Origin of the sequence: Streptomyces sp. NPDC101194, from assembly GCF_044767885.1 — a bacterium.
Classification (GTDB): Bacteria; Actinomycetota; Actinomycetes; order Streptomycetales; family Streptomycetaceae; genus Streptomyces.
The window spans coordinates 312,283-395,964 of sequence record NZ_JBIWOS010000008.1; the positions used below are offsets into that span (position 1 = coordinate 312,283).

At 69.2% G+C, this 83,682-nt stretch carries 76 protein-coding genes and 8 pseudogenes; 30 read left to right on the forward strand and 54 right to left on the reverse strand.

The genetic code is table 11. The annotated features are described in order from the left end of the window. Window positions 1-539 precede the first annotated feature (539 nt). Complete coding sequence (locus ACIRP2_RS28080; protein ID WP_404254968.1) at window positions 540-1,100, forward strand: cysteine hydrolase family protein; 561 nt, start codon at window positions 540-542, stop codon at window positions 1,098-1,100. Between the two features lie 181 nt (window positions 1,101-1,281). On the opposite strand, the gene ACIRP2_RS28085 is transcribed toward ACIRP2_RS28080, so the two are convergent. From ACIRP2_RS28085 to ACIRP2_RS28110, 6 genes and pseudogenes are all read right to left on the reverse strand, one after another. Next, window positions 1,282-2,886, reverse strand: a complete 1,605-nt coding sequence (locus ACIRP2_RS28085; protein WP_404254970.1) for a glycoside hydrolase family 13 protein — start codon at window positions 2,884-2,886, stop codon at window positions 1,282-1,284. A 151-nt stretch (window positions 2,887-3,037) separates the two neighbouring features. Beyond that, window positions 3,038-3,913, reverse strand: a complete 876-nt coding sequence (locus tag ACIRP2_RS28090) for a carbohydrate ABC transporter permease (protein ID WP_404254972.1) — start codon at window positions 3,911-3,913, stop codon at window positions 3,038-3,040. A gap of 18 nt (window positions 3,914-3,931) precedes the next feature. Next, on the reverse strand, window positions 3,932-4,894 hold the full coding sequence (locus ACIRP2_RS28095) for a carbohydrate ABC transporter permease (protein WP_404254974.1): 963 nt from the start codon (window positions 4,892-4,894) through the stop codon (window positions 3,932-3,934). 82 nt (window positions 4,895-4,976) lie between these two features. Next, a complete protein-coding gene (locus ACIRP2_RS28100; protein ID WP_404254976.1) occupies window positions 4,977-6,395 on the reverse strand; it encodes an extracellular solute-binding protein in 1,419 nt (472 codons plus the stop codon). A 280-nt stretch (window positions 6,396-6,675) separates the two neighbouring features. After that, on the reverse strand, window positions 6,676-7,683 hold the full coding sequence (locus ACIRP2_RS28105; protein WP_404254978.1) for a LacI family DNA-binding transcriptional regulator: 1,008 nt from the start codon (window positions 7,681-7,683) through the stop codon (window positions 6,676-6,678). A gap of 97 nt (window positions 7,684-7,780) precedes the next feature. Next, window positions 7,781-9,008 (reverse strand): annotated as a pseudogene (locus ACIRP2_RS28110) (discoidin domain-containing protein); the annotation flags it as partial. 669 nt (window positions 9,009-9,677) lie between these two features. Here ACIRP2_RS28110 and ACIRP2_RS28115 point away from each other — a divergent pair. Both ACIRP2_RS28115 and ACIRP2_RS28120 read left to right on the forward strand, forming a co-directional pair. Then, entirely contained in the window at window positions 9,678-10,337 is a 660-nt protein-coding gene (locus ACIRP2_RS28115) for an NADPH-dependent FMN reductase (protein ID WP_404254980.1), read from the forward strand. A gap of 261 nt (window positions 10,338-10,598) precedes the next feature. Then, window positions 10,599-11,084 (forward strand): VOC family protein, encoded by a 486-nt coding sequence (locus ACIRP2_RS28120; protein WP_404254982.1) that lies wholly within the window; start codon window positions 10,599-10,601, stop codon window positions 11,082-11,084. A gap of 419 nt (window positions 11,085-11,503) precedes the next feature. On the opposite strand, the gene ACIRP2_RS28125 is transcribed toward ACIRP2_RS28120, so the two are convergent. From ACIRP2_RS28125 to ACIRP2_RS28160, 8 genes are all read right to left on the reverse strand, one after another. Next, window positions 11,504-13,285 (reverse strand): carbamoyltransferase, encoded by a 1,782-nt coding sequence (locus ACIRP2_RS28125; RefSeq protein WP_404254984.1) that lies wholly within the window; start codon window positions 13,283-13,285, stop codon window positions 11,504-11,506. A 53-nt stretch (window positions 13,286-13,338) separates the two neighbouring features. After that, window positions 13,339-13,794: a hypothetical protein gene (locus ACIRP2_RS28130; RefSeq protein WP_404254986.1), complete on the reverse strand. Its 456-nt coding sequence runs from the start codon at window positions 13,792-13,794 to the stop codon at window positions 13,339-13,341. Between the two features lie 53 nt (window positions 13,795-13,847). Beyond that, window positions 13,848-15,797: a pyridoxal phosphate-dependent aminotransferase gene (locus ACIRP2_RS28135; RefSeq protein ID WP_404254988.1), complete on the reverse strand. Its 1,950-nt coding sequence runs from the start codon at window positions 15,795-15,797 to the stop codon at window positions 13,848-13,850. Continuing rightward, window positions 15,790-16,776: an NAD-dependent epimerase/dehydratase family protein gene (locus ACIRP2_RS28140; RefSeq protein ID WP_404254990.1), complete on the reverse strand. Its 987-nt coding sequence runs from the start codon at window positions 16,774-16,776 to the stop codon at window positions 15,790-15,792. Before ACIRP2_RS28140 ends, ACIRP2_RS28135 begins: the two co-directional genes overlap by 8 nt. A 40-nt stretch (window positions 16,777-16,816) precedes the next feature. Next, window positions 16,817-19,564, reverse strand: a complete 2,748-nt coding sequence (locus ACIRP2_RS28145; RefSeq protein ID WP_404254992.1) for an alpha/beta fold hydrolase — start codon at window positions 19,562-19,564, stop codon at window positions 16,817-16,819. Window positions 19,565-19,858: 294 nt separating this feature from the next. Further along, complete coding sequence (locus ACIRP2_RS28150) at window positions 19,859-20,575, reverse strand: hypothetical protein (protein WP_404254994.1); 717 nt, start codon at window positions 20,573-20,575, stop codon at window positions 19,859-19,861. A gap of 307 nt (window positions 20,576-20,882) precedes the next feature. Continuing rightward, window positions 20,883-22,007 carry an acetyl-CoA carboxylase biotin carboxylase subunit family protein gene (locus tag ACIRP2_RS28155; RefSeq protein WP_404254995.1) on the reverse strand — a complete coding sequence of 375 codons (1,125 nt, stop codon included), beginning with the start codon at window positions 22,005-22,007 and terminating at the stop codon, window positions 20,883-20,885. A gap of 403 nt (window positions 22,008-22,410) precedes the next feature. Continuing rightward, window positions 22,411-22,671 carry a hypothetical protein gene (locus tag ACIRP2_RS28160; RefSeq protein WP_404254997.1) on the reverse strand — a complete coding sequence of 87 codons (261 nt, stop codon included), beginning with the start codon at window positions 22,669-22,671 and terminating at the stop codon, window positions 22,411-22,413. An 80-nt stretch (window positions 22,672-22,751) separates the two neighbouring features. Here ACIRP2_RS28160 and ACIRP2_RS28165 point away from each other — a divergent pair, with 80 nt between their 5' ends. Next, window positions 22,752-23,033, forward strand: coding sequence for a hypothetical protein (locus ACIRP2_RS28165; protein ID WP_404254999.1), 282 nt, complete (start codon window positions 22,752-22,754; stop codon window positions 23,031-23,033). Here ACIRP2_RS28165 and ACIRP2_RS28170 read toward each other — a convergent pair. Further along, the gene (locus ACIRP2_RS28170; RefSeq protein ID WP_404255001.1) at window positions 22,984-23,925 is read right to left on the reverse strand and encodes an oxidoreductase; all 942 of its coding nucleotides are present in this window, start codon (window positions 23,923-23,925) and stop codon (window positions 22,984-22,986) included. The genes ACIRP2_RS28165 and ACIRP2_RS28170 overlap by 50 nt on opposite strands. 292 nt (window positions 23,926-24,217) lie before the next feature. On the opposite strand from ACIRP2_RS28170, the gene ACIRP2_RS28175 reads away from it, so the two are divergent. Then, the gene (locus tag ACIRP2_RS28175) at window positions 24,218-24,775 is read left to right on the forward strand and encodes a TetR/AcrR family transcriptional regulator (RefSeq protein ID WP_404255003.1); all 558 of its coding nucleotides are present in this window, start codon (window positions 24,218-24,220) and stop codon (window positions 24,773-24,775) included. 37 nt (window positions 24,776-24,812) lie between these two features. Here the strand turns inward: ACIRP2_RS28175 and ACIRP2_RS28180 are convergent, their stop codons facing one another. After that, window positions 24,813-25,166, reverse strand: a complete 354-nt coding sequence (locus ACIRP2_RS28180; protein ID WP_404255005.1) for a DUF4158 domain-containing protein — start codon at window positions 25,164-25,166, stop codon at window positions 24,813-24,815. Window positions 25,167-25,201: 35 nt separating this feature from the next. Then, the gene (locus tag ACIRP2_RS28185; protein ID WP_404255007.1) at window positions 25,202-26,107 is read right to left on the reverse strand and encodes a LysR family transcriptional regulator; all 906 of its coding nucleotides are present in this window, start codon (window positions 26,105-26,107) and stop codon (window positions 25,202-25,204) included. Window positions 26,108-26,213: 106 nt separating this feature from the next. On the opposite strand from ACIRP2_RS28185, the gene ACIRP2_RS28190 reads away from it, so the two are divergent. The 3 genes from ACIRP2_RS28190 to ACIRP2_RS28200 are packed head-to-tail and all read left to right on the forward strand — an operon-like array spanning window position 26,214 to window position 28,001. Then, window positions 26,214-26,675: a hypothetical protein gene (locus tag ACIRP2_RS28190; protein WP_404255009.1), complete on the forward strand. Its 462-nt coding sequence runs from the start codon at window positions 26,214-26,216 to the stop codon at window positions 26,673-26,675. Continuing rightward, window positions 26,668-27,102, forward strand: a complete 435-nt coding sequence (locus ACIRP2_RS28195) for a hypothetical protein (protein WP_404255011.1) — start codon at window positions 26,668-26,670, stop codon at window positions 27,100-27,102. Before ACIRP2_RS28190 ends, ACIRP2_RS28195 begins: the two co-directional genes overlap by 8 nt. A gap of 14 nt (window positions 27,103-27,116) precedes the next feature. Further along, window positions 27,117-28,001, forward strand: a complete 885-nt coding sequence (locus tag ACIRP2_RS28200; protein ID WP_404255013.1) for an aldo/keto reductase — start codon at window positions 27,117-27,119, stop codon at window positions 27,999-28,001. A 610-nt stretch (window positions 28,002-28,611) separates the two neighbouring features. Here ACIRP2_RS28200 and ACIRP2_RS28205 read toward each other — a convergent pair. Continuing rightward, window positions 28,612-29,055, reverse strand: coding sequence for a MarR family winged helix-turn-helix transcriptional regulator (locus ACIRP2_RS28205; protein ID WP_404255015.1), 444 nt, complete (start codon window positions 29,053-29,055; stop codon window positions 28,612-28,614). 62 nt (window positions 29,056-29,117) lie between these two features. Between ACIRP2_RS28205 and ACIRP2_RS28210 the strand changes: the two genes are divergently transcribed. Further along, window positions 29,118-29,495 carry a DoxX family protein gene (locus ACIRP2_RS28210; RefSeq protein WP_404255017.1) on the forward strand — a complete coding sequence of 126 codons (378 nt, stop codon included), beginning with the start codon at window positions 29,118-29,120 and terminating at the stop codon, window positions 29,493-29,495. A gap of 448 nt (window positions 29,496-29,943) precedes the next feature. Here the strand turns inward: ACIRP2_RS28210 and ACIRP2_RS28215 are convergent, their stop codons facing one another. The 8 genes from ACIRP2_RS28215 to ACIRP2_RS28250 all read right to left on the reverse strand — a co-directional run bounded on the left by ACIRP2_RS28215 (window position 29,944) and on the right by ACIRP2_RS28250 (window position 37,404). Beyond that, window positions 29,944-30,882: a sigma-70 family RNA polymerase sigma factor gene (locus tag ACIRP2_RS28215; protein ID WP_404255019.1), complete on the reverse strand. Its 939-nt coding sequence runs from the start codon at window positions 30,880-30,882 to the stop codon at window positions 29,944-29,946. A 10-nt stretch (window positions 30,883-30,892) separates the two neighbouring features. Beyond that, window positions 30,893-32,083 (reverse strand): NAD(P)/FAD-dependent oxidoreductase, encoded by a 1,191-nt coding sequence (locus ACIRP2_RS28220; RefSeq protein WP_404255021.1) that lies wholly within the window; start codon window positions 32,081-32,083, stop codon window positions 30,893-30,895. A 430-nt stretch (window positions 32,084-32,513) separates the two neighbouring features. Then, window positions 32,514-33,182, reverse strand: a complete 669-nt coding sequence (locus ACIRP2_RS28225) for a methyltransferase domain-containing protein (RefSeq protein WP_404255023.1) — start codon at window positions 33,180-33,182, stop codon at window positions 32,514-32,516. A 311-nt stretch (window positions 33,183-33,493) separates the two neighbouring features. Then, window positions 33,494-33,805, reverse strand: a complete 312-nt coding sequence (locus tag ACIRP2_RS28230) for a sulfurtransferase TusA family protein (RefSeq protein WP_404255025.1) — start codon at window positions 33,803-33,805, stop codon at window positions 33,494-33,496. After that, complete coding sequence (locus ACIRP2_RS28235) at window positions 33,802-35,064, reverse strand: MFS transporter (RefSeq protein WP_404255027.1); 1,263 nt, start codon at window positions 35,062-35,064, stop codon at window positions 33,802-33,804. Before ACIRP2_RS28235 ends, ACIRP2_RS28230 begins: the two co-directional genes overlap by 4 nt. 149 nt (window positions 35,065-35,213) lie before the next feature. Beyond that, window positions 35,214-35,492, reverse strand: coding sequence for a hypothetical protein (locus tag ACIRP2_RS28240; RefSeq protein WP_404255029.1), 279 nt, complete (start codon window positions 35,490-35,492; stop codon window positions 35,214-35,216). Window positions 35,493-35,548: 56 nt separating this feature from the next. Next, on the reverse strand, window positions 35,549-36,730 hold the full coding sequence (locus ACIRP2_RS28245) for a cysteine desulfurase family protein (protein ID WP_404255031.1): 1,182 nt from the start codon (window positions 36,728-36,730) through the stop codon (window positions 35,549-35,551). Beyond that, window positions 36,727-37,404, reverse strand: coding sequence for an ArsR/SmtB family transcription factor (locus ACIRP2_RS28250; RefSeq protein ID WP_404255033.1), 678 nt, complete (start codon window positions 37,402-37,404; stop codon window positions 36,727-36,729). Before ACIRP2_RS28250 ends, ACIRP2_RS28245 begins: the two co-directional genes overlap by 4 nt. Window positions 37,405-37,451: 47 nt before the next feature. Here ACIRP2_RS28250 and ACIRP2_RS28255 point away from each other — a divergent pair, with 47 nt between their 5' ends. The 3 genes from ACIRP2_RS28255 (at window position 37,452) to ACIRP2_RS28265 (ending at window position 41,169) form a co-directional block, all read left to right on the forward strand. After that, window positions 37,452-38,870 carry a rhodanese-like domain-containing protein gene (locus tag ACIRP2_RS28255; protein ID WP_404255035.1) on the forward strand — a complete coding sequence of 473 codons (1,419 nt, stop codon included), beginning with the start codon at window positions 37,452-37,454 and terminating at the stop codon, window positions 38,868-38,870. After that, window positions 38,867-40,150 carry an MFS transporter gene (locus tag ACIRP2_RS28260; RefSeq protein WP_404255037.1) on the forward strand — a complete coding sequence of 428 codons (1,284 nt, stop codon included), beginning with the start codon at window positions 38,867-38,869 and terminating at the stop codon, window positions 40,148-40,150. Before ACIRP2_RS28255 ends, ACIRP2_RS28260 begins: the two co-directional genes overlap by 4 nt. A gap of 269 nt (window positions 40,151-40,419) precedes the next feature. Further along, window positions 40,420-41,169, forward strand: coding sequence for a type 1 glutamine amidotransferase (locus ACIRP2_RS28265; RefSeq protein ID WP_404255039.1), 750 nt, complete (start codon window positions 40,420-40,422; stop codon window positions 41,167-41,169). A 225-nt stretch (window positions 41,170-41,394) separates the two neighbouring features. On the opposite strand, the gene ACIRP2_RS28270 is transcribed toward ACIRP2_RS28265, so the two are convergent. Both ACIRP2_RS28270 and ACIRP2_RS28275 read right to left on the reverse strand, forming a co-directional pair. Next, on the reverse strand, window positions 41,395-42,018 hold the full coding sequence (locus ACIRP2_RS28270) for a hypothetical protein (RefSeq protein ID WP_404255041.1): 624 nt from the start codon (window positions 42,016-42,018) through the stop codon (window positions 41,395-41,397). A 32-nt stretch (window positions 42,019-42,050) separates the two neighbouring features. Continuing rightward, window positions 42,051-43,532, reverse strand: a complete 1,482-nt coding sequence (locus ACIRP2_RS28275; protein ID WP_404255043.1) for an MFS transporter — start codon at window positions 43,530-43,532, stop codon at window positions 42,051-42,053. A gap of 63 nt (window positions 43,533-43,595) precedes the next feature. On the opposite strand from ACIRP2_RS28275, the gene ACIRP2_RS28280 reads away from it, so the two are divergent. Beyond that, window positions 43,596-44,228 carry a TetR/AcrR family transcriptional regulator gene (locus ACIRP2_RS28280; RefSeq protein ID WP_404255045.1) on the forward strand — a complete coding sequence of 211 codons (633 nt, stop codon included), beginning with the start codon at window positions 43,596-43,598 and terminating at the stop codon, window positions 44,226-44,228. Window positions 44,229-44,652: 424 nt separating this feature from the next. On the opposite strand, the gene ACIRP2_RS28285 is transcribed toward ACIRP2_RS28280, so the two are convergent. The 7 genes from ACIRP2_RS28285 to ACIRP2_RS28315 all read right to left on the reverse strand — a co-directional run bounded on the left by ACIRP2_RS28285 (window position 44,653) and on the right by ACIRP2_RS28315 (window position 51,594). Then, the gene (locus ACIRP2_RS28285) at window positions 44,653-45,210 is read right to left on the reverse strand and encodes a GNAT family N-acetyltransferase (RefSeq protein WP_404255047.1); all 558 of its coding nucleotides are present in this window, start codon (window positions 45,208-45,210) and stop codon (window positions 44,653-44,655) included. A 326-nt stretch (window positions 45,211-45,536) separates the two neighbouring features. Continuing rightward, window positions 45,537-46,742 carry an FAD-dependent oxidoreductase gene (locus tag ACIRP2_RS28290; protein ID WP_404255049.1) on the reverse strand — a complete coding sequence of 402 codons (1,206 nt, stop codon included), beginning with the start codon at window positions 46,740-46,742 and terminating at the stop codon, window positions 45,537-45,539. Window positions 46,743-46,753: 11 nt separating this feature from the next. After that, on the reverse strand, window positions 46,754-47,323 hold the full coding sequence (locus ACIRP2_RS28295) for a TetR/AcrR family transcriptional regulator (protein WP_404255051.1): 570 nt from the start codon (window positions 47,321-47,323) through the stop codon (window positions 46,754-46,756). Window positions 47,324-47,600: 277 nt separating this feature from the next. Further along, entirely contained in the window at window positions 47,601-47,831 is a 231-nt protein-coding gene (locus ACIRP2_RS28300) for a hypothetical protein (RefSeq protein ID WP_404255053.1), read from the reverse strand. Window positions 47,832-48,308: 477 nt separating this feature from the next. Continuing rightward, window positions 48,309-48,818, reverse strand: a complete 510-nt coding sequence (locus ACIRP2_RS28305; RefSeq protein ID WP_404255055.1) for a DinB family protein — start codon at window positions 48,816-48,818, stop codon at window positions 48,309-48,311. Window positions 48,819-49,083: 265 nt separating this feature from the next. Continuing rightward, window positions 49,084-50,499, reverse strand: coding sequence for an aldehyde dehydrogenase family protein (locus ACIRP2_RS28310; protein WP_404255057.1), 1,416 nt, complete (start codon window positions 50,497-50,499; stop codon window positions 49,084-49,086). A 312-nt stretch (window positions 50,500-50,811) separates the two neighbouring features. Then, window positions 50,812-51,594: a crotonase/enoyl-CoA hydratase family protein gene (locus ACIRP2_RS28315; protein WP_404255059.1), complete on the reverse strand. Its 783-nt coding sequence runs from the start codon at window positions 51,592-51,594 to the stop codon at window positions 50,812-50,814. A gap of 133 nt (window positions 51,595-51,727) precedes the next feature. Here ACIRP2_RS28315 and ACIRP2_RS28320 point away from each other — a divergent pair, with 133 nt between their 5' ends. After that, window positions 51,728-53,062 (forward strand): PLP-dependent aminotransferase family protein, encoded by a 1,335-nt coding sequence (locus ACIRP2_RS28320; protein ID WP_404255061.1) that lies wholly within the window; start codon window positions 51,728-51,730, stop codon window positions 53,060-53,062. Between the two features lie 261 nt (window positions 53,063-53,323). Then, window positions 53,324-53,776, forward strand: a complete 453-nt coding sequence (locus ACIRP2_RS28325; RefSeq protein WP_404255063.1) for a DUF5707 domain-containing protein — start codon at window positions 53,324-53,326, stop codon at window positions 53,774-53,776. Between the two features lie 84 nt (window positions 53,777-53,860). Here ACIRP2_RS28325 and ACIRP2_RS28330 read toward each other — a convergent pair whose 3' ends face one another. From ACIRP2_RS28330 to ACIRP2_RS28340, 3 genes and pseudogenes are all read right to left on the reverse strand, one after another. Then, window positions 53,861-54,955, reverse strand: a complete 1,095-nt coding sequence (locus tag ACIRP2_RS28330) for a winged helix DNA-binding domain-containing protein (RefSeq protein ID WP_404255065.1) — start codon at window positions 54,953-54,955, stop codon at window positions 53,861-53,863. Window positions 54,956-55,034: 79 nt separating this feature from the next. Next, window positions 55,035-55,661: pseudogene (locus ACIRP2_RS28335) on the reverse strand (aldo/keto reductase); the annotation flags it as partial. Window positions 55,662-55,767: 106 nt separating this feature from the next. Continuing rightward, the gene (locus ACIRP2_RS28340; protein WP_404255067.1) at window positions 55,768-56,190 is read right to left on the reverse strand and encodes a VOC family protein; all 423 of its coding nucleotides are present in this window, start codon (window positions 56,188-56,190) and stop codon (window positions 55,768-55,770) included. A 159-nt stretch (window positions 56,191-56,349) separates the two neighbouring features. On the opposite strand from ACIRP2_RS28340, the gene ACIRP2_RS28345 reads away from it, so the two are divergent. Next, complete coding sequence (locus ACIRP2_RS28345; RefSeq protein ID WP_404255069.1) at window positions 56,350-57,348, forward strand: helix-turn-helix transcriptional regulator; 999 nt, start codon at window positions 56,350-56,352, stop codon at window positions 57,346-57,348. A gap of 533 nt (window positions 57,349-57,881) precedes the next feature. Here ACIRP2_RS28345 and ACIRP2_RS28350 read toward each other — a convergent pair. Next, window positions 57,882-58,313, reverse strand: coding sequence for a hypothetical protein (locus ACIRP2_RS28350; protein WP_404255071.1), 432 nt, complete (start codon window positions 58,311-58,313; stop codon window positions 57,882-57,884). 101 nt (window positions 58,314-58,414) lie between these two features. Beyond that, window positions 58,415-59,344: a helix-turn-helix transcriptional regulator gene (locus tag ACIRP2_RS28355; RefSeq protein WP_404255073.1), complete on the reverse strand. Its 930-nt coding sequence runs from the start codon at window positions 59,342-59,344 to the stop codon at window positions 58,415-58,417. A 56-nt stretch (window positions 59,345-59,400) separates the two neighbouring features. Here ACIRP2_RS28355 and ACIRP2_RS28360 point away from each other — a divergent pair, with 56 nt between their 5' ends. Further along, window positions 59,401-59,871 (forward strand): hypothetical protein, encoded by a 471-nt coding sequence (locus ACIRP2_RS28360; protein WP_404255075.1) that lies wholly within the window; start codon window positions 59,401-59,403, stop codon window positions 59,869-59,871. Further along, window positions 59,868-60,422 (forward strand): NIPSNAP family protein, encoded by a 555-nt coding sequence (locus ACIRP2_RS28365; RefSeq protein ID WP_404255077.1) that lies wholly within the window; start codon window positions 59,868-59,870, stop codon window positions 60,420-60,422. Before ACIRP2_RS28360 ends, ACIRP2_RS28365 begins: the two co-directional genes overlap by 4 nt. A gap of 198 nt (window positions 60,423-60,620) precedes the next feature. On the opposite strand, the gene ACIRP2_RS28370 is transcribed toward ACIRP2_RS28365, so the two are convergent. The 3 genes from ACIRP2_RS28370 to ACIRP2_RS28380 all read right to left on the reverse strand — a co-directional run bounded on the left by ACIRP2_RS28370 (window position 60,621) and on the right by ACIRP2_RS28380 (window position 62,682). Then, window positions 60,621-61,529 (reverse strand): aminoglycoside phosphotransferase family protein, encoded by a 909-nt coding sequence (locus ACIRP2_RS28370; protein ID WP_404255079.1) that lies wholly within the window; start codon window positions 61,527-61,529, stop codon window positions 60,621-60,623. 234 nt (window positions 61,530-61,763) lie between these two features. Then, window positions 61,764-62,354 (reverse strand): dihydrofolate reductase family protein, encoded by a 591-nt coding sequence (locus tag ACIRP2_RS28375; protein ID WP_404255081.1) that lies wholly within the window; start codon window positions 62,352-62,354, stop codon window positions 61,764-61,766. A 157-nt stretch (window positions 62,355-62,511) separates the two neighbouring features. Continuing rightward, window positions 62,512-62,682: a hypothetical protein gene (locus ACIRP2_RS28380; RefSeq protein WP_404255083.1), complete on the reverse strand. Its 171-nt coding sequence runs from the start codon at window positions 62,680-62,682 to the stop codon at window positions 62,512-62,514. Window positions 62,683-62,937: 255 nt separating this feature from the next. Between ACIRP2_RS28380 and ACIRP2_RS28385 the strand changes: the two genes are divergently transcribed. The 6 genes from ACIRP2_RS28385 (at window position 62,938) to ACIRP2_RS28410 (ending at window position 72,976) form a co-directional block, all read left to right on the forward strand. Further along, window positions 62,938-63,549 carry a dihydrofolate reductase family protein gene (locus ACIRP2_RS28385; protein ID WP_404255085.1) on the forward strand — a complete coding sequence of 204 codons (612 nt, stop codon included), beginning with the start codon at window positions 62,938-62,940 and terminating at the stop codon, window positions 63,547-63,549. Between the two features lie 273 nt (window positions 63,550-63,822). Further along, on the forward strand, window positions 63,823-64,572 hold the full coding sequence (locus ACIRP2_RS28390) for a trimeric intracellular cation channel family protein (RefSeq protein ID WP_404255087.1): 750 nt from the start codon (window positions 63,823-63,825) through the stop codon (window positions 64,570-64,572). Next, window positions 64,569-65,825 carry a M20 family metallopeptidase gene (locus ACIRP2_RS28395; RefSeq protein WP_404255089.1) on the forward strand — a complete coding sequence of 419 codons (1,257 nt, stop codon included), beginning with the start codon at window positions 64,569-64,571 and terminating at the stop codon, window positions 65,823-65,825. Before ACIRP2_RS28390 ends, ACIRP2_RS28395 begins: the two co-directional genes overlap by 4 nt. Window positions 65,826-67,040: 1,215 nt before the next feature. Further along, entirely contained in the window at window positions 67,041-68,441 is a 1,401-nt protein-coding gene (locus tag ACIRP2_RS28400) for an isopeptide-forming domain-containing fimbrial protein (RefSeq protein WP_404255091.1), read from the forward strand. Window positions 68,442-69,674: 1,233 nt separating this feature from the next. Further along, a complete protein-coding gene (locus tag ACIRP2_RS28405) occupies window positions 69,675-70,634 on the forward strand; it encodes a DUF5996 family protein (RefSeq protein ID WP_404255123.1) in 960 nt (319 codons plus the stop codon). A gap of 1,646 nt (window positions 70,635-72,280) precedes the next feature. Further along, window positions 72,281-72,976, forward strand: coding sequence for a class I SAM-dependent methyltransferase (locus ACIRP2_RS28410; protein ID WP_404255093.1), 696 nt, complete (start codon window positions 72,281-72,283; stop codon window positions 72,974-72,976). Between the two features lie 114 nt (window positions 72,977-73,090). Here the strand turns inward: ACIRP2_RS28410 and ACIRP2_RS28415 are convergent. The 3 genes and pseudogenes from ACIRP2_RS28415 to ACIRP2_RS28425 form a co-directional block, all read right to left on the reverse strand. Next, window positions 73,091-73,375, reverse strand: a pseudogene (locus ACIRP2_RS28415) (hypothetical protein); the annotation flags it as partial. Then, window positions 73,323-74,018, reverse strand: a complete 696-nt coding sequence (locus tag ACIRP2_RS28420) for a WD40 repeat domain-containing protein (protein WP_404255125.1) — start codon at window positions 74,016-74,018, stop codon at window positions 73,323-73,325. The gene ACIRP2_RS28420 and the pseudogene ACIRP2_RS28415, both read right to left, overlap by 53 nt. 222 nt (window positions 74,019-74,240) lie before the next feature. Then, window positions 74,241-74,378, reverse strand: a pseudogene (locus ACIRP2_RS28425) (hypothetical protein); the annotation flags it as partial. Between the two features lie 114 nt (window positions 74,379-74,492). Between ACIRP2_RS28425 and ACIRP2_RS28430 the strand changes: the two are divergent. Next, a pseudogene (locus ACIRP2_RS28430) lies at window positions 74,493-74,714 on the forward strand (IS5/IS1182 family transposase); the annotation flags it as partial. A gap of 2 nt (window positions 74,715-74,716) precedes the next feature. Here ACIRP2_RS28430 and ACIRP2_RS28435 read toward each other — a convergent pair. Next, window positions 74,717-75,127: an SRPBCC family protein gene (locus ACIRP2_RS28435; protein WP_404255095.1), complete on the reverse strand. Its 411-nt coding sequence runs from the start codon at window positions 75,125-75,127 to the stop codon at window positions 74,717-74,719. 242 nt (window positions 75,128-75,369) lie between these two features. Continuing rightward, the gene (locus ACIRP2_RS28440; RefSeq protein WP_404255127.1) at window positions 75,370-75,549 is read right to left on the reverse strand and encodes a hypothetical protein; all 180 of its coding nucleotides are present in this window, start codon (window positions 75,547-75,549) and stop codon (window positions 75,370-75,372) included. A 137-nt stretch (window positions 75,550-75,686) separates the two neighbouring features. Here ACIRP2_RS28440 and ACIRP2_RS28445 point away from each other — a divergent pair, with 137 nt between their 5' ends. Next, window positions 75,687-76,070, forward strand: a complete 384-nt coding sequence (locus tag ACIRP2_RS28445; protein WP_404255097.1) for a VOC family protein — start codon at window positions 75,687-75,689, stop codon at window positions 76,068-76,070. Window positions 76,071-76,288: 218 nt separating this feature from the next. Here the strand turns inward: ACIRP2_RS28445 and ACIRP2_RS28450 are convergent, their stop codons facing one another. The 3 genes and pseudogenes from ACIRP2_RS28450 to ACIRP2_RS28460 form a co-directional block, all read right to left on the reverse strand. Then, window positions 76,289-76,420 carry a hypothetical protein gene (locus ACIRP2_RS28450; protein WP_404255129.1) on the reverse strand — a complete coding sequence of 44 codons (132 nt, stop codon included), beginning with the start codon at window positions 76,418-76,420 and terminating at the stop codon, window positions 76,289-76,291. 130 nt (window positions 76,421-76,550) lie between these two features. Beyond that, window positions 76,551-76,790: pseudogene (locus ACIRP2_RS28455) on the reverse strand (pyridoxal-phosphate dependent enzyme); the annotation flags it as partial. A gap of 41 nt (window positions 76,791-76,831) precedes the next feature. Beyond that, entirely contained in the window at window positions 76,832-77,155 is a 324-nt protein-coding gene (locus ACIRP2_RS28460; protein ID WP_404255099.1) for a pyridoxal-phosphate dependent enzyme, read from the reverse strand. Window positions 77,156-77,238: 83 nt separating this feature from the next. Here ACIRP2_RS28460 and ACIRP2_RS28465 point away from each other — a divergent pair, with 83 nt between their 5' ends. The 3 genes from ACIRP2_RS28465 to ACIRP2_RS28475 all read left to right on the forward strand — a co-directional run bounded on the left by ACIRP2_RS28465 (window position 77,239) and on the right by ACIRP2_RS28475 (window position 80,588). Continuing rightward, window positions 77,239-78,483, forward strand: coding sequence for a DUF418 domain-containing protein (locus ACIRP2_RS28465; RefSeq protein WP_404255101.1), 1,245 nt, complete (start codon window positions 77,239-77,241; stop codon window positions 78,481-78,483). Between the two features lie 51 nt (window positions 78,484-78,534). Next, the gene (locus ACIRP2_RS28470; protein ID WP_404255103.1) at window positions 78,535-79,251 is read left to right on the forward strand and encodes a hypothetical protein; all 717 of its coding nucleotides are present in this window, start codon (window positions 78,535-78,537) and stop codon (window positions 79,249-79,251) included. 464 nt (window positions 79,252-79,715) lie between these two features. Continuing rightward, window positions 79,716-80,588, forward strand: coding sequence for a universal stress protein (locus tag ACIRP2_RS28475; RefSeq protein WP_404255105.1), 873 nt, complete (start codon window positions 79,716-79,718; stop codon window positions 80,586-80,588). Between the two features lie 165 nt (window positions 80,589-80,753). On the opposite strand, the pseudogene ACIRP2_RS28480 reads toward ACIRP2_RS28475, so the two are convergent. The 3 genes and pseudogenes from ACIRP2_RS28480 to ACIRP2_RS28490 form a co-directional block, all read right to left on the reverse strand. Then, window positions 80,754-81,089 (reverse strand): annotated as a pseudogene (locus tag ACIRP2_RS28480) (alpha/beta hydrolase); the annotation flags it as partial. Between the two features lie 551 nt (window positions 81,090-81,640). Then, entirely contained in the window at window positions 81,641-82,363 is a 723-nt protein-coding gene (locus tag ACIRP2_RS28485; protein ID WP_404255107.1) for a restriction endonuclease, read from the reverse strand. Beyond that, the gene (locus ACIRP2_RS28490; protein WP_404255109.1) at window positions 82,360-82,569 is read right to left on the reverse strand and encodes a hypothetical protein; all 210 of its coding nucleotides are present in this window, start codon (window positions 82,567-82,569) and stop codon (window positions 82,360-82,362) included. The genes ACIRP2_RS28485 and ACIRP2_RS28490 overlap by 4 nt, the downstream gene beginning before the upstream one ends. Before the next feature lie 775 nt (window positions 82,570-83,344). On the opposite strand from ACIRP2_RS28490, the pseudogene ACIRP2_RS28495 reads away from it, so the two are divergent. Continuing rightward, window positions 83,345-83,449, forward strand: a pseudogene (locus tag ACIRP2_RS28495) (IS5/IS1182 family transposase); the annotation flags it as partial. Window positions 83,450-83,682: the final 233 nt, after the last annotated feature.

Here is an 83,682-nt window from a genome sequence, read left to right on the forward strand (position 1 = left end):
TGCCGTATGTTCCTGGCCGCTCTTTGACCCGCACCCGGGCCGACTGGACCCCTTGTCGGCCAAGTCGGTGCCTTCGCCGCGCTCGGCCCACGGGCGGACGGGCAGCCGCCGGTGCTCAAGGCCGCGCAGGCGACGGGGCACTGCTGGCAGGACGGGCTGCGGGGCCGGCGCGGACGGAGGTTCGAGCCGGTCGGCTTCGGTTCAGACAGGGTGGTCCGAGGCTGCGGCGACGGCCTGCTTCGCGGAGGAGTCCGGACCGTCAGCCTCTTTCACCGGAAGGACGCTTGCCCATCCGCTCTCCCTGAATACACGGAGACGAAAGCCGCAGAAACGGCACACGCGGCACAAGTACCCACACCTGACCAGCACACCACCCCTCTGCGCACCGAACTGCGCGGCCCCCCGGGCCGCACCTCCTGGTACTCCAGTACGGTTGCGTGATCTGTTCTCCACCAGCACCGTCCCCGAGATCGCGCCGGACCCGAACATGAAGACCCCGGCCCGTTTCACGCCGTACCCACTACGTTCCTGGAGACGACATGAGCAGTGCCCTTCTCGTTATGGACGTCCAACGGGCCATCGTGGACATCGTGGATGACGGGTCCGCATACCCGGCACGCCTGCGCAGGGCGATCGACGGGGCCCGGACGGCGAACATCCCCGTGATCTACGTGGTCATCGCCTTCCGTCCCGGCTTCCCGGAAGTCGGCACGCGCAACAGGGCTCTTACCGCCATTGCACGGGCCGGTCTCTACGTCGAGGGCGCCCCGGGCACCGAGATCCACCCCGAGGTCGCGCCCCGGCCGGGCGACGTGGTGATCACCAAGAGACGGGCGAGCGCTTTCTCGGGCAGCGATCTCGACGTGGTGCTGAGGGCACGCGGTATCGACAGCCTCGTGCTCACCGGCATCGCCACCAGCGCCGTGGTGCTGTCCACCCTGTGCCAGGCGAACGACATGGACTTCGGCCTCACCGTCCTTTCCGACGCCTGTCTGGACATCGACCCCGAGGTGCACCGGGTCCTCGTCGAGCGACTGTTCCCGCAGTGGGCGGATGTCGTCACCATCGACGACTGGCTCAAGACGATCGCACCTCGATAGCGACAGACCAGGTGGACGACAACGTGGGCGGTCGGCTCCGGCAGGCCTGCCCGCCTTCACGGGCGGGCCGGGACGTCGTCGGGATGTGTGCGCACCGGCCGCCCATCGGCGCTTGTTGCGGTCATGAAGCACAACCCTCCGTGGAGGGCCACCATCTGTCCGGCGTGTTTCGACGGCGGCGTCAGGTCAGCAGCCACACCGCGATGTCCTGCGGAAGGCGGCCCCGGTCGTCCAGGGGGCCGCTGGTGAGCAGGACGTCCGTGTGGGCCGGGAGCTCTGCGGGCTCCGCGGCGAGGTTGACGACGCAGATGAGGCCAGCACCCCGGCCGAAGGCGATGACTCCCGGCGTGGACGGCAGCCAGGTCAGTGACTCCTTGTTGAAGCCGGGGACGGTACGTCGCAGCCGCAGCGCCTCGCGGTACAGCGTCAGCATCGAGGCGGGGTCGGTGCTCTGTCGGTCGGCGGCGTAGGCCGGCCAGTCCTCCGGCTGCGGCAGCCAGGGTTCGCCCCGCGAGCCGAAACCGCTGTTCGGCGCGTCCGCGACCCACGGGAGCGGCACTCTGCAGCCGTCGCGTCCCGGGTCGGTGCCACCGGAGCGGAAGTGCATCGGGTCCTGGATGCGGTCGAGGGGCACGTCGGCCTCGGGCAGGCCCAGTTCCTCGCCCTGGTACACGTAGACGGCGCCGGGGAGCGCCAGGGTGAGCAGGGCGGCGGCACGGGCGCGCCGTGTGCCGAGCTCCAGGTCCGTGGGTGTCCCGAAGGTCTTCCTGGCGAAGTCGAATCCGGTGTCCTCGCGGCCGTACCGTGTCACGGTCCGTGTCACGTCGTGGTTGCACAGCACCCAGGTCGCGGGGGCGCCGACCGGGGCGTGCTCGGCCAGGGTGTCGTCGATGGTCCGGCGGAGGCGGTCGGTCTGCCACGGACACGCGAGGAAGTTGAAGTTGAAAGCGGTGTGCAGTTCGTCGGGGCGGAGGTAGCGGGCGAAGCGCTCGGAGTCGGGCAGCCAGACCTCGCCGACGAAGACTCCTTGGTATGCGTCGGCTATGGCGCGCCAGGACCGGTAGATGTCGTGGAGCTCGTCCTGGTCGATGTAGGGGTGGCGGTCGATTCCTTCGATGAAGTCGGCGAGTGCCGGGTCCTTGGCGAGCAGCGCCGCGGAGTCGATCCGTACACCCGCGACGCCCCGCTCGAACCAGAAGCGCAGTATTTCCTCGTGTTCCTGACGAACCATCGGGTTCGCCCAGTTGAGGTCGGGCTGCTCGGGGGTGAAGAGGTGGAGGTACCACTCGCCGTCGGGCACGCGGGTCCAGGTGCGTCCGGAGAACTGGGAGGGCCAGTCATTGGGCGGGAGCTCACCGTTCTCGCCCCGGCCGCGCCGGAAGTGGAACAACTCTCGTTCGGGGCTGCCGGGCCCGGCGTCCAGGGCCGCCCGGAACCAGACGTGCTGATCGGACACGTGGTTGGGGACGATGTCGACGATCACCCGCAGGCCGGACTCACGGGCTTCCGCGATGAGTTTCTCGGCCTCGGCGAGTGTTCCGAAGGTGGGGTCGATGGTGCGGTAGTCGGCTACGTCGTAGCCGCCGTCGACGAGTGGCGAGACGTACCAGGGGGTGAACCAGAGGGCGTCGACGCCGAGTTCGACGAGGTAGGGAAGTTTCGCCCGGACGCCCGAGAGGTCCCCGGTGCCGTCGCCGTCGCCGTCGGCGAAGCTGCGTGGATACACCTGGTAGATGACGGCGTCGCGCCACCAGTCGTCGGTGCGTTCCGAGTGAGGGGCTGCCACGTGACGGTCCTTTCGGGCAGGGTGGTTCTCCGCCTCGGCCCGGACGGCAGTGCGCCGGGTAACGGGCCGGTGGCGGAGGCTTCATGGACGTGCGAGAGGGCGGGACATGTGTGGGGCGCGAGGAGGCGGCGGTTGCGGATGCGCGAGGCTGTCAGCCCTTGAGGCCACCTGCGGTGAGGCCGCTCATGATGTTGCGTTGGAAGGCCAGGAAGATGAGCAGCGTCGGCAGGGACGCGATCGTGAGTGCGGCGATCAGTACGTTCTCGGGGACGCCGTTGGACAGCGAGTAGATGCCGACGTTGAGTGTCTGCATGGCCGGGTCGGGCAGGGTGAGCATGGGCCAGAGGAAGTCCTTCCAGACCCCGACCACGGCGAAGATGGAGACGACTCCCAGGATCGGCCGTGAGATGGGCAGCACGATCGACCGCAGTGTGCGCATCGGTGAGGCCCCGTCCATGGAGGCGGCGTCCAGCAGTTCCTTCGGGATGGAGTCGAAGAACCTTTTCAGCAGGAAGATGTTGAAGGCGTTCGTCACCGAGGGCAGCCAGATCACCCACGGCGAGTTCAGCAGATTGCGCTCCACGAACGGCACGTCCAGGACCGTGAGGTACTGCGGGACGATGAGCACAGTCGCCGGGATCATCAGGGTTGCGAGCATCATGCCGAGGATCGCCTTGCCGAAGAGCGGCCGCAGCTTGGAGAGCGAATAGGCCGCCGCCACGTCGAAGATCAGTTGGAAGGCCAGGGCGCCGAAGGCGTAGTACAGCGTGTTGAAGAGAAGTCGGGAGAGGCCCATCACATCCCACGCACGGGTGTAGTTCCCGGAGTTCAAGGACTCGGGGACGAGGGTCGGCGGTATCTGGACGGCCTCCTGGGTGGATTTGAGGCCGCTCGACGCCATCCAATAGAGCGGTCCGAGAAACACCAGAGTGAACAGACCGACGACGAGGACGAAGGTCACCCAGTACACAGCCTTGCCCCGCGGCCTGGCCAGTTGGGCCGGTGAGATGAGTGTGCGTGTGGACATCTGTCGTATCCCCCGGTCCTACTCGTCCTCGGCGCGGCTGAGCTTCACGTATGCCGCCGAGACACCGGCGAGCAGTACGAGGAGGACCAGACCGAGCGCCGCCGCGGCACCGTAGTTGTTGAAATAGAACGCGTATTGGTAGATGAGGTAGACGACCGTGGTGGTCGATCCCTCGGGTCCCGCGCCGCCGGTGAGCAGGAACGGTTCGACGAACACCTGCATGGTCGCGATGACCTGCATGAGCAGCAGGAGCGAGAGGATGAGCCGGGTCTGTGGGACGGTGACGTGCCAGATCTTGCGGAGGAGACCGGCGCCGTCCAGCTCGGCCGCCTCGTACAGCTCGCCGGGGATTCCCTGGAGCGCGGCGAGGTAGATCAGGGTCGCGCCGCCCATGTTCATCCATGTCGCCGCGATGACCACGGAGAGCATGGAGGTGTCCGGGTCCTGGAGCCACTGCTGCGCGGGCAGACCGAAGAATCCGAGGATCTCGTTGAGCAGGCCGTACCCCGGGTCGTAGAGGTACTTGAAGAGCAGCACGGAGGCGACCGGCGGCAGCATGACCGGCAGGTAGACCAACAGCCGTAGATACGCGCGCGCGTGCCGGAACTCATTGAGGACCACCGCGACGACGAACGGGACGGCGAAGCCGAGCACCAGCGCGAGTACGGTGAACAGCAGCGTATTGCGCCAGGCCTGCCAGAAGGCCGGGTCGTTGTAGACGATGCTCAGATTGGACAGGCCGGCCCACGTCGTCCGTCCGCCCTCGGTCTTCTGGAAGGCGAGGAGGAACTCCCTCACCATCGGGTACCAGGAGAACAGCGAGAAGCAGATCACGGCACCGATCAGGAAGCCGTGGGCCGTGAGGTTGCGGCGCAGGTGCTTGGCGAACGTTCCGCCGGACGGCCCCGGCGCTCGGCCGTGGAGTCCGTAGCGGCGGGGCTCGTTTGCCGTGGTCGTGGTGGAGATGGTGGGGGCCGACATCTGTCGCCTCCTCGGTGCGGAAGTGCCGGAGTGCGGTAGGGGAGTGGTCGGGGCACGGGGGCCGGCCGGCCCCCGGTGCCGGTCACTGATGGGCCAGGACCTGGTTGACCTGCGCCTCGGCTGTGGCGAGCAGCTTGTCGATGTCGGCGTCCTTGTTGGTGAGGATGCCCGACATCACGTTGTCGAGGACCTTGTAGACCTCCTGGGCCTTCGGTGGTTCCGCCTTCCCGGCGACGGGGTTGTCCATGAAGGTCTTGAAGTTGGCGACCGGCATGGTGGCGTATTCGACGCGTGCGGCGTCGTCCTTGGTCTTGGACTCGTGCATCCAGAAGTTGGGCTGGGGAACGCCCACGGGCAGCTTGTCGGCCTTGGTGCGGGCCCAATCGAACTGCCCCTTGCCGACACTGAGGTTCTTGAAGTCCAGCCAGGCGACGGCGGCCTTGATCTTGTTGCTGGAGATCCCCTTCTTGACCATGTAGTTGTTGCCACCGGCCAGGGTGTTCTTCTCGCCCGGGATCGGTCCCATCCCGAAGTTCTCGTACGTGGCGCCGAGTTGCTGGACCATGTACGCGATGTCGTCGGGTGCGGCCAGGAACATGCCCAGCTTGTCGGTGGCTATCTGCTTCTGCAGGTCTCCCCACTTGAGCAGTTGCGTCTTGCCCATGCTGTCGTCCTGCCAGCGCATGGCGTGCAGGTTCTCGGCGACCTGCTTGCCGAGTTCGTTGTTGAAGGCGGCCTTCCTGCCGCCGGCGTCGACTACTTCACCACCGAGGCTGTACATCTGTGCAGTGAAGTGCCAGCCGCCGGTGTTGCCGGCGCTGTACTCGCCGAAGCCCGCGATGCCCTTGCCGAGGCCCGCGATCTTCTTTGCGGCCGTGCGGACTTCCGCCCAGGTGCGCGGCGGGGCGTCGGGGTCCAGGCCGGCCTGCCGGAAGAGCTTGCGGTTGATGAGCAGGCCCATCGTGTAGTTGCTGGTGGGCAGGCCGTAGAGCTTGCCGTCCTGCTTGAGCGAGCCGAGAACGTTCGGGTCGATGTCCTTCAGCAGAGGCACGCTCTTGTCGTTGACGTAGGCGGTGATGTCCGCCGCGCCGTCGTTGTCGAGTACCTGCGGCAGGTCGGTGAAGTAGGTGTAGAACACGTCCGGCTGGGACTTGGCCTTGAGCATCGCTGTGAAGCGCGGCGGCTCCAGACACTGGCCTGGGGTGGAACGTCCTTCGATGGTGACGTTGGGGTACGTCTTGTTGAACTCGGCGACGTCCTCCTTCCACTCCTTGAGCTCGGCCGCCTTCGCTGCGGGGGGCATGCAGTCGATGGTGAATGTCACCTTGGTCCTCGGGTCCAGCGGGGCGGCGGGGTCCGAGGATCCACCGCCGTCGGATCCACCGCCGTCGTTGTTGCTGCTGCTGCTCGTGCCGCAGGCGGCGAGAGCGGTCAGCGTGAGTGCGGAGACGAGGGTGACCGCGCTGGCGCGGCGGGTACGGCGGAACCGGGCACTTCTCATGGGTGGTCCCCTTCGGGCACGGAACGTGGAGGTCGCCCCATCAGTGATGCGTTGCAGGGCGTGGCACACTCAACCACCGCCCATAGATGAACGCAATATCTCGCGCTGGTTTCGTAAATGTTTGACAGATTGCTGTATGGGACCCGCCGAGAGCGCGGGACCGGCTGTCGAACAACCTCGGCGGATGTGGGCATGGCAATGCCGCAGGGGCCTGTCCGGGGAGGGCGGACAGGCCCCTGCGGCATCGCGGAACGCGCGGAGGCGGGCCGACGGTCGGGATCTACCGCGGCGCCTGGGCCGTGGAGCCGCGCACCACCAGTTCGGGCTCGAAGAGCAGCTCACCGGGGTGCACTTCACCACCCTGGATCTGGGCGCAGAGCAGCTCGACGACCGCGCGGCCCATCGCCTCGATGGGCTGGCGCACGGTGGTGAGCGGGGGCTCCGTGCAGTTCATGAAGGCCGAGTCGTCGTAGCCGACGACGGAGACGTCGCCCGGTACGGCGAGCCCACGCCGGCGCGCTGCCCGTACCGCACCCAGGGCCAGCGGGTCGCTCGCACAGATGATGCCGGTGACACCCCGATCGAGCAGGCGCGACACGGCTGCCTGGCCGCCTTCCAGGGAGAACATCGTCCGCTCCACGTGCGTGTCCGGCAGTTCCCCGCCGTTGACCCGTGCGACGTCCCGTGCGGCTCCCAGCTTGCGCCGCGAGGGAATGTGGTCGGCGGGGCCCAGTACCAGACCGATCGATTCGTGGCCGAGTGAGACCAGATGGCGCCAGGCCTGCTCGACGGCGACGGCGTCGTCGCAGGAGATGCAGGGGAAGTCGAGGTTTTCTATCGGGGCGTTGATGAGGACGACCGGGATCCTGCGCTCGGCGAGCTGCCGGTAGTGCTCGTGCGGCGCGTCCGCCTGCGCGAACAGCCCACCGGCGAAGACGACCCCGGAGACCTGCTGCTGGAGCAGCAGCTCCACGTAGTCGGCCTCGGAGACCCCGCCCTTGGTCTGGGTGCACAGGACCGGAGTGAGACCCTGCTGCGCCAGCGCACCGCCGATCACCTCGGCGAAAGCCGGGAAGATGGGGTTCTGCAGCTCGGGCAGGACCAGGCCCACGAGGCGCGCACGCTCGCCGCGCAGCTGTGTCGGCCGCTCGTACCCGAGCACGTCCAGTGCGCTGAGCACGGACTGCCGGGTCGCCTGGGAGACTCCGGGCTTGCCATTGAGGACCCGGCTGACCGTGGCCTCACTGACACCCACCTTCTTCGCTACTTCAGCAAGTCGTCGCGTCATACACGCAAGACTAACGCAAGTCGCGCAAGCGGCTTGCGTCAGTCTTGCCTTTCAGTTGAAGAGGCCCCGCTCACCTGCTAAAGGCCCCGTCTCCCTGCTACGGATTGACGTTGATCTTGAAGGTGGAGGTGGTGTTCCGGGTGTCCACCGCGTTGCCGGAGAACCGCAGACCGTTGAAGGTCGCCTCGCCGACCGCGGGCCCCTGCCCCGATTCCGGCAGCTCGTTCGCCCACAGGCCGAACCCGGACTTGGCGTCGAACGCGTCTGCGCTCCTACGGACACCCGAGATCGAGATGTCGGTGAAGATCGTGTCCTTGATCGGGACTGAGGCTGCCCGCCGACGTAGTTCGTCTGGAACATGACTCCGCTGTAGGTCGGATCGACGATGTCGACGTGATCGACCCTGATGCCCTGGAAGATTTTGGAGGCCGAGAACACCCAAATACCCGGGAAGGTCTGCGATCCCCAGAAGTGGCCGCCTGCCCGCACGACGGAGATGTTCTCGAAGGTCGTCGGATCGGTCCCGAAACCGTTCATCGGGTACCCGAAGTCCAGCGACGAGATGGTGATCCCGGAGTAGACGAGCGTGTCCGCGATACGGATGTTGCGGCAGGTGTTGTCGTAGACGGCGACGCCCGCGGCCCGCCAGGTCAGTATCGACGTCAGGTTCTCGTAGACATTGTTCTCCATGTCCGAACCACCGGCGTCGATCGCCGAGAACAGTGCGAAGCTGTCGTCGCCCGTGGCGCGTGCCTCGTTGTTGGACACGAGGTTGTCCGTCGACCCATTGGTCATGTTGATGCCGTCGGCGAACATGTTCCGGATCCGGGAGTTCTGAGCGTGATCTCGTCCGACTCGACCGGCGCGGCGGGCGTCGCCGTCAGTCCGGTGACCTCCAGATCCGGGTTGGGTGCCGGGACCCCCATGGCCTGGAACTCCGCGAGCTGCCCGGCCGACGAGCCGGAGTTGGCGGTGAACTTCAGTTGCACGTCGGCGACGCGTGCGGTGACAGGCACGGTGACGCTGTTCCCGCTTGCCGGGTCGAACGGGTAGCTCTTCGCGGCGACGAGCCCGGTGAAGGACGCGGCGTTCTGTTCCCGGCCGAGTACCTCGATGGTCTGGGTGCGGGCCGACCACACGCTGTCCGGGTCGAGCCCGAGGACGAGGCGGCTGATGTCGGCGTTCGCGTCCAGCTTGACGGTGAGGGTGTTCGGGTAGCTGCCGGGCGCCCCTTCCCAGTAGGTCGTCACGCTGTTGTCGTTGGCGTTCGCCGCGACGAAGGTGTGGACCACGGAGGACGCGCTGATCTGCTTGCCCACCGCGAGGCACCTCGCCGCGTTGTCGGGACGTCCGTATGCATCCAGTATGTGGACGTCCCTCCGCCTTGCGATGCACCGCATCCGACGCCGCGCGCTGATCCACCAGGGATTGCGGGACAGCCCTTGCATGACAAAGCCCTTCCCCGGTGGAGGGAAGGGCTTCGTGGGCGAGCGCTGGGCAGGCCTTGCACCTGCATTTCCCCGCGGGAAGCGGGGCGTCTTTCCTTGGACCACCAACGCAGCAACAGTCACCGCGAGTTGCGGCGAACTGGCAAGATCAACTATAGCGCATGCGGACCGTCGGCAGGGCCCGGCCGACGTACGACGGATCGCCACGTCGATGCGCCTCAGGCGGTCCTCGGGGAGAGTTCCGTCGGCGGCGCGGCGGTCTCGGTGGGTGGACTCACCTGCGGTGGGAGGGGCATGGGGGCTCCGAGGGGGACGCCGATGACCGTCTCGGCTCCGCGCTTGGAAGGCGGGACGGGCTCAGGACGAACCGTAGGCCTGAGCGGGCCGGATCTTGCTGCCTGCCCACCCACTGGCACGACCATGGATCGGCCTGGGACCGCCTCAAGGGTGACGCCGTCGGCCGCAAGCGTGTCGTCGCGTGCGGCAGGCCGGGGCCACGAAAAACTGTCCGCCGAGGGCACCCCGCTCGCCGGAAGGGACCACAAAATGACCACGGACGTTGGCCCGACTCCCGTTCGGGTCCTTGTATTCGGTGCGGCCCGGCGCGCCGGTTCCACCAACGCTCAGTTGGCCTCGCTGGCGTCCGACCTGGTTGCCGAGGCCGGTGCCGACGTCGATTTGGCCAGCATGCGCGATTTTGACATGCCGTTGTACGACGGGGATGTGGAGGCCGCCGAGGGGCTGCCCGCGGGTGCTCTGGCCTTGTGTGAGCGGATCAAGCGCTGCGATGCGTTCGTGATCTCGTCTCCCGAGTACAACGGCTCCGTCCCGGGGCTGCTCAAGAACGCCATCGACTGGGTGTCACGGGTACGACCGCAGCCGTTCAAGACCAGGCACGCACTGCTGCTGTCGGCCTCCCCGTCGCTGATCGGTGGCAACCGCGGCCTGTGGGCGCTGCGGATCCCGTTGGAGCACCTGGGAACGCGGGTCTACCCCGACATGTTCAGCCTGTCCCGCGCGCACGAAGGCTTCACCGAGGACGGCCGGCTCGCACGCCCCGAAGCGCAGGAGCGGCTCGCCGAGATGATCTCCGGGTTCATGCAGCTGGTACAGGCCGATGTGCAGTACGTCTGTCTGCGGCGCCGCTGGTACGAATTCCCCGGCGACCGCACCGACGCACCGGTCACCCAGCGGGCCGAGGACTGACTCCCGACGGCCCCATGGACCGCAGCGCCTGCATGCCACCCGGCGGCGAGAGCGGCCGGAAGCCGAGCGGCGACGGAGCGGTGGGCGGCGGCCGGCCGGTCTTCACCGAGTTGAAGACCGGCCCCGGGGCGCCTGGGCTGGAGAGCCCGCTGACAGAGGTGAACACACTGCTGCGGGTGCGGAACACTGGACGAGGAGGGCAAGCTGGTCACGATCGACCTCGACTCCTGCGTACCGAGCCGACCCGCCCCGAGGTGAGCCATGAACGTGGAAGCTGACATCCCGATCCTCGCCGGCGTCCACCACCTGAAGCTGCCGGTACGCGATCTCGCGCGCTCCGAGGCGTGGTACGGGCGCGTACTCGGCTACCGGCGGGCAGCCGAGTTCGTCGAACAGGGTGTGTTGACCGGAGTCGCGCTGAGCCATCCGGCCGGCGGACCGGACCTGGCGCTGCGGCTCGACCCGAGCCGGGCCGAGGCCGCCGCCGGCTTCGACTACTTCGCGATCGGGGTGCCCGACAGCGCCGCGATCGAGACGCTCGCCGCCCGCCTGGAAGCCCTTGGTCAGCCGCACGGCGGCGTCTGGCGCGGCCCGCGCGGATGGGTGCTGCCGATGCTGCATGACCCCGACGGCCACGAGGTGCGCTTCCACACCGTCGAGGAACACACCTCGCGCGGACCCGGCGAGGTCATGCGCATGGTGGACCCGCAGGAGACCGCCGAGCAGGTGCGACCGGCCGCTCCGTAGGCGGCCCGACCGGGGTTCTGTCGACCCGCATCAGCCCTGCTCGGGGAACCTCGCGGTAGGACGCACGGTACGCCCGTTCAGCCATGCCGGCGCCTTGGCCTTGTTCCCGAGTGACGGTTCTGGAGGAATCTCCACGTCCCGGTGGCGCTTCGGTCCGCGCGGTGGCTGGGTCGGTGACCCGGTTCTCCACCCTGCTGCGGGCGCCTCCGGCCGGCGAGGTCCTGGTCGGGACGTTCGCCGACGCGCTCATGTCTGCCGAGGCGACGGGACCGTGCGGGCGACCCGGATGGACGGACGGAGGCTGTGACGGGCCAGTGGTTCCGGGCCTGCGGCGAGCGGGGCGGGGCCGGACGGTGGGTGTGTCGGCCGCCGTGGGCCTCGCATCCGCCCGGCTCGCCGCGGGAACGGGGGCGCCGGGGTCAGCCGGACTTCTTGGTGATCACGAAGCGGTCGATGACCAGATGGTCGATCTCCGTGGCGAGGAGGCACTCCAGAGCGTCGCGCGGCGAGCAGACGATGGGCTCACCGGCCACGTTGAAGGACGTGTTGAGGAGGCAGGGCACGCCGGTCCGGTCTGTGAAAGCGCGCAGAAGGCGTGCCAGGACCGGGTTCTGGCGGTCGTCGACCGTCTGCACGCGCGCGGTGCCGTCGACGTGGCAGGCTCCGGGTATCCGCTCGCGGTACTCCTCGCGGACCGGGAAGACGAACGTCATGTACGGCGACGAGGTCTTCTTGCCCAGGTCGAACACCCTGGGCGCTTCGGACTCGAGGACGACCGGGGCGAAGGGGCGGAAGGGCTCACGGTGCTTGACCCGGACGTTGATGATGTCCTTGATCTCGGGGAAGGCCGGGTTGGCAAGGATGCTGCGGTTGCCCAGAGCACGTGGCCCGTACTCGGTGCGCCCCTGGAACCAGGCCACGACGTTCTTCTCGGACAGCAGCCCCGCCGTGCGCTCGGTGACCGCCTCGATGTCGGCCTCCTCCTGCCACTCGACGCGGTCGGCGTACTCCTCCAGTGCCCCCAGGATGTGCGGCTCGTCGTAGGAGGGCCCGAGGTAGGGCGTGGTGGCGGCGTCGGCGGGGCGGTTTCTGAGCCCGGCCGTGTACACGGCCGCGCCGATGGCGACCCCCGGGTCGCTCGCGCCGAAACTGACCTCCATGCCGGTGAACGACGAGCGTTCCAACATCTTGGTATTGGCCACGCAGTTCAATGCGAGACCGCCCTCGAAGAGGAGGGTGTCCAGACCGGAGGAGGCCGTCAGCGCCCGCACTTGGTGCGCGGTGACGGCCTCCACCATGTGCTGGGCCATGGCGGCGACCTTCACCCGGAAGTCGAACTCCTCGCGCTTCTCGCTGTCTCCGTCGAACAGGTCGTCGAACAGCGCGTAGTACGCCGTCACGTCCATGGGGATGGAGATGGTGTACGTGCCGTTCTCATGAAGCCGTACGCAGCGCTCCAGCAAGGGGTTGCGACGCGGCGACGCACCGTAGGCGGCCAGGCCCATCACCTTGTATTCGTCGTTGTTGGGCACGAACCCGAGGTAGCGGGTGATCCGTCCGTAGGCCACGCCGAGCGAACTGGTCATCGGGATGGTGCTGTCGTCGAAGACGCGCACCACGCCGTCGCGCACTTCGCCCATCACCGAGGACAGGGTCTCGGCCCGTCCGTCGCTCACCAGGAATGCCGCGTCCCCGCCCCCGGCCAGATGGGCGCCGCACGTCAGATGGGCCAGATGATGGGGTACCAGGACCAGCTTGTTGGGGTCGAGGTCATGGCCGGTGCGCTGGACGAAGTCGTCGTGGATCGCCTCACGGCTGACCATGTCGGTGTAGAGCTCGCCGGCGCGCCTCAGGATGTCGAACTTCTCGGCGGGCGGCCGATCGCCCTTGGCGACCTGGGCGATCATCTCGTCGGCCACCTCGGGCGAGAAACGCCAAGGGAAGGCGACCACGTCCACCTGGTCGAGGGGGATGCCGGCGAAGTCCAGGCACCACTGGATCGCTCGGGCGGGGAAGTCGGAGCTCTTCTTGACGCGACTGAGCCGTTCCTCCTCGACGGCGGCGATCAGTTCGCCGTCGACCACGAGCGCCGCCGACGCGTCGTGGCCCACGAGCAGGTTGCGGGCGACGCCGGTCGCCCCGAACAGGCGCCCGAAGATCTCGGCGCCCCTGGTGAATCCGTTGTATCCGAGCACGATCACGGTGGTTCAGCCTCCCTGGCGACGATGGTTGCGACACGGCCCCGCGGCCGGCGTCACGGGCCCAGCGGAAGGTCGATCGGCTCGTTCGGGCCGTCCTTGGACTCGATGGTCAGGAAGGCCAGCACCTCGTCGCCGATGTTCTTCAGGTCGTGCAGGTGATGTCCGCCGTCGGCGACGGTGAAGTACCTCGTCTGCCCGCGCGCATAGGAGATCTCCCGGCTGGTGCCGTCGCTCATGTGCTGGCGGGCGCGACCGTCGGTGAGGGCGATCCAGTGGTAGTCGAGGACATGACGGTGGACGGGGAGGCGCTCGCCCGGTTCGAGGCGCGTCTCCCAGACGCGCAGGCTCTCGGTGTCGACCAGCAGGGTGCCGCCGACGCGGCCGTTGTGCTCGTTGGCGGCGAAGTCCGCGTGCAGAGGAGGGCTCCAGCGGTCGTAGTTCTCGGCGACGACCTCGCTGGTCAGCCGGCGGTCGTGCACCGGGGGGTCGGTCTGGGGGCGGTTACCCACGGTCCGGTCCTTTCGGTCTCGGGGTGCTGGTGGCGCGACGGTCGGCCGGCGGTTCACCGCACACGGGACAAGGCGTCGAGCAGGGTGTCGCCGGACCGCTCGTCGGCGACGGAGACACGGCAGGTGTCGGGGACCAGCCGGGCGGTGTCGGCAACCATGATCCCGGCGCCGCGCAGCTGCTCCATGACGCGTTCGTGCTCGTGCGTGCGGACCAGGAGGAAGTTGGCCTCGGAGGGGAACACCCGCTCCACGGCCGGGTGCTGGGCGAGCGCACCGGCCATCCGGTCCCGCTCCGACAGGATGCGCCGGACGCTGTCCAGCACCCGCGCGGAGTTGGTGAGCCGGTCGCGTACCGCCCACTGCGAGGCGTTGGTGAACCCGAAGGGCACCTGTACCCGGCGCAGGGCGTCGACGAGCCCCGGTTGTGCCAGAGCGACACCGCAGCGGGCCCCGGCCAGTCCCCACGCCTTGGAGAGCGTCCTGAGCACGATGAGGTTGTCGTGCCGGGCGATGAGCGGGGCGTACGAGGCCCCCGCGCTGAACTCCACGTACGCCTCGTCGATCACGACCAGGCCCCGGCTGCGGGTGACCAGTTCGAGCACCTGCTCCGGGTCGAGCCTGGTGCCGACCGGATTGTTGGGGTCGCACAGGAACGTCACGCGCGGGTCGGCCGCCAGGATCCGTTCGACGTCCAGCCGCGCCAGGTCGTCGCCGAGCAGCGGCGCCTCGACCACGGGCAGCCGCAGCACGCGGGCGAAGTGCGCGTACAGCTCGAAGGTCGGAGGGGTGACACAGACCGCCTCGCCCGGTGAGGTCAGCGCGGTGAGGAGCAGCATGACGGCGTCGACGGCCCCGCTGGTGAACAGGGCGTACTCGGCGCCCAGTTCACCGAGGCCCCCGTGTCCGGGCAGCCGTCCGACGGTCGTCAGATACGTACGGGCCAACTCGGCCGTGTCGAGTTCGGGATACCGCCCGTCCGCCCCGAGGAACGGGTTGGTGTTGCCGGAGAGGTCGAGCAGGTCGAACTTGGGCCGGCCGCGGAAGCGTGCCGGACCCGGGACGGGCACCGCGGCGACCGGTTCGGTGGCGAAGGCCGACACTTCGACTTCCGCAGGTTTCTCAGGCTCGGCGCCCACGCCGGGGGCTAGCAGCCAGTGGTCGAGGGGGACGAACTGGTCGGCACCCAGGGACCGCGCCCGCTCGGCGTCGCCGGGCCCCAGGTGGACCCACTCCAGGCCGGTGCGTCGGGCGTGCAGATACAGCTCGTACAGGGATGCCTCGTACAGGGCCTGCCGTGCGGCCGGAGTGTCCGGGGCCAGGGCCTGGGCGAGGCTGTAGATCCCGCGCCCGTTGTGCGAGCGGACAAGGAGCCCGGCCTGTACGACGTCGAAGCCGCGGCGGCGCACGAGCAGGTCGGCGCGGTCCGCCAGGGCCCCCTGGGCCAGGGCGTCGAGCGCCTCGGCGCCCCAGAGCGCGCCGCGCCCGCCCCCTTGCTGATGGAGGGCGGCGAACGCCTCGCGCGCCGCGGGCTGCCGAGGCAGGTCGCAGAGCCGGATCAGCTCCCAGCTCAGCTCCCGGTACTCGTCGTGGCGGGCGCGCAGTTCGCCGAGCCGCTGCTCGCCGACCCGGCTGCGCAGCACGTCGGCCACCTCGCCGGGCAGCCGTACGAGCCCCTCGCTTCCCGCGGCGGCGGCGACGAACCCGGCCGCGCGCAGCGGCCCGGTGTCGTCGGTGCGGCGCACGTAGGGCACGAGAATCTGTTCGACGCCCAACTCCTTCGCTGTGCCGATGAGTTCGTTCACCGCCGGCAGGATGGGAGCGGGACTGCTCGGGCCGTGGGGGATTCCTCCGATCAAGGCGGGGCGCTGCGGGTCGGACGCGTCGGCCCCTGTGAACCGCTCGTGGTGCAGACCGAGTCGGCGCGGCGCGCCGACCGGCCGGCCGGACCCCAGCGCGGCGCACAGGACGCGTTGCAACTCGATGACATCCGATTCCCTACGCATCGCCGCCCTCCACTCCCTCGGCGGAGCCGGACGTCACGCCCTCGTCGGTGGCGAGGTGCGCCTCGATACGGTCGCGGTACTCCACGAACATCTCGGCCAGCGTGCGAGCGATGCCCGGCCGCCAGTCGACGGTGCAGTCGCCGATGAGGCCGCGGCGGACGCGGTGGTCGAAGATCGCCGTCTCGCGGCTGGGCGACTCGCGGTCGAGCCGGGCCGGAACGCCGGTGAGAGCGGACATGTACCCGATCAGGTCGGTCATGCCGACCTCTTCGTCTCCGCCCCAGTTCACCACCTGAGCAGGCGTGCGGGCGGCCGCCCACAGCAGCGGCACCTGACGGACGACGTCATCGGTGTGGAGCAGGTTGCAGTAGTTCTGGCCCTCGCGCGGTACCGCGCAGGCCCGGCCGCTCCGCAGCTGCTCGAAGAGGATCATCGGCACGCCGCCGTGCCCGTACGGGCCGTAGGCGATGTTCAGCCGGGCGATGACCGTCGGCAGTCGCAGACTCTCGGCGAGGCCGCGGGCCACGCCCTCGGCCGTGATCTTGGCGACGGGGTACGTGGGGAGCCACGGGGCTGCGCCGCCGAGCGGGTCGCTCTCCCGGTAGCGGTGGGTCGCGTCCGCCCGGTTGTAGACGACTCCGGAGGACACATAGAGGAACGCCTCGGCATCGGCGCAGTGCGTCATCAGGCGCGCGGTGCTCACCGCGTTGACACGGGCGGTGTCCTCGAAGTCATGGCCGTCGCCCCGGTGGACGGCCGAGTGCAGCACATGGGTGAAGTCCTTCGGCAGGCCGACGAGTTCGTCGCGGGCCATGTCCCAGAGGACGGTACGGGCACCGGCGGTCTCCAGCGCCTTGCGGGCCTCGGCGTCGCCGAACCGGCCGAGGCACCACACCTCGTTGTCGGCGGCGAGCGCCTCGGCCACGGGTCGCGCGACCTGTCCGGTGGCGCCGGTGACGAGAATCTTCTTGCCTTGCATGGTCAGTCGCTCCTGGTCGTGTCGGAGGTGGCCCGGCGGGTCATCGGTCCAGCGCGCGGGTCAGTTCCCTGCGCAGGGTCGCCTGGAAGCTCTGGACGTGCTGGGGGCTCATCAGCGTGTAGTGCTCTCCGTCCACCTCGATGTAGTTGTTCGTCTCGCGGGTGAACTCGTCCCAGTCGCGCAGCTGGCCGTCCAGCCACTCCTGCTTGGTGCCCTTGAGCGGGGTGCAATAGAAGACCCGCACCCGTTCGACCGTGCCGGACGGCTCGTAGTCGCGTCCCAGGTGCACCATGCTCTGCGCCAGGTGCACCCAGGCGCCGAACCGTTCGACGTTCAGGTCGAGTTCGGCCAGCCGTCCGGGCGGGGCGCACGCGACGAGGTGGGCGAGCTGGTCCGCCTCGGGCAACACACGTAGGGCGGTGGTCAGTTCGTGGATGTCGGTGGGGTTGATGAGTTCGAGGAACAGCGCCAGGTTGATGGCGCCGTCGGTGAAGGTGATCTCGTTCATTCGGCCGGAGATGCGCGGGGGAAGGTTGAAGATGCCGACGAAGTCGACCCTCTCGCCGTCGGCCTCCAGACGCTTGGCGATCTCGAACGCCACGGCTCCGCCGTAGGAGTAGCCCGCCACGGCGTACGGGCCGCTCGGGCGGGTCCGGCGGATCGCCGCGACATAAGCCCCGACCATCTCGTCGAAGGAGGTGAAGTGCGACTCCTCCTGCCCGAAGCCTCGCGCCCGCAGCGCGTGGAACGGACGCTCCCCGGAGAAGTACTTGGCGAGGTTGACGAAGACCAGTACCTCGCCGAGGCCCGGGTGGACGCAGAACAGCGGGGTCCCCTCGCCGGTGACCTGGAGCGGCACCAGCGGGTCGTAGGCGGCGTCGCCGCCCGCGCCGGACGCCGAGGCCAGGCGGGCGGTCAGCGCCCGCACGCTCGGGGCCTGCAGGAGCGTCGCCATGGGGAGGTCGTCGAGGCCGAAAGCGTTCTGGACGCCGAGTTTGAGCCGCAGGACGTCGAGCGAGGTGCCGCCCAGGTCGAAGAAGCTCGCGGTGACGGGGACCCGCTCGACGTTCAGCACCTCGGCGAACACCTGGGCCAGGATGGTCTCCTCCTCGTCCGCCGGCTCCACGTGGCCGCCGAGGAAGCGGCCGGTCACCTCCTGGGCGCGCCGGGCCGCCGAGTCCAGCGCCCCGGACTCGACGGCCGTGCGCAGCCGGGACCGCTGGACCTTGCCGAGGTTGCCGCGCGGGATCTGCGTCTCGGCGACGGGCAGGATCAGCTGAGGACGGAATCCCCAGTGCATCACCGTGGAGCTGCGTACCGCGACGAGCGTGCGGTAGAGGGTCGTCTCGTCCGCTGAGGCGTCGGCCGGCACGAAGGCGACGGCGAGCTGTTCGGAGTCGGCGCCCTCGGGCCGGATCGGGAAGGCGGTGACCTGCCCGCGTCGGACGCCGTCGAGTTCGTCGAGGACCGCTTCGAGGTCGTGGCTGTAATAGTTGACCCCGTTGACGATGATGGAGTCCTTGGTGCGGCCGATGAGGGTCAGCCGCCCGTCGGCGTCGATCCTGCCCAGGTCGCCGGTGCGGAACCAGCCGTCGTCGGTGAATGCCTCGGCGGTGGCAGCGGGGTTGCCGAAATACCCGCCGGTCACCATGGTTCCGCGTAGCTGCACCTCGCCGGACACCGCCGAGGCGGGACGGTCGCTCGAGGAGAGAACGGTGCCGGTCCCGTCGGCGATACGGATGCGCAGCCCCTCGACCGGGTGGCCGAGCGGCGGGAACTCCTCGCCGAGGTCACGGTCGGTGAACTCGCGGTTGAACACACTGCCCGCGCAGGTCTCGGTCATCCCGAACGCGGGCACCACCACGTCGGGGCGCAGTCCGTAGGGGGCCAGGGCGTCCAGGAACGACCGCACGGTGGCGGTCACGGTCGCCTCGCCGCCGGAGACGATGTACCGGATCCGCGAGAGATCGATGCCGGACACGGTCCCGGCCGTCCGTGCGAGGGCCTGGTTGATCTGACCGAACAGGAAGTTGGGGGTGAACGTCACCCGCACCTGATGGGACGTCAGGAGCCGTAGCAGCGCGACCGGTTCGGCCAGCACGGTGGCCGGGGTGGCGATGACCTGGTCCGCGCCGTTGCGCATCGGCAGCAGGTGCGCCTCGATGGCCGCGATGTGGTCGGCGGAGATCCAGTTCATCATGGTGTCGGTTGGCCCCAGGTCCAGCGCCCCCGACTTCCCGGCCTGCGCCGCGAGAAGGTTCGCGTGGGTGAGCCGGACCGCCTTGCTCGATCCGGTCGACCCGGAGGTGAGCATCAGCAGGGCGAGGTCGTCCGGGGCGGCCGCGTGGATGCGCTCGGGCTCGGTCGGGGCGGCGTCAAGCTCCTCCACCGTCACCGTGGTCATACCGACGTCGGGCAGATCGTCGTGTGCCTTCGGCACGACGACCAGCGGGTCGCCGAGGAGGCCGCGCAGGTGCTCCAGCTGCGGGCGCAGGCGGGAGGGATCGGCGGGCGGGGCGATCGGGCAGGGCACGGCGCCCGCGTGCAGGCAACCCCAGAAGGCACGGAGGAAGCTCTCGGGATCGCCGGCCGCGACCAGGACGCGGTCCCCCGGAGCGGTACCCCTGCTGCGCAGGCCCTGGGCGATTCTCAGGGCGCCTTCGCGCAGGTCGGCGTAGGAGACGAACGGACCGTCCACGAAGGTGACGCCGCGCGTGGTGTCCTGGGCGGCGCGTTCGAGGAGATGCGGAAGCGTCGTGACGCTTGTGGCGTGACGTATGTCCGACATGGCAGTGAAGACCCCCGATCGAGGTGGGACTGAACTGGGTGGATCGGCGCGCACGTACTGGCGGAGGAGTGGGTGGTGTCCGCGAGCGGTGAGGCCCGGTGAGTCCGGGGTGGGACGGTGCCCGCCGCGGGCGGTGCGTGGCACACGGTCGCGGCCGGGTTCGGCGGGCGGCGGTCCGCGTGCGGGCCATGTGCCGGTGGGAGTCGCTGCGGCGCCGGGATGTGGGTCTGTCCACGCCGGGGCCCTACGCCCCGCCGGTCTCGTTGGACCGGGCGATCTCTGCGATCGTGCGGCTCAGCCGCCGCTCGTCCGGGCCTTCGAAGACGATCGCCTCGTCGACGCGACCGTAGGGGCCGCGAGGACCGGACCGTGCACGGTGCTCAGCGGCGAACCGTGACAGCGGGTCAGGGAACGCCAGTGCATGCCGCCGTCCTGCCGGATGCCGTCCATGTAGATCTCGGGGGCGTCGACGAACGACTTGGCGACCGCGTCGACGTCCGACCCTCCGGGCAACGGCTTCAGCGCGCGATGGTGCTCCTCGGCGGGGGCGGACGACCTCGGTGCGCAGCGAGCCCGCGCCGATGGCCCGTTCGACGACGAACGGTGTCCCCAGTTCCTCGGGGAGTTCCGCGTAGGGCGTGCCCCGGAGACATGACGGGCCCGCGCGCGCCGGACGTCCGGCGGGATCCGGCTCTTCTGCAGGTACTTGTCCCGGAAAAGGAGAACTCTCTGGGATTCGGAATTTCCGGGAAGATTCAACTGCCGGTGCACATGGGCCGCCGTGAGGACTCCGAAATCACGGACGCTGATGACGCCGGCCAGGTCGCGGAGACCGGCGGGGAGCGCCGTCCGTAAGACTTCCTGCGCGTTGTCCATGTCCGCGACGCAGCGATTGTCCTTCCTGTCCTGTAAGTGCAGGGGTGCGGGCGTGATGTAAAAGGGTTCCAGGCCTCGGCACCGCAGGGCCTGATCGAGACCTTCCCGGTATTCGACAACGACCGTCGTGGGCATGCGTCGTCTCCAGAGTCACCACTGCCGAAATGATGAATTAATGTCGTGTTGCGTCGCGATGAGTGCGGGATCCATCCCTCTGGCATCCGATGCTTCATTACACGGCTACATGGCTGCCGATCGTGCAGTATGGGCCATCATGAGGGTTTTGCAATTACTCGCTTCGTGAATTTCTTTTGCTGCGTGCCGGGAGATGTTCACCGAGCGCATCAGGGGTGCGATGCCATGTACTTGCAGCGGCCAATGACCCTTGGGACACCGGTGTACGATGCGCCGTGCCCGGGGTCGGACCGGGCCCGTGCCACCGTCATGCGAGCGGCGAGCCGCCGCAGGCACCGCCTGTCTCGTTGAAGCGTGCGATCTCGTCGATCGTGCGCCCGAGCCTCGATTCGTCCGCGTCGGACACGACGGCGTGACCGACGCGGCCGTAAGGGCCGACCGGCGCGTCGGGAGCGGAGGGGTAGTGCAGCTCGTCGAAGGAGAAGGCACGCTCGAAGTCCTGCTGCGTCAGTGTGCCGTCGCGCGGGTGACGCAGGAGCAGATATCCGTGGAATCGGTCCGGTGTCCGGTGGCCGTACGGCGGCTCGGGCGACTCCCCGAGGGCGAGGGCGATCTCGATGTCCAGGAGGTCGACGCCGTAGGTCAGTCGATTGACCCGGGGTGACAGGGCTCCCGGCAGCCGGACGGCGCATTCGCCGAACGTCAGCCCGTCGGGCTCATGGAACGCCTCCATATGGAAGACGCAGTCGGGTGCCTCCAGAGTGGCGAGCACCTGGCGGGCCATGGCCTCCGCCTGTTCGAAGAGGTCCGGACATCGTTGTCGGTCGAGCACGTGCGCGGCCAGGACGCCGCCCTGCACCGCGCTGAGCGGGGAGATGTGATTGCTGCTCAGAGACGACCACTGGAGTGTGCCGTGCTGCCAGACGCCGTCGAGGTAGACCTCGGGCGCGTCGACGAACGACTCGGCTACGACCTCGACGTCCGAGCGCCCGGAGAACGGCTCCAGTGCGCGGGCGTACTCCTCGGGCGAGCGGACGACACTGGTGCGTAGGGCACCCGCCCCGGTGGCCGGCTTGACGACGAAGGGGGTGCCCAGCTCGGCCGCCGGCTCCTCGTAGGGCGTGCCCACGGGCAGATACCGGCACCGCGCGTGCCGCACCTTTGGCGGCAACAGGCTCTTCTGGAGGTACTTGTCCCGGAAGTTGAGGACCTTACGTGAATCCGCATTCCCCGGAAGGTTTAATTGCCCACGCAGGCAGGCCGCCGGGAATACACCCATCTCATGGACGCTGAGTACACCTGCCGGATCGCCCGCCTGAGCGGAGAGCGCCGAGCGGAGAACTTCCTGGACGTTCTCCATGTCGGCGACGCAGCGAAATTTCACCTTCTCCGACGAGACGACCGGAGTCGGAACGATGTAGAAGGGATCCACACCCCGACGCCGTAGTGCCTCGTCAAGATCATCCCGATATCCAATAACCACCATCGTGGGCATGCGTCGTCTCCAGTGTTACGACTTGCCGAGCCAGGGATAAGTTATTGCGATTTCATCGTGACGCAGCCGGTTCTTTTCCGGCACCGGTGAATCATTGCACAGACCCAGTCGATCACACCCTGTGATGTGGATCACACTGGAATCATGAATGCCCGCAACGGGAAGCTCGGATTCCTCGGCCGTGCCCGGCGCGCCGGAACCGGATCTGTGAAATGAACGGCTCTGTCGCACTTTCGGTGGTGACGGCGCGGGAGGTTATGCGCAGCGCTCGGCCACGAGTTGGGCGAAGTCGCAGCCGAGTGGGGCCGGTGCGGTCATCGGGAGGCAGGCGGCGAGGAGTTCACCGAGCTGGGGCACGGGTCTTGTCCGGCAGGTTCTCGGGGCGTGTGGCGGTCCAGGTGGCGACGCGGCGCGGTGAGCGCATGATTCGGTCGCCTTCCAGGCGGCCCTGGCCGACGTACTGGTGGAGCGGGTTGAGGCTGCCCGTGTGTGAGAGGTCGCGGATCTCCTCGAGCACGCGCTTGGCCGGCATGCCGGGCTCTTCCGCCCGGCGCCGGCGCGAGTGGTCGCGGTGGGCGTCGACCGGGCGGGCGCGATCCATGACAGTCGCGCCACGCCGGGCCCGAGGGTGCTGTTGGCCCTGGGCCCTTCGTGCCGGTGGCACTCGCTGTCGTCCCTGCCATGGCCTCAAGTGATCATCTGCTCGGCCTGATCCGGAACACTCCGGAGATCGACCTGCTGCTGCGGGCATCGTTCGGCTTCGACATCGGGTGCACGCGCCATGGCGATGGCTTGAGGCTTGCCTCGGGTGCGCTGCTGGCGCCGGACGCCGGAGAGTCCACGGGTGGGGCGTATCTGCTGTGTGCTGAGCAGGACGGTCGCCGGCCGGTAGTGTTCGCTCTCTCGGAGCTGCTCATTTCCGAGAAGGCGGTTCTGCGGGCAATGAGTAGTGCACGCCGGTGAGCTGTTCGGAGAGCACCCACAGCTCGTGGGCTGTAGCGGAATCCTGGATAGCCCGTTCCCGGCTGCGAAGGACGGGCTCGCCGCGGAGTTGGAACGGCCCATCGGGTACGACGTAGCTCCCCCCGGGCAGATCGGGGACGGTTGAGGCGTACAGGGAGGTCTTGGCGCCGTCTGGTGTGGGGCGGAAAGCGATGCGCAGGAGCAGGCGCGTGAAGAGCCCGTACATGCGACCCCGGTTGCTGTTGGCGCCGCCGGTGAGCACGTTGGAGCGCGTGAGTCCGGGGGCGACAGCCATGCTGCGTAGCCTCGACCCGGCGGTGTCGGCCCTTCGTTGCAGTTCCATGGCGAAGTAGAGATTGGCCCGCTTGGACTGCACGTAGGCAAACGCCGCTCGATAGCGGCGTTCGGCATTGAGGTTGGCCATGTCGAATCGGGCGAATCGCTGGCCCTCGCTGCTGACCGTGACCACGCGTGGGTCGCCGGCGGCCAGCAGGTGCGGCATGAGGAGGCCGGTGAGCGCGAACGTGCCGAGGTGGTTGATGCCGAATTGGGACTCGAAGCCGTCGGCGGTGCGGGAGAACGGCACCATGGCGACGCCGGCGTTGTTGACCAGGAGATCAAGCCGGTCGTGGCTCCAGTCCTCAGCGAAACTGCGGACGGATTTCACTTCGGAGAGGTCGAGTATGCGTAGCTCGGCGTGAGAGCCGGGGGCTTCGGTTCGCAGCCGTTCCACTGCGTCCGTCCCACGCTCGCGGCTGCGGCAGGCCAGGATGACATGGGCGCCGCGGCGGGCGAGTTCACGAGCGGTGACATACCCGATGCCGCTGTTCGCGCCGGTGACAACAGCCAGTCGCCCCGACTGGTCAGGGATGGAGTCCGGTGTCCAGTTCATGCACGGAATCGTTTGCGGCGCCGAGTTCGCGGAGCGATGGTCGTCGCACGCGGCTGTGTTGCCGGGATCGCGCAGTAAGGCTCGGGCGGTGGCCCGGGAGTCCTGGGTCATGGGGAGCTCGATTCGCGGGTCAGGGGTGTCTGCGGCCTCGAAGGAGCACAGCCGCATTGCAACTCAAAGTTGCGATAGTCTGATCCTGTCGCATGGTCAGCCATCAACGCAACTGGGAGTTGCAATGGAATCTGCTGGGTCGCCCTCAAGGCGTGCCCCCGTTGTCGGGCGAGGCGACAAGATGCGCGCCGCCGTGCTGGCGGCGACCATCACCGAGCTCACGGAGAGCGGGTACGCAGCCCTGACCGTCGAAGGCGTGGCACAACGGGCCGGCGTACACAAGACGACGATCTACCGACACTGGAAAGACTCTGACGGCCTTGTCGCCCACGCGCTGGCCAGCCACTTCGCGATGGACATCCCGATCCCCGACACCGGGGCGGTGGAGAGTGACCTGAGCGCGCTGGCCCGCTCCCTCGTTGCCACCATGACCACGCAGACAGGCCGAGCTCTGCTGACGACCGTCCTCTCGGACGCCGTACGCCTCCCTCGGTTCGCCGAAGTCAAGCATGCGCTGTTCGACGACCGGTTCCGGCGGGCGGAACCCGTTGTCACCCGAGCCGTTGAGCGCGGCGAACTACCTGCGGACACCGACCCGGCCGAACTCCTCAAGGCCCTCGCCGCGCCCATCTACTTCCGGCTCGTGTTCACTTGCGAGCCGGTCGACGAGGCGACCGCAGACCGGGCAGTGCATGTTGCACTGGCCGCTGCGCACGCAGGCGCGTTGCCGGCGGTCTGACCGCGGGCCCGGCACGCGGGGCCGACCCGTCATCGCATCACCGACCGACCGGGGGACAGCGTCGCGGTGCCCATTGCGCCGGGCTCACGCTGCCTGGCCATGGCCCTCGGGGGTCGGAGGTCTGCTTGGCCGTCCGGTACAGCGGCAGCGTGCCCTCCGGCAGTTCCACCTGCCGCCGGACGAACTCCACCACCTGCTCCGGCACGTTCTCCCATGCCGGGAAACACCCCACGCGCTGGTACGACTTCAGCATCAGCAGCAGCGCCGGCAGATGCTCATCGCCGTCCGTCGCCCCGGCCACCCACTCCAGCTCATCGCGAGTCGGCGAGAAGAACGGATTCGGCCTGCCCGACGCCCACCCCGGAACCTTCCCCACCTGCCGACAACCCACCCCGTGGCAGCTTTACGTCACCATCTGACAGAGCCCTACTGGCCCTGCTGCAGAGCCTGTTCACGAAGGGCACGGACGAGCGTCGTGACATGAGGCCGGTCGCTGCGGCTGATCGTGACGGCACCGATGTGCCGGATCGGCCGCGGCAGCTTGATCGGGACGGTGCGAAGGCCAGGGATCTCGGGGGCGAGCGCAATGGAAGGGATCAGAGAGATTCCCATGCCCGCGGCAACAAGCGAGCGGGCGAAGAAGTAGTCGGTGGTGGTGCCGCGCACTTCCGGAGCGAAGCCGGCGCGTTCGGCGTAGCGGCGCAGGTATGCCTCGGTCTTCAGGCAGCCGAGCACCCAGGGTTCGGCCGCCAGCTCGGCGAGGTCGAGCACGTCGCTGCCGACGAGCCGACGCGTCTCCGGCAGAACGACGTGCAGGGGGTCTTCCAGGAGTGGGATCCACTCCATGCCGGAGCTGGGGCCCGGCCCAACCGGCAGTGGACCGTCGAAGTGATAGGCGAGCGCGACATCTACGGCGCCCTGGCGGACGAGCGGCAGGGTGTCCTCGGGCTCGCCCTCCCTGACGTGGAGCACAGTGCGGGAATGGGCTGCCATGAGCCGGGCGAGGGCGCCGGGCAGCAGGAGCCGACCGCCGCTGGTGAAGGTGGCGATGGTGAGCCGTACCCGACCCGTGCTGAGCTGGTCGACCCGCCGTTTGGCGTGTTCGAGTTCGGCGGCGACCGATTCGGCGGCGCCGACCATGATCCGACCGGCCTGGGTGAGGGTGACGCCGCGGGTGCTGCGGGCGACGACCTGGGCACCGAGGCTGCGTTCCAGGGCGGCCACGTGCTGGGAGATGGCTGAGGGGGTCAGGTGCAGGGCAGTGGCGGCTCGGTTGAAGCTGCCGTGCTCCGCCACCGCTCGCAGGACGCGGAGCCGCTGCACATCGATCAACAGTTTGCCTTAAGCCCTTTTCAGTAAGTGAGCACTTCTGCTGATGACAGTACGTGTCCAGGATGAGGGCATGCAAAGGGTCTGCGTCATCGGAGGGAGCCGGTACTTGGGAAAGTTCCTGCTGGAGGGCTTGCAGGCGGCGGGCCAGCAGGTCACCGTGGCCAACTGCGGCTCCACCCAGGCGCTCGCCGGTGTCGAACACCTCGTCGTGGACCGCAATGACGAGGCCTTTTTGACGGCCGCGCTCGGCTCCCGCACCTTCGACGTGGCGGTCGATCAGGTCCGCTGCGCCCCCGCGCAGGCCGCTGTCGTCGCCGTCGCCGGCCGGACCCGGTGCCACGTCATGACGTCCACGATCGAGGGCCACGACCCGGCGACCGCCGCACCGCGGGCTGTCCCACCGAGCGCACCGGTACCGGAGGCGATCGTGGACCCGGCCACCTGGCTGGTGGTCATGAACCTTCCCTGGCGAGACGATGCATACCTGGAGGCGCACTGCCCCGAGGACAAGCGTCAGGCAAAGACCGTCTTCGCCCGCGCCGACGGCTTCGAGTCCCTCGGTGGGTAGCGCGCACGTACTCGGCGGCGGTGAGCAGGAGTTCACCGGCCGGTTCGCGTACTGCGCCGAGCGCATCACCCGGGGCGAGGAGATCTCTGGGCACGCGAAGGCTCTGTCCGTGGTGTTCATCCACTGCGAAGCGCTGGGGGATCCGAGGCTGTGGGTGACCACAGCCGAACACCGGTGCGCTCGACGCCGGTTCCAGCAGCCCGCTCGACGTGCACGACCTTGCCGCGATCACCGCCACGCAGGCCGGACGGGAGCCCGACCGGGCCTCCCGGCGGGCGAGGAGGCTTCGCCGTTTGCCGTCGACCGCCACTACGCGATGAGCAACGTCCGCGCCGAAGAGCTGGGTTCTTCCTTCTTCCGTACCGCCGACCGGCTACCCGGCGCCGCCGCCGAAGCCCCCACCACCGAACCGTCACCAACCGCCTGAGGAGCAGGGCCATCATGCAGTACCGCACCATCGCAGAGACCACCGTCAGTGCCGTCGGCCTGGGCGCCATGCCGCTGTCCATCGAGCACCGTCCGGACGAGACTCGGGCCATTGCCACCATCCACGCCGCCCTCGACGCGGGTGTCACGCTGATCGACACCGCCGACTGCTACCACTGGCACGCCGACGAGGTCGGCCACAACGAGCTGCTGATCGCCCGTGCCCTGGCCGGCTACGGCGGCGACACCTCCGGCATCCTGGTCGCCACTAAGGGCGGTCGCGGCCGCCCCGGCGACGGGAGCTGGACCGTCACCGCCACCCCGGAACACCTCAAGCAAGCTGCCAAGGCCTCCGCCAAACGTCTGGCCGTCGACGCGATCGGCCTGTACCAGCTGCACAAGCCGGACCCCGCCGTGCCCTGGGCGGAGTCCGTCGGCGCGCTGCGCGAACTGCTCGACGCCGGTACGATCCGCGCCGTCGGCATCTCGAACGTCACCACCACTCAGATCCGCGAAGCACACGGCATCCTCGGCGACGGACTCTCCTCCGTGCAGAACCAGTACTCGCCGGCCGTGCGCGACAGCGAGGCGGAGCTGCAGCTGAGTACACAGCTGGGTCTGGCCTTTCTGCCCTGGAGCCCGCTGGGCGGCATCTCCCGCAGCTCCCTCGACGGCCTGTCCGGCCCCACCTCGGGCGGCACCGCCTTCCATCGCATTGCGGTCGACCGTGGCGTCAGCCCGCAGCAGGTCGCCCTGGCATGGCTGCTCGCCCGCTCCCCGGCGGTGATCCCGGTTCCGGGAGCCAGCCGCCCGGCCTCCATCACCGACTCGGCCAGGGCCACGGACCTCGAGCTGAGCAAGGAGGAGCTGATGCAGCTCGAGGACGCTCTGCCGGGTTGAGGCGGGTCACGGGGTGTCGCTTGTCGACCGTGACCTACGAAGCCGTATTTGAACCGCTCTTGGAACGAGCGGATCGAACGGAGTCCGTGGTCGGGTGAGCTTCCGGTTGTACGCGCATGAAGGGAGGGCGTCCTGCGGGCGTGACCGGGTTGGTGCGGCGCTGCCGTCCGCAGCCGATACACCGGCGCGTCGGTGTGGGTGTCGCAGGTCCAGCAGACGCGTTGGCCGTCGGCCGAGCGATGTTCGAGGCAGGCCGGGCGGACGCACCCGGGGCACGGCGACCGCACCTCCGTCCCCTTGCAGGGAAACGGATTGCAGATCGCCCGCTCGAACCGCAGCGCGTGGATGGCCCGGACCGGCCCGTACCGGGCACAGGCCCGTCGGCGGCGCCGGGACGCGCACACCCGCCCCTCCGGAGTGTCCTGCGACGGTAAAGGGTCCGTGCGGCGGGAGCCGACACGCGCCGCCTTCGCCACCACGTCCCCGCGCCCCGCCTCAACCAACCGGTGCGCAAGCCGGATCAGCGTACGAGGACAGTCCGGCGACGGCGCGCGGTCAGCGTCCGTGGGCAGGTGTCGAGATGCGCGTTGGGCCGATGCGGGTGTGGCGACTACTCGCCACACTCATGGGCGGCCGGATCCACCACGACACGGTCGAGCAGACCCCGCAGCAGGGTCTGCTCGGCCTCGGTGAGGTCACCGAAGAGCTCGCGCTCAGCCGCGCTCACCGCCTCGTCGACGCGCTCCAGGGCCTCCCGGCCGGCCGGGGTGATCTCCACGATGTGGCGTCGCCGGTCGGCGGGGTCGCGACGTCGCTCGCACAGGCCCGAAGACTCCAACTCGTTGAGGATCGAGACCAGTTGGCTGGGGTCGAGCTCCATCGTGGCCGCCAGTTCGCGCTGACTGGTGGCACCGGGGGCGAGTTGCATCAGGGTCATCGCGTTGCGCGGATGCAGCCCGGCGACGGCCAGGGCGGCACGGATGCGCACGCCGGTGAGCTCCCCGCGGAAGGACAGGAGGAAGCCGAGACGGTCGTTCGGGTGCGCAGCTGCCATGTCGTCCACCGTATCAGTGGCTCCATTGTGGAGCATGACAAATCATTGATAGCCTTCAACGATTGTCATCCATAGATCGTTGGAGCTCCATCATGTTCATCGGCTACGCCGTCGTCGCCGCGCTGCTCGCGTTCGGCCTGTCCGCCTCCGCCTTCATGACCTTCACCCGCAATCCGCAGGTCGCGGGCAGCATGACCAAGCTGGGCGTGCCCGACTCCTGGCTGCCCTGGCTCGCGACCGCGAAGGCGGCAGGCGCGCTCGGCCTGCTCGCAGGTCTGGTCGTCGCACCGCTCGGCATGGCCGCCGCCGTGGGTCTGGTGCTCTACTTCGTCGGGGCGGTGATCGCCCACCTGCGCGCGAAGGACTATGCCGTGGCTCCGGTCGTCGTGCTCACGGTGCTCTCGGTGGCCGCGCTGGTGCTGCGTACAGCCTCCGCCTGAGCCCTTCCCGCCTCTCATATCACCCTGTGTGCAGGACGAGAGGCCGCGTGGTCGCGCGTTCGATGCCGGTGCGGGGGGATGCTCCGTGGCCGGTCCTCGGCCACGGAGCATGCGGGGGTGTTATTCGTCGCGTGGTCGGGCGTTCACGGGTCCACGCCGTTCCAAGGGCACTGCCCCACACCACATCGAGGCGACACGTCTTCGCCATCAGGTCGAAGAAAACCTGCGGCCGCGACGCACTCCCTTCCCTGCCGTGACTTCGAGCGACAGGCGGCCAGGGGCGCTCGGATCCGCTCCGGTCAGACCTCCGTGACGATGCGCAGTGGGCCACTGTGCCGACCGACAGCCGGCCATCGGGGATCCGAACCGCATGGCCGAGTGCGATCCGGGAGGCCGAAGGGGCACCGTCCTCGCTCGGGCTCAGGGCACCGGATTCAGGTGGCTCCGGTCACCATGCGTCGATGACCGGTGCGTCGGGTTCGTGCTGCCGCCAGGCCTCGTTGAGGCGCGCGAGCCGGTCCGCGGCAGCGATGCCGCGCAGGGACGCGACCTTGCCGTCGCTGACGTCGAACGCCACGGCGCCCACCACCCGGTCGTCGATCACGGCGAGGACGGCCGGGGAGCCGTTGACCAGCGCGATGTGGAGCGCTGGGGAGCCGCCGGCCAGCCGCCGCTTCGCCGGAGTGGGCTTGAAGCCGGCCCGCACGAAGATGGCGACGCGCTCGCGCGTCTCGTACCGCAGCAGCCGCCTGGCGAGTCCGGCGCCGTCCGAGACCGCGGTCGCGTCGGCGGTGAGCATCGCCACCAGCCGTTCGGTGCGCCCCGACGTGGCGGCGGCGAGGAACTCCTCGACGATCCGGCGCGCGGACGCGGGGTCCACCTCGTGGCCGCCGCGGCGCTCGGCGGCGACGCGGCGTCGGGCCCGGTGGAGATGCTGCTGGCTCGCGGACTCGGTGATGTCGAGGATCCTGGCGATCTCGGCGTGGGGATACGAGAAGGCTTCGCGCAGGACGTAAGCGGCCCGCTCGACCGGCGAGAGGCGCTCCATGAGGGTCAGTACGGCCAAGGAAACCGATTCGCGCTGCTCGAAGGTGTCGGCAGGGCCGAGCATCGGGTCGCCCTCGAGAAGTGGCTCGGGCAGCCAGGCACCGGCCGCCCGCTCGTGGCGTGCCTGCGCCGAGCGGAGCCGGTCGAGGCAGAGATGGGTGACGACCTTGGTCAGCCACGCCTCCGGCACCTCGATATGGTCCCGGTCCGCGGCCTGCCAGCGCAGAAACGTGTCCTGCACGGCGTCCTCGGCGTCGGCCGCCGAGCCGAGCAGGCGGTATGCGAGCGAGGCCAGCCGGCCCCGGCTGGCCTCGAACCGATCGATGGCTGCGCTGTCCATGCGGAGCAGCCTATGCGGCAGCCCTCACACCGACCCGGTCAGGTGCGGTGGCCAGGCGGCGCTTGCGCTTCGGCATGCCGAAGGTCGGGTGGACGATGCCCCACCCGGCTCCCTTGAGCACGAACGACTTGAGCCGCGCGGCGGTCCGGCCGCCCAGGTACCAGGACTTCGACCGGACGTCCTCGTCCACCATCTGGAAGATCGCGTCCCGCCGCCCGAGGCTGATGTGGTTGCCGTAGTACTTCAGCCCGGTGGTCGGGACTTCGCTGCCCGTCAGGCGCGCGACGATCGCGGCGGACGCCTGCATGTTGGTGAAGCCGGCCGAGGCGCAGGACATCGGCAGCGGCCGGCCGTTCTCGCCGATCGCGTAGGCGCAGTCACCCGCGGCGTAGACGTTCGGGTGCGAGACCGAGCGCATGGTGCGGTCGACGACGATCTGGCCGGTCTCGGCGACCTCCAGGCCGCTGGCGGCCGCGATGGGGTGCACGGCGAACCCGGCCGACCACACGGTCACGTCGGCCGGGAAGGACCTGCCGTCTGCGGAGATCGCCCGTGTCGGCTCGACCGCTTCGATGCCGGTGTGCTCGTGGACGGTGATGCCGAGCCGGTCGAAGGCCCGGCGCAGGTGACGGCGGGCCTTCGGGGAGAGCCAGGCACCCAGCTCGCCGCGGGCGGCGAGCGCGATCGAGAGGTCGGGCCGGGACTCGGCGAACTCGGTGGCGGTCTCGATGCCGGTCAGCCCCTCACCGACGACCAGCACGGCGCCACCCTCGCGCAGGCCGGACAGGCGCTCGCGCAGACGCAGCGCCGAGGACCGGCCGGTCACATCGAAGGCGTACTCGGCCACACCGGGGACGCCATGGTGGGCCACGGAGCTGCCGAGCGCGTAGAGAAGCGTGTCGTACGCGATCTCGCCGTCGCCGTCCTCGCCGGTCACGGTGACGGCCCTGCGCTCGGGGTCGACGCCGGTGACGCGCGCCACGCGCAGTCGCACCCCGGTGTCCGCGAATACGTCGGCGAGCTTGCGGAACGTCAGGTCCTGGCCGATCGCGAGCTGGTGGAGCCGCATCCGCTCAACGAAGTCGGGCTCAGCGTTGACGACGGTGATCTCGATGTCGGCGGGGGAGAGCCGACGGGCTAGGTTTCCGGCGGCGAAGGCCCCGGCGTATCCGGCGCCGAGTACGACGATGCGGTGCTTCATGGCGTTGCTCCTGTCTCGTTCGCGTGCCCCTTGAACGAGACGGCGCTCCGATTGCTGACAGGAGCCGGGTGTGACGTGGGTCACCGAACCGTGCGCTGCTGGAGCAAGTCGCGCAGGACGATCCGCCGATCCCTGCGGAACGCGGGAGGCTGCGCGAGGCGGCCGGGCCGAGTCAGGTACAGATCGCCGGAGCGCTGGACGCCCGGAGTGAGTCGGTGGGAGATCGAGGGCCGGCCGGATCGAGCCGCGGCGGCCGAAGCGCGCCGCTTGCGCCCGGCTCCCGGAGGGCCTCGTCCAGCGGTTCCCCGCCCCGGCGGACGACGCGTCCAGCCGCTGTCGAGGCGCCGGTGGTTCCCGACCCGCTCACCGGCCCGGTCCCGGAGTCGGTTCCGGCGGCACGAGATCCTGTGCCGCTTGCGACGCCTGATCCTCAGCCGGGTTGCTCGGCCATCACGACCAGACCCGGCCCGCTCTGCTCATCTGCGGGGAGCCGGAGTTCGGCGACCGGGCGCAGTCCGGCCTGCTCGATCAGGTCGACGAGTTGTTCCGGCCGCCATTTGTGTGTCGTCCAGCGAACGGGTACTCCTCCGTAGGCCTCGGTGCGGAACGCGTCTTCGTCGCCGACGTGCGTTGCGGTGATGAAGTGTCCGCCCGGCTTCAGGGCGCGCGCGAACAGGGCGAGAACCTGAGGAAGGACGTCACGGGGGAGGTTGAACAGCGACCACCACCCGAGCACGCCGCCGAGGGACGCCTCACCGAGGTCGAGGTCGGTGGCGGAGGCGACGCTGAAGCGGCATTGCGGATGAAGACGACGCGCGTTCTCGATCATGCGAGGAGAGAGGTCCACCCCGGACACGTCGAGTCCGCGTTCGGCGAGGTAGGCGGTCACCGTTCCGGGTCCGCAGCCGACGTCGAGGACAGGCCCGAGCTCTCTCACGGTGTCGGCGAAGGCGTCGATCGATGCCTTGAGCCATGGATGGCTACGGATGTCGCCGACTCCCGTCGTCACCACCATGTGGGCGTAGTTGTCGGCCACCCGGTCATAGGACTCACGAACCACGTCGAGATCCGCCGGGCGGTCGATTCGGTGTGCGCGCATCAGCCAACGATAGAGCGGTGCGAAGGGACTTGGGGCAGGTACAGCGGTTTGCGCCGAGCCGTTGATCACGGCCCGGCTGCACTCGTGAGGGCTTTGACGAGGTTCTCGTGCCCGCGGCGGGCCGTGCGCTGTGCCGAGATCGCCGGGGCGCCCAGGATGCCGTCGAGGGGCCGACAGCGGGCGAGCGGCCGGCGGTGACCGCGTGCATGGTGCTCACGCACAGGCAAGGGCGGCCGCCGCCCGGCTGTCGCAGCGGGAATGAGCGAGGTCTCGCGCGCCCCCGTCCCGAGCTGCCGAAGCGAGGCGGGCGGTCAACCTTCGGGGGCGTCCGCGTGCCAGGGGGCGCCGGCTCGGGTGGGGCGGGCGCCGGTGGCGATCCGCAGGGCGTACACAGGCGCGTCCGCGACGTCCCGCACGAGGCCGAGGTAGTGGTGTCCGGTCATGTGGCACCAGGCGGGCAGGTCGAGCGGGGCTGCCGGGTCGGTGGCGGTGACGTGCACGACGGTGCCCGGCTCCGCGCCGTCGATCTCCTTGCGGAGGCGCAGCAGGAGGGTGACGCAGAGCAGGCCGGTGCCGTCGACGGTGATGTCCGGGGCAGGGATCCCGGGATTCATGGTGCTCATCGGCGGTAGGCGGTGGCGGCGACGGCGGGCAGGAGGGCGAGGGAGAGGATGCCGCCGGTGAGGGCGAGGGCGGGGTAGGAGGTGGCGGCGACCATGATGCCGGAGGCCATGCCGCCGGTGGCGCCGGCGATGGCGATGGAGACGTCGACCATGCCCTGGGTCCTGGCGCGGGTGGCGAGCGGGACGGTGTCGGTGATGATCGCGGTGCCGGAGACGAGGCCGAAGTTCCAACCCAGTCCCAGCAGGGCCAGGGCGAGCGCGAGGAGGGCGACGGAGTCGCCGGGCGCGGCAGCCGCGAGGATGCCGGCGGCCAGAAGGGTGAGGCCGGAGGCGGCTGCGATCTTCATGCGGCCGTAGCGGTCGACGAGCCATCCGGTCAGCGGTGAGGGCAGGTACATGGCGCCGATGTGGATGGCGATGACGAGGCCGGAGGTGGCGGTGCCGTGGCCGTGGTCGTGCATGTGGACCGGTGTCATCGTCATGACCGCGACCATGACGAGCTGGGTGAGGATCATGACCAGGGCGCCCAGGACGACATCCCCGCGGCCGTCCCGCGCGTCCCCGGCGTCTGCGGTGGCCGAGCCGGAGGCGGCTTCGATGGTCTTCGTCTCGGCGAGGGTGCGGGCCAGGAGCAGGGGGTCCGGTCGCAGCCAGAGGGCGAGGACGAGGGCGGCGAGGGCGTAGGCGGCGCCGGAGAGGATGAAGGGTCCGGCGAGGTCGGGCAGGCCGAGGGTTTCGGCGAGGTGGCCGGTGGGGGCGGCGAGGTTGGGTCCGGCGACGCCGCCGAGGGTGGTGGCGACCAGGACGGTGGAGACGGCTCGGGCGCGGTGGCCGGGGGCGGCGAGGTCGGCTCCGGCGTAGCGGGCCTGGAGGTTGGTGGCGGTGCCGGCGCCGTAGACGAACAGAGCGATGAACAGCAGGACCGGGTTGTCCAGGACGGCGGAGGCGATGACGCCGGCCGAACCGATGGCGCCGGTGAGGTAGCCGGCCGCGAGGCCGGGGCGGCGGCCGCGGGCCTGGGAGATGCGGCCGACGGCGATGGCGGCGAGCGCCGATCCGGCGGTGAACAGGGCGCTGGGCAGTCCGGCGAGGCTGGTGGAGCCGAGCATGTCCTGGGCGAGCAGGGCGCCGACGGTGACGCCTGCGGCGAGGCCCGCACCGCTGAGGATCTGCGAGGCGACCAGGACGCGCAGGATCCGGGGCTGCGCTCGGGCGGGGTCGGGTATGGGTGCCTTCGTGGTGGGCGCGGTGTTGGTCATGTCTCTTTTCCGAAGCGGCGGTGAGGGATCGGGGAAAGGGCATCGACCGGCGTGTGGTCTCGCCGTGTCGGGCCGGTCCGGGGGTGCGGCCGTTGTGCACCGGCCCGGCGTCGGATGAGCAGTGCTGCGGGCCGGTGCACGGGGTGTTCTCAGGCGGCGTCGAGGGCCTGGGCGAGGTCGGCGATCAGGCCGTCGGAGTCTTCGAGGCCGACGGACGGACGGATCAAGCTCGGCGCGCTCGGCCGGCCGTAGCGGGTGCAGAGGTTGCCGCTCCTGCGGCCTTCGACGACGTCGAGGAGGTCGGCGGTGGTGTCGAACGCGAAGGTGGAGTGGTTGTGGAGCGGGGTGTGGACGGCCCCCTCGACGTCGCGGCGTTCGCCGGCGTGGACGCTGCGGGTGGACAGTCCGTGCGCGGTGGTCTCGGTCATGCCTCTCCTGTTCGTCTTCATCGTCGAATTCCTCTGTTTCGGGCCGGTCGGCCCGGTCACTGCGCGGCAGCCGCCTCGGTGAGGGCCGTTGCCGCCGTCTCGATGTCCTCCGGCGTGGTCCAGCGCCCCAGGGACAGCCGCAGTGCCCCGAGCGCGCGGGCCGGTTCGAGCCCCATCGCGGTCAGCACCGGGGAGGGGATGTGGGTGCCGCTGTGGCAGGCCGATCCGGTCGAGGCCGCGATCCGGTCGGCTGCGGCAAGGAGTTCGTGTCCCAAGGCCCCCTCGATGCTGACGTTGAGCGTGTTCGGCAGCCGCTGGTTCCTGGGCCCGTTCAGGTGGGCCCGGCCCGGCAAGGCCACAGCCAGCCGCTGGTGGAGATCGTCGCGCAGGGTTGCGAGCCGGGCCGGGGCGCCGGCGCCGAGTTCGTCGGCCGCAAGCCGTGCGGCGGTGCCGAGCGCAACCGCCAGGGCGACGTTCTCCGTTCCCGCGCGCAGGCCGTGCTCCTGCCCGCCGCCGTAGACGACCGGCTCCAGTCGTACGCCGTTGCGTATGTACAAGGCGGCTGCGCCCTTGGGCGCGTACAACTTGTGCCCCACGATCGTGAGCAGGTCCACGCCCAGCTCGCCGACGTCGAGCGGGATCTTGCCCACGGCCTGGGCGGCGTCGCAGTGGAAGAGCGCGTCGTGCTCGTGGGCGAGGGCGGCGAGTTCGGCGACCGGCTGGAGGGCGCCGGTCTCGTTGTTCGCCGCCATCACCGAAACCAGCACCGTGTCGTGGGTGAACGCGTCGGCCAGGGCCGCCGGGACGACGAGCCCGTCCCTGTCGACGGGCAGCATCGTCACGCGTGCGCCGTGCAGCCGTTCCAGCGCCGACACCGTCTCCAGCACGGCCGGGTGCTCGGTGGTCTGAGTGATCACGTGCGGGCGCGGGCGGCCGGAGGCGAGGACCGCGCCGCGCAGCGCGAGCAGGTCGGCCTCGGAGCCGGAGGAGGTGAAGACGATCTCGCCGGGCCGGGCGCCGATCAGGCCGGCGACTTGGGCGCGTGCCTGATCGAGTGCCCGTCGCGGTGCGTGGGCGTAGGGGTGGCCGCTGGAGGGGTTGCCGAAGTGGTCCGTCAGGTGAGGCCACATCGCCTCGGCCACTCGCGGGTCGACGGGGGTGGTGGCGTTGTAGTCCAGGTAGACCGGTCCGCCGGCGAGCCCCGGGGGCGGCGGGAGCGTGCGGTCGGGGCCGTTCACGTCAGGTCCGAGGCGTCGACGGGCAGCTCGGACAGGCGCCACTCCAGCATGCCGTCGTTGAGGCGGATCGCCGGGCGCCCGTGGTCGGTCAGCAGCCGTACCGCGTCGTAGGCCAGGGCGCAGTACTCGCCGCGACAGTAGACGATGATCTCCAGGTCCTCGGGCAGCTCGTTGATCCGGTCGGTCAGCTCCTCGACCGGGATGGAGATCGCGCCGGGAATGTGCCCGGCTCTGTACTCCTCGACCGGCCGCACGTCGAGTACGACGACATCCCCGGCGGCGATCCGGACCCGCAGCTCCTCACGGCTGAGCTCGTTCGCGGTGTCCTCGCCGAGGTAGGCGTCGCGGGCGGCGGGCACGGCCGCCTGGTGGGCTTCGGCGACCTTGCGCAGCAGCGCGAACAGCTGGGCGACGTCGTCCCCGGCGAGGCGGTAGTGGATGCGCACACCCTCGCGGCGGGTGGCGACGAAACCGGCCTGTTTGAGGGTCTGCAGATGCGCCGAGGCCGTGGTCAAGTTCAGCCCGGCCGCCTTCGCGAGCGCATCGACGGTGCGCTCGCCCTGTGCCAGCAGGTCCAGCAGCTCCAGGCGCTTTCCGCTGGCCAGCGCCTTTCCGCTGGCCGCGAACGCGTCGTACAGCTTGGCCTTCGTCGCGGTCTTCGTGTTCTCCGACATGGCATCCTCCATAAATCCATGGATTATTGTAGTTGAATCTTGCGGGTGTGACCACACGCCCCGCTTCCGAGATCCTGGAGGACGCCGTGGGCTTCGCGGACGATCACCTCATCCCGCTCGTCGACGAAGGGCTTGGCAACAGCGCCTACCTGCTCGACCTCGGCGACGGACGCGCGCTGGCCATGGACGTCAGCCGTGACCTGCGCGTTCCGCACGCGGCTGCTGAACGGCGCGGACTGCGCATCGCGTTCGCCGCGGACACACATCTGCACGCCGACTTCCTCTCCGGCGCCGTCCAGTTGGGCCACGACACCGGGGCGACCGTGCTCGCTTCCGCGGCCGGCCGCCGTGCCTTCGCGCACCAGGCGTTGGTGGACGGCGACGAGGTCGATCTGGACGGCCTGACGCTGCGGGTCCTCGCCACCCCCGGACACACCGACGAGCACCTGTCCTTTCTGCTGCTGGACGGCTCCCGGGAACTCGGGGTGTTCACCGGCGGGTCGCTCATCGTGAACTCCGCCGCCCGCACCGACCTCCTCGGCCCGGAGCGCACCGAAGAACTCGCCCGGGCCCAGTACCGGTCGCTGAAGCGGCTGACCGAGCTGCCGGACGAGACCGCGGTGTGGCCCACGCACGGCGCCGGCTCCTTCTGCTCCGTCCCGCCCGGCACCGAGCGCACCACCACCATCGGCGCCCAGAAGCAGGCCAATCCGCTGCTTGCCGCGCCTGACGAGGACACCTTCGTGGCCCAGCTGATCGCGAGCCCGGGCACCTACCCGGCGTACTTCGACCGGCTGGGCGAGATCAATCGGCGCGGCCCGGCGGTGCTGACCGCGCAGCCGCTGCTGCCTGCCCTGTCCGCTCAGCAGGTGCGGGCCCTGATGGCCGCCGGTGGCCACGTCGTCGATGTCCGCCCGGCCGTCGGCTACGCCGCCGGTCACATCCCCGGCTCCCTGTCCATCCCGCTGCGCGACCAGTTCGCCACCTGGCTCGGCTGGCTCGTGCCCGACACCGCACCCTTGGCCTTCGTCGCGGGCGAGGACCAGGATCTGAGCGAGATCGTCTGGCAGTCCCACAAGATCGGCTACGAGCGCCTCTCCGGCCACCTCGTCGGCGGCTTGGATGCCTGGCTCGCCGACGGCAATCCGCAGGCCGCCACCGTGTTCGTCTCCGCCGGCCGCGCCGCCGGCCGCCCCTACGTCGATGTCCGGCAGGAGGCCGAGTTCGCCGCCGGGCACGTCCCGGGCGCGGTGCACCTCGAGCTCGGTGGCCTGGCCGCCGCTGCCGCCGACGCCCCCGCCGGCGCCGTCGTGGCCTGCGGGCACGGCGAGCGCGCCATGACCGCCGCCAGCCTCCTGGAGCGCGTCGGCCGCACAGATGTCGCCGTCCTCGACGGCGGACCGGCCGACTACGCAGGCGCGCACGGAACACGGCTCGTCCAGGGCATGGAGGGCACCCGCTCGTGAACACCACCGCTACGGTCATCACGCCGACGGACGCCGACGGACGGCCCGTACGGCTGGGTCTGCGGGAGAACTGGCTGCAGTTCACCCTGCTCGTCATCGTCAACGTCTGCGTCGGCGGCCTGGTCGGCCTGGAGCGCACCACCGTCCCGCTGATCGGCTCCGAGACGTTCGGCCTGACCAGCGACCTGGCCGTTTTCTCCTTCATCATCGCCTTCGGCCTCACCAAGGCCCTGACCAACCTCGCCGCAGGAGCGCTCACCGCCCGGTTCCGCCGCAAGCAGCTGCTGGTGGCCGGCTGGCTGCTGGGCATCCCCGTCCCCTTCGCGCTCGCCTGGGCACCCTCCTGGGGCTGGATCGTCGCAGCCAACGTCCTGCTCGGCCTGAACCAGGGCCTGACCTGGTCGATGACCGTCAACATGAAGATCGACCTCGTCGGCCCCGCCCGGCGGGGACTCGCCACCGGCCTGAACGAAGCCGCCGGCTACACCGCCGTCGGGGTCACCGCCCTGCTCACCGGCTACCTTGCCACCAGCTACGGCCTGCGCCCCGTCCCCGAGCTCATCGGCGTCGTCTTCGTCGCCGCCGGCCTGGCCCTGGCCCTGGTCGTCCGCGACACCGCCGCCCACGTCGCCCTCGAACTCGCCAACCACACCAAGCCCCTGCCGAGCGACGAGGACACCGGCCTGAAGGCCACCTTCACGCGCACCTCCTGGCACAACCGCTCCCTGCGCGGCGCTAGCCAGGCCGGGCTGATCAACAACCTCAACGACGGCCTCACCTGGGGCGTCTTCCCCCTGCTCTTCACCGACCACGGCCTCGGCCTGGCCGCCGTCGGTCTGATCAAGGGCCTCTACCCCATCCTGTGGGGCCTCGGGCAGATTCCCACCGGCCACCTCGCCGACCGCATCGGTCGCAAACCACTCATCGTCTACGGCATGCTCGTCCAGGCCGCCGGATTCGTCCTGGCCCTCGCCCTGCTCGATCGGCCCCTGCTCGCCGGAATCCTGTCCGCTGTCGCACTCGGCCTGGGCACCGCCATGGTTTATCCGGCCCTCATCGCATCCATCTCCGACCACGCCCACCCCGCCTGGCGGGCCAACGCGCTCGGCACCTACCGGTTCTGGCGGGACATCGGCTACGCCGCCGGCGCCCTCGTCGCCGGCGTTCTCGCCGACGCCCTCGGCCTCGACGCCACCGTCATCGCGGCCGCCGTCCTCACCGCCGCCTCCGGACTCCTCGCCGCCCGCTGGATCACCGACCAACGGCCCGCCGCCCGTTGAACGGCCCGCCTGCCCCGGCGCCACCGGGGCAGGCTCCGGGCGACCGGCCACAGACGCCGCGGCGGCTCCCCTCCTCGAAGGCATGCACCTCCTGCGGGCTCCACCCCTCGGCGAGGTCGAGCAGGCACGGTCCGCTCGTAGGCGCCTGCTCCTCGCCGGTGTCGTCGGTGCTGCCCTGGGGCAGTGTGGTCTCACAGAGGCCGAGTGGAATGACTTCGGCCGCTCGCTCCAACCGACAGGACGCGTGGACGACGACAAGGGGCAGAGGAATGAGTGTCGCCGGAGTGATGGCTACGGCACTGGTGGTACAGCACGAGCCCGGAGGGGGACCGGGCCGTTGGACGGCCTGGCTGACGGAGCGGGGTGTGACGGCGCATGTGGTCCGGGCATACGAGGGCACCCCGCTTCCGGACCGGCTGGAACACCCCGCGCTCATCGTTCTCGGCGGCGCCTACCTTCCCGACGACGACGCTCTCGCGCCCTGGCTGCCCGCGACCCGGGCCCTCGTGCGCCAGGCCCTCGCCGAAGAGACGCCGACGTTCGGTATCTGCCTCGGGGGCCAGATGCTCGCTCACGTCGCAGGCGGCGAAGTACGTGGGCAGCACGGACCACCCGAGTTCGGCAGTACTCGGCTCAGCTTGCGTCCCGAGGCAGCCGGGGACCCGCTGTTTCACGGGCTGCCCGCACATCCTCCGGCCATCGAGAACCACGTCGACGCCATCACTGCGCTTCCTGCCGGCGCCCACTGGCTGGTCCGTAGCGAGCACTGCCCCTACCAGGCATTCCGAATAGGCTCCGCAGCATGGGGCGTGCAGTTTCATCCGGAGACGACGGCGGAGCGGGTCCGTGGCTGGAACCGCGACCGGTTGAACCGAAACGGTGCTCCAGCCCCGGAGACCCTGCACGCTTTGGCACTGCGCGACGAACCGGCAGCCACCGACACCTGGCGCACCGTCGCCCACCGTTTCGCGGACATCGTGACCGCAAGAGCCAAGCGTCCGGGGCCACAGGTTCGTTGACGAACTCGTGCACCGTCGCCGGTGAAACGTCGGGGGCCGCGGCCGGGACCGGAAGCCGGTGCGCCCTTCCTGCCGATGGTGCCGGGGCAGTGGACCATCCCGCGCGTGTCGTTGCGACACGACCGCGCCGTCATTGCCACCCGCGTTCCCACCGACCGACTGCGCACCGCGCACCGCACCGGCCGCCCCTGTACGGCGCGGCCGTGCACCAGCCGCCATCGCTCCCTACCGGCCGGGCCGCCCCGGAACGCCAGGCGTCGATCGCCCGCGCGCCGAGGGGTTGTGGACTCCCGATTTCGTGGCGCGAGCCGCCGTCGCGGTGCGGTGCAGGTGAATCAGCACCCGCATCATGACGCGGGGGTCGGTGACCAGCACGCGACCATCCGGTTGGTGACACAGTGCTCGGTCCGCCCGCGGAACCATGGTGCGTGGTCCGATCAGATCGCATCCCGCGCCGAGCAGTACTTCCTCAACGGACGTGAACGGGAAGGCGCTCCCGGTTCCTGCAGTGGTGGTCAGGACGGCAGTCGGCAGACCGTGCAGTGGGGAGGCAGCGGCCGGCCATCCGAGCCAGTTCAACGTGGTGAGCAGCGGTTCGGGGAGAAAGCCCTCGGGCGCAGCGATCAGCAAAGCGTCGGTCGTTGCCACCGCTGCGTGCAACCGCGCAATACCTGGGGGCAGTTCCCCGGCTTGCGGCGCGGCGTGGGCGGTGGGAGGGGCATCCGGTGCCTGCCACGTTTCGATGCTGATGCCGGTGGGGCCGGGCCTGGCGAGGGACCGCAGCAGCAGCGCACCGAAGGGATCGCAGCTCTTGTCGGCACTCAGGCCCAGCACATGCACGTCGTTCATCGTGGTTTCACCTTCGCGGAGGGGCGGTTGAGTCAGCACTGACGGGTACGTGCCCTGGGGCGCAGCCGGCGAGCGAGGAGGATGCCCACCACTGCGAGCAGCCCGGTGAGGACGAAGACGCCGAGCAGCGCCGTGCGGGTGGAGCCGTCGTAGTTCTTGGCCAGTGCGATGGCCGCACCCCCCAAGCCGGCGATCAGGGCCGTGGCGAGAGTCTGCGCGAGCTGGAGGGCGCCGCTGGCCTCGCCCTGGCGATCGGACGGTGCTTGCTCAAGGGTGTCGGTGGTGGCGGCGTTGAAGCCGATACCCATACCGAGGCCGCCGATGCCCCACCCGGCGAGGGCGATCCACGAAGGCAGCGCGCTGGTCAGGATCGTCAGCGCCATCAGCACAACGCCTGCCAGCAGCACGGCGAAGCCGAGCGCGGTGGCGGCGGCGCGTCCGTCCCCGCCGGTGTCCCGCTTGGCTTGCAGGCCGGAGCCGATGACCCAGGTGATGGCTCCGGCTGACAGCCCCAGGCCGGCCAGGGCGGCGCTCATGCCGCGCAGCTCTTGCAGGCCCAACGGGAGGAATGCCTCACTACCGAAGTAGACACCACACAACAGACCGCGGAGGACGATGCCCGCGCCGAGGCCGGGCCGGGCGCTGAGGGTGCCCTCGGGCATGACCCGGCGAAGTGCGGGAACGGCGACGGCGAGGCCGAATACGGCCAGAGCGATCAGCAGGGCGAGGTTTCTCAGCAGCAGCGCCTGGAGAAGTACGCCGGTGCCTGCCGTGAGCAGCATGGCGCTGGGCAGTGGGCGCTTGCACCATCGAAGATCGGGGGCCGTTGCGACGGAGGGGACGGACTCCGCCTGTCGTAGTTCCCGCAGTGGCGGCAGAGTGAGCACCGCCGCGACGGCGATGATCGGCAGCATGATCAGGAAGATCGACCGCCATGTGGTGTGATCGGCGAGAACGCCGGTGATCGCCGGGCCGATGAGTGAGGGAATGGTCCAAGCCGACGACAGGAGGGCGTACATCCTTGCCCGCAGGCGCTGAGGGTAGGCCAGCCCGATCATGGTGTAGGCCATGGACATCACGGCTCCCACACCGAGGCCCTGGCCGAAGCGCCCCATCAGGAACAGCGGCCAGGTACCTGCGACGCCGGCCGCCACACAGCCCAGAGCGAAGACGAGCATGCCGAGCGCCATCGGACGCCACGGCCCGCGGTGGTCAGCGGCACGTCCGGCAAGCACCGTGCCAATGATGTTGGCCAGCATGAGCGCGGACAGGCCCCAGCTGTACGCGCCGAGGCCATCGAGGTCCTCGGCTATTCCCGGGAGAACGGTGGCCACGCCGAGGGACTCGAAGGCGACCATGCCGACCGACAGCAGGACGCCGAGCGTGAGTGCGCGGTAGGAGGCGCCGAACACACTCTCCTTGGCACTGCGGGTATGCGTAGCGGGGGCGAGCGGGGCTTGTACTTGCGAATCTTCGAGCTGGCTGGGCGTGGTCTCACCGGGACTGCGGGGCATGACACTCCTGAAGGCTTTACGTTCCATGCCGGAACGGAACATAAAATAATCTATACTCGCCCCATGGTGAACAGTGCAAGTGGATCCAGGGGCCCTGCCGCCCGCAAGGGCTCCGGCAGGCCGCGCGACGTCCGCATCGACGACGCCGCACCTCAGGCGGTGATGGAGATCCTCAACGAGGTCGGTTACGGCGGGCTCACGATGGAGGCTGTCGCCACTCGCGCAGGAACCAGCAAGCCCGCCCTCCGTCGCAGGTGGCGCTCTCGTCAGCATCTCGTCGTGGAGTCGTTGACCCGTGTCGTCGGCGTTGCCCCGACTCCCGACACCGGTTGCACGCACTGCGATCTCATCGCCGGTATCGGCACTCTCAGCAAGGCGTTCACGACGACGGTCGGCCGCAGGGTGCTGCCCGCGCTTGTCGCCGATCTGGCCAACGACCCCGAGCTGGAAAAGGAGTTCCTCAACGCCTACTTCCATCCCCGGCGCGCGACCACGGCAATGGCGCTGCGGCGGGGCATCGATCGTGGCGACATCCGGTCCGACGCCGACATCGACCTGCTGCTGGACATGTTGGCGTCGACCACGTATTACCGGGTTCTCTTCGGCCACCTGCCCATCACGCCCGAACTCGCCGAGGGTGTTGTATCAGTGGTCATGGCAGGCGTCGCCACCGAACGGTGGCGCAGCGATCATTAGGGCTGTCCCGCAACCCCCGGCGGGCGCACGACGGCAACTACGGCACCTCGCCGCTAAGGGCTGTCCCGTAATCCCTGGCGGGCGCGCGACGACAGCTACGGCACCTCGCAGCGTTGTCGGAACATCCGCATACATCCAGTATGCGGACGTCCCTCCGCCTTGCGATGCACCGCATCCGACGCCGCGCGTTGATCCACCAGGGATTACGGGACAGCCCTTAGTCGGAACGTCCGCATACATCCAGTACGCGGACGTCCCTCCGCCTTGCGATGCACCGCGTCCGGCGCCGCGCGCTGCGTCCTGGACGGTCTTCTGGCTCGAAGATCAAGCAACGGGCCAAGCATCACGACATCGGCAGGACGGTCAAAGCTGTCGAATCGATCAAGGAACGTCAAACTCGTCGGCGTCAGTTGACGGCCGGTTCTCACGAGTGCGGCGAAGAGACACGGGCATGGTGCCATTCGGAGGCCAGAAGACCGAAGAGCAGGTCGTCGGTCCATTCCTCCTTGATCCAGGTACCTGCTCGACGGCGGCCCTCCAGGACGAACCCGACTCGCTGAAGAAGTGCGGCCGAACGAGCGTTTCGCGCGTCGCAATCGGCTGAGACACGATGGAGGCCTCGGGTCTCGAACAAGTCGGTGAGGATGGCGTGTACTGCCTCTGTGGCGTAGCCGTGACCTTGCTCCTTGCTGTCGAGGGTGATGCCGAGTTCCGCTTGCATGATGTTGTCGTGGAGACGCACCCCGGCGTCACCGACCAGGCGACCGTCGGTTTTGAGTTCGATCGCGTACTGGAACCAGCCCGGCTGGTCGGGGGAACCGTGGGCGAACGTGCGGGCCAGTTCCTGCGCCGCTTCGAGGGAAACCGGAGCTGTCCAGCTCTGATGGCGTGCGACCTCCGGATCGGAGCGATAAGCGGCCAAGCATGCTGCGTCGGCAGCGCGGAAGCGGCGAAGTACCAGCCGAGACGTCTCAATGAGCATGACGTGATCATCATATGCCCTCCGAATTCCCGACGGAGGATTTCCCTTCTTATTGAATCTCACTCGTCTCAGGTGAATCCGGGGGCGCATCTCGGTGTTCGGGCGACGGGGCACCTTCGGATTCCCTCGCCGAGCGGGCTTGGCCCCATTGAGAATTGTCTGCCAACGGGCCATCGCTTCGCGTGGCTGCTGGGCAGGAGCGGTGGTGTTCAGGGGCAATCCTTGGCTCCATCCATGGTCGGTGCACCGTTCGACCGACCGTGACCGCCATGTACGGATCAAGCCCATCAGCGTCAACACCTCACCCGCTGTCACGCACCAACTCTTCAGCCGGCGAAGACCGCTCTGCGCAGCGGGCCGATCGCACCGCAGGCGCGGAAGAAGCCGCGAGCCGTGCCGCGCAGCGCCCTGCTCCTCGCGGTGGCCAGGGTGAGGTAGCGCAACGAGGTGCCGACGGACGCGAATCCGTCCATCAGCATCCGGCTCTCGTAATCGCGCACTGCGGCGGGCAGCGCGAGTTCGCCGCTACGCACCCGGACCAGGGCGTCGCGCAGCAGGTGCGCGTCGTGCAGAGCGGCATTGCCGCCGAGCCCGCCGACCGGCGGCATGAAGTGAATGGCGTCGCCGAGCAGTGTGACATTCGTGGTGTTCCAGTGCTTTGGCTTTCGCGCGGCGGCGAAGTCGAACCGCTGCACGGTGGCGGCAGGTGTGTCCGTGATCATCCTGCGCAGGTCGGGATGCCAGTCGGCCATCCGGCCGGCAACGGCCGAGCGCAGGTCCGGGCCGGAACCGGAATTCAGCGTGCTGCACAGCGCGTCCCGGTGCGACACGTGTGCCCACATCAGATAGTCCTCGTCCACCGGTTCGGTCTCGGTCTCGCGGCGGCGGAACACCGCGGTGAACAGGAAATCCCGCTTCGGCAGGACCATGTTCTTGCCGCTGAGCAGTTCCGGCGGCAGCCAGGCCAGGTTCGTCTCGGTGAGCGGAAGCTTGCCGCCGATGCCGACACCGGGCGCGTCGGTGGTGCGCGCGTCCGGCAGGAACTGCCGGCGCACCCGGGAACGGCTGCCGTCCGCGCCGACCAGCAGATCGCCCGTTGCCGTGCTGCCGTCTGCGAACGAGGCGACGACCCGCCCGCCCGGCAGTTGTTCGTAGCCGACGAATTCCTTGTCGAATTCGACGATGTCATCCAGGCCGTGCAGTAGCAGGCGGCGCAGGGCGATCCGGCTGACCGCGTGCGTTGCCTCTGCCGGACCTGGCGCGAGCACGTCGTCCTCGCGCATCAACTCGTCCAAGCGCTCGGTGAACACACCCATGCCGCGGCCGGGATCGCCGGACGTGGCGATCAGCGTGTGCCACAGATCTTCGGGCAGGCAGGCCTGCAATGCCCTGCTTCCGACGGGTTCGATGTTCAGGCGATAGCCCTGCAACCGGGCGTCGGGCGTGGTGTCGCGTTCGTACACGGCGACGTCGATGCCCGCGCGACGCAATCCTTGTCCCAGGCAGAGCCCGCCGATGCCGCCGCCGATCACGATGATCCTGGTCATGTCGGAGATCCTCCGCCGAGCAACGTGTCCAGTTGAGCGAGAACGGCTGCGGCGTGCTCAGAGCCGAGGCTGGCGCCCTTGACCGAAGCGATCACCAGCCGTGCCGCGATGACCGGGTCGACGCCGTCCGGCCAGGCGCGCTCGGCGGCGCCGTCGGCGAAGACCGAGGTGAGCGAGGCTTGCCAGCCGCGCTCGTTGGCCGTGATGGCCTCGGCGAGTTCCGGGTCGCGCAACGCGGCCAGGTCGATCTCGCGTAGAACCACGTGCAGGTCGGGATGCTCGGCGATCATCCGGCCGAGCGTGGTCAAATGCGCGTGCAGCTTCTCCCGAGGCGTACCCGTCGCGGGTGTCGCGGTCCAGAACTGCCGGGTCGCGTGGCCGGCGACCGCGCAGACCAGATCCCGTTTGGTGGGGAAGTGGTGGTGGATCGTGGAGTGGTCGATGCCGACCGCGTTCGCCACCTCGCGCAGCCGCAGCCCGCCCAGTCCCTTGGCCGCGATCTGCTCGTATGCCGCAATCACCAGCGCTGCCTTGCGCTCCGCCCCGCCGGGACGTTCGTCGGCCACCATCGGTCTCCTCTCCACCAACCACTTGGTGGATTGGACCCTACGCGGTGTGACGATGTCAACAGACAGGGCACATAAGCGCGTTGAGCAGCGGGCGGGCGGCGTCAACGCTGGAGTCGCCCGACCTCTCATGAATGACCGATGGTGAGAACAGCGAATCGGAACCGTCGCTGACGCCAACCGCTGCTCACTCGCGGCAACCTGCGCCGGTACAAGCCCGCCGCACACCGGATGTCAGGCCCTGACCCCGCCTGCCACCAGCGGCTTGGTGAACTCCTCACGCCTCTCCGCAGATGACAGGCATCCGTTTTGGCATGTCTGCCCGCAGGGCGGGCTGGTCCACCCCGGTGCTGCGATCCAAGCAGTTCTTGTCGTCGATCAAGGTCTGTCCTGGCCGTGCGTCGATGAGTTCTGCTTCGACGGCGAGCAGGTCCAGCAGCGTCTCGCGCTCATCGGCCTCGGCTCCGCTCAGCGCGAAGGCGATCGGCAGACCGTGCAGGGTGCACACCAGGTGCAATCGACAGTCTCGCGGGAGCGGCTGCATTCGACCGGTGAAAAATCCACCACCCATACATCGTCGGTCCACAGGGGGTGCTGCGGGCCGGCGTGCGGGTGAGGCGCCGGATCGGATCAGTCGCCTTGCGCGCAACCGCTGGTCGCAGCCGGGCTGCTGGTGCAGGTGGGGAAACAGATGCCGCAGGTGAGCGCAGGTGTGCCGCAGCCACCCGGCCTCGGAGGCGAAGCCCGACATGACCTGCATCATCGCCGACGTCACCAGCTCCGCGTCGCCGAGCCGCGATTCCTACGGGCGGTCGCCAGGGGGCCCATTGCGGCAAATCCTTCAGTGGATCGTCGGTCTTCACATGGAGCGCGATGACGGGTTGGTCCAACTCTGCTTTCACGCAATGACGTTGGACTTTTCCCCTCCAGCCGCGCGGGTGATTCTCCCGACTGCCCGGCATATGGAGATGGGCGTCCTGTGGACTCAGGCGCCCACGATCCCGTCGATACCCTCACGCAGAAAGTCCGCGTGCCCGTTGTGTCGGCCGTACTCCAGGAGGACGTGCACCATCACCATCCGCAGCGATACCTCCTCGCTCCACCTTGGCTGATACCCGACCTGGTCCAGGGACTCGGCATCCCGTTCGATACGGCGCGAGTTCTCCACCTCGGCCTCCCAGGTCACGAACGCCTCCTCCCTGGTCGACGCGCTCGCGTCGTACGCCGCCTGGAAGTCGATCCTGTCGGACCAGACCATGGGTGCGTCGTTGTCCTCGAACACGCGACGGAACCAAGCACGCTCCACCTCTGCCATGTGCCGCACCAGACCGAGCAGCGAAAGCGTGGACGGCGGCATCGACTGCTGCCGCAGCTCCTCATCGGTAAGCCCTTCGCACTTCATGGCGAGGGTCGCGCGGTGGTAGTCGAGGAATGCCCGCAGCGTGTCGCGTTCGTTTCCGAAACTGGGCGGTCCTATGCGGTTGTCGCTGGTCACCGGCAGTGCTCCTCATCCATGTCTGCATTCAGGGCCAGTATCCACTTCCATCGACTCTCCCAAGACGATTTCCGTCAACCGGACCTGACTGCCACCACGGAGGTCGCCGGTCGGAGGAATCAGCAAGGACAACGGCGCTCGCCGAACATCTGCGCCACACGGCCGTGTCCGAGTCTTCCCTCCGCAACGCACACGGAGGCCCCGACGGGCGGCGGTCCTTCCACGACGGCCGGCCAAACACCTGAGGGGGCATCTCCGTGACCTTTCAGAGCTGAATGGACTTCGTCTCGAGGAACTCCGCCAGGCCCTGCCGGCCCATCTCCCGGCCGATGCCGGACTGCTTGTAGCCACCGAACGGAGCGAGCGGGTTGAAGGCGCCGCCGTTGATGTCGATCTGCCCGGTACGGACCTGCCGCGCGAAGGCGACTGCGCGATCCTGGTCGGCCGACCAGACCGCGCCGTGCAGACCGAAGGCGGAGTTGTTCGCGATGGCGAGAGCTTCGTCGTCGCCTTCGAACGGGATGATCGAGAGCACAGGGCCGAAGATCTCCTCCTGTGCGATCACCGAGTCCGGGTCGACTCCGCCGAACACGGTCGGCCGTACGTAGTAGCCGCGGTCGAAGCCCTCGGGCGCGGTGGTGCCGCCGGTCACCAGGCGCGCGCCGGCTTCGATGCCTTGCCTGATGAAGCCGCGTACCCGGTTGCGCTGGGCGCCTGACACCAGTGGCCCGAGCCTGGTCTTCGGGTCGAGCGGATCTCCGGGCACGAAGCCCTCCGCGACACTCTTCGCCATCTCCAGTGCCTCGGCGTGGCGCTGTACGGGGACGAGCATGCGGGTCCAGGCGGTGCAGGTCTGCCCTCCGTTGAGGAACGCGTTGGCCACGCCCACCTTCACCGCAGTGCTGAGATCGGCGTCGTCGAGGATCACGTTGGCGGACTTGCCCCCGAGTTCGAGCGTGACGCGCTTGATCGACCGTGCTGCGAGCTCGGCGACACGGGCACCGCCGCGCACAGAACCGGTGAACGAGACGACGTCCACCTCGGGGTGCGTCACCAGTGCCTCTCCCACGCCCGGGCCGTAGCCGCTGATCAGGTTCACCACGCCGGGTGGGAAACCAGCCTCGTGAATGGCGTCGAACAGCCGGTACGCAGCAAGGGGAGCCACCTCACTCGGCTTGACCACCACGGTGCAGCCGGCGGCGAGCGCGGGCGCGATCTTGCAGGTGATCTGGTGCAGCGGGTAGTTCCACGGCGTGATCGCCGCGACGACACCCGCGGGTTCGGTGAGGACGAGCGAGTTGCCGATCCGCTCTTCGGTCCGGTCCTCATGCAGCAGGTCGATGTAGCCGGCGATGTCGGTCAGGGGGAGTGCGGCCTGAATCCGGGTGGCGATACGCATCGGCGTGCCGACGTCGGTGGCGATCGTTTCAGCGATCTCCGACGACCGTTCGGCGAGGCCGTGGTGCAGCTTGCGCAGGTACTCCGCCCGCTCGGCGCGCGATGTCGCGGCCCAGGCGGGAAACGCCGCGCGTGCTGCCCGCACTGCCCGGTCCGCGTCCGCGGCAGTGCCGTTGGGGACGACACCGATCACGTCCTCGGTGGCCGGGTTCGCGACGGCGATCGCTTCAGCCGCTCCCGGCGCCCACGTTCCGTTCACATAGGTCGCATTGTGATCGATCAAGGTGCTCTCCTGCCCCGACCTCGTCTGTCTTCTCGTAGAACGACGTGGGTCCTTGTTTCACGGTGGGTTCGACATTTCCCGAGGCGCTCCGGATGTCGCAGGCCAACGCGATCCCGAACCGGGCGGCGAGGGCTCATCCGTTCAGCACGGGTGTGCAGCAAGTTCCCCCACGGGTCGTTACCGTGGGGCCTGGCTCGACTGTCCTGCTCGCCCCGGGTCTCCTCTCGGCAATCACCGGCCGTCCGAAGGTCGGTAGGTCCTCGCACATCCCGGCTCGGACCGGCGCGACCGAGACGGCCGCGGTCGAGTACGTCAGGTTCGGTCGACCGCGGCCGTCCGGTCGAGGAACCGGCGCAGGCCGGTCCGTACTCCGTCCGTGGGGACCGTGGCTGCAAAGCACGCCGCCTCGACCGCCAGGCCCTCGTCGATCGGCAGGTTGACGCCACGGGTAACCGCGCGCAGGCAGGCCGCTACAGCCGTCGGTGCGTGCCTGGTGATCCGCGCGGCCAGGTCACGCGCGGCGTCCATGAGCTCGTCGGCCGGTACGACGGTGTTGACAAGACCCAGTTCGGCGGCTCGGGCGGCCGGGATCGGGTCGCCGGTCAGGATCATCTCCAAGCCGCGCTTGCGACCGACGTGCCGCGGCAGGCGCTGGGAGCCGCCGAAGGGGGGTGGAAAGCCGAGGGAGATCTCGGGTTTGGCGAATGACGCGTGCTCGGCGGCGATCGCGAGCGGGGCGGCCTCCGTGATCTCGCAGCCACCACCGTAGGCGAGGCCGTTGACCGCGACGATCACCGGCTTGGGGAACTCCTCGATCCGCCGGGTCAGCGTGTGGCCCCGGCGGACGATCTCGCGCAGCGCACGTTCGGGCCCGCCGGCGATGCTGGCCGCAAGCGAAGGGATATCTGCGCCCGCGCTGAACGCCCTGCGCCCGGCGCCGGTCAGGACGACCGCCCGGATGCTGTCGTCGGAGTCGATGACGTCGAGCTGTGCGAGCAGTGCGTCGATCGTCGGATAGTCCAGGGCGTTGAGCTTCTGCTCCCGGTCGATGGTGATCACTACGACCTGGTCGTCCCGCTCGATGCGTACGGTCATGCCGGGTTACTCCGTTTCGCCTGGGTTCGGACTCATCGAGGCTATGACTCGCGATCCAGGACGATCCATTAATTGTCCTGGATACAATGGAGCGCATTTCCCATCCGCCTCCGCGACGGACAGCAGGTGCCGCATGAGACCGTCCTCCTACAAGGCCGTCGTCCACGAGTTCGCCGCAGCCATCCGCTCCGGCGCGATCCCGGCCGGCACCCGGCTCCCGACACACCGTGCTCTCGCGCGCGAGCGGCGGATCGCGCTGGCCACGGCCACCCGCGTCTATGCCGAACTGGCCGCTCTGGGGCTGGTCGTGGGAGAGCCGGGCCGGGGTACGTTCGTCCGAGTGCGGTCCGGCTACGACGGGCTCGAACCATCACGCACGCTGCCGGTGCCCCGGGTGGCGGACCTGTCGTTCAACCAGCCCTTGGCCCCCGGGCAGGCCGACCAACTGCGGCTGGCCCTGCGCACGATGGCGATGTCGGGAGACGTCGAGGCGCTGCTGCGCCAGCACCCGCCGGGCGGACACCGCCACGACCGGGCGATCGTGGCGACCTACCTGCTGGGTCGGGGGATCGACACAGTGCCGCAGAACGTCCTGCTCACGAGCGGGACCCAGCAGGCGCTCGACATCGTGCTGCAGACTCTCACACGGCCCGGTGACGTCCTCGCCGTCGACGCGCTCACCTACCCGGGCATCAAGCTCCTCTCCTCGGCACACGACCTCGATCCGGCCCCCATCCCCGTCACAGCCACGGGACCGGACCTCGACGCACTCGATCAGCTGTGCCGCACCCGGCCCGTCCGCGCGATCTACACGATCCCCACCGTGCACAACCCACTCGGCTGGGTGCTCGACCGTGAGCAGCGCGACCGGCTGGCCGCCCTCGCCCGCACACACAACTGCCTGATCATCGAGGACGGCACCTACGCGTTCCTCGAACCCTCGCCGCCACCACCGCTCCAGGCCCTCGCGCCCGAACGGACCTTCTACGTCGCCGGACTGTCCAAGAACGTGGCCCCCGGCCTGCGCTTCGGCTTCGCCATCCTGCCCGACCGCCATCTGGAGTCGGTCACGAGCGGTCTTCGTACCGCGGCCTGGGGAGCCCCGGGAGTCGTCACCGCGCTCGCCACCGGCTGGATCGCCGACGGAACGGTCACCCGCCTGGAGGAAGAACGTCGCGAGGACGCAGCCGCCCGGCAGGCCATCGCCCGCGCGGCGCTCGCCGGCATGGACATCACGGCACACCCGGTCTCCTACGTCGTGTGGCTCGGCCTGAAGCCGCATCAGCGCCCCGATCACGTCGCGACGGTGCTCGCGGAGAAGGGGATCCTCGTGTCGACCGCAGACGCATTCGCCACCGGACCTCGCCGTCCCCAAGCACTCCGACTTGCCCTCGCCACACCACCCCGGGACGAGCTCGGGGCCGCGTTGCGCTGCCTGAAGGACACGATCGACACCATCCCTCCATGACACGGCCATGAAGCCCTGGCCCGGACACCAGCCGTAACGTACAGAGGATCACGTGCTCGCCGATGTGGCGGTCCGCTCGTCGTGCGCATGAGGCGGGCGAGGGGTTCCGGCTCTTCTTCGCACTCGTGGCGGGCGCCCACTCAGGTCGGATTGAGTACGAGCGCCCATGTCCGGCGCATCCTCGCGCGGCGAGTATCGGTGCAGCGCCGCAACAGAGCGGCGCCGTCCCGATTCGGTGTTGAGGCAGTTATGGAGAATCCCATGTCCCGACGTGTTGCTCTGTCCGTTGTTGGTGGTGTCGTTCTTCTCGGTGGTGCCGGTGCTTTCGCTTTCGCCCAGGCCGCAGAGCAGGCCCCGGTGCTGACGCACAGCACTGCCCGCTACACCGCTCCCGACGGGGACCGTGACGGCGTGCTGGCCTTCGCCACCGATGTCACGGCGTCCTCCGGTGTCAAGAGCGTGAAGGTGCTGGCCTGGCCGCAGAACTCGTCCCTGGCCAAGAAGGGCCTGACCGCCAAGGACATGGCGGCAGTGGAGTCGGCCGATTGCAAGCCCTCGGGGCAGGACACCGTGCGCTGCACCTACACCGCCGGGGTCACCGGTGCCGACGCCGCATCGTCCCCGCGCGGTGCCTGGCACATCGCCGTCCTGGCCACCGCGCAGGACGGCACCACGACCTTGGACACCGAGGCGGCCGGTTTCACCGTCCGGTGACCCGGACGCGCACATGGTCGAGAGCAAGTGCCGCCGACGACGCGCGCCAGTCCGCATTTCCCCGGCGGAGGCGAACAGGCTGCGTCAGCTTCCGGTGTCGAGTTGGACATGATCGATGCCTTCGTCCAGAAAAGTGATCAGATCCTGCGCTTCGGAGTGGACAGCTTCTTGTTCCAGGGCGGTGAGAGGGCGCAGGGAACTGATGCGAAGGTGGTGGCCGCGCACGGTCCAGGTGGCGGCGACGCGCCCGTCGACCAGAACCACGCGGTGGCCGGCGACGGACAGACCGAGGTGCGGGGCGTCGACGATGCGGCTGCGGTCGTGGTAGCCGAGGATGGCGTTGTCGAAGGCAGGGAGGAACCGGACGGGGGCCGGGGTGTCGGGGTGGGGGCGGGGTGCGTCGGGCAGATCGAGCAGTTCGCGGCCGCGTTGGTCCCGGAAGACGACGAGTTCCTCCCGGGCGGCTTTGACAGCGGCGGGAAGACCGGCGAGGCCGCACCAGGCGCGTAGGTCAGCGCCGGCGGCGGGCCCGTGGGCGGCGAGGTAGCGGCGTAGCAGTTGCTGCCCGATGGGATCGCCCTCCCCGGCGGGCAGGGAGTCGATGTCCCGTCGCAGCCAGGTGGCCAACGGCAGGTTGCGTACGCCGGCGGTGTGGTGCCAGAGGCCGCGGGGCGGGAGTTGGGCCATGGGGATGAGGGCGGCGACGAGCAGTTCGCCCAGAACCCGGCGTGATGGACCGGGCCAGCGGTCTTCGACGGCCTGTACGAGCTTGCTCATGGTGCGGGGCTGCTCGTCGGCCATGACCGGGCGGCCTGCGGCGGCGACCTCGTCCAAGTCGATGCCGGCCAGTTCACGTCGGTAGGTGCCCAGCATGCGTTGGCGCAGCATGGTGTCGTGGCGGGCTCGCCAGGCGAGCGCGTCGTCGGAGGTGACGAGGTGGACGGTGCGGCGCATCAGGTGGGTGCGCACCACGGTGCGCTCGGTCAGCGCGCCGTTCAGTTGCTCGGGTTCGAAGTCGGCAAGGCGGGACCACAGCCCGATGAACGGTTCCTGGGGCTCTTGCGCCTGCAGCCCGCACAGGTGGGCCACCGCTTCGGGCACGGATGTGTCGCTGCGCGTGAGCAGGTGCTGGCGGGCGAGGGTGGCGCGGTTGAGGGCGCGGCTGTCGAGAACGGTCATGGCTTCAGGCTGCGGCCCGCTCGTGGGGCGGGCGTCGGCGCAGGTCCGTGCTGCTGAGGGCGAGAGGGGTGCAGGAGATGGCCGGCGGGCTCCACACCAAGGCGCCCAGGCCGTAGCGGCGGCAGGTGGGCAGAACCTCGCGCTCGATGCTGCGGTTGAGTACGGAGCAGGTGGGCTGCTCGGTTCGCAGGCGGTGCAGGCCCCGCTGCTGGGACACCCATGGGGCTTCGACGATTTCGGAGGCCGGCAGGTTGGAGGAGCCGATCGCGCGGACCTTCCCGGCGCGCACCAGGTCGGTGAGCGCGGAGAGGGTTTCCACGTTGTGCGTGTGCGGGTCGGGGTGGTGGATCTGGTGAAGGTCGACGCAGTCGGTCTGCAGCCGCTTCAGCGAGCCCTCGACGGCCTGGACGATCCACCGCCGGGAGCTGCCGCCGCGGTTGGGGTTCTCGTCCATCGGTCCGTTGAACCTGGTCGCCGGCACGACCTTGTCGCGGCGTCTTTCGACGGCCTTGCCGACGATCTCCTCGGTCTCGCTGCAACCGTAGACGCCGGCGGTGTCGACGAAATCGATACCCGCGTCGAGTGCCTGGTGGATCACGCGCACACAGCCGTCCTGATCCGGATCGGCCATCCTGCCGAACATCATGGTGCCCAGGCAGCAGGCGCTGACTTCGATGCCGGTCCGTCCCAGCTTTCGCATCCGCACGGTGACCCGTTTCCTTCCGGTGTTGTACCTGCTCGGTGCCTGTGCCGTCCGGGCACCCGTGTGTCTGCGGTGGCCCGGACGGCGCGGAGATGTCGGTTGGGCCGGTTCAGCCGTTGTAGGGGGCGGTGACGTCCAGGACCCAGGTGATGCCGAAGCGGTCGTTGAGCATGCCGTACAGCGGCGCCCACTGCGCAGGCTCCAGCGGACGCACGACGGTCGAGCCGTCGGCGAGCTTGCGCCACAGGGCGCTGATCTCGTCGGCGTCGTCACCGCGCACGGAGACGAAGAACGGGTTCTCGCCCCGGTTCCAGGGCAGATCCGAGGGCACGTCGTAGGCCATGACGTGGAAGCCGTTGTCGCCGACGACCTCGCCCCACATCACCCAGTCCGCCTCGCTCTCGTTCTGCACGGCGCCCGCGTCCTTGTAGGTGACCGCGGCAGTACGTCCACCGAAGACGGACCGATAGAAGTCCAGCGCCTCACGTGCCGTGCCCCGGAAGTTCAGGTGGGTGGTGGTCGTAACAGACATGGCGTGCTCCTAGCTTCGTGTGACGAATACTCCGCCGGGCCGGCACAGGTCCGGTGGCGGTTGCCGTGACCAGGGGCGATGCCTCCCGGACGGCTCGTATGCCACCCTGCCCGACGTAGAGGACAGGTTGTGTCCTGTACTGCGGGAAGAATCGGTGTCATGCAGAAAACGTCCTCCAGGCTGCTCGCGCTGCTCTCCCTGCTGCAGACGCAGCGTGACTGGTCCGGCGAAGACCTCGCCGAGCGTCTCGACATCACCTCACGCACCGTGCGTCGAGACATCGACCGTCTGCGCGAACTCGGCTATCCCGTCACAACCGTCAAAGGACCGGCTGGAGGCTACCGCCTGGAGGCCGGCACTCACATGCCGCCCATGCTCTTCGACGACGACCAAGCCGTCGCCCTCGCCGTGGCCCTCCAGACCGCGGCCACCGGCACCACTGTCGCCGAAGACGCCACTCGCGCCCTGGCCACCCTGCGCCAGGTCATGCCACCCCGCCTTCGACACCGCATGGACCTGCTGCGCATCACCGCCGTTTCGCCACCCACAGCCCGCGACACCCCGCGGGTCGACACTCAGGTCCTGGTGGAGCTGAGCCGCGTCATCCGTGTCCGTGAGGAGTTGCGCTTCGACTACACACCGGGCCCGAGCACCTCGGCCGACGACGTCCGCCGCGTACAACCCCACCATCTGGTCACCTGGTGTCGTCGCTGGTACCTCGTGGCCTGGGACCTCGACCGCGAGGACTGGCGCACCTTCCGCGTTGACCGCATCCGGCCCCGCACCCCCACGGGTCCCCGCTTCAGCCCGCGCGAACTCCCCGGCGGTGACGTTGCCGTCTTCGTCGCTGGCCGATTCCGCGGCAACGACGGCACCACCACCGACTGGCCCTGCCGAGGCGAAGTCGTCCTCCAGCTCCCGGCCGCCGAGGTCGCTCCCTTCGCCCAGGACGGTATCGTCGTGGAACTCGGCCCCCACCACTGCCGACTCACCCTCGGCTCCTGGTCGTGGACCGGCCTCGCCGCCGCTATCGGCCGCTTCGACACCGATATCGAAGTCCTCGGCCCACCCCAACTGGCCACGGCATTCACAGACCTAGCCGCCCGTTACGCCCGCGCCGTACGCACCACAGGGACCGGGATCGATCCGGCGCCGTGAGTCCAGAACGCGCCGTGCCACTCAAGCCTGCGAGCCTCCCGGGCCGACCCAGCACTCAGCCAGGCGTGAGCCGAGAACGGGGCGGAGGGGGCGATGTCGAGCGCCCCCCGTGTCCGTGCTGCGGCGTCCAGTCCGGACCGCCCTGCCGCTCGCGCGGCGGCGCGGTCGTCGACACCCACCACACCGGCCGGTTCACGAAAGTGCTCCGCCTGACGAAGGCGCTGCGCGTGCCCACCCCGGCCCACCGGGAACCTGAGCAGCCGCCGCGGTCCGGCGCGCCGCCCCCGGCCCCCGCCGTCGAGGACGCTCCGGGTGCGGACATCCGCGTCGGCCGCGCCCGCTGCTCGCACCTGAATCAGGAACTCGACACTAAGGGCTGTCCCGTAATCCCTGGCGGGCGCGCGACGACGGCTACGGCACCTCGCCGCGTTGTCGGAACGTCCGCATACATCCAGTATGCGGACGTCCCTCCGCCTTGCGATGCACCGCATCCGACGCCGCGCGCTGATCCACCAGGGATTACGGGACAGCCCTTAGAGCTCGTAGTCCTGGGCCAGTTCCTCCCAGCGAATGCTGCGAAGCGCCGGGTCGGCGTCCTGGCCCGACGGTACGTCCGGAATGGGCTGGAACCAGACGACGGTGAGGGCGGAACGGTGCAGCACCGGGTCGAGCTCAGGGGCGACCGCTGTCGAGCGGAAGACGCCGACGCAAGCCACGGAAGGCAGCACCTCGACCGGGCCGAAGGCGCCGGCGGTCTGGTCCGGGTACTCGCGGAAGGGCGGAACGAGATGGACCGGCGTGGAGGGAAACGCGCGTTCGGCCTCCTGCTGGAGGCCACTGACCTCCATGTCGTTGATGAGCTTGCACGGGTAGCCCTCCAGCATTCCCTCATAGGTCGAAGACATTCGCAGCTCGGTGAGCTCGATCGAACGACCGGACGAGAGGACCATGCGGCTCAGCGACATGCCGGCATCCTATGCGCACGATCCACTTCCGATACACGTCCTGTCGCACAGAGCGACCAGGGACGACGCCGGTGCTCCGGTCGGGAGATCTCTGCCCGGAGTCATCTCTCGTAGCGGGTGGCCAGGGCCCGTATCGTCTCGGCGATCCGGTCGCGGAGTTCGGCCGGTGCCATGACCTCGATGTCGGTGCCCAGCCGCAGAAACTCTCCGTGGGCGTGGTCGATCGATTCGATGGGTACCCAGGTCTCCGTCCATCCGCCACCCGAGGGTGTCACGCCGATGCGGCGGGCGCCCCTCGGGGTGAGCCGTACCAGAGCCTCCCCGGTGTGCAGCCGGGCTCGGAAGTCGGCCAGATAGCTGTTCCAGTGCGCGGCCAGGTCGAAACCGTCCGTGATGCCGAACTCCTCCTCCAGGCGGTGGAGTTCGATGATCTGGTCGACCCGGTAGGTGCGGATTCCGGACGGCCCGCTCGCGACCAGGTACCAGCGGCCGGCCTTGAGAACGAGCCCGTACGGCTCCACCCGCCGCTCGATCTCCTCCGGTGCCCGCCAGCGCCGGTACCGCAGGACCACTGCACGCCGTGCCCACACCGCGCCTGCGACCGCGACCAGGTGAGGCGTACGGTCGGCGTCGCCGTACCAGCCAGGGGCGTCGAGCAGGAAGCGTTCCTTGATCCGGTCGGCGGGCTCGCGCAGCTCCGCCGGAAGAGCGGCCCGCAACTTGAGTTGGGCGGTGGTGAGCGCCTCGCCGAGGCCGAGATCGGCGGCGGTGCCTGGAAGTGCGGCGAGGAAGGCGGCCTGCGCCTCGTCCGCGGTCAGCCCGGTGAGGCGGGTCCGGTAGCCGTCGACCAGTCGGTAGCCGCCCGCGTGTCCGGCGTCGCCGTACAGCGGGATACCGGCGGCACCGAGCGCCTCGACGTCCCGGTAGACCGTACGGACGGAGACCTCCAACTCCTCGGCCAGTTGCTGGGCCGTCATCCGGCCCCGGTTCTGGAGCAGCAGAAGCAGGGTGACCAGGCGGCTCGCACGCATGCTCCCCAGTATCCACTGACAGTGGATGTCAGCGGAGTTCCCCTAACCTGCGGCGCATGGACGACTTCGACTTCCTGCACGGCTCCTGGAACGTGGTCAACCGCCGCCTCACCGCCCCGTTCGGCGGCCCGGGTGCCGGCGCCTGGGAGGAGTTCCCCGGCCACTCGGTGACCCGGTCGCTGTTCGGGGGCGCCGGGAACTTCGACGAGATCACTTTCCCCACCCTCGGCCGCCAGGGCGTGACCCTGCGGCTGTTCGACCGCGAAACACATCAGTGGTCGATCCACTGGTCGGACAGCCGGACCGGCCGGCTGGATCCGCCGGTGATCGGCAGCTTCACTGGCGACCGCGGTGACTTCCACGGCGAGGACACCTACGACGGCCGCCCGATCCGGGTGCACTTCACCTGGTACCGCCTCGGCACGGACGCTGCCCGCTGGGAGCAGGAGTTCTCCGGCGACGCAGGCCATACCTGGGAGCTCAACTGGATCATGGACCTCACCCGCACCGGGTCGGCCTGCGCATGAGCATCGTCGAATTCCGCCAGTACACCCTGCATCCCGGCGCCCGGGAGACACTGATCGAGCTGTTCGAGCGCGAGTTCGTGACCGGCCAGCAGGCGGTCGGCATCACCGTCGGCGGCCGGTTCCGCGACCTTGACGACCCGGACCGCTTCGTCTGGGTGCGCACGTTCCCCGACATGACGCACCGTCGACGCGCACTGGAGGCGTTCTACACCGGCACGGTCTGGCGGGATCACCGCGACGCGGCCAACGCCACCATGATCGACAGCGACGACGTCCTGCTGCTGCGTGGTCCGGGCTTCGCGCCGGAGTCGGGCACCCGCGAGGTGATCGCGACGGTCTGCCGGCCGTCGCACGCGGCTGCCTTCGACGCGTACGCCGCTCGGCACCTGGGCCCGCACCATGCGCTGCACCGCACCGAGCACGCCGAAAACGACTACCCCCTCCTGCCCGTCCGCACCGGGGTGGACGTCCGGGTCTGGTTCGGCTTGGCCGAGGCGCCACCCTGGCCAACTCGGCAGCTGCGCCTGGAACCCGTGACGACGTGCAGGTGACAGCACCGAAGAATGCCTCCGACCAGCGAGAAGGAGCACCGCCAAGGTCAGGGTTCCCCCACCCGTCGGAGGCACTTGTCAGGTGAGCAAGCGAATTCGATTGCCACCCGCGCTTGCGGGTGTCGGGCGGCGGTAGCAAGGTCGTCTCGCAGGCCGGTGGCGTTGGGCGGTGGGGGAGCGTGTCGGCGCCGGTCCGGGCTACGCAAAGCGTTCGTGGTCGGCCAGCACCGCGTCGATCACATCGAGATGGACGGCGACTCGCCCGTCCCTGGGATCGGAGCACTGGGTCAACGTCAGCAGGGACTTCCAAAGTGCCCAGCCCCTGGCCCTGGCCCAGGTGCCGTCATCCTGGCCGACTGTGTGCCGGAATGCCTCGCGGCTTTTCTCGCGGAGCATCGTCCAGGCGATCACGAGATCGCAGGCGGGATCGCCGATGCCCGAGGTACCGAAGTCGATGACGGCCGACAGCCTGCCGTCGGCGACAAGCAGGTTGTTGCCGCCGATGTCGCCGTGGAACCACACCGGCGTTCCACGCCAGGGGGCCTCGAGTGCCGCTTGCCAGGTCTCGGTGGCCCTCGCGGTGTCGATCCGGCCGCTCAGGGCGCTGATGCAGCGACGCGTCTCGTCGTCGTAGTGGGCGGGTGACGCGCCGCGATACCCGCTGTGCGCCCCAGCGAGAGGACCGCCCTTGGATTCACATCGCTGAAGGGCGAGGATGAACCCGGCAACACTGGTGGCGAACCGGGTCATGTCGTCGATGCGTTCGGGAGAGGCCGTCTCGCCAGGCAGCCAGCCGCGCACGGACCAGGGGTAGGGGTATCCCGCGCCGGGGGCTCCCTTGGCCAGGACGGTGGGGACATCCACCGGCAGCGCGGGGGCCAGGCGAGGCAGCCAATCACATTCCTTGCCGACCGCAGGGGCATAGCCGGCTGCGGTGGGCAGACGGACCGTCATGTCGTCACCGAGGCGGTAGGTGCGGTTGTCCCAGCCGTCGACAGCCACCGGGACCACGGGCAGACGGCTCCACTGAGGGAACTGAGCGGCGATCAACCGCTTCACCAGGGCGGCGTTGATTCCCGCGCGCCCGTCCGACACAGCTGTAGGCATCCGCTGATCCTCACCGGTGAGATCGGACCGGACAAGTGATTAACGACGCGAGACACATCTGAGTATCTGGAGAACCGCCGCATTTGGGCTTGTATCACAAGCCCGTCCTCTCGGGCAGAACCGGGACGGACTGGGCGAAGGCGACCTCGACCGGGAACGAGCGCCTTCGCAGATGCCCGCCCCTGTGGAACACGCGGGGCCGGAACTGCCTGAACGCTGTGTGCTCGCGCGCGGCTACCTGAGCCAGCGGGTCCCCACGATGCCGCAGGCGTACGCGGCCGAGTCGGCGGCCCGGTAGTTCCGCATGGCGAGCCGGGGCCCGAAGATGCTGGTTCCCGCCCCCGCGAAGCCGGGGTTGGTGAACAGCCGGAGCTCGTCGGCCAGGTCCTCCTGCAGCAGGGCGGAGACCAGGCCGGCGCCGCCGAAGCAGACCAGATCCCCGCCGGCCTGCTTCTTCGCCTGTTCCACGGTGTCGGCCAGCTCACCGTTGAGCACTGTGGTTCGGGGCCAGTCGAATTCGGGCCTCCCTGACCGGCTCACTACAAACTTGGGGAGTGCGCCGATGGCGCGGCTGAACTCCCAGTCGGGGTCGTCGGGATGCTGCTCTGCCATCCGGCCCCAGTGCCCCAGGTAACCCTCATCCGTCATGGGGCGGCTCAGCAGGATGCCCGAGGCGTCAGTGAGGAGGCCGTTGAAGGCCGCGCGGAGGTCCGTGCTCCACGGCCAGTCGGGGCCCCAGTTCCACAACTGCCAGCTGGTGTTCGGCAGGCTGCTGTCGACGTATCCGTCGATGGAGATCTGCATCGCCACGGTCAGGCGGCTCATGTTCTTCCGTCCCCTCGTCATAGTTCACGACTCCGGATCGCTCGGAGGCCGCCCCCAGTCTCACTCAACGCAGCTGGACTCGACAGGCTCTGCCGATCCGGGCCGACATCGAGACGATGGTTCCGGGAGAGTGACGCCCTCTCAAGCGAGATCACCTTCATTGTGTGTCGAGAACGAGGGCGACGCGGGCGATGCCGCCGATCCGGTTGAGATTGAGCGTCACGTGCTTGAGCGTGCGCCCGTGCACCGTGAGTTCGGCGGCGACACGCTCGCCTTGGGCGCGAGCGTGTCTGGTGAGCGTGTTTGTCGTCCTGGTGTCGACGTTCATTCGGATGGGGTCCGGCTATGGCGGTGTGTTGTGACGTCCACCGATACGGTGGCCAGTAGTGATAGGTGGCCACGCGCTCCTCGCCGGTCATCCGACCTGCAAGTTTGCCGGCGGAGCCCCGCGGGCTCGCGCAGGCCGCCAAGGTCAGCGGCGTTCGGACCGATGAGTTTCTGCGCGCCACGGCGTCCGAGGTGTGGGGACGGTCGCGTCTCCCGTCGAATCGGCCATCGAGGTCGAAGAGAGAGTCGGTGTGCGATGAAGCTGGTTGTGCAGGAATTCCTGACGCTCGACGGTGTCTCCCAGGGGCCGGGGTCCCCGGAGGAGGACACCAGCGACGGGTTCACGCGGGGTGGCTGGTTCGTGCCGCACCTGGACGAGGAGTTCGAGCGGCTGGCCGGCACCTGGCTCGGCGAGGCGGACGCGTTCCTGTTCGGCCGCCGTACCTATCAGAACTTCGCGCGGGACTGGCCGAAGATGACCGACCACCCCTCCGCCGGCATCTTGAACGGCCTGCCGAAGTATGTGGCCTCCCACAGCCTGGTCAAGGCCGAGTGGAATCCGACCACGATCCTGTCCGGCGACGTCCCCGCCCAGGTTGCCGAGCTGAAGCGGCAGCCCGGCCGGGAACTGCAGATCCACGGCAGCGCGCAGCTGGCCCAGTCCCTGTTGGCCGCCGGGCTGATCGACACGTTGCGGCTCGTGATCGCCCCGGTCGTGGTGGGCCAGGGCCGACGCCTGTTCCCGGACGGCGGCGCACCGGCCGGCCTGCGGCTCGTCACCCATCAGACGACACCGGGCGGCCTGTCGGTGCACATCTTCGAATCGACGGGGCTTCCGGAGTACGGGACCTATGGGGCCGACGCGTAGGCCCATGGTGCCGGGCGGGCACCCGCGATCACCGCGAGCCGCTGCTGGACGTGATCGGTAACGCCTGCCGGGACACCGCCCTCGCCCGCCACCGCGCAGCAGTTCGAGAAGAGCAACGACGCCGTGAGTCACCCGGTCCTGCACCCGCCCGGACCTTCTGCGCCGATGTGGGTGCGGGCAGTCCGACAGGGCGGACGTGCACCGTTACGGAACATCACTGTCCGTGGCCGTGTGCGCATGCCGTGGAGACGCCGAGTCACTAGGATCGTCATCGTGTCCACCGTAGGTGTGGCGTCGGCTTCCCTGATCCCCGCCGGGATCACGGTCGTGACGCGCTATCTCGACCTTGCCGGTGTCTTCTCGTGCGCACTGCTGGGGGGCGCCGTGGCCCGCACGGCCGGCCTGGACCTGTTCGGGTTCCTCGTGGTGGGCGTCATCTCCGGTCTGGGCGGAGGCATGATCAGGGACGTGCTGCTGCAGCACGGCACACCGGTCGCGCTGACCGACTACGCCTATCTGCCGACCGCCGTCGCAGGTGCAGTGGTCGTCTTCCTCATCAAGATCAGCGAGGCGTCCTGGACCCGGCTCTTCGCCGCTCTCGACGCCGCCGTCCTGGGGTTCTGGGCGGTCACCGGGGTCAACAAGACGCTCGCCGTCGGTCTGGGATGGCTTCCGGCCATCCTCCTGGGCACCGTGACCGCCGTCGGCGGCGGCGCCCTGCGCGATGTCGTTCTCGGCCGGGTGCCGGCTGTCTTCGGGGGCAACGGTCTGTACGCCACCGTCGCCGTCGTGGTCGCCGGAGTCACGGTGATCTGCGTGTACCTCGGCGTTCCGGCGATCGGCGTCGGCCTGGGCATCGTCCTGGCCCTGGCCTTCCGGCTCACTGCCCTGCGGTTCGGCTGGAATCTGCCCAACAGCCTGGACTGGCAGCCCCGGTCGAAGCCGGCCGCGTCGCTGCGGCGCGGTACTACGGCCGGGAGCGGCAACGGAGATCAGTCCGACCCGCGCAAGGAGACGTCGTGACCGACCGAAACCGTGGAGTGCTGTCCGGCCTTGTCGGTATCCGCTCCGATCTCGAGGACCTCTACCGGGATCTGCACAGGCATCCTGAACTCGGCCTGCAGGAGCACCGCACGGCGAGGAAGGCGTCCGACGCCCTGCGGGACCTCGGTTTCGAGGTCATTGACGGGGTCGGCGGCACGGGCGTGATCGGCGTACTGGCCAACGGTGACGGTCCTACCGTCATGGCCCGCGCGGACATGGACGCGCTCCCCGTACGCGAGCAGACCGGTCTGCCCTATGCCTCCACCGTGACCGTGACCGGCCCGGACGGCACCGAGCAGCCGGTGATGCATGCCTGCGGGCACGATGTGCACGTGACCGCTCTGCTGGGCTGCGCACGGCTGATGGCCCAGTCCAAGGACGCCTGGCGCGGTACCTTCGTGGCGCTCTTCCAGCCCTCGGAGGAGAACGGCGACGGCGCCCACGCCATGATCGACGACGGTCTCACAGCAAGGGTGCCCCGGCCCGACGTCGTCCTCGCCCAGCACGTCCTGCCCTATCCGGCGGGCTACGTCGGCACCCGCCCGGGGCCCTTCCTGTCGGCCGCGGACAGCCTGCAGATCACTGTTCACGGTCGAGGGGCTCACGGCTCCATGCCCCAGGCCGCGGTCGATCCCGTGGTGATGGCTGCCATGATCGTGGTACGCCTGCAGACCATCGTCTCCCGGGAACTTTCCGCCACCACCCCCGCCGTCGTCACGGTAGGCAGCGTCCACGCCGGTACCGGCCCCAATGTCATCCCCGACAGCGCTGCCATCGACCTCAACGTCCGCACCTACGACGACGTCACGAGGAACCAGGTGCTGGAAGCGATCGAGCGCATCGTCCGGGCCGAGTGCCAGGCGTCCGGGGCGCCGAAGGGACCCGCGATCGAGCGAACGGCCTCCTTCCCGCCCACCGTCAACGACGAGGGAGCGACCCGGCACGTCGCCGAGGCGTTCGCCGCCCACTTCGGCGACGACGCACACACCATCGACCTGCAGACCGCCAGCGAGGACATGAGCGAGATCCCCAAAGCGTTCGGCGCGCCGTTCACCTATTGGGGCATTGGAGGCATCGACGCCGAGCTGTACGCCGAGGCCGCCAGGAAGGGCACCATCGCCCAGGACGTCCCCGTCAACCACAGTCCTGCCTTCGCCCCCGTCGTCCAACCCACCCTGGACACCGGCGTCAGCGCCATGACAGTGGCTGCCCTCGCCTGGCTCGGCAGTTGACGTGAACCCGGCATTTCCGCCAAGCCGTGGCTGAGGCGGCCACCAGCCGACCAGGTCGGCCGTCTCCACCAGCCTGTCGCCGATCGAGTCGAGTTCCTCGGGGTAGGTGACCCGCATCCCGGCCTCCCGCACCGCCGCCCCCGGCTCAGCGTCTTTTCACCCTTGCACACCGGCATGAAGAGAGTGGACTCCACTGGCGGTCAACAGGTGATTCCGGACGCGGGCACTCACCGCCCGCTGTCGCCGGGTGCGAGCAGCCTCGTCACCTCGGCGAGCGCCTCGGCTCGTCCAAGAGCCGGCGGTTCGCCTGCCCACTCCGGCAGGTGTACAAGCGGACGAGGTTGACGACTTGTTCTTCGCCGCCGTCGGAGAAGGCATCCCGGGGCCAGGTGTGAAGTCCGACGTTGCGTTTGGCGGTCGCCGGGGCAACTAAAGGGCTGTCCCGTAATCCCCGGCGGGCGCGCGGCGTCGGCTACGGCACCTCGCCGCGTTGTCGGGACGTCCGCATACATCCAGTATGCGGACGTCCCTCCGCCTTGCGATGCACCGCATCCGACGTCGCACGCTGATCCACCAGGGATTGCGGGACAGCCCTTAGCGCATTCGGAGGCGGAGCACCGTCCCACCGCAGGTCAACTGCCGCAAAGCCCAGCCCCCGAACTGAGAGCGCGAGTTCGACCGGCACATGGAGGTCGCCCTGGGCAGGCCCATCGGTCCCGCCTTCGCGGATGGCAAGAAGGCCGATGACACGGCGGGAGCGAACAAGACGACGTGCCCGGTTCGCAGTCTCCGGCCATCAGGCCGACTCGGAGGCTCTGACCTCGCTCTGAGCAGAAATCCGATGGCGGCCGGGGCCGGTGCCGTTGAGGCCGCCGCCACGGTGCCAGGAGTGTCAACTTCGTGATGGCTGATTCACTCTGAGTTGGGATGAGTGTGAATGGCGCAACGGGGGCTTTCGGTCAGGACGGGGCGGGCGGGAGAGACCTGGGAGGCGTGTGGGGTGGGAACGGTGTGGCATGGGTGACGGCGTGGCGGGGGTTGTCCGGGGCCGGGTATCACAAACCTGCGGCGCGGGGTTGGCCGACCTCAACCATTGATCGCTTTACGCATTCCCCCTGATGCGTTGCGCTACTGGGTGTTTCGACTCCGCCGCGGCGCACAGAGGTTCGCCAGTCAGCGGTGGATTCCAGCAACGCCGACTCAAGGGGAAGCACCATGTCCACACCTCCTGCTGCTCCGCTCCGGGTTGCCCTGGTCAACGGCAGCTTCGAACAGCCCGCCGTCACCCATGTGGAGATCCTGCCGGACGCCTCGCAGACGCAGGCGCCCAAGCGGGTCCCGGGCTGGCTCACCACCGCCACCGACCACATGATCGAGCTGTGGCATTCAGGCTTCAACGGCGTGCCGTCAGCCGACGGCGCACAGTTCGCCGAGCTCAACGCGTACCAGGTCTCCACGCTCTACCAGGACCTGCCCACCACGCCCGGAACGAAGCTGTATTGGCGGCTGTATCACCGCGGCCGCCAGGGGGACGACACCATGGCGCTGGACATCGGCGCGCCGGGATCCACAGTGCAGCAAAGGCGCTTCACCGACGGCAACACCGCCTGGGGTTACTACACCGGCACCTACACCGTCCCGGCAGGCCAGACAACGACGCGCTTCGCCTTCCGCTCCATCTCCGCCGCCGGTGGTAACCCCAGCATCGGCAACTTCCTGGACGGCATCTTCTTCGGCACCGCTCCCTACATGGTGCTCGACAAAACCGCCATCCCCGCGGGACCACTGGACGTGGGCGACGTCGTCACCTACCGCATCACCGCCAAGAACGAGGGCGGCGGCGCGGCCGAGAACCTCATCCTGACCGACGTCATCCCACCGGGCACGACGTACCTGCCCGGCTCCCTGCGTATCGTCGACGGCCCGAACGCCGGAGCGAAGAGCGACGCGCAAGGCGACGACCAGGCGTACTACGACGACGCGGCGGACAAGGTCGTCTTCCATCTCGGCAACGGAGCCACCGCTGCGGAAGGGGGCAGCCTGCCCAGCACCGAGATCCTGTCGGCCGGCACCACGGTGGAGTACCGGGTCACCATCGACCGGGCCAGTGGCGGCAAGCAGATCAGCAACACCGCCACCGCCTCCTACGAGAACCGGCTCGGCGACAAGCCGGAGCCCTTGACGTCCACCTCCAACGAGCAGGTCACACAGGTCAAGCCGGCCGCCGACCTGGCCGTGGCAAAGGCAGCCGACGCCACCACCGTCACGGTCGGCCAGACGGTGACCTACCGCATCAGCGTCCACAACGCCGGCCCGAACGACGCCACCGACGTCACCGTCACCGACGAGCTCCCCGACGGACTCACCTTCCTGTCGGCCGACGGCCCCGGAAGCTACGACCCGGCCACCGGGCAGTGGACCGTGGGCGACCTGGCCGACGGCGCCACTGCCACCCTCGTGCTGCGGGCCAAGGCCAACAAGGCCGGCCCGATCAGCAACACCGCCACCGCCACCGGCAACGAAAAGGATCCCGACACCACGGACAACACCGACACCGTCACCGTCTGCGTCGAACCGGCCCCCTCCTGCTGCGACCCCTGCTCCGCCCGGAAGTAGCCCGACGAAGGGCCTATGGTGAGCTGACGGCTGAAGGGCAGCACCACCGCCTCGCGCGAACCGAGGGAGGTCGGACTCCGCAGCCGCCGGGGTGCTGCCGGGGCATGGTGGGCATGCCCACCATGCCTGCTGGGCCGGGAGAAGCTGATCGGGGTGCAACAGTGGACGTGCGAACAGGGCCTCGGCGGACGCCTGGGAGTTTCGATCCCGCCTGGGGGCATGGGTCAGCAACCAACGGAGCAGGGCCGCACCGGGCGGGGAGAATGTCGTCCGCGGTCTCCCGCGGCCCGAGCAGCACCGGCCCCACGAGCGAGGCCGTCGGCAGCTCACCCTCGAGCCGATGGGCCGGCCAACCTCACCGCGGCCCTGGACACGTCCTGCGAACGTGGGGCCGACCCGGTCGACGCCCAGATTGACTGGTACCTGCCACCCGACCACCGCGACGACATCTACCACGGCTGCCCCAACGCGGGCTTCCTCGGCGACGCCCCCGCCTCGACGACGACGCCCGCGCCCGCTACACCACCGGGCTGACCGCCAACCTGCACTGCTTCAGTCGGGCCGTCCAGGACGTCACTGGACTGGACGAGAGAGAAGCCTGGTCACGCTCGCTCGCCCTCTTCAGCCAGATGGCCGACGCGCTCCTGCTGTCCCGCGCGGTCGCCTCCGCCGACCCGGAACTGTCCGACCAGCTGCTCGCCGCCGCCCGCCAGGACCTCCACGCCCGCGCCCACCGCGGCTGAGACCGCATCGCCGGCCCGCAAGTGAGCAACCGCCGGTACATGTAGCACCGGCGGATCGGAGCGTCTCCGTCCACCGGGCAGACATTTCGGACGGGTAATCAGCTCCCGGCCACGAAACATGCGACATGCCCTATCCCTCCACGGCGCGGCAGGACCTACAGAGGGCCGACGGGGCGATAGCCCTGGCCGACGGTGTTCTGGCCACCCTCGGCCACGTATGTCGTTCCAGGGGTGCCGTGTCATGGCGAGTGAGCTGTCCTCCGTCGCCGTACTGTTCTCCTGCTGGAAGGACGGTGCAAGCCTCGCCACGGCCCCGAGCGATGCCTTGGGACGTACGCACTCCTCCACCATGCCGTCGCAACGGTCCGGTGAAGACCGATCCGGGGAACACCGGGGAGGGCGGCGAGCGCCCCCGACACCGGGCGGGACGTGCCAGGACCATCGGACGGTGCGGGTCCGTTCAACAAGGTCAGAGGGAAGGACGATGAGCATGGAGCAGTTCCCGCCGATCCCGCTTGCCGAGTGGCGTGACACAAAGGAGACGCTCCACCGCTTCGCACAGATCGTCGGGAAGATCCGCCTCGCTGCCAGCGTCCGACGCAACCACTGGTGGAATGTTCCGTTCCATCTCACCGGCCGCGGCATCACGACGCGCCCGATGGGGCAGGTCGACGGCAATCCGATCTTCACGATGGACTTCGACTTCGTCGCGCATCAGCTGGTCGTCTCGACGTTGGACGGCCGGGAGATCTCCTTTCCGCTCGTCGGCCAGTCGGTTGCTTCCTTCCATGACGCGGTCATGGAGTCGATGGCAACGTCGGGCATCCGGGTGCGGCTGGACACACCCAGGCCCTTCGATCTGCCCGACTCCGGCCGGCTGTTCGCCGAGGACACCGAGCATGCGACGTACGAGCCCGCGCAGGCCAACCGCTACTGGCGGGTCCTCAGTCAGGTGGCGTCGGTGCTGGAGGAATTCGCCGCGGGGTATTCAGGGAAGGTGAGCCCGGTGCACCACTTCTGGCACACCTTCGACATCGCGCACACTCGGTTCTCCGAGCGTCATATCGAGCAGTCTCGGGAACTGGATCCTGTCACCCGGGAGGCGTACTCCCGGGAGGTGATCAGCTTCGGCTTCTGGTTCGGGGACGACGCCTTCCCCGCACCCGCCTTCTATTCCTACACCGCTCCGGAGCCGGCGCACCTGGCCGAGGAGCCGCTCGAACCCGCGGTGGCGCACTGGGTCGCCCGGAACGGCAGCCACCTGGCCGTACTGCCGTACGACGAGGTCCGCGCCGAGGCCGATCCGCGTGCCGCCGTACTCGCCTTCTACGAGAGCGCGTACCGGGCCGGTGCCCGGCGCGCCGGATGGCCGATCGACCCCCTCGCATGCCCGGGCGGGGTGACGGATCCGCAACTGCGATCCCACAGACCCGACCCGGCTTCCGGATGAGGCCCGACAGCAGACGCGAAACCGACATCGGGATGGCCACCCGGCCGCTGCCCCGTCCGGAGGTCGGTGCGCGCCTGCTCGCCGATGGGCGGACCGGTCGACGGGCCCGCCACGACGAGGTGGCCGCCTGGATCGCGCATGCAGCAGAGCAACTCGGAGCGACGGCCGGCGGGGTGCAAACGGCAAACGCCTCAGCGCCGCGATCGGCTATCTGCGGTCCGGTGGGCATGGGAACGCTACGGGTCTCCGGCGCGCTTGCCGGACGTGGCATCAGGGTTGCGGGCTGTCCCGTGATCCCTGGCGGGCGCGCGGCGTCGGCTACGGCACCTCGCCGCGTTGCCGGGACGTCCGTATACATCCAGTATGCGGACGTCCCTCCGCCTTGCGATGCACCGCGTCCGACGCCGCGCGCTGATCCACCAGGGATTGCGGGACAGCCCTTGCATGACGAAGCCCTTCCCTGGTGGAGGGAAGGGCTTCGTGGGTGAGCGCTGGGCAGGCCTTGCACCTGCATTTCCCCGCGGGAAGCGGGGCGTCTTTCCTTGGACCACCAACGCAGCTTCAGTCACCGCGAGTTGCGGCGAACTGGCAAGATCAACTATAGCGCATGCGGGCCGTCGGCCGGGCCCGGCCGACGCGCGAGGGTTTGCCGGGTTTTCGGCTCCGGCGCATGGCTGCGCGCTCGGCTGCTCCGTCTCGCGCAGCTTGAACGCCGCCTCCGTCGTACGGCACAGAGCCTGCACCGCACGACGCAGCGAGCGCCAGGAGGCGAGGCCGGGGATGACGCCGAAGGGGGTCGCGGGCCACCACCAGGCGCCGAGCACCGTGAATGCCGCGCTCCAGGCGAGGGCCCCGCAGGCCGCGTCATAGGCGTCGCGGGCCTCGGCCAGCGTGGCGCGAGCCGGTCCGCCGCACCGAGCAGGAGGGTGGTCCAGCCGCGGACGACGTCGCCGCCGGTCTCCCCCCGACGTTCTCCCCGGTGAGGCGGAGGCGGCCGCCGGACCAGGTCGGTGACCGCCGCAGCCCGCCCGCTCTGGCCCGCGCGTCGAGCCGGTCGGCGCGCAGCGCGTGGCCGTCGGCGTGGGCCCGCATGGACTGCCGCGCCAGCACGTCCGGTTCGACCCAGCGCCGTACCCGCCACTTGGTGTCGGTACGGCTCGGCGAGCCGGCTTCGCGAGTTCCCGTTCCGGTCGCCGCCCTGCCACTGGAACACATCGCGAACCGCGACAACATGAACACCGCCACCAACCCGGCATCCCATTGGCTCTTCCCCGGGCGGGCCAGCCGGCTCGCCCCGATCACCTGTCCGCACTCTTGGGTGAGATCGCGCCCCGGCCGCAGCCGCCCGTGGCGCCCCCATCCGGCAGCGACTCCCTTGAACTGCCCGGCCTTGTGGTCCTGGACGCCCTCGGCTGCCTCGACAAGACCACCAGCCGACTCATCAGGGAGACCGGCGGGACATGGAGCCGATGCATCCCTCGGAGATCACGCACGGTCAACAGCCGGCTGGGTTCCTCGGGAAACCGGCGACACCGAAAGGGCCCCCACTGCTATCAGACCCCAAGTCGGGGCAGCCGTTGACGGGACGCGCTCTCGATTGCACAAAACCGCTCGCGGTCGGCAGCCGTCGGCGCGATGCTGTCAGGATGCCTGCAGAGACCGCCTACCACGACGAACTCGGCGACCACTTCGCAAAGATTGCCGACACCAGCCCCTACAACGCGCACACTGATCGGCCCGCGATGCTCGCACTTGCGGGGGACGTTGCCGGGCTGAAGGTTCTCGACGTCGGCTGCGGGGCCGGGCACTACGCGGCCGAACTCCTGGCGGGTGGTGCCGAGGTAGTCGGAATCGACGGTAGCGCCACTCTGCTGGGGCACGCGCGGGAGCGATTGGGCGACCGGGCCGAACTGCGCATGCACGATGCGGAGAAGCCGCTGGACTTCATCGACGACGCATCGTTCGACGGAATCGTGTGCGCGTTGATGCTCCACTACATCGCCGACCGACAGGGTCTCCTCCGCGAGCTACGACGCGTCCTGCGTCCGGGCGGGTGGCTGCTGGTCTCGACAACGCACCCGACGGCTGACTGGCGAAAATTCGGAGGCTCGTACTACGCCGAGGACTGGGTCGACCGCCCGGTCGCCGGAACCGCGTGGGCGATCCACTACCGACGCATGCCGCTGGAAACGTTCATGAACGAGCTGCTGGTTGCGGGATTCATGCTTGAGAGACTCACCGAACCTCGCCCAACACCTGGCCTGCAAGAACTCGACGAAGCAGCCTACAACAAGCTCCAGGAAGCTCCGTGCTTCCTCGCTGTCAGACTTCTGCGGCCCTGACAGCGCGCAATTCGCGCCTCCCCGGCGAACACGCACAGTCACTGCCTCGTCTCTCAAGCGCCAGGGCCGGCAACACTCGAATACGTGCCCTCGCTCGCACCGGCCTTTTGGACCACCCTCCCGCCAGGCTCGACGCCGCCGTTCCACCGAACGCTCGCTCACCTGCAACTTTTTTGCGATCACTACGGTCTTCTCACTCGCCGCGAACCGCTCGCCTGCCTTCAGCCGCACTCGTTCACGAAACGCCCGCTGCCCAGCAGTCAGCCTCCCACCCTCCACATATCGCATCCCACCGGCATTCCGCAGGGATCGCCAACAGCCATCACCCGATGACGATGCGAAAACCTCAGTAGCCGGAGGTGTCACCGTCGCCGAGCCGATGACAAGGGCGTGCGGCATGTTGGTGTGCGGGCGCCGTCAGTCCGGTCAGGTCCCATACTCGTACTGTCGCGTCGTTGCTTCCGGTGACGGCGACGGGTCGGCCGTCCACCAGGGTCGTCGCCGCTCCCCAGACCATGCCCTTGTGGCCCTTCAGGGGTTCACCGACTGGCTGGCCGGTGACTGGATCCCAAGTTCCTACTGTCCCGTCCCCGCAGCCGACCAGGACGATGAGGCGGCCTCCGACCACTGCTGCCGTCACCGCGCCCACCTCGGTGTGTGCTTCCAGGGGCTCGGCTGCGGGCCGACCGGTGGCCAGGTTCCATGCCCGCACCGTCCCGTCGAAGTCGCCGGTGAAGGCGGTGGGGCGACCGTCGACCACGGCCGTCGCCACTGCGCGTACCTCGTTGGTGTGGTCTACCAGCGGCTCGCCGATCTGTTCGCGACCGGTCAGATCCCAAACCCGTACCGTCCTGTCGTTGCTGCCGGTGACGGCGACGGCGCGACCGTCCACCACAGAAGTCGCCACCGCCTCCACCCAGTCGGTGTGGCCGGACAGGGGCTCACCGATCTGTCTCCGGTCGGCGAGATCCCAGACCCGTACCGTGCCGTCGACATGACCAGTGACGGCAACGGGGCACCCGTCCAATACGGTCGTCGCCATCGCGCACATGCCGCCGGTGCCATGATTCAGCGGTTCACCCACATGTCGGCCCGTGGCCAGATCCCACATGTGTATTGCATTGCTCCCGCCACCAGCGATGGTGACGGGACGACCGTCGACCACTGCCGTCGCCACCGACCACACTTCGCCGTTGCCGATGAGGCCGTTGTGACCGACCAGAGGGACACCCGTAGGTCGGCCATCACCGAGGTCCCACATGCGGACCGTCTCGTCCTGGCTTCCTGTGACGGCGACAGGACGCTCGCTCACCATGGCTGTCGCCAATGCCCAAACGCCGAATTCATGGCCGGTCAGGACTGATCGAAGCCCGGAAGCGCCGCTGTGTAGATCGTCAGACATGACCAGCACGGTAGCCGCTCGCGACGAGGGATTCCGCTTCCCGGCCGACACCTGGGTCCTGCATCGCTACTTTGGTGGCCTTGTCCGAGGACCAGTGCCGACTGGGCGTGAACGAACCAGCGGGCCAACCGTCGGCGAAGGGGCAATGAAGACGGTTGGCCCGCAGGCTCCGACAAGGCGATCCGCAAGCAGAGGAACGGGGTTGAGCGAACGATCGACGCCCTCAAGAAGTTCAGGGTCGTGGCCAGGAGATGCGACAAGCGCGCCCATGTCTTCCACGGCACGGTCACCGTCGTCTCGATCCGACTCTCGCTCCGGTGTGACCCGCCGGACTGAATCTACGCGGACTCCATCAGCTCTCGGAGCCGGTTCAGGTCCGCAGCGACCGTGCCGGCGTCACGCTCGAAATCGGCATCGCTCATCTGAGGCTGCCGGCGAAGGGTGAACACGACCTCGCTTCCCGTGTCGTCGCCGACCACACGGACCGGGTTGTAAGTGGTTTCCCCGGAGGGCAGTGTGACGTTGTGGTCGAGTACACCCAGTTCATTACGTGGCACGAAGGTCACCACGACCCTTCCCATGGGGGAGGATTCCGCGACCCATTGACCATCGATCTTCTTGATGGAACCTCCCGGACCACGGGCCCACGCGGGCAAGTTCACCGGGTCCGACGCATAGGCGTAGACATCGTCGATCGTGCGGTCGATATGGACGCTGAGGTGGCGTGATTCTCTGTCGGCGCTGTTCATGGCGGTGATGGTATTGGGCCACCGTCGCCGCCTTCTTGAACGGATCGGACATGTTTGATCCGCCGGACGGGTTCTGGCCAGGTTGTGGGCTGCCCCGGGGTTCCTGCCTGGCGTCGGCTACGCGACCGGACCGAGGCCGACGCCAGGCCTCGCGTGCACGAGGCACTTCTCGCGGAGCTGCGGGCGAAGAAGGGGTGCGGGGACCAGGACTTCGGCGTAGTCGGCGTGCGCCCGTTCTGTGATCACGCGAGGCCGAGGAGCGTGAGGGGTCGGCGGGCGTCGCGTGCGTTGCAACGGAGGCCGGCGGCAGTGTTCTTGACGCCGCTCAGCCGGAGCGCGCCAGCGGCGAGGTCGCGCCGGGTCGCCATCGTGCGGGGTGCGTTGCCGGTCCGCAGTTGGGAGGCGTCCTCGGTGAGATCCACCACGGGAACCGGGCCGACCCCCACCAGGGGCTGCTCGAACTCGCCTGCGCGATCACCGCCCTACTGAGGCTGCGGGAAGGATGTCGAATCGAGCGATCACGTAGCCCGCTTCCCCTGTGCGAGGCATAGTGACCAACATGATCGGACGCCTGTTCTCTCTCGTCATCGACTGCCCCGACCCATCCGAGCTCGCGAGCTTCTACGAGAGCCTGCTGTCGCTGTCGCGAGTGGAAGACACGACTGACTACGTAGTACTCAAAAGCACGACGGGCACGGACACCGTGGCCTTCCAGCGCGTCGACGGATTCCGGTCGCCACAGTGGCGTGACCCCGATCGACCGGCCCAGATGCATGTTGATGTGATGGTCGACGACTTGGACCTTGCCGAGCCTGAGGTACTGGCCCTGGGTGCCACGTTGCTCGAAGGGTCGGACAAGCCGATCGGATATCGCGTATACGCAGACCCGGTTGGGCACCCCTTCTGCCTCGTCACACGCGAAAGTGTGATGCTCAGCGAGTGACAGCACCCTTTCGCACGGTCCTCTCCCCACGGCTGCCACAGACGAGCCGGACCCTGATTCTGAAACCATCAGTCAGACCGTGTTCTACGTGGCGAGGCGGGCGATCTCAACAAGCAGGCGTTCAGCGAGGCGTTGGACAGAGCGTTGTTCGACGATGTCGCCTCGACGTGCACGCGCGCGGCGGCGACTGCATCGGACAGGCCGGTGGTGACGAATGTTCAGTCAAGGTCGGTGAGCCGTAGCGACTTCGGCGGCGAGCTCGTCACGACGACGAACGCGCGCTTGCGGAGCTCGGCGGGCCCGTAGCTGGTCTTGTCGTCCCGGCCGTTCGGCCCCGTCGACGACGTCAAAAACCGGCGCCCGAGGGCGACGGCGCCCGAGTGGGCGACTCCCTCGCGCGCAGATACCGGCGGTCGTCGGGTTCACGGTTCCGTCCCGGTCTTCGATCTTTCCCTCGACGGAGACGAAGGTGACGCCGCGCTCGGCGGTGACCGGGCGGGCGGCGTGCAGGCTCTCCCACATCGATGGGGCACCTGCGGCGTTGACGCCCACGATCCGGGCGCCGGGGGTGTGTTCGTTCGTCCAGTGTGCGACGCCGTTGATCAGCGTGCCGTCGCCGACCGGAAGGACAACGACATCGAAGCGGGTGCCGCGAGTGAGCTCGGCCCCGATCGTCCCCGCCCCCCTCGGCAACCGCCGTCTGTAGGCCGTCCAGGACATGGACCCGGTCGGGATGGTTCACGGCGTGGGCGGCCGCGGCCTCACGCGCCGTCAGGTCCGGCCGTGACCATCCCCGCGCCGAAGGCCTTCATGCGCGCCCTCCTGGCGGAGTCGACCGGCTTGGGCACGAACACATGCACCGGCATCCCGCGGGCTCGCCCCGCATACGCGACGGCGTGCCCGACGTTGCCCGAGCTGGCGCACACCGCCGCAGTGCTCGGGGCGAGCGTGCTCAGCATCAGATCGGCGCCCCGGCCCTTGAGGCTGCGAACCGGGGGCGGTAGTCGCCCCGGCTTGCCGCCTTCTGGGTGCGCCCACAGCTCTCCTTCTCTCTGTACGGGGCATCGTGTGCCTCTGTCGATCACTTCTGACAGTCATAGTACGCTCGTTCATTAAACGAGCGTTCTGAGATCGATAGATTCGAGGTGCCGTGAGAGTCCGACCCTGTATGGAGAGCCCTCCGAGCCCCCTTCCCGACACAGCGGAACAGCGGCACAGAGCCGGCACCCGGCTGGCAGAAGTGGACGCGCTGCGCGGCTTCGCGCTGCTCGGCATCCTGATGGTGAACATCACCTATATGGCCTCCGCCTATCACGGCACCGGTCTGGAGGACCCGAGCCTCGGTGGCCCGCTGAACGAGGCCGTTCGCCGGCTGGTGGCGGTGCTCTTCGAGGCGAAGTTCTTCCTGCTCTTCTCGTTCCTGTTCGGCTACAGCTTCACGCTGCAGATCAACTCGGCCGAGCGACGCGACGCCCGGTTCACGCCACGCTTCCTGAGGCGCCTGACCGGGCTGTTCGTGATCGGCGTCGTACACGCCGTCATCCTCTTTCCCGGCGACATCCTCACCCTGTACGCCGTCCTTGGCCTGACGCTGCTCGTGCTGCGCCGCAGCCGGCCCCGTACGGCGGTGCGGACCGCGGTTGCACTGCTGGCAGTGACCGCCGTCGGATACGCGCTGCTCGCGCTCGCCCTCAGCCACGCGGGCGGGGGCGGTATCCCGCCGTCCACGGGACCCGCCGCGGCCCAGGCGACCGAGGCTCTGCGCGGCGGACCGACATCGGTCATCCACACCCACCTTGAGCAACTGCCGGACGTGGCCCTCCTGCTGATCTTCTTCCAGGCGCCCTCCGCGCTCGCCGCCTTCCTGCTGGGCCTGGCCGCCGGACGTCGACGAGCCCTCGCGGACACCGACCAGCACCAGCGGTTCCTGCAGCGGCTCCAGTGGGCCGGCTTCACGGTCGGACTGCTGGGCGGCATCGTGTACGTGGACGCGAGCCTGAACCACGCCGGGCCCGCGTACCAACTCCTCGCCATGGGCCTCGACGTGATCACTGCTCCGCTGCTGGCCGCCGGCTACGCGGCGACCGTGCTTCGCGTGGCCCACGGCCGATGGGGCAGGGCCGTGGTCGCCGCGCTGGCGCCCGCCGGTCGCATGTCGCTGACCAACTACCTCGGTCAGTCCCTGATCTGCGCCCTGCTGTTCACCGGCTACGGGGCCGCGCTGGTCGGCCGCGTCGCGCCCATTGGTGTCGCTGCGACCGCTCTGGCTCTGTTCGTGGCGCAGGCCGTGACCAGCCGATGGTGGCTGCGGCACCACGCCTACGGCCCGCTGGAGTGGTTGCTGCGCGCCTGGACCACGCTGTCGATCCCGCCGTGGCGACAGCGTGGCAGAACCCGGTTGCGCCAACCGTAGTTCCCGCAGGTTCAGTTCCTTGTCCCGGTTCACGAAGAAGGGTGCATTGGTATGTACGGCAGAGACGCGGCAACCGCGGTTCGACAGAAGACGTCGAACCGCGTTCTGGTGGCGACCGGATTCCCGGTACTGGGGGCTGTGGCCGGACTGCTGCTCAAATTCCTGGCGAACTGGGCGGCCTCCTGGCCCTGGAATCCGTTGGAGGGACCGGTCGCACTCATCGACAACGCGCCCGAACCGACGGCGACGGTGGTGAGTCTCCTTGTCGGGGCCCTGGCGGGAGTCGTCCTCGTACTCATGGCCGAGCACGGCTACGTCACCATCACCATCGAAGACGACCGGATCACAACGGCTCGTGGCGACTCCAGCCAGAGCGTGCCCCGGACCGCGGTCAGCGCGGTGTTCGCCGACGGCAAGCGGCTGGTGATACTCGGCAAGCAGGGCGAGGAACTGGTCGCGGAGCACAAGAACGAGGGCGCGGACCTGCCCTCGGTCACACAGCTCGCGGAGGGCTTTCAAGCCCACGGGTATCCGTGGCTGCCGGACGGAGACCCCTACCGGGACACGTACCGGCGATGGGTCGAGGAGATGCCGGGCCTACCGGTCAGTGGCAACGCGCTCCTCAAGGCACGGGCCGAGGCCCTGAAGAAGAAGGACGAGAAGAACATCGCGGAGCTGAGGCGGGAACTGGCAAGTCTCGGCGTGGTCGTCCACGACACGGGCCACAGACAGTGGTGGCGTCGCATTCAGCAATCGGATCCCCAGTGAAGCGACCTCTGAAAGGCCGCCGGGGCCCTGGGTGGTGTGCCGGCGGTCCCGAAGCGATCTCCGGAGGGGCAAGGCGCTCGAAGGAGCACCCGAGAACAGGATCGAAACGATCGCCGCTCTCCTCCGCGTCAGCGTCGGTCCCCTCGACAACCACGTGCCCGATCTCGAGGAGCTCCGCGCCTCCCGCGTAGAACGTCAGCTCGAAGCCCCATTCGGAGCAGGCACGGTTCGCGCCGGCGCCGCCGACCGTACTTGTCCCGTTCGGCGGCTTCATCCTGTGTCATACGTCGCCCACCCCGAGAGAGCGGTCGGGACTCGCGGCGCGGGACGGCGGACCCCGCGCCGGCTCCCGCCCGTCGTGATCGCGGGTGTCCACGATCACCCGTTCCCATGCCGTCACCGTGACCGCCAGAGTAGTGAACAATGGCCGGGTACGAGTGGATCACGGCACGGGAGGCAGCGGCATGAGGGGCCCAATCACGGCAGGGGTCGACGGGACGGACGAGAGTCTCGCAGCGCTCGCCTGGGCGGCCCGGGAGGCCGTGCGGCGGGACGCGCCGCTGAGGGTGGTGCATGCCTGGAAGCACCAGCCCGACACCGCGCCCGAGGTCGCCGGCCGGGACGCCCAGCTGGCCTGGGTGCGCGAAGGCGTCGCGCGGGCCGTCGCGAGCGTCGTCGAGCGGCACCCGCGACTGATCGTCACCACCGACGTCCTGGAGGGCCCCCCGGCGGAGACGCTGCTCGCCGCCGCGGGGGAGGCGGAACTGCTGGCGCTCGGCTCGCGCGGACACGGCCCGGTCGTCGGGTTCCTGCTGGGCTCCGTCGGCCAGCAGGTGATCGCAGGGGCGACCCGCCCGGTCGTCCTGGTCCGCGCCGACGACAAGCCCTCCGCGGAGGTCGCCGGGCACGAGATCGTCGTGGGCCAGCACGGCGAACCCGAGGACAGCGCCCCCGCGTTGCGGTTCGGCTTCGAGACGGCTGCCGCGCGCCACGCGAGCGTACGGGTCGTACGGGCCTGGTCGCTGCCGCCGGTGTTCGCCTACAGCCCCGCATCGCTCAGCCTGCTCGACGAGGCCGGCGGTCTGGAGCCGTTCGAGAAGAAGGCACTCGCCGAGGCGGTACAGCCGTGGCGGGATCGGTACCCGGACGTGCGGGTCGTCGAGCACGTGGAGATGGGCAGCGCCGGGCAGGTGCTGCTGTCGGTGGCCGGACGGGCCCAGCTGATGGTCGTCGGCCGACGAGCCCACCGCACCGCCGTGGGGGCCCGGATCGGCTCCGTCGCGCACGGCGTCCTGCACCACGCCGAATGCCCGGTCGCCGTCGTCCCCCACGACTGACCGGCCCCCTCCTACGCGGGTTCAGGCTCGAGCAGGGTCGGCACCGGGGATTCCCGCGCTCCGGGCAGGATGTTCCCGTTCCGTCTCCACCCGCTTCTCGCAGGGCTGTACCTGGAAGCGGGCAACGGCGGGCTCGGCCCATGCCGGCCGAAGGACCGGTACCCAGTCCTCCACCTCGAACCACGGGGTACCGGTGTGCCCTTCCAGATTGGCGTGCAGCGTCTTCTCCTTGGCGGCGAAGGCGTCGAACAGGTCCAGGGCCCGTTGCCGGGGGCTTCCTTCGTCGTCCCACTGCACCAGGAACAGCAGCGGAATGGTGACCCGCCGGGCTTCCTCGCGTCGGGCGCGGGGCACGTAACCCCCGGCGAAGAAACCGGCGGCCGCGATGCGCGGCTCGACCACCGCCAGCCGAATGCCGAGGGCGGTCCACCCCGAGTACCCGACCGGGCCGCCGATCTCGGGCAGCGAAAGGAGGGCGCCCAGGGTGGTCCGCCAAACGGGTTATTGCGCGGGCTCCGTGGCCGGATGCCACGGAGCCGACGCCTCGGGCGCCGACATCGAGCGTGACTGGGTGGTCCGCACGGCCTGCCGGAACCACGCGGAGCGCGTCCTGCTCACGCACGACCAGGTACGCGAGCACGAGCTCCCCGCGGTCGCAGGGAAGGCCGGCGAGCCACGGTGGACAGGGTTCGTATGCCGATACGGGTTCGACCCCGGCCAGCCGGCGCAATGGGGGTTGAAGCGCTCGACCCGACCGAGCTCCTAGGCTTCGCTGTTGTCGCCCCGCACCTCGACCAGGTCGTGCTCAGCGACCGATTCGCAGCGGAAGAACGGCAGAGGGCCAGCTCCGGTCATTCGCCGACCGATGGCCCTCCAGCCCCTCACCGGGCCGCAGGTGACGCCCGAGCTCATCGACATTGATCAAGCCGCGGGGCCACGTAGTGACTCCCGGAGCCATCAACGAACGACTCCCGAGCAGTGCGGAGAGCAACCTGCCTCGCCCTCGAACGGTCGGGAAGGGGCAGGGCGTGCGAGGACGCAGGCGTGCGGCTTCAGGAGAGCGAGGTCGGTTTGCGGGGCGGTGGGACGGCCCGGATCAGTTCCCACAAGGGGCGTGAGCCGGCCGCCCAGACGGCGAGGGTGTGGCGGTCGACGACATGGAGGCGCTGCTGCTCGGCGAAGGTGACGGCCGGTGCGGTGACGCGGCCGTTGGTGACGATCACCGCGACGTCGGCGGCGTGGACCTGGCGGGCGGTGCCGTTGAGGACCTGGAGGTCCGGGGTGCCCACGGCGGAGCCTGCGAGGCCGTTGCGGCGGTGTTTGCACTGGATGACCCAGCGCCGTCCGTAGGGGTCGGTGGCCTTCACGTCAGCGCCCAGGTCGCCGGCGCCTCCGACACGGACCGCGTCCCGGCAGCCGTCACGGCGCATCAGGTCCCTCACCGCGTCCTCGAACCGGGTGTGGTGCAGGGCGTCCAACTGCGTCAGCCCGTAGCGCAGCCCCTGCGCACGGACCGCTTCCCACCGTGCTTGCTGCTGCTTCCGGTGGAGCCGGACTCCGCCGGCCAGCACGGCGAGGACACCGATGGCCGCGAGGACCCACCAGTGGACCAGCAGCCAGTCGACCACGGCCACCACCAGAGCGACGGCCAGAACCGCGGCCACGAGGAGCCCGAGCAGCCGGTCATCCGCACGCTGCTGCCTGCCCGACCGGCGGGTGCGCCGCCGCGTCGACGGGCGCCCGGTCGCCGCGGGTCGGCGCCTGCGGGGGCTCACCGGCTGGCCTGTGTGACGCCGCTCGCGAGCTGGCCCAGGAAACTCAGGAAGCCCTGTCCCACCGGGGTGGGAGCCAGGAGGATCCCGAGCGCCAGGACGATGACGACGGTCATCTTCTCGTCGAAGCGGCTGCGGGACTCGGTACGTCGGCGCAGCCGGAGAAGGACGACCACTGCAAGCAGCACAGCTACGTTGATAGTAAGCAACCGCCCAGACCTCCCGCACGACCGGCCCACACGCAGATGAGGCCGCTACGTGCCACCCCGCCTTCTTGTGTAGCCGGGCCTGAGTGATGGTGGAGGCAGGTTGCCGACGAATGGCACAAAGCCATCGGATCTGGCCGAATACCGCGGGCGCCGCCTGTAACGAGGCCGGGACGGGGCGGCCGCATCATCTGGCACAAGCAGGTGCCGGCCTGGAAGGACGGCACCGATGGCTTCGTACGCGGAGCGGGTCTTGCCGGCTGTGGCAGGCCCCACCGAAGGCAGGAACCCGCCGGTCTCGCTGCGGGATTCACATGCCTGGGCCTCGGCGCGGACCGCACCATCTGGTGCCGGTCGTCGAGGACGAGGGCGGCCCGCCCGTTTGTCAGCGAGGCCGAGGCCGGTCTTTGCCGTACAGGCCGGTGAGGCGTTGGGCGGCGCGACGTGGTCGGGGAGCGGCAAGCCCGGGGGGCCGTACAGGAGGGTAGGGACCCGACCTCGTGTTCGAAGTGCCGACCGGAGCCGACCGGCACGGAACGCTCATCATGACCCGGATGCAATGACCTATGGAACGTTGCCTTTCCCGTCCGTGGTCAGGCAGCGGATTCGCGTAGCGCTTGGCGCAGGCCGACGATGCGGGCATGCGGCCTTCCGCCGGAAGGGTGTCGCAAGCGTTGTCAGCGCTTCGCGCGTGGCCTGGCCTGCCTGTCGGCGGTTCCGCCTCGAAGTCGACGCCGCGATCGGACAGCAAGCCTTACCCCTGCACATGTGACGCGGGGTGGCGCGGCCGAAGCGGTGGGAAGCCGACGACGAGTTGTGGGCGGTGATCGAGCCGCTGCTGCCCGGAGCCGAACGGTGGTCCTGGTATCCGGGGTGCAAGCGGCGGTTGCTTCGTCGGCTGCGGTGATGGCGAGGACGACGAGCCCGGGCTCGCTGGGGTGCTGTGTGTGGATGGTTTTCACGCCCGTACGGCTGTACACCGCCTGCGTCGAGGCCTCCACGCACCTCCGTGGTCCCGAGCCGGATGTGTCGAGAAGGGATAGCCTTTGGGCTGGGGCAGGCGGGAATCCCGGCCCGATTACGGCGGGCCGGGATTCTGTGTCGTGTGCCTGGTCG

Coding starts and splice junctions, on each gene's coding strand:
- ACIRP2_RS28080 (WP_404254968.1), top strand. CDS start 540: ATGAGCAGTGCCCTTCTCGTTATGGACGTCCAACGGGCCATCGTGGAC.
- ACIRP2_RS28090 (WP_404254972.1), bottom strand. CDS start 3,913: ATGTCCACACGCACACTCATCTCACCGGCCCAACTGGCCAGGCCGCGG.
- ACIRP2_RS28095 (WP_404254974.1), bottom strand. CDS start 4,894: ATGTCGGCCCCCACCATCTCCACCACGACCACGGCAAACGAGCCCCGC.
- ACIRP2_RS28100 (WP_404254976.1), bottom strand. CDS start 6,395: ATGAGAAGTGCCCGGTTCCGCCGTACCCGCCGCGCCAGCGCGGTCACC.
- ACIRP2_RS28105 (WP_404254978.1), bottom strand. CDS start 7,683: ATGACGCGACGACTTGCTGAAGTAGCGAAGAAGGTGGGTGTCAGTGAG.
- ACIRP2_RS28115 (WP_404254980.1), top strand. CDS start 9,678: ATGACCACGGACGTTGGCCCGACTCCCGTTCGGGTCCTTGTATTCGGT.
- ACIRP2_RS28120 (WP_404254982.1), top strand. CDS start 10,599: ATGAACGTGGAAGCTGACATCCCGATCCTCGCCGGCGTCCACCACCTG.
- ACIRP2_RS28135 (WP_404254988.1), bottom strand. CDS start 15,797: ATGCGTAGGGAATCGGATGTCATCGAGTTGCAACGCGTCCTGTGCGCC.
- ACIRP2_RS28140 (WP_404254990.1), bottom strand. CDS start 16,776: ATGCAAGGCAAGAAGATTCTCGTCACCGGCGCCACCGGACAGGTCGCG.
- ACIRP2_RS28145 (WP_404254992.1), bottom strand. CDS start 19,564: ATGTCGGACATACGTCACGCCACAAGCGTCACGACGCTTCCGCATCTC.
- ACIRP2_RS28150 (WP_404254994.1), bottom strand. CDS start 20,575: ATGCCCACGACGGTCGTTGTCGAATACCGGGAAGGTCTCGATCAGGCC.
- ACIRP2_RS28160 (WP_404254997.1), bottom strand. CDS start 22,671: ATGGATCGCGCCCGCCCGGTCGACGCCCACCGCGACCACTCGCGCCGG.
- ACIRP2_RS28165 (WP_404254999.1), top strand. CDS start 22,752: ATGGCCTCAAGTGATCATCTGCTCGGCCTGATCCGGAACACTCCGGAG.
- ACIRP2_RS28170 (WP_404255001.1), bottom strand. CDS start 23,925: ATGAACTGGACACCGGACTCCATCCCTGACCAGTCGGGGCGACTGGCT.
- ACIRP2_RS28175 (WP_404255003.1), top strand. CDS start 24,218: ATGCGCGCCGCCGTGCTGGCGGCGACCATCACCGAGCTCACGGAGAGC.
- ACIRP2_RS28200 (WP_404255013.1), top strand. CDS start 27,117: ATGCAGTACCGCACCATCGCAGAGACCACCGTCAGTGCCGTCGGCCTG.
- ACIRP2_RS28205 (WP_404255015.1), bottom strand. CDS start 29,055: ATGGCAGCTGCGCACCCGAACGACCGTCTCGGCTTCCTCCTGTCCTTC.
- ACIRP2_RS28215 (WP_404255019.1), bottom strand. CDS start 30,882: ATGGACAGCGCAGCCATCGATCGGTTCGAGGCCAGCCGGGGCCGGCTG.
- ACIRP2_RS28220 (WP_404255021.1), bottom strand. CDS start 32,083: ATGAAGCACCGCATCGTCGTACTCGGCGCCGGATACGCCGGGGCCTTC.
- ACIRP2_RS28225 (WP_404255023.1), bottom strand. CDS start 33,182: ATGCGCGCACACCGAATCGACCGCCCGGCGGATCTCGACGTGGTTCGT.
- ACIRP2_RS28230 (WP_404255025.1), bottom strand. CDS start 33,805: ATGAGCACCATGAATCCCGGGATCCCTGCCCCGGACATCACCGTCGAC.
- ACIRP2_RS28235 (WP_404255027.1), bottom strand. CDS start 35,064: ATGACCAACACCGCGCCCACCACGAAGGCACCCATACCCGACCCCGCC.
- ACIRP2_RS28240 (WP_404255029.1), bottom strand. CDS start 35,492: ATGACCGAGACCACCGCGCACGGACTGTCCACCCGCAGCGTCCACGCC.
- ACIRP2_RS28250 (WP_404255033.1), bottom strand. CDS start 37,404: ATGTCGGAGAACACGAAGACCGCGACGAAGGCCAAGCTGTACGACGCG.
- ACIRP2_RS28265 (WP_404255039.1), top strand. CDS start 40,420: ATGAGTGTCGCCGGAGTGATGGCTACGGCACTGGTGGTACAGCACGAG.
- ACIRP2_RS28270 (WP_404255041.1), bottom strand. CDS start 42,018: ATGAACGACGTGCATGTGCTGGGCCTGAGTGCCGACAAGAGCTGCGAT.
- ACIRP2_RS28275 (WP_404255043.1), bottom strand. CDS start 43,532: ATGCCCCGCAGTCCCGGTGAGACCACGCCCAGCCAGCTCGAAGATTCG.
- ACIRP2_RS28280 (WP_404255045.1), top strand. CDS start 43,596: ATGGTGAACAGTGCAAGTGGATCCAGGGGCCCTGCCGCCCGCAAGGGC.
- ACIRP2_RS28285 (WP_404255047.1), bottom strand. CDS start 45,210: ATGCTCATTGAGACGTCTCGGCTGGTACTTCGCCGCTTCCGCGCTGCC.
- ACIRP2_RS28315 (WP_404255059.1), bottom strand. CDS start 51,594: ATGACCGTACGCATCGAGCGGGACGACCAGGTCGTAGTGATCACCATC.
- ACIRP2_RS28320 (WP_404255061.1), top strand. CDS start 51,728: ATGAGACCGTCCTCCTACAAGGCCGTCGTCCACGAGTTCGCCGCAGCC.
- ACIRP2_RS28325 (WP_404255063.1), top strand. CDS start 53,324: ATGTCCCGACGTGTTGCTCTGTCCGTTGTTGGTGGTGTCGTTCTTCTC.
- ACIRP2_RS28330 (WP_404255065.1), bottom strand. CDS start 54,955: ATGACCGTTCTCGACAGCCGCGCCCTCAACCGCGCCACCCTCGCCCGC.
- ACIRP2_RS28340 (WP_404255067.1), bottom strand. CDS start 56,190: ATGTCTGTTACGACCACCACCCACCTGAACTTCCGGGGCACGGCACGT.
- ACIRP2_RS28345 (WP_404255069.1), top strand. CDS start 56,350: ATGCAGAAAACGTCCTCCAGGCTGCTCGCGCTGCTCTCCCTGCTGCAG.
- ACIRP2_RS28350 (WP_404255071.1), bottom strand. CDS start 58,313: ATGTCGCTGAGCCGCATGGTCCTCTCGTCCGGTCGTTCGATCGAGCTC.
- ACIRP2_RS28355 (WP_404255073.1), bottom strand. CDS start 59,344: ATGCGTGCGAGCCGCCTGGTCACCCTGCTTCTGCTGCTCCAGAACCGG.
- ACIRP2_RS28360 (WP_404255075.1), top strand. CDS start 59,401: ATGGACGACTTCGACTTCCTGCACGGCTCCTGGAACGTGGTCAACCGC.
- ACIRP2_RS28365 (WP_404255077.1), top strand. CDS start 59,868: ATGAGCATCGTCGAATTCCGCCAGTACACCCTGCATCCCGGCGCCCGG.
- ACIRP2_RS28370 (WP_404255079.1), bottom strand. CDS start 61,529: ATGCCTACAGCTGTGTCGGACGGGCGCGCGGGAATCAACGCCGCCCTG.
- ACIRP2_RS28375 (WP_404255081.1), bottom strand. CDS start 62,354: ATGAGCCGCCTGACCGTGGCGATGCAGATCTCCATCGACGGATACGTC.
- ACIRP2_RS28380 (WP_404255083.1), bottom strand. CDS start 62,682: ATGAACGTCGACACCAGGACGACAAACACGCTCACCAGACACGCTCGC.
- ACIRP2_RS28385 (WP_404255085.1), top strand. CDS start 62,938: ATGAAGCTGGTTGTGCAGGAATTCCTGACGCTCGACGGTGTCTCCCAG.
- ACIRP2_RS28400 (WP_404255091.1), top strand. CDS start 67,041: ATGTCCACACCTCCTGCTGCTCCGCTCCGGGTTGCCCTGGTCAACGGC.
- ACIRP2_RS28405 (WP_404255123.1), top strand. CDS start 69,675: ATGGAGCAGTTCCCGCCGATCCCGCTTGCCGAGTGGCGTGACACAAAG.
- ACIRP2_RS28410 (WP_404255093.1), top strand. CDS start 72,281: ATGCCTGCAGAGACCGCCTACCACGACGAACTCGGCGACCACTTCGCA.
- ACIRP2_RS28420 (WP_404255125.1), bottom strand. CDS start 74,018: ATGGCGACGACCGTATTGGACGGGTGCCCCGTTGCCGTCACTGGTCAT.
- ACIRP2_RS28435 (WP_404255095.1), bottom strand. CDS start 75,127: ATGAACAGCGCCGACAGAGAATCACGCCACCTCAGCGTCCATATCGAC.
- ACIRP2_RS28445 (WP_404255097.1), top strand. CDS start 75,687: ATGATCGGACGCCTGTTCTCTCTCGTCATCGACTGCCCCGACCCATCC.
- ACIRP2_RS28465 (WP_404255101.1), top strand. CDS start 77,239: ATGGAGAGCCCTCCGAGCCCCCTTCCCGACACAGCGGAACAGCGGCAC.
- ACIRP2_RS28470 (WP_404255103.1), top strand. CDS start 78,535: ATGTACGGCAGAGACGCGGCAACCGCGGTTCGACAGAAGACGTCGAAC.
- ACIRP2_RS28475 (WP_404255105.1), top strand. CDS start 79,716: ATGAGGGGCCCAATCACGGCAGGGGTCGACGGGACGGACGAGAGTCTC.